Source organism: Mycobacterium sp. MFM001 (genome assembly GCF_003402475.1).
Taxonomy (GTDB): domain Bacteria; phylum Actinomycetota; class Actinomycetes; order Mycobacteriales; family Mycobacteriaceae; genus Mycobacterium.
In genome coordinates this window covers 1-115,343 of the sequence record NZ_BFAB01000007.1, presented here as the reverse complement: position 1 = coordinate 115,343, position 115,343 = coordinate 1, and the positions used below count along the sequence as shown (strand labels likewise).

Below are 115,343 nucleotides of genomic sequence, written 5' to 3'. Positions count from 1 at the left end.
TGGTCCGGGGCCACCATGTCGTCGATCAGGCCCAAAGCCAGCGCCTCTTCGGCGTCGAAGAACCGCCCGCTGTACACCAGTTCCTTGGCCCGGCTGCCGCCGACGGTGCGGGTCAGCCGCGCGAGGCCGTCGCCGTCGGGAATCAGGCCGGCCAGGATCTCCGTCGCGCCCAACCGCACGTTGTCGCCGGCCACGCGCCAATCCGCGGCCAGCGCCAGGGTCAGTCCGGCGCCCAGCGCGTATCCGGTGACGGCGGCGACGGTCGGTTTCGGGATTGCCGCTATGGCGTCCACGGCCTCGCGGCGTACCCGCGCCCAGGTCTCGGCCTCCGCCGTGGTCAGCGCGCGCAGCGCCGGCATGTCGTCGCCGGCCGAGAAGATCTCGTGCCCGCCGAACAAGATCACCGCGGCGACGTCGTCACGGCGGCCCAATTCCGCTGCGGCCCCGGCGATTTCGCGGTAGACCTGGCGGGTCATCGCGTTGGTCGGCGGCCGCGACAGCAACAGGGTCGCGACGCCGGGCCGGTTGGCGTCGGTGTGGACGCTGACGAACTCGGTCACGGCCACCGCCGGCCCCGCGCCTGGTTGTAGCGGTCGGAGTCGAAGAACTCGAACTCCCAGTTGTCGCCCTTGACCGCCAGGTCCGGTTGCACCGCAACGATCTTGCGCTGCACCGCCAGCACGTCGGCGACGGTGTGACCGGCCAGCGAGTCCAGCTGCGTCCAGGTCGGCGGCAGCAGGAAACTGCGACCGGCCGAGAAGTCCTCGATTGCCGCCTCCGGGGTCGTCCAGTCGGCGTGGTCGGATTCGGTGTTCTCGCCGTCGGCGCGCTGCCCCGCCGGTAACGCGCCGACGAAGAAATAGGTGTCATAGCGGCGGGTGCGTTCGGCCTCCGGGGTGACCCAGTTGGCCCACGGCCGCAACAGGTCTGCGCGCAACACCAGGTTCTCGGTGCGCAGGAAATCGGCGAACGACAGTTCACCCGCGGCAAGCGCCAGCCGCGACTCGCGGTAGATCGAGGCGTCGCCGACGATGCCGTGCGGGTCATCGGCCGGCCCGGCGAACAGCACGCCGGACTCCTCGAAGGTTTCCCGGGCGGCCGCGCAGACCAGCGCCTCGGCCAGGTCGGTTTCGATGCCGAACCGCTGGGCCCACCAGGACGGTTCCGGTCCGGCCCAGGCGATCTCGGCGTTGCGGTCGCGGTCGTCGACCCCGCCGCCCGGAAACACCATCACGCCGGCGGCGAAGTGCATTTTCGAGTGCCGCCGCATCAAAAAGACGGCGATGCCGTCGTCGGTGTCGCGGACCAGCATCACCGTCGCCGCCGGCCGTACCGGCAAGGGTGCGCTCATGCCCGCCTCCGGTGCGCCGCGCGGGTGCGGGTGCGACGGGCGAAGTACCGCCCGTCGATGACGTCCACGGCGATCGACTGCCCGAACGCCCGGGACAGGTTCTCGGCGGTCAGCACGTCGGGCAGCAGGCCCGACGCGACGACCTGACCCTCCGACAGCAACATGCAGTGCGAAAAGCCCGGCGGGATCTCCTCGACGTGATGGGTGACCAGCACCAGCGCCGGCGCGTCCGGGTCGGCGGCCAGGTCGGTCAGCCGGGCCACCAGCTCCTCGCGGCCGCCGAGGTCCAGGCCGGCGGCCGGCTCGTCGAGCAGCAGCAGCTCGGGGTCGGTCATCAGCGCGCGGGCGATCAGCACCCGCTTGCGTTCCCCCTCCGAGAGGGTTTCGTAGGTGCGGTCGGCCAGGTGCTCGGCGCCCAGGCTCTCCAGCATGTCGATCGCCCGGTGGTAGTCGACGTCCTCGTAGCGCTCCTTCCACCGGCCCAGCACCGCGTAGCCCGCGGAGACGACGAGGTCGCGTACCGCTTCGTGGCCGGGCACCCGCTGCGCCAGCACCGAGGAGCTCAGGCCCACCCGGGCGCGCAGCTCGGACATGTCGACGCGGCCCAGCCGCTCACCGAGCACATACGCCACCCCCGACGACGGGTGTTCGGCGGCGGCGGCGATGCGCAGCAGCGACGTCTTGCCGGCGCCATTGGGGCCCAGGATCACCCAGCGTTCGTCGAGCTCGACCGACCAGTCGACCGGCCCGACCAACACCCGTCCGTCGCGGCGCAGCGAAATGTCGTGAAAGTCGATCAGCAGGTCGGGGTCGGCTGCCTCACTTGCGGATTCGGCCACCCTGGCACCCTACTCGGGCGGAATCTCGACCCGGCGGCGCACGCCGTCGACCGCGTCGGCGGCCTCGATCTCGCCGCGGGTCACCCCGAGAATGAACAGCACGGTGTCCAGATACGGGTGGCTCAGCGACGCGTCGGCGACCTCGCGCAGCGCCGGTTTGGCGTTGAATGCCACGCCCAACCCCGCCGCGGCCAGCATGTCGATGTCGTTGGCGCCGTCACCGACCGCGACGGTCTGCTCCATCGGCACCCCGGCCTGATGGGCGAAGTCGCGCAGCGCCTTGGCCTTGCCCGCCCGGTCGATGACCTGGCCGACCACCCGGCCGGTGAGCTTGCCGTCGACGATCTCCAACTCGTTGGCGGCGACGAAGTCGAGCATCAGCTCGTGCGCAAGCGGCTCGATCACCTGCCGGAACCCGCCTGAGACCACGCCCACGTGAAAACCCAAGCGCCGCAACGTGCGTAGCGTGGTCCGCGCGCCCGGGGTCAGTTCCAGCTGCGACGCGACCTCCTCGACCACCTCGACGGGCAGCCCTGCCAGGGTGGCCACCCGCTGGTGCAGCGACGCGGCGAAGTCCAGTTCGCCGCGCATGGCGGCGTCGGTGATCGCGGCGACGGCCTCCTGGGCGCCGGCCCGGGCGGCCAGCATCTCGATGACCTCGCCCTGGATCAGCGTCGAGTCGACGTCGAACACGATGAGCCGCTTGGCCCGCCGCGACAGGCTGTAATCCTCGACCGCCACGTCGACGCCGGCGTCGGCGGCCACCCGCGTCATCGCCGCCTGCAGCTGCCCGCCGATGCCTGGCGGCACCGAGACCCGCATCTCCAGCCCGGTGACCGGGTAGTCCGAGATGCCCCGGATGACGTCGATGTTGACGCCGAGCTTGGCCACCTCCTGGGCGACCGCGCCGAACGCCTCCGCGGTGATCGGGCGGCCCAGCACCACGATGGTGTGCGTCGACGGCTCCCGAATGATCGGCAGGTCGTCGCTGCGCTCGATCGTGACGTCCAGGCCCTTGGCGTGGACGGCCGCCGCGACGTCTGCGCGCAGCGCGTCGCCCTCGGCCACCTCCGGCGTGGTGGACACCAGCACGCCCAGCGTCAGCCGGCCCCGGATCACCACCTGTTCGACGTTGAGCAGCTCAACTTTGTGCGACGAGAGCACCTCGAACAGTGCGGACGTCACACCTGGCTGGTCGACACCGGTGACGGTGATCAGCACCGACACCTTCGGCACGGTCACCTCGAGACGACGGTCAGCTGCGGACTTCGACGTCGTCGGCTTCGGTGACGTCGCCGCCGGAGGGATGCGGTCCTCGGCCGATGTGAGCCTCGGCGCGCATCCGTTCCACCATGTGCGGGTAGTGCAATTCGAAAGCCGGCCGCTCCGAACGGATTCGGGGCAGCTCGGTGAAGTTGTGCCGCGGCGGCGGGCAGCTGGTGGCCCACTCCAGCGAGTTGCCGTAGCCCCACGGGTCGTCGACCGTGACGACCTCGCCGTAGCGCCAGCTCTTGAAGACGTTCCAGACGAACGGCAGCATCGACGCCCCAAGGATGAACGCCCCGATCGTGGAGACGATGTTGTACATCTGGAAGCCGTCGGTGGGCAGGTAGTCGGCGTAGCGGCGCGGCATACCGGCGTCACCCAGCCAGTGCTGGATCAAAAACGTGGTGTGAAACCCGATGAACGTCAACCAGAAATGCAGCTTGCCCAGCCGCTCGTCGAGCAGCCGGCCGGTCATCTTCGGGAACCAGAAGTACACCCCGGCGAAGGTCGAGAACACGATGGTGCCGAACAGCACGTAGTGGAAGTGCGCGACCACGAAATAGGTGTCGGTGACGTGGAAGTCCAGCGGCGGGCTGGCCAGCAGCACACCGGTCAGACCGCCGAGCAGGAAGGTCAGCGCAAAACCGATCGAGAACAGCATCGGTGTCTCGAACGTCAACTGGCCCTTCCACATGGTGCCGATCCAGTTGAAGAACTTGATCCCGGTGGGCACCGCGATCAGATACGTCATGAACGAAAAGAACGGCAGCAGAACGGCTCCCGTCGCGAACATGTGGTGCGCCCACACCGCGACGGAGAGCACCGCGATCGACATGGTCGCGTACACCAGCGTGGTGTAGCCGAAGACTGGCTTGCGGGAGAACACCGGGAAGATCTCGGTCACGATGCCGAAGAACGGCAGCGCCACGATGTAGACCTCGGGGTGCCCGAAGAACCAGAACAGGTGCTGCCACAACAGAACTCCGCCGTTGGCCGAGTCGTAGATGTGTGCGCCCAGGTGCCGGTCGGCGGCCAGCCCGAACAGCGCCGCGGTCAGCAGCGGGAAGGCCAGCAGGACGAGGATCGACGTCACCAGGATGTTCCAGGTGAAGATCGGCATCCGGAACATCGTCATACCCGGCGCGCGCATGCAGACCACCGTGGTGATCATGTTGACCGCACCCAGGATGGTGCCCAGACCGGCGACGATCAGGCCCATGATCCACAGGTCCGGCCCGGCCCCGGGCGAGTGGATGGCGTCGGTCAGCGGCGTGTACGCGGTCCAGCCGAAGTCCGCGGCGCCGCCAGGGGTGATGAACCCGGCCATCGCGATCAGCGAGCCGAACAAGAACAGCCAGTAGGAGAACGCGTTCAGCCGCGGGAAGGCCACGTCCGGTGCGCCGATCTGCAGCGGCATCACCAGGTTGGCGAAGCCGAACACGATCGGGGTGGCATAGAACAGCAGCATGATCGTGCCGTGCATGGTGAACAGCTGGTTGAACTGTTCGTTGGACAAGAACTGCAGCCCCGGCGCGGCCAGCTCGGTGCGCATCAGCAACGCCAGCAGGCCGCCGATGAAGAAGAAGACGAAGCAGGTGACGACGTACATGATCCCGATCAGCTTGTGATCGGTGGTGGTCACCAGGCGGTAGATCAGGTTGCCCTTGGGACCCATGCGGGCTGGGAACGGACGACTCGCCTCGAGTTCTCCCAGCGGGGGCGCTTCGGTTGTCAAGAGCTCCTCCAAGACGTGTGGCGGGCAACCGGGAACTTCTGTGAATCCTAACCTTTGAGGGGGGCCGTGCAGGCCCGGGTCCTACAAACCGTCGTAATGAGCTCCGAAGTGCGCGCGGACACGGTGTTACGGTCGGACGCGTGTTGTCGAGCCGTCTGCGACCCGCCATTGCGCTGACGGCGACGGCCATCGCTTTTATGGCCGTGGCCTGCACATCCGGCGCTCCCGGCGGCAAGCCGTCGTGGCCTGCGTCGCGCTCGGTGATCACCAGCACCACCCAGATCGCCGGTGCGGGGGTTTTGGGCAACCAGCGCCGGCCCGACGAGTCGTGCGCGCCGCAACCGGCTGCGCCGGCTCCGGGACCCGCGATGCGCCCGGCCCACAACGCGGCGGGCGTGCAACCCGACGTCGTCGACGTGCACGCCGACCCGCAGCGCATCGTGGCGCTGACCGGCGATGCGCTCGACGCCCTGTGCGCGCTGGGATTGCAGTCCCGGATCGTGGCCGCGGCGCTGCCCGACGGCTCGTCGAGCCAGCCCTCGTATCTGGGCACGCTCGTCAACCGGCTGCCCGGGGTGGGCAGCCGCAGCACCCCGGACGTGGCCGCCGTCGCGGCCGCCAAGCCGGACCTGATCGTGGGCTCGGCGCGGTTGACGCCGCAGTTGTACCCGCGGCTGGCGGAGATCGCCCCGACCGTGTTCACCGGGGCGCCGGGGGCCGCATGGGAGGACAACCTGCGCGGGGTCGCGACGGCCACCGGGCGTGCCGGCGCGGCCGACGCGCTGATCGACGACTTCACCGCCAAGGCCCGCGAAACGGGCGCGGCGCACGACGCCGCCCACTACCAGGCGTCGGTCGTGCAGTTCACCGAGAACACCGTGCGGGTGTGCGGGTCCGACAACTTCCCCGCCACCGTGCTGGCCGCCGTCGGCGTCGACCGCCCGCCGACGCAGCGCTTCACCGACAAGCCCTACATCGAGATCGGCACCAGCGACGCCGACCTGTCCCGCGGCGCCGATCTTTCCGCGGCCGACGCCGACATCGTGTACGTGTCGTTCGCTTCGCCGGCCGCCAAGGATCGCTCGCCCACCGTTTTGGACAGCGACCCCTGGCGCAAGCTGTCGGCCTACCGCGACAACCGGGTGTTCATCGTCAACAATGAGATATGGCAGACCGGGCAGGGCCTGATCGCCGCCCGCGGCATCGTCGACGACCTGCACTGGATCAACGCCCCGATCAACTGAACGCCGGGTTGTGACCTTGCCCTCAACCGATGGAAATACATAGGTTACCTAGGTTATTCTGGCGGCCAACCCCCAAAAATCCGATAACTACAGACACGCGCAGGTACGAGGTTTTCCGAATGAGCACTGTTTCCGCGTATGCCGCCACCTCGGCGACCGCACCACTGACCAAGACCACGATCGAGCGCCGCGATCCCGGCCCCCACGACGTGGCCATCGACATCAAATTCGCCGGCATCTGCCACTCCGACATCCACACCGTCAAGGCCGAATGGGGGCAGCCCAACTACCCGGTGGTTCCCGGCCACGAGATCGCCGGCGTGGTATCGGCGGTGGGCTCCGAAGTGACCAAGTACAAGGTCGGCGACCGCGTCGGGGTCGGCTGTTTCGTCGACTCCTGCCGCGAGTGCAGCAGTTGCCTGGCCGGGCTTCAGCAGTACTGCAAGGGCAGCGGCATGATCACCACCTACAACGGCGTCGGCCGCGACGGTCAGCCCACCCAGGGTGGCTACAGCCAGGCGATCGTCGTCGACGAGAACTACGTGCTGCGCATCCCGGACGCGCTGCCGTTGGACGCCGCCGCCCCGCTGCTGTGCGCGGGCATCACGCTGTATTCGCCGCTGCGGCACTGGAATGCCGGACCCGGCAAGCGGGTCGCGGTGATCGGCCTGGGCGGCCTGGGCCACATGGGCGTCAAGCTGGGCAAGGCGATGGGCGCCGAGATCACCGTGCTATCGCAGTCGTTGAAGAAGATGGAAGACGGCCTGCGGCTGGGCGCCAGCCACTACTACGCGACCAGCGACCCGGACACCTTCAAGAAGCTGCGCAACAGCTTCGACCTGATCCTCAACACCGTGTCGGCGAACCTGGATCTCGGTGAATACCTCAAGCTGCTCGACGTCGACGGCACTCTGGTGGAACTCGGCATTCCCGAGCACCCGATGCCGGTGCCGGCGTTCGCGCTGGCGTTGATGCGGCGCAGCCTGACCGGATCCAACATCGGCGGCATCCCGGAAACCCAGGAGATGCTGAACTTCTGCGCCGAACACGGCGTCACACCCGAGATCGAGGTCATCGAAGCCGACTACGTCAACGAGGCCTACGAGCGGGTGCTGGCCAGCGACGTGCGCTACCGCTTCGTCATCGACGCCTCAACTTTGTGAGGCGTCGGCCTCCTCGACACTGACCCCGGCCAGCGGCCACCCGGCCGCGGCCAGCGTGGCCGCCACCCGGTGAATGTTTTCCGGACCGGCGTCGTAATGCGTCATGTCGGAGATGAACTCGGCGATCTCGTCGTGGTCAATCTCGCCGTCCGCCAACCCATCTGACTTGCTGGCGGTGATGTTGTGCACCACCTCGGCAAGCTGCTCTTCGGTCAGCGGCGTGCTGCGCAGCAGCGCCAGCAGCGGCACCCGGTCGGGTCCGGGAACGCCGTCGGGATAGCCGGCCTGCAGCCAGCGCAGTACCGAATTCAGAAACGAAGGGTTGGCCACGAACTCCAGTGTTGTGCCGGCCGGTCGTCGCCGCCACTCGACGCCGCACAACTCACAGAACTCATAAGCCGCTCACAGGCATACGCTGTAGTACGCCAAGGTGGGAGATGGATCGCGCTCGGGAGGCCGCGATGATGAGGTTCGTCCTGGCCGCCGGCGCCGCGGTCGTTGTTGCGATGGTCGCGACGCCGGGAGTCAGCTCAGCGCAATGCGACCCCAACATGTCGCACATCTTGGCAACCAACGAGTGCAAACCGCCACCGCCGCCGCCATCGTGGTACACGCCCCCGCCGCCGTATGCGCCGATGTATGCCCCGCCGGATGTGCCGCCGCCCCCGCAAACGCCGCCGCCGTCGCCGTGGCCGGTCCACCCGGTATGGGATGGGGGCCGACAGCAGTGGGTCTGGATAGGGATCTGAGCTTTAGAAGTCCCAGTCCTCGTCCTCGGTGACGACGGCCTTGCCGATCACGTACGACGACCCCGACCCCGAGAAGAAGTCGTGGTTCTCGTCGGCGTTGGGGCTCAGTGCCGACAGGATCGCCGGGTTGACGTCGGTCTCGTCACGTGGGAACAGCGCCTCGTAGCCGAGGTTCATCAGCGCCTTGTTGGCGTTGTACCGCAAGAACTTTTTGACATCCTCGGTCAGCCCGACCTCGTCGTAGAGATCCTGGGTGTACTCCACCTCGTTGTCGTAGAGCTCGAAGAGCAACTCGTAGGTGTAGTCCTTCAATTCGGCTTGCTTGGCAGCGTCTTCCAGGGCCAGTCCGCGCTGGAACTTGTAGCCGATGTAGTAGCCGTGCACCGCCTCGTCGCGGATGATCAACCGGATCATGTCTGCGGTGTTGGTCAGCTTGGCCCGGCTCGACCAGTACATCGGCAGATAGAACCCGGAGTAGAACAGGAAGCTCTCCAAAAGAGTGGAGGCCACCTTGCGCTTGAGCGGCTCGTCGCCCCGGTAGTACTGCATCACGATCTCGGCCTTGCGCTGCAGGTTGGGGTTTTCTTCCGACCAGCGGAAGGCGTCGTCGATCTCGGCCGTCGAGCACAGTGTGGAGAAGATGTTGCTGTAGCTGCGTGCGTGCACCGACTCCATGAACGCGATGTTGGTGTAGACGGCTTCCTCGTGCGGCGTAAGCGCGTCGGGAATCAGGCTGACCGCGCCGACCGTGCCCTGGATGGTGTCGAGCAGCGTCAGCCCGGTGAATACCCGCATGGTCAGCTGCTTTTCGTGATCGGTCAGCGTGCCCCAGGACGGGATGTCGTTGGACACCGGCACCTTTTCGGGCAGCCAGAAGTTGCCGGTGAGCCGGTCCCAGACCTCGGCGTCCTTCTCGTCTTGCAGACGGTTCCAGTTGATCGCCGAAACGCGGTCGATCAGCTTGAGTTTTTCGGTCACCAGAACCCCACTTCACCAGGACGAATGGTCGGCTGTGCTCCAGGCCTCAAACACTACCCCTGGGGTCCGACAACGCACCGCAACACAACACCTAGTGTCTGGGCGTGTCTTAGACGGCGCTGCCGATCCCGAAGAACTGGTACTCCGCGGGCCGCAGCGAGCGGGTGCCCATCCAGTACTGCCACGTGTAGCCGCCCCACAGCACCCGGTTGTTGCCGTGCTCGTCGAGGTACCAGCTGCTGCACCCGCCGGAGTTCCACACCGAGCGGCCGAGCTTGCGCTGCAGCTCCTCGTTGAACTGGTCCTGCGCGGCGCGGGTCGGAGCCAGCGCCTGCGCGCCGAGCCGGTCGCACGCCGCGATCGCGTCCGCGACATAGCGGATCTGCGATTCGATCATGAACACCACCGAGTTGTGTCCCAGCCCGGTGTTGGGGCCCAACAGGAAGAACAGGTTGGGCACGTCGGCGACGGTGATTCCGCGGTGTGCGCCAAGGCCTTCGCGGTTCCAGCGGTCGACCAGGTCCTCGCCGTGCATCCCCTTGATCTGGACGTAGGTGTAGGAGTCGGTGACGTGAAAGCCGGTGGCGAACACGATCACGTCGGCGGGCCGTTCTTTGCCGTCCGCGGTGACGATGCCGTCGGGCGTGATCCGGGCGATGTGGTCGGTGACCAGTTCGGTCTTCGGGTCGGCGACGGCGCGATAGTAGTTGGAGGAGTTCAGGATTCGCTTGCAGCCGATCCGGTAGTTCGGGGTCAGCTTGCGGCGCAGCTCGCGGTCCTTCACCGAGCGGCGGATGTTCCACTTGCCCAGCACCTCGCCGACCTTGAGAAGACTGGGCCGCTTGGTCATTCCGTAAGCCACCACCTCGTGCCCCCAATACAGGGCGGTGCGCAGTCCGAGTCGCAAACCGGGGATGTTCGCCAGGGCGCGACGCAGCCCGGCCGGCAGCTCCTCGTTGGTGCGGGGGATCACCCACGGCGGAGTGCGTTGGTAGAGCTGTAATTCGGCGACCTGGTCGACGATCTCGGGCACGATCTGGATGGCGCTGGCGCCCGTGCCAATGATCGCCACCCGCTTGCCGGCCAGGTCGACGTTGTGGTCCCATTCGGCGGAATGGAAAGTGGGGCCGCGGAATTCGTCGCGGCCCTCGAAATCGGGGACCGACGGGATGTGCAGCGCGCCGGCACCGGAAATCAAGAACTGCGCGACGTACTCGCGCCCGTCGGCGGTGAACACATGCCAGCGGTGTTCCTCGTCGTCCCAATGTCCGCGCTCGACAAGCGAATTGAACTCGATGTAGCGGCGCAACCCGTATTTGTCGGTGACGCCTTTCAGGTAGTCCCAAATCTCGGGCTGGTAGGAGAACAAGTGCTTCCAGTCCGGCTTGGGCTCGAAGGAAAACGAGTACAGATGCGACGGGATGTCGCATGCACAGCCGGGGTAGCTGTTGTCGCGCCAGGTGCCGCCGACGTCGTCGGCCTTCTCCAGGATCACGAAGTCCACGCCCTGGCGCTGCAGGGCGATCGCCATGCCCAGACCGGAGAACCCGGTGCCGATGATCACCGCGCGGGTGTGTACCGGCGATTTGTGTGCCGCGTCCTGCGGCGCCGACTCAGTAATGGTCACGCGGCGATCCTACCTGGGAACGCCGGTACCGGGTACTTCAGCGGCCCTCGGTCAGCAACGCGACCGACCGTCGCAGCTCTTGTTCGGGCGGAGGGGCCGGCAGCGGCGCCTCGGGCCGGGCGCCGAACGCGTCGACCATCAGCGCCGCGAACCGCCGCCACGCGTCCGGCGCGGCCGTGCCCGTCGTCTTCAGCACCCCGGCGTTGGCCATCAGCATGACGACGACGTCGCCGGCCACCGCGTCGGGCCGCAGACTTCCTTCGTCCTGCGCCCGCCGGATGAGCTCGCGGAGCTTCTCCAGGGTCTCGTTGGTGCGCTGCTCGACAGCGCTGGTGGCCGGAAAGGCGGTGGTCAACAGGTCACGCAGGCCGGCGTCACCGGCTTGCAGCTCGCCCAGCTCGAACACCAGCGTCCGGAACCCGTCCCAGGCGCTCGGATTGGCCAGCGCGCGATCCACTGCCTCGGTGTAGCGGGAGATGTTGCGCTCGAACGCGGCGGCCGCCAGGTCCGCGCGGGTCGGGAAGCGCCGATACAGCGTCGCCACCCCCACCCCGGCCCGGCCGGCGATCTCCTCCAGTGGCACCGATAGCCCGCGCTCGGCGAACAGCTCGGCGGCGGCGGCCAGGATCCGGTTCCGGTTGAGTTTGGCGTCGGCACGAAGTGGCCTGGCTCCCTTTTCGCGCGGCGCTGCGCCTGAAATCACAGGTCGACCCTACCCGCCGAACTGGAGGAAGGCATCCACTTATGCGTATCTTCGACAAACGTAAGCGGTAACTACCCTCCACATACGAACGGAGCACACACATGGCCGTCACACTGACTGCCCCGGAGCTGACGCACGCCGGCCGGCACCGGGCGCCCAGCCAGGACGGGATGCGGGGCAACCCCTGGTGGACATTGATCGCCGTCTCGATCGGCGTCGTCATGGTCGGCCTCGACGCGTCCGTGGTGGCCATCGCCAACCCGCGCATCGCCACCGACCTGCATGCGTCGCTGTCTGATCTGCAGTGGATCACCGACGCGTACATGCTGGCCCTGGCCTCGCTGCTGATCTTCGGCGGAAAACTCGGCGACCGGTTCGGCCGCCGTCAGATGTTCTTCATCGGCGTGGTCGGTTTTGCCGCGACGTCGGTGGGCATCGGGCTGATCGGCACGGTCGGCGGCGTCATCGCGCTGCGCACGCTGCAGGGGGTGTTCGGCGCGCTGCTGATGCCGAGCACGTTGGCCATCGTCCGGGCCGCGTTCCCGCCGGAGAAGCTCAACACCGCCGTCGGGATCTGGGGCGCCGCATCGGGTGTGTCGATCGCGGCCGGACCGATCGTCGGCGGGTTGCTGGTCGAACACGTCAGCTGGGAGTCGGTCTTCTACATCAATGCGCCGATCGCGGCCGCCGCGCTGTTGATCGGCGCGCGCGCGATCGTCGAGACCCGCAGCGCCGGCGAACACCACCTCGACATCCCGGGCATCGCCACGCTGTCCGGTGGGCTGTTCCTGATCGTGTTCGGGTTGATCAAGGCGCAGAACTGGGGCTGGCTGGCCGGCCGGACGCTCGGCGTGCTGCTGGCGGGCGTGGCGACGCTGGCGGTGTTCGTGCTGATCGAATTGCGCGCGGCCGAGCCGCTGCTGCCGATGCGGCTGTTCGCCAACCGGTCGCTGTCGATCGGCACCGCAGTGGTCGTCATCGACTTCTTCGCGCTGTTCGGCGCGGTGTTCTTCTTGTCGCTGTACCTGCAGAACGTGCAGGGCTACTCCCCCGTCGAGACCGGTGTGCGCACGCTACCGCTGAGCCTGACGCTGATGGTCACCGCGCCGCTCAGTGGCTGGTTGACCGAGAAGTTCGGGCCGCGCCCGGCCATGGTCGTCGGGCTCGCCGCCGTCGCGGGCGGCCTGTTCTCGCTGGCGTTCCTGCGCGCCGACTCGGGGTACGACGCGCTGTGGCCGGCGTTCGTCTTGCTGGGCGCGGGCATCGGCCTGGTGCTGACCGCCAGTTCCGACGCGATCGTCGGAAACGCCAGCGTCGACGACGCCGGACTGGCCGGCGGCCTGCAGAGCACCGCCGTGCAGCTGGGCGGAGTGTTGGGCACCACGATTCTGGGCTCGGTGGTGTCGAGCCGGGTCGGGTCGGTGCTGGTCGATCAGCTCACCGCCGCCGGCACTCCGGCACCAATCGCCGCCAAGTTGACCGCCGCGAAAGAGCTTGTGGCCCAGGGCGTTACGCCGACAGTTCCCGGCATGCCCGCGCCGCTGGCGCATGCGGTGGCGCAGGGCAGCCACGGCGCGTTCATGGTCGGGCTGCATGCCTCGATGGTCGTAGCCGCGGTGGCAGCGGCTGTGGGTGCGGTGCTCGCCCTGTTCGTGCGTCGCGGTTAGCTGGCTTCGCGCGGCGCCGCGCTGTGGATCGGCAAGTCCGGGTCCATCTCGATGCCGAGCAGCTCCGCGGTGCCGCCAATGACGCCCATCATGATGGTCGTCAGGTGCTCGACAAACTTGTCGTGCGGCATCCGCCGGGGGCTGTCGGGTTCAGGCCCGAGCCACCAGTCGGTAGCCGACTGCGCCGAACCGAACGCGGCGAACGCCGCAAGTTCGATCGCGGCACGGTCGAGCTCCATCTCCCGCAGCTCGTTGTTGAACATCTCGGCCATCGCCAGGGTGATCTCGCGGCCTTCGTTGAGGGCCCGCATCGTCGACTCGGAGCGCTCCGGGAAGCGGCCCTGGATGAAGAACCGGAGGACGTTGGGATGTTGCTCGACGAGGTTGACGTACTCCTCGACGCTGCGCCGGATGATGTCGCGAGCCGAATTGGTGGCGAAGTCGACCGACGGGAAGACCGCCGCCCACAACATGTCGCGCAGGCGTTCGCCGATCGCCTGGAACAGATCGGATTTGTCGTGGAAATGCCGGTAGATCTTGGGTTTGGCGGTGCCGGCTTCTTCGGCGATCTCCCGTACGCTCAACTCGGGCCCTAGCCGGTCGATGGCGCGGAAGGCCGCCGCGACGATCTCGCCGCGGACCTTCTTGCGGTGTTCGCGCCAGCGTTCGCTGCGAGCGTCGACCTTGCCCCCGGGCCTGGGGCCCGGGTGGGGTCGAGGGATTCTCACCACGTCAAGCACTTTACCGTCTTGCGGTCGCTGACCTGCGGAGACTGGCCAGTCGGTGCCCTCGAGTGGCCAGTTGTGTCACGCGAAACGCCAAATCGCGTGCCTTAAGTGGCCACTCGGGACGGGAGCTACAGCATGCAGGACACGCAGCCTTCCACCTCGGTGCCTTCCAGCGCCATCTGCCGCAGCCGGATGTAGTAGAGCGTCTTGATTCCCTTGCGCCAGGCGTAGATCTGCGCCTTGTTCACATCGCGGGTGGTCGCGGTGTCCTTGAAGAACAACGTCAGGCTCAGCCCCTGGTCCACGTGCTGGGTGGCTGCGGCGTAGGTGTCGATGATCTTCTCGTAGCCGATCTCGTAGGCGTCCTGGTAGTACTCCAGGTTCTCGTTGGTCATGTAGGGCGCCGGGTAGTAGACCCGCCCGATCTTGCCCTCCTTGCGGATCTCGACCTTCGACACGATCGGGTGGATCGAGCTGGTCGAGTGGTTGATGTAGGAGATCGACCCGGTGGGCGGCACCGCCTGCAGGTTCTGGTTGTAGATGCCGTGCGCCTGCACCGATTCCTTCAGCCGCTTCCAATCGTCTTGCGTCGGGATGCGGATGCCGGCGTCGGCGAAGAGCTGACGCACCTTGGGGGTCTTGGGTTCCCAGACCTGCTCGGTGTACTTGTCGAAGAACTCCCCCGACGCGTACTTGGACCGCTCGAAGCCCTTGAAGTGCGTACCCCGTTCAATCGCAATGCGATTCGATGCCCGCAGCGCGTGGTAGAGCACCGTGTAGAAGTAGATGTTGGTGAAGTCGACGCCCTCTTCGGAGCCGTAGAAGATCCGCTCGCGGGCCAGATAGCCATGCAGATTCATCTGGCCCAGGCCGATCGCATGCGAGTCGTTGTTACCCTGCTCGATCGAGGGCACCGAGTAGATGTGGGTTTGGTCTGAGACCGCGGTCAGCGCCCGGATCGCCACCTCGATGGTCTGCGCGAAGTCCGGCGAGTCCATGGTCTTGGCGATGTTCAACGACCCGAGGTTGCACGAAATGTCTTTGCCCACTTTTGCATACGAGAGATCCTCGTTGAACAACGACGGCGTGGACACCTGCAGGATCTCCGAGCACAGATTCGAATGCGTGATCTTGCCCTCGATGGGGTTGGCCCGGTTCACCGTGTCCTCGAACATGATGTAGGGGTAACCGGACTCGAACTGCAGCTCGGCCAGCGTCTGGAAAAACTCGCGGGCCTTGATCTTCGTCTTGCGGATCCGCGCATCGTCGACCATCTCGTAGTACTTCTCGGTGACGGAGATGTCGGCGAACGGCACGCCGTAGATGCGTTCGACGTCGTACGGCGAGAACAGGTACATGTCCTCGTTCTTCTTGGCCAGCTCGAAGGTGATGTCGGGGATCACCACGCCTAGGCTCAGCGTCTTGATCCGGATCTTCTCGTCGGCGTTCTCCCGCTTGGTGTCCAGGAAGCGATAGATGTCGGGGTGATGCGCATGCAGATACACCGCGCCGGCGCCTTGGCGTGCACCGAGCTGGTTGGCGTAGGAGAACGAGTCCTCGAGCAGCTTCATGATCGGGATGACGCCCGAGCTCTGGTTCTCGATGTTCTTGATCGGCGCGCCGTGTTCACGAATGTTGCTCAGCAGCAACGCAACTCCCCCGCCGCGCTTAGACAGTTGCAGCGCGGAGTTGATGGAGCGCCCGATCGACTCCATGTTGTCCTCGACGCGAAGGAGGAAGCACGAAACCGGCTCTCCCCGTTGCTTTTTGCCCGAGTTGAGGAACGTCGGAGTGGCCGGCTGGAACCGGCCGTCGATGATCTCGTCGACCAGCTTCTCGGCCAACCCGGTGTCCCCGGCCGCCAACGTCAGCGCCACCATCACGACGCGGTCCTCGAAGCGCTCCAGGTAGCGCTTACCGTCGAAGGTCTTCAGCGTGTATGAGGTGTAGTACTTGAATGCGCCGAGGAACGTCGGGAACCGAAACTTCTTGGCATACGCCCGATCCAGCAGGTTCTTGACGAAGTTGCGCGAATACTGGTCGAGAACCTCACGCTCGTAATAGTTCTCACGGATCAGGTAGTCGAGCTTCTCGTCCTGGTTGTGGAAAAAGACCGTGTTCTGGTTGACGTGCTGCAGGAAGTATTCGCGCGCCGCCAGCACGTCCTTGTCGAACTGGATCTTGCCGTCGGCGTCGTACAGATTCAGCATCGCGTTGAGGGCGTGGTAATCCGTCTCGCCCGGCAACGCGTGCCCGGCGGGCGCTACACGCTCTGCAGTTGCGGCGGTTGGTGGCACGTGTCGTCCTTCCAAAAGTCAGCCAGACCCGCGCGGACGGCCTCGACGTCGTCCGGGGTTCCCATCAGTTCGAACCGGTACAGGTACGGAACGCCACACTTGCGGGACACCACATTGCCCGCATAGGCGAATTCGGCACCGAAGTTGTTGTTGCCCGCAGCGATGACCCCGCGGATCAACGAGCGGTTGTGCTCGTTGTTCAAAAAGGCGATCACCTGCTTGGGGACGTAGCCGCCGTCGTTGATGTCCGGGGTGGCCCGGCCACCGCCGTAGGTCGGCAACACCAGGACGTACGGCCTGTCCACCTCGATGCGGCCGTGCAGCGGTATCCGCGTGGCGGGAATGCCCAGCTTCTGCACGAAGCGGTGGGTGTTTTCCGACACGCTGGAGAAATAGACCAAGCTGCACGACGGCACGGCAATCTCCTAGGCGGTCAGCGCAGCACTGGCAAGCGCCTTGATCCGGTCCGGCCGAAAGCCCGACCAGTGCTCGTTGCCGGCCACCACGACGGGAGCCTGCAGATAGCCCAGCGCCATCACGTAGTCGCGTGCCTCGCTGTCAATCGAGATGTCGACCTTCTCGTACGCGATGCCCTCTTTGTCCAGCGCCTTGTAGGTGGCGTTGCACTGCACGCATGCCGGCTTGGTGTACACGGTGATGCTCATCGGCGGTACGGCTCCTCTGCTGGGAAGGTGACACGGGACTGGCAACTACTTGGTACTGCATCTGCGCTCTTGGTTCAGCAGACCGTCACGCCCCGGAATTCCCCTGTTCGCCGACCGCCTAGGCGGGCTGATCAATCCTTGCCCTGGCGGTCCGGCTGACCGGGTGAACCCGGGGCCTGTCGGTGTGCTGAAACACTACACCTAGTGGGTGACAATAAGAAGGGATACAACATCTTCTGAACAACATTCATGAAATTCCCTGGTCGTAAGCCTGCCCGCCACCTCCCCATCGGCGTGTCGTAGATCACAATTCGGCCTCTTCAGCCGTGCCCGGAGCACGCGCACAGATCTACCACCGGCCACCGACAAACGACGCCCGGAAGCTGCCTTCCGGGCGTCGCACAGCAAACGAAAGTTCAGCTCACTTCGGCGGCCAGCTTGCCGACCACGTCGCGCACGCTGGCGGTCAGCTCGGCATGCTCGCTGGGATGCCGGCCGTCCAGCGACGTGAGCGGCACCGAGAGCTTGATCGCCTCGACCACCCGCGGACCGGCGATGCCGAACGACTTGCGGGTCTCGTCGTGCGCCCACACCCCGCCATAGCGGCCCAGCGACCCGCCGATGACCGCCAGCGGCTTGCCCTTCAGCGCGCTGTTGCCAAAGGGCCGCGAGAGCCAGTCGATCGCGTTCTTGATCACCGCGGGAATGGTGCCGTTGTATTCCGGGGTGACCACCAGGGCGGCGTCGGCGTCGGCGGCCGCGGCGCGCAGCGCGGTGACACCCGCCGGCACGTCGGACTCGTTGTCGATGTCCTCGTTGTAGAACGGCAGCTCGCCGAGCCCGTCGAAGACGGTCACCGTCACGCCGTCGGGGGCGAGGTCCACCGCCAACTGTGCGATCTGTCGATTGACCGACGCAGCACGGAGGCTGCCCACCAACGCCATGATCTTGATGTCCGGCACTTCGGGATTCCCTTCGGTTGTTGGTCTACATCCTTGCACGGCCAAACCGGACCGTAGTCCGATTTATTCCGGCCGGGTTACAGTGCAGTGGTGAGCCTCGCCGATCGGTCGGGTGAGCTGCCCGTTTCCGCCCCGCAAGAACGCGGCGACGCGGCACGCAACCGCGAACTGCTGCTCCAGGCGGCCCGGCAGCTGATCGCCGAGCGGGGCGCCGACGCCGTCACGATGGACGACATCGCCGCCGCCGCCGGCGTCGGCAAGGGCACGGTCTTCCGCCGCTTCGGCAGCCGCGCCGGGCTGATGATGGTGCTGCTCGACGAGGACGAGCGGGCCAGCCAGCAGGCGTTCCTGTTCGGCCCGCCGCCGCTGGGCCCGGACGCGCCCCCGCTGGATCGACTGGTGGCGTTCGGCCGGGAGCGCCTCTGCTTCGTGCATGCTCACCACGAATTGCTCTCAGCGGCTAGCCGCGATCCGCAGACCCGCTACAGCGCGCCCGCCGCGGTGCAGCACACGCATGTACGGGTGTTGCTGGAGGCGGCCGGCACCAGCGGGGACCTCGACATTCAGACCGATGCCCTGCTCGCCCTGCTCGACCCCGACTACGTCGAGCATCAACTCATCCACGGGGGCCACACCCTGGACACCTTGGGCGACGCGTGGGAAAGCTTGGCGCGCAAGCTTTGCGGCGTATGACCTGGATCCTGCACGTCGACCTCGACCAGTTCCTGGCGTCGGTCGAACTACGGCGCCACCCCGAATTGGCCGGGCTGCCAGTCATTGTCGGCGGCAGCGGCGACCCGACCGAACCGCGCAAGGTCGTCACCTGCGCCTCGTATGAGGCGCGCCAGTTCGGGGTGCACGCCGGCATGCCGCTGCGCACCGCCGCGCGCCACTGCCCCGACGCCACCTTCCTGCCGTCGGACCCGGCCGCCTACGACACCGCTTCCGAGCAGGTGATGGGGCTGCTGCGCGATCTCGGCCACCCCGTGGAGGTGTGGGGTTGGGACGAGGCGTTCGTCGGCGCCGACGTCAAGGATCCGGTGGCACTTGCCGAACAGATTCGTGCCGTCGTCTCCAGTGAAACCGGACTGTCCTGCTCGGTAGGGATCAGCGACAACAAACAGCGCGCCAAGGTGGCCACCGGATTCGCCAAACCCGCCGGCATCTATCAGCTCACCGACGCCAACTGGATGTCGGTGATGGGTGATCGGCCGGTCGACGCGCTGTGGGGAGTCGGGCCGAAGACCGCGAAAAAGCTTGCCACCCTTGACATCACCACGGTCCGAGAGCTGGCGCAGTCCGATGCCGAGCTGCTCACGTCGGCATTCGGCCCCCGCACCGGGCTGTGGCTGTTGCTGCTGGCCAACGGCGGCGGCGACGACGTGGTCAGTGCCGAGCCGTGGGTGCCGCGCTCGCGCAGCCACGTCGTCACCTTTCCCCGCGACCTGACCGACCGAGACGAAATGGCCGCGGCGGTAACCGAATTGGCGCGACGAACGTTGAGCGAGGTGGTCGCCGAGTCGCGAGTTGTCACCCGGGTCGCCGTCACGGTGCGCACCGCGACGTTCTACACCCGCACCAAGATCCGCAAGCTGGACCAGCCCACGGTCGACGCCGACGCCGTCGTCGCCGCCGCACTGCAGGTCTTGAATCTGTTCGAGCTGGACCGCCCAGTTCGCCTGCTCGGGGTGCGGCTGGAACTGCAGATGCCGCTAGCGTGACAACGCCTTTGGGCGCAGCGCCCTCGTGAACAACACGTTGACCTGACGCATCGCCACGCTGTAGGGCCACCACGCCACCCGCTTGAATGCATACAGCGCACGGATATCCGGCGAGGTGTAGATCAGGTAGCGGTTCTTGGCGACGCCGGCCAGAATCTTCTCGGCCGCCTTCTCCGGCGTGACGGCGTGGCCGCTGAAGCGGTTGATCCAGCGTTGCACGTTGGGGTCCTCGCGGTCGACGCCGGCGATCTCGACGGTATTGACCAACGGGGTGTTCACCGCGCCGGGCACCACTACCGACACCCCGATGCGGTGCCGGGCCAAATCGAAGCGAAGCACCTCCGACACCCCGCGCAGCCCGTATTTGCTTGCGCTGTAGGCGGCATGCCACGGCAGCGCGACCAGACCGGCCGCCGAGGACACGTTGACCAAATGCCCGCCCCGGCCGGCAGCGACCATCGGCGGGATGAACGTCTCGATGACGTGGATCGGGCCCATCAGGTTGATCGCGACCATCTTGCTCCACTGCTCGTGGCTGAGTTGGTTGACGGTTCCCCACGCCGAGACCCCGGCGATGTTCATCACGATGTCCATGCTCGAGTGGCGGGCATGGATGTCGGCGGCGAACGAGGCAACCTGTTCGTAGTCGGCGATGTCCAGCGCCCGGTGCTCGGGGACTTTCGCGCCCAGCGCGAGCGCGTCGGCCACGGTTTCCGCCAGCCCCTCGGCGTTGCGGTCGGTCAGGTACAGCTCGGCGCCCTGGGCGGCCAGCCGCAATGCGGTCGCGCGGCCGATGCCGCTGGCCGCACCGGTGAGAAAACACTTCTTGCCCGCGTAGGTCGTCGCCATGGCGGAGACGATACCGCCGACGGATGCGACTGCCCCGTTCCTCCTCGGGCCGTGCCGGCCCGCATCGTCGCCGGGGCGGCCGCTAGGAGTCCGTCGACCCGCTCCACAACGCACTACGCCACAGTTGCTCGAGCACGCGTATCCCGCGCTGCACGTCACCGTCGGGTCCGAGATAGGCGCTGTCACCGGAGAGCATCTGCGCGGTGGTGACCGACAGTGTGCGCACCAGCGCCGGGATGTCGTCGCTGATCGGATGCGCGGTACCGGCTTTCAGCTCGTCCTCGACGATGCCGATGATCTGCTCGATCACGCCGTCGACCTGCTGATCGAGAATCTCGCGGATCTCGGCGTCGGTGTTGCGGGCGACGTTGCAGGCCGACATCACGGGATCGTTGTGCGCGTAGACGAGGGCGGCGCTGCCGACCATCCGCTTGGCGAACGCGGCCGGCGACTCGTCGGGCCCGCGCGGGGCGAAGTAGTGGGTCAACTCTTCGAGCTCGTGGGTCGCCTCAGCCAGAATTTGGGCCAGCACAGCGTATTTCGAGTCGAAGTAGAAGTAGAAACCCGACCGGGCCACCCCGGCGCGATCGCTGATCGTGCTGACCGACAGCTCGGCGAACGGCTTCTCCTCCAACAGCTCACGCACCGCCTGCACGATCGCCTGGCGCTGCCGGTCCCCACGCCTTGTCGGGGCAGCCGGATCGGTGCTGCGCCGGGAGTCCTGCTGGGTGCTCACCGTTCGACCTTGCACCACACAAGAAGAAAACGAAACTTGACAGCCGTCAAGCCCGTCCTCAGGATGAGTTTTAGTGACGGCGGCCACAATCTCCGAAAGGAGCGTCGATGGCGACCATCAGCACTCCGCACTATCTGCTCGACCAGGCCAAGCGCCGGCTGACGCCGTCCTTCAACAACTTTCCCGGCATGGCCGCCGTCGAGCGCAAGTTGCGCAACACCGAGTTTCCGCCGAAAAAGCTCGCGGATCCGCCGCCGGGCAGCGGGCTCAAGCCCGTGATGGGCGATGCCGGGCTGCCGATCCTGGGCCACATCATCGAGATGCTGCGGGGCGGGCCCGACTATCTGATGTTCCTGTACCACACCAGAGGTCCGCTGATATTCGGCGATTCGCCGGTTCTGCCCGGGGTCGCGGCATTAGGCCCAGATGCGGCTCAGGTCATTTATTCCAACCGCAACAAGGACTACTCCCAACAGGGTTGGGTTCCGGTGATCGGCCCCTTCTTTCACCGCGGTCTGATGCTGCTCGACTTCGAAGAGCACATGTTCCACCGGCGCATCCTGCAGGAAGCCTTCGTCCGAACACGGCTGGTCGGCTACGTCGAGCAGATGGATCAGGTTGTGTCCCAAGTGGTTTCGAACGACTGGGTGGCCAACGACGCGCGCTTTTTGCTCTACCCGGCGATGAAGGAGCTCACTCTCGACATCGCCTCGATGGTGTTCATGGGCCACGAACCGGGCACCGACCACGAGCTGGTCACCAAGGTGAACAAGGCCTTCACGATCACCACCCGTGCCGGCAACGCGATCATCCGCACGAGCGTGCCGCCGTTCACCTGGTGGCGCGGCCTGAAAGCGCGTGAGCTGCTGGAGAACTACTTCGCGGCCCGCGTGAAAGAGCGTCGCGGCAAGGACGGCAACGACCTGTTGACGGTGCTGTGCCAGACCGAGGACGAGGACGGCAACAGCTTTTCCGACGAGGACATCGTCAACCACATGATCTTCTTGATGATGGCCGCTCACGACACGTCGACATCGACCGCGACCACGATGGCCTACCACCTGGCCGCCCACCCCGAGTGGCAGCAGCGCTGCCGCGACGAGTCGGATCGGCTCGGCGACGGCCCGCTCGACATCGAATCGCTGGAGAAGCTGGAGACGCTCGACCTGGTGATGAACGAGTCGATCCGGTTGGTGACGCCGGTGCAGTGGGCCATGCGCCAGACCGTGCGCGACACCGACCTGCTCGGCTACTACCTGCCCAAGGGCACCAACGTCATCGCCTACCCCGGCATGAACCATCGGCTGCCGGAGCTCTGGACGGATCCGTTGAAGTTCGACCCGGAGCGGTTCACCGAGCCGCGCTGTGAGCACAAGCGACACCGCTACGCGTTCACGCCGTTCGGCGGCGGCGCACACAAGTGCATCGGAATGACGTTCGGGCAGTTGGAGATCAAGACGATCCTGCACCGGCTGCTGCGCCGATACCGGCTGGAACTGCCTCATCCCGGATACGAGGCGAAGTGGGACTACGCCGGCATGCCCGTGCCGGTCGACGGCATGCCGATCGTGCTGCGCCCGCTGTGACAAACTTGACAGCTGTCAAGTTTCGTCGTCAGGATGGGGTTCAGTGACGGCTGCCACAACCGGTAAGGAGCCTCGATGGCGACCATCAGCACTTCGCGCTACCTGCTCGACCAGGCCAAGCGCCGGCTGACGCCGACGGTAAACACCATTCCCGGCATGGGGGTGATCGAGAAGCGGCTGCTGGACGTCGACTGGAAGCAACACAAATTGGCCGAGCCGCCGCCCGGCAGTGGACTGAAGCCGGTCATGGGAGATTCCGGGCTCCCAGTCCTGGGCCACATCATCGAGATGTTCCGCGAGGGCCCCGATTTCCCGCTGCACCTCTACCAGACCCGCGGGCCGGTTTTCTTCGCCGACTCGCCGATCCTGCCGTCGATCGTCGCGGTCGGTCCCGACGCCACCCAGGCCATCTTCTCCAACCGCAACAAGGACTTTTCGCAGAAGGGCTGGCATCCGGTCATCGGCCCCTTCTTCAACCGGGGCCTGATGATGCTCGACTTCGAAGAGCACCTCTACCACCGGCGCATCATGCAGGAGGCGTTCACCCGTCCGCGGCTGGCCGGCTACGTCGAGCACATCGACCGGGTCGCGACGGCGGTGGTCGCCGACTGGCCGACCAACGACGCACGCTTCCTGTTCCATCCCGCGATGAAGGAGCTCACCCTCGACATCGCCTCGATGGTGTTCATGGGTCACGAGCCGGGCACCGACCACGAGCTGGTCACCAAGGTCAACAAGGCGTTCACCACCACGACGCGCGCCGGCGGCGCGATCATCCGCACCAGCGTCCCGCCGTTCAAGTGGTGGCAAGGACTTCGGGCCCGCAAAGTCCTCGAGGACTACTTCACCGAGCGGGTCAAGGAGCGCCGCCGCGCCGAGGGCAACGACATGCTCACGGTGCTGTGCCACACCGAGGACGAAGACGGCAACAGCTTCACCGACGAGGACATCGTCAACCACATGATCTTTTTGATGATGGCGGCCCACGACACCTCGACGTCGACGACCACGACGATGGCCTACAACCTGGCCGCCAATCCGGAGTGGCAGGAACGCTGCCGCGACGAGTCGGATCGGCTCGGCGACGGCCCGCTGGACATCGAGGCGCTGGAGAAGCTGGAGACGCTGGACCTGGTGATGGACGAGTCGCTGCGGCTGGTGACGCCGCTGCCGTTCAACATGCGCCAGACCGTGCGCGACACCGACCTGCTGGGGTATTACGTGCCGGCCGGCACCAACGTGGTGACCTGGCCGGGGATGAACCACTGGCTGCCCGAGCTGTGGACCGAACCGCGCAAGTTCGATCCGGAACGGTTCACCGAACCACGCAGCGAGCACAAGAAGCACCGGTATGCGTTCGCGCCGTTCGGCGGCGGGGCGCACAAGTGCATCGGGATGGTGTTCGGCCGGCTGGAGGTCAAGACCGTCGTGCACCGGCTGCTGCGCCGCTATCGGCTGGAGCTGCCGCGTCCCGGCTACCAGCCGCGCTGGGACTACGGCGGGATGCCGATCCCGATGGACGGCATGCCGATCGTGCTGCGACCGCTCTAAGCAGTCAGCAGCCGGTTGGCGCAGGCGATCACCGCGCGCAACGCGGACTGCGTCGCGTCGTCCGACCAGCCCATCGCCCACTCGGCCCGGGCGCCGTCGCTGCCCCGGATGAAGGTGGCGATGTTGTCGTCGGCGCGCAGTTGGTGAAACCGCAACATCTCCACGGCGATGCCCTTTTCGTGGAGCATCTCGGTGAGCGCGGCGACGGGACCCGTCGCGGTGGCGGTGACGGTCTCGATGCGGTCGCCGAACCCGAGGGTGGCGCGAAACGTGCGGGCCTGCGGTCCCAGCCGGGTGGCGGGCCGCTCGGCGTCGGTGCATTCCCACTGGCCCAGCCGCACTGGGCCTGCGGTCGGTGCATAGGTGGCGGTGAAGGTGCTCCACGACATGGTCTCGGCGTCCTCCCGCAGCCCGCCCGGCAACGAAACGGGCGCGCCGTCGATGCGAGTCGTACGTGGTTCGGGGATTGCCATGTGCCGGTCTTCTCTGGTCTAAAGGGAGTGACCGACGGGTAGTAGCGTCCGACCCACAGCGGGGGGTCGGTCTGGATCAGACCCCGCTGCGGGTGCTGGCTACTACGAGAAGATGCTGCACGGTTGTCGAGACTAGCCGCGCCTGCCGGCGGGCTGCAAGTTCATTACGCGGGCTGCTCGGAGACCTCCCGGAGGGCCTCCTGCAGCAACCCGCGCACCGCGTCGGCGATGTCGTCGAGCCCGGACTCCTTGGTCACGTCGACCATCAGCCGCGGGTCCATCGCGTCGACGATGACCGTGTCCGCCGCGTCCGGATCGCGGCGCACCACCACATTGCAGGGCAGCAACACGCCGATCTGCCGGAACACATTGACGGCCTGGTGGGCGAACTGCGGGTTGCATGCGCCCAGGATCAGGTAGTCCTCCATGTCCTCGCCGAGCTTGGCTTTCAGCGTGGCCTTCACGTCGATTTCGGTGAGGACACCAAAACCCTTCTGCGCCAGGGCTTCCCGCGTGCGGGCGACCGCGTCGTCGAAGGAGGTGTGCAGGGTGGTCGATAGTGCGATGCTCATGGTCGACTCCTTTCTTGTCAGCCGAGCCGAAAGTAGGCCTGGATCGTCGTTCCGGTGGCAGTCGCGTGGGTGCGCACCAGATCCGCGACCGTGTTGACCAGAAACAGCCCGCGTCCGGTCAGGGCGTCCGCGGCCGGGGGGCGACGCCCGGCCAGCGGATCCTCGAGCCGGCCGGCATCGCCGGCCTCGCAGACGATGTGTCCGTTGTGCTGCCAGAAGGCCAGCCGGCAGACGCCGCCGGTGTGCTGCAGGCTGTTGGTGGCCAGCTCGGTGGCGATCAGCTGCAGGCTCGCGATGCCCTCCGGCGACAGACCCAGCCACTGCGCATAGCGCGCGGCGAACGACCGCGCCGGACTGAGATCTGCCAGCTCGCGCACCGTGTAAGTGACCGCCATCGTGTCGCTGGGCAGCGGCTGGTTGTACCGGGCCAGAGCCTCGTCGGGCGCATAGTCGGCGTTGGACTCTGTCGTGCCGCCCCGCCATAACAGGGGGTGGGTGCTGCGTGCGTCGGCGAGAGCGTTCTCGCCGAGGCCGCGGGCGTCGTAGGGACACAGCGCGGCCGCCTCACGATCGGCGAACAGCGCATTGCACAATGCCTCGTTCTCCACGCAGCCGGGGTATTCGTCGGCGCTGCGGCCGGGCCAGACCGGTTCGCCGACGATGCGCACCCGCCGATCACGGTTCCGGTCGGCGAAGGTGGCCATTACGCCCATCGCGCGGGCCGGGTTGCGTCCGACGTCGGCCATGTCGGCCATCGTCACGTCCGCGCAGGCATCGCCCAATCCGTCGCGAAGCAAACTCAGGTGGCCGGTGGGGACTGCGACCAATACCGGCTCGCTGCTGCGTAATCCGTCCAGGATGAACGGCACTACCGCGTCGAGGTATTCGCGGTCGCCGCGGTAGAACAGCGCGGAGTGCATGAAGCCCGCCGAGTCGACGTGTGGCTGTTGCACAATTGCCACCTCGATTGCGTTGCCGGCGCCCCCGCCGGGGCTGAGATTACCCGGCTCCCCCGCCGTCATAAACCGCTACAACCACCACGATGCGGCGGCGTCCAGATGACGTCGGGCGCGGTGGCGAGCCAGGCTGTCGTCGCCGTCCGCGATGGCCTCGATGATCCGCCGGTGCGCATGCTGGACGTCGGCGAAATCGCCGTGGCTCGGCGGCTTCTGCTCGGCGGCGGCCCACTGCCGGCGGAACAGCTCGACCAGGATCCGCAGGAACAAGTCGAGCACGGCGTTGCCGGCCAGCTTCGCCATCCCGCTGTGGAACAGGAACTCTTCCATGCCGGCCTTGCGAAGGTCGTCGCCGGTGTCATCGATGACCTGTCGATGGGTGTCGAGAAAGGCCCGCACCTCGGGGGCGTCGTGTCTGCCGACAACCTTTGCGACATTGTCGATTTCGATGACGTCGCGCACCAGGCGCAGGTCGTCGCGGCTGGGTTCACGGTATTGCAGGTAGAGCGCGATGGTGTCAATGCTGGCCTGCGCCTGCGGTTTTCCCACCACCAGGCCGCCGCCGGGCCCTCGGCGCATCCGGGCGACGGCGTGGTATTCCAGCAGCCGGACCGCTTCGCGAAACACCGACCGGCTGACTCGATAGCGTTCCAGCAGTTCAACCTCGCTGCCGAGGATGGACCCGATCTGCCAGCCGCCTGCGGCGATATCGTCGCGGATGGCGCCCGCCAGCACCTCGGCCCGCTTGGCGGGTGCGGCGTCCGGTCTGCGCGGCCGAGTGGACTTGCGGTGTTGCTGCAGCCATGCCGTCACCGATTCGACGTGGCGTTCGCTGAGTGTTTGGGCGCGCGCCGAGTCGCCTGCGGTGACGGCGGCGACGATCTCGGCGTGCTCGTCGCGGGTCCGGTCCAGCGCCCCGGCGTCCGCGCGCGAACCGCGGGCGAACTGTGTTGTCAGCCGCATCAGGATGTCGATAAACAGCTGCAGCACAGGATTTTTGGACTCTGCCGCCAGCGCTGTGTGGAATTCGTGCTGCGACGCCGTCTGTAGCACGTCGCGCAGCCGTTGGATGCCGGTTTCGTCGATGCGCTCGGCGGCGATCACCGCCGCCAGCGGCTCGAGCAGCAGACGCGCGCCCAGTAGATCGTGGACCGTCGTGCCTTGGTACTCCAGGTAGATCACGACGGCGTTGGTCGCCGCGGCGGCGTCGGGTTCGCAGACCAGCAGTCCGCCGCCGGGTCCGCGTCGCATCCGCGCGACCTGGTGGTGCTCGACCAGGCGCACGGCTTCGCGCAGCACCGATCGGCTGACGTGGTAGCGCTGTTGCAGCGCGTGCTCGGATCCCAGCGATTCGCCGACCGGCCAGCCGCGGCGAATGATGTCGGCCTCGATGCGGCGGGCGATCTGCGCAGCCCGTTTGTCCGGTTGTGGTTCGCCGGTCAGCATGTCAGGAGCATGCAGCCGGCGATCGGGCCGCCGCCCGCGGCCACGACCGCGACCTGCGGGCGGCGCGGCACCTGCCGCGCACCCGCCTGGCCGCGCAGCTGCAGGCACGCTTCGTGCAGCACCCAGTAGCCGTGCATGCGTCCGGCCGACAGTTGCCCGCCGTAGGTGTTCAGCGGCAGCACGCCGTCGCGGGCGATCCGCTCGGCGCCGTCGACAAACGGGCCGGCCTCGCCGTCACCGCACAGGCCCAACGCTTCCAGCCACGCCAGCGTGAGAAACGTGAAGCCGTCGTACAACTCGGCGATCTCGATATCCGCCGGCGTGAGGTAGGTCCGTGACCACATCTGCGCCGCCGCGTCGGTAGCCGCCATCTTCGGGTAGTCGGGGCGGTGAAACCAGCCGCCCGCGCCGTCGGATCCGCCGATGGCTTCCACCCCGACCGGTGGCTGCGGGCAGTCGCCGGCGTACTCCGCGGCCGAAACCACCACCGCGATCGACCCGTCGACCGGGACGTCGCAATCCAGCAGCCCGAACGGCGACGAGACCGGCCGCGCGGCCAGGTAGTCGGCCATGGTCAGCGGTTCGCGGTATACCGCCAGCGGATTCAACGCAGCGTTGCGCCGGCTGTTGATCGCCAGCCAGCCCAGCTGCTCCTTGGTGGTTCCGTAAAGGTGCATGTGCCGTCGGCAGTGCATCGCCAGCCAGTTGGCCGCCGAATAAGCATGCGCGGCAAGGAGTTCGGTGATGTCGTCCATTCCGCCGATGCTGGACTGTTCGCCCTGCGCGTTGGCCGGCACTGAGCCACCGATCATTTGGACAGTGCGATAGACCAGCACGTGGCGGGCCTGTTTGTCCGCGACCGCATGACACGCCGCCATCACCGGGGTCAGCAGGCCGGCGGCACCGAACCCGGATTTGTAGTCCACCGCGTCGATGCCCAGTGCGGCGGCGACTTCCGGCACCGGCGTCTCGCCGAGGCTGGCGATGCCGTCGATGTCGGCTGCGGTCAGTCCCGCGTCGGCGATGGCGGCGCGCACCGCCTCGCTGGTGAGCTCCAGCCCGGGAATGCCGGTGCGACGGCCGATGCGCGAGATGCCGATTCCGGACACGATGGCGTTCTTCTCGTAGTGTCGGCTTGGCACCAAAAGAGTGTACTGTATTTCGCGTGACAGATCGGGGGTTACTCGTCGAGCATTGCGACGCATGCGCCCGCTGGGTGCACCCGCCGAGCGGCGCGTGCCCGGATTGCGGCGGCCCGCTGGCTGCCCGCCCGGTATCCGGACGCGGCACGGTGTTCACCTACACGGTCAACTACCACCCGTATAACCCCGATCTGCCGACCCCGTACGTGATCGCGATCGTCGAGCTGGACGAGGGGCTTCGACTGGCCGCCAATATCGTTGACTGCGAACCGGATTCGGTGACGTGCGGGATGCCCGTCGCGGTTCGGCCCGACGAGCAGGCGCTGGTCTTCGCGCCTACTTGATCAGCGGGTCGCGCGGCATGCCGAGAATCCGCTCGGCGATCTGGTTGCGGGTGACCTCCGAGGTGCCCCCGGCGATGGCCATGCCACGCGCGCCCATCAACATCCTGCTGACCAGCCCGGCCGGTCCGTCGGCCAAAGCGATCTCGGGCCCCAGCAGCGCCGCGCCGATCGCGGCGCCCTCGCCCATGTGCTCGGCGAGCGTGAGTTTGGTGATGTTTCCCTCTGGCCCCGGACCGGCGCCCTCGATGCTGCGGGCGGCGCGGCGCAGGTTCAGCAGCCGCAGCGCGTGTTCGCCCGCCAGGAAGGCGCCGACGCGAACGGTGGCGCCCGCCAAGTGATCTGCGCGCTGCTGGGCCAGCTGCACCAGTTGCGCACCGACGCCCTGGTAGTACGACGTGCCGCCGCCGATGCTGACCCGCTCGTTGCCCAGCGTCGCCCGCGCCACCGTCCATCCGGTGTTCGGCTCGCCCACGACGTCCTCATCGGGAACGAACACGTCGTTGAAGAACACCTCGTTGAAGTCGGAGCCGCCGGTGATCTGGCGCAACGGCCGGACCTCGACGCCGGGCGCTTTCATGTCGATGATCGCCGTGGTGATCCCGGCGTGCTTGGGCGCGTCGGCATCGGTGCGCACGGTTGCGAGCCCGCGACGACAGTAGTGGGCGCCGCTGGTCCACACCTTCTGCCCGTTGATCTTCCAGCCGCCGTCGACCCGGGTCGCCTTGGTCTTGATGCCCGCCGCGTCCGATCCGGCGTCGGGCTCGGAGAAGAGCTGGCACCAGATCTCCTCTTGGCGCAGCGCCTTCTCGACGAATCTCTCGATCTGCGAAGGGGTTCCGTGCTGGATGAGCGTCAGGATGACCCATCCGGTGATCTGGTAGTCCGGCCGCTTGACGCCCGCCGCGGTGAACTCCTGCTCGATCACCAGTTGCTCGACGGCATCGGCGGCAAGGCCCCACGGCTTGGGCCAGTGCGGCATCACGTAGCCGGTCGCGATCAGCCGATCCAGCTGCCCCTTCTTGTCCAGTGCGGCGATCTCGGTGGCATCGGCACGCACCCGGCCGCGCAGTTCTTCAGCCTCGGGCGGTAGGTCCAGGCTGTTGGCCCGGGTGACGCCGGCGGCGGTGCGGTCGAAGACGTCCTGGGCGGGCGCGTCGCCACCGAACAGCGCACGCGTGGTCAGTGCGCGACGCAGGTGCAGATGCGCGTCGTGCTCCCAAGTGAATCCGATCCCACCGTGCACCTGGATGTTCAGTTCGGCGTTGCGCGCGTAGGCCGGGAACGCCAGCGTGGCGGCGACGGCAGCGATGAGCCGGAATTGCTCTTCGTCTTCCCCGGCCGCGCGGGATGCGTCCCACACCGCGGCGGTCGCCGACTCGGCGCCCACCAGCATGTTGGCGCAGTGATGTTTCACGGCTTGGAACGTGGCGATCGTGCGGCCGAATTGCTGACGTACTTTGGCGTAGTCGACGGCGGCGTCGACGCAATCTGCCGCTCCACCAACGGCTTCGGCGGCCAGCAGCGCGCGGGCCCGCGCCAGTGCGGATTCCCGGGCGCCCGGCAGGACGTCGTCGACGCGGACGTTGTGCAGGCTGACCCGCCCGGAGCGACGGGTCGGGTCGAGGTTGTCGGGCACGTCGACCGTCACGCCGTCGCGGGCCCGGTCGAGCACCAGCACGTCGTCGCCCGCGGCGATCAGCAACAGCTCGGCGAGCCCGGCGCCCAACACGATTCCGGCGTCGCCGGTGGCCACTCCGCCGTCGACCCTGACGTCACCGCCGAGCCCGACACCGGCGGTGACGGTGCCGTCGATCAGCCCGGGCAGCAGCCGCGCCTTCTGCTCGTCGCTGCCGTCCTTGGCTATTACGGCCGACGCGATCACGGTCGGCACGAACGGTCCCGGCGCCACCGCGCGGCCGAGCTCTTCGATCACCACGACGAGTTCGGGCAGGCCGTATCCCGACCCGCCGTGCTCTTCGTCGATATGCAGGCCGAGCCAGCCGAGCTCGACGAGGTCATGCCAGAACGGCGGGCGGGACTCGTCCGCCGAATCGAGCAGCGAGCGCGCCGCCCAGCGCGCTTTCTGCGAGGTCAGGAATGCGCGGGCCACCTCGGCGAGTTCGCGATGGTCGTCGGTCAATGCGATACCCATCAGGGGGCCTCCTCGTCGATGTGCGCCGACTAAAGAGTGTACTTAATCTAGGTCGGGCCGCGAGACAGACGCCTGGGCTGTGATCCGGCGCGGATCACGGCCCTAGCGTCTGTCTCGCGCCCAATGACCTACTTCGGCGCGAAGCGCTGCCCGGCGTCCAGGCGCAGGCACTGGCCGTTGAGCATCGGGTTGTCCACGATGGCCGCAACCAGCTTGGCGTATTCCTCGGGACGGCCCAGCCGCTTCGGGAACGCCGCGTCCTTGGTCAGCGCGGTGGCGTACTCGTCGGGAATGCCCTGAGTGAGTCCGGTGGCGAACAGGCTGGGCGCAATTGCGAGTACCCGGATGCCCATCGAGCCGAGGTCGCGCGCCATGGTCAGGCACATGCCCGCGATGCCCGCCTTGGCCGCGGTGTAGGCGACCTGCCCGATCTGGCCCTCGAACGCCGCGATCGAGGCGGTGTTGATGATGACGCCGCGCTCCTCGTCCTCGGGCTCGTTCTTGGCCATGTGCGCGGCGGCCAGCCGGCTGATGTTGAAGGTGGCGACGAGGTTGAGATCGATCACCGATTGGAAGGATTCGAGGTCGTGCGGGCCGGACTTGGACAACGTCCGCTTGGCGATGCCGCCGCCGGCCGTCGTCACCACCACGTGCAGCCCGCCGAGCGCGTCGACCGCCGCGGCCAGCGTCTCCTCGGTGCCGGCAAAGTCGGTGACGTCGACCGGGTAGAACGTGCCGCCGCCCTTGAGGCCCGCGGCCACGTCCTTGCCGTCGGAGCCCTCGCGGTCAAGCACTGCAACGCTTGCCCCGCGCTCGGCCAGCAGTTCGGCGCTGGCGCGGCCCATGCCCGACGCGCCGCCGATGACGACGACCTTCTTGCCGTTGATCTCCATTCAAACCTCCTCGTTGAGTTGCGGCGATCGCAAGCGCGCGGTGGCGCTGCGGACGGGTCGCCGCTGAATGACTGCCCATGCACGCTATCGCGAAGCCGCGCACAGTCCTCGGCCAGGCATGCCAAGCTCGGGTCTTACGAGCCAGGTGTCTTTTCGGCCGGCGCTTCCGCTGCGGGCCGGTCGGAAAACACCGGGTGCTCCACCGGTGCCGCGGAATCGTCTCGTGACCGAACAACCGGACGAGTTGCGGTGTGAGAGAACAGGTTCGAGTAATCCACAGGCATTTCCTTCAGGCTCTGGGTCGCCCGACACACGCTGTCGCGGGCCGGCCGAAAGAATCAAAGTCGCGCAGTAATGACAAGCGACCTGCTACCGACCCTACGCCTGCTGCCCGAAACAGCCTGTCGGCGGTGCGTGCAAAGCTGAGCTGTGCTCCTGATCGACGTCGCCACCGCCTCGGCCGAGGTGGGCGGCGCCTCGGCGCGGCGGGCCAAGGTCGGGCGGATCGCCGAGCTGCTGAGCCAGGCCAAGGCGGATCCCGGGCTGGTCGCCATCGTCGTCTCATGGCTTTCCGGTGAGTTGCCGCAACGCCAAATCGGTGTCGGCTGGGCCAGTTTGCGTTCGCTACCCGCTGCCGCCACCCAGCCGAGCCTGACGGTCGCCGACGTCGACGCCACCTTCTCGGCGATACGTGCGATATCAGGACCGGGATCACAGGCCCGCCGCGCCGCCGCCGTCGCGGAACTGTTCGCGGCCGCCACCCAGACCGAGCAGACGTTTCTCCGCGCGTTGCTGACGGGCGAGTTGCGCCAGGGCGCGCTGGCCGGCGTGATGGCCGACGCCGTCGCTCAGGCCGCGCAGCTTCCGGCCGCCGCGGTGCGCCGCGCGGCGATGCTCGGCGGAGCTCTGCCCGCGGTGGCCGCCGCCGCCCTGACCGGCGGCGAAGCGGCGCTGGATGCGTTCACACTGCAAGTAGGCCGACCGGTCGGCCCGATGCTGGCGCAGACCGCGACCAGCGTTGCCGACGCACTCGAAAGACTGGGCGGCACAGCGGTTTTCGAAGCAAAGCTGGACGGCGCGCGGGTACAGATCCACCGGGCCGGCGACCAAGTGACGGTCTACACCCGCAGCCTCGACGACGTCACCGCCCGGTTGCCCGAGGTGGTCGAGGCGACGCTGGCGCTGCCGGTCACCGAGCTGATCGCCGACGCGGAGGCCATCGCGCTGCGGCCCGACAACCGACCGCAGCCCTTTCAGGTGACCGGGTCGCGGTTCGGCCGATCGGTCGACGTCGCGGCGGCTCGCGCGGCGCACGAGCTGTCGGTGTTCTACTTCGACGTTTTGCACCGCGACGGCGTGGACCTGCTCGACGCGCCGACCACTGAGCGCATCGAGGTGCTCGACGACATCGCGCCCGCGCAAAACCGGGTCGACCGGCTGATCACCGACAACCCGGCGGCCGCGGCCGGCTTTTTGGACGCCACGCTGGCCGCCGGGCACGAAGGGGTGATGGCCAAGTCGCCGACGGCGCCGTACGAGGCCGGGCGCCGCGGCGCCGGCTGGCTCAAGGTCAAACCGGTGCACACCCTGGACCTGGTGGTGCTGGCCGTCGAGTGGGGGTCGGGGCGCCGCAGCGGCAAGCTGTCCAACATACACCTGGGCGCCCGCGATCCGGCGACCGGCGGCTTTGTGATGCTGGGCAAAACGTTCAAGGGCATGACCGACGCCATGCTGGACTGGCAGACCGCGCGATTCCGGGAATTGGCCGTCGGCACCACCGACGGCTACGTGGTGCAACTGCGGCCCGAGCAGGTGGTGGAGATCGCGTTCGACGGGCTGCAGCGCTCGTCGCGCTACCCCGGTGGGCTTGCCCTGCGGTTCGCCCGGGTGCTGCGCTACCGCGACGACAAGGGCCCCGCCGAGGCGGACACCATCGACACCGTGCGCGCCCTCTACGACCAAAGCGGCTGACCCGCCCGCGTTTTCACAGCCGGCGCACAGGTCCGGCTCATCGGGTAGAAAGTCTGGACCGGTGTGATCGGAGGCCGGTCGACACCGTGGCCGGTCGAAATGACGGGCTTGGCCGCCGATCCCTAGCACAATGCCCTTATGCAGGACGACCGGACGCAGACACGATTGCCCTGGTTTCCGTAACGGCCCGATCGAAAGGTCCAGGTGTTCACCCGCGAATCGCAGTCGGACGTCGCGCCGTGCGACAGCGCCACCCTGCGCGAGCGGCGGCTGATCCTGGTCCGGCGCGCGGCCATCACGGTGTGGGCCCTTGTCGTGGTGTACCGGACCCTGACGGCCGGCCTCGCCTTCAACCGCGAACTGCTGCTGCTCTACATCGCCACCGGGCTGATCGCGGCAAGCATCGGCCGCCCCCGCCAGGTGCTCGCCGTCGTTCGCGACTGGCTGCCGTTCGCGCTGGTCCTGTTGCTGTACGACCTCAGCCGGGGCGCCGCCGGCCTGGTCGGCGCACCGACGCTGTGGCAGTTCCAGCCCGCCGCGGACCGGTGGCTGTTCTTCGGCATCGAGCCGACGGTGTGGCTGCAGGAACACCTGAAAATGGCGCAACCGCCCTGGTGGGAGGTGGTCATCAGCGGCGTCTACATGTCGTTCTTCGTGCTGCCGTACGTGGTCGCCGGGGTGCTCTGGCTGCGCAACCGTGACGACTGGGCCGCGTTCGTCCGCCGGTTCGTCGTGTTGTCGTTCGCGTCGCTGATCGGCTACGTGCTGATGCCCTCCGCGCCGCCGTGGGCCGCCGCGCGCTGCACCGCCACCGACGTCGCCGGCGGTCCGTCCAACCCGCCGTGCATGTTCCGGAGCCCCGCCGGTGTGCCCGACGGCGGGCTGCTGGGCGCGATGCACACCCACCAGGCCGGTGCCCATCCTTTTGTGGAGCGAATCTCCACCCGCGGGTGGGGCACCCTGCACCTGCAGTCGGCGGGCGCGCTGGTGGACTCCGGGCAGGCCAGCGTGAACCTGGTGGCGGCCATCCCGTCGCTGCACGCCGGGTTGTCGGCGATGGTCGCGGTGTTCCTGTGGCGGCGCGTCAAGGCGCGGTGGCGGCCACTGCTGGCTGCCTACGTGCTGGTGATGGCGTTCACGCTGGTGTACTCGGCTGAGCACTACGTCATCGACATCCTGCTGGGCTGGGCTCTGGCCGCGATCGTGATGCTGGTGGTCGGCCGCCTCGAGTCGCGACGGCGCTCATCCGGCGCTGAGCCAGCGGGCGATCTCGGCGGCGGCCTCGCCGTAGAAGGTGCGGTAGACGCGGTCGGCGACGTAGCCGATGTGCGGGGTGGCGACGACGTTGTCGAGCGACCGCAGCGGGTGCTCGGCCGGCAGCGGCTCGATGTCGAAGACGTCGAGCCCGGCGCCCGCGAGCCGGTGGGAGCGCAGCGCGTCGACCAGGGCCGTCTCGTCGACGATCGGGCCGCGCGAGGTGTTGACTAGCAACGCCGTCCGCTTCATCAGTCCCAACTCGGCAGCGCCGACCAGCCCGCGACTGCGCTCGCTGAGCACCAGGTGGATGGTCAACACGTCGGCGCGGCCGAACAACTCGTCTTTGCTCACGTAGGTGGCACCGGCCTGCGCGGCGGCCTCGGGGGTCAGGTTGGTGCTCCACGCGATGACGTCCATGCCGAAGGCCGCCCCGACCCGCGCCACCCGGCGGCCGATCCGGCCCAGCCCGAGCACACCCAGTACCGTGCCGCCCAGTTGGCGACCGACCGACGTCTGCCAGCCGCCGGCGCGCACCGAGAGCGTTTCGTCGACGATCCGGCGGGCGGCGGTCAGGATCAGCGCCCAGGTCAGCTCGACGGTCGACTCGATGTAGCCGCCTGTCGTGCTGACGTGGATGCCGCGTTCTTTGGCCGCCGCGACGTCGACGGCCGCGTTGAACGGCCCGGTGGATGCGATCATCTTCAGTCGCGGCAGACGCTCGATGATGCTGCGCGGCAAGGGCGTTCGCTCCCGCATCACGCACACCACGTCGAACGGCGCCAACCGTTCGACGACGGCGTCGGGGTCGGCGACGTGATCGGTGAAGACGGTGATCTCCGCACGCGCGGCCACCTGCGACCAGTCGGCCGTGGAGAGCGCGACGTTCTGGTAGTCGTCGAGGATCGCGACTTTCACTGTGCGGTCCAGTGTTCGCCGAAGGCGCTGCCCGCGGCGGGCTCGTTGACGCCAAAGACGAAGGGCGCGAACACAACTTCGCGGTCGTCGGGGTCGCGGTAGATGACCGCTCCGGTCGCCGCCCAGTACGGGTGCGAGTCCACTGGTTGCATCCCTGCCGTCCGCAGCCGGGCCGTCGCCTGGCGTTGCGCGCCGGCGTCGGGAAAGAACAGGCACAGCTGCTCGTGGCTGTCGACTGGGACGTGCTCGGCGGCTTGGACGATTTCGAAGGTGACGGCGGTCCCGGGCATTCCGAATACCGCCCCGGTGCTGCCGTAGCTGTCCTTGAAGGTTGCGCACAGCGGCAGCCCGACGAGGTCGCGGTAGAAGCGGACGGTCTGCTCGAAGTGCGCTGAGCGACGGGCGAAGCGGACGGCGCCGATCGAGGCAAGCTCCTGGGGCCAGGCCGTCGTGGCCGGGGTGAATGTGTTCATGCTGTGCACGCTAGGACCTCAACCGTAGTTCAGATCAAGTGTTTTAAGCAGAAAGTACAAATCGCCCGCGCTGCGTCCGATGCTGAGACACTGGCCGTCGCAACGACACAGACGGGAGACAACGATGCCGGAATACGACTACCAGCAAATGAAGAGGGACGCCGAGCCGCTCATCAAGTTCGAGAAGGACGTCAAGAACCGGATCGCCTACATCACCTTCGCTCGTCCGGAGGCGCAGAACTCCACCACGCTCGGCATGCGGCAGAACTACGCCGACCTGATCCACAAGTGCAACGTCGACGACGACGTCAAGGTGGTCGTGATCCGCGGCGAGGGCGAGGATTTCGGCAGCGGCGGTGATTTGCCCGAGCAGCGGGAAATGCTGGAAAACCCCGGCATGCCGCTGCTGCATGAGCTCGCGATCAACGACGACAACGTCAAATACCCGCCGGGCGGCTCGTATCGTTACCTGTCCACCGTCACCGACTTCTACGCCAAGGCCCCCGCGGGCAACCGGCCCCTGCAGGAGCTGCGCAAGATCAGCATCGTCGAGGCCAAGGGCTACTGCTACGGCTGGCACTTCTACCAGGCCGGCGATGCCGACCTGGTGATCTCCTCCGACGACGCGCTATTCGGCCACCCGGCGTTCCGCTACGTGGGCTGGGGCCCGCGGCTGTGGTGGTGGGCCGAAACGATGGGCCTACGCAAGTTCTCCGAAATGCTGTTCACCGGGCGGCCTTTCAGCGCCAAGGAAATGTACGAGTGCGGTTTTGTCAACAGCGTGGCGCCGCGCGACAAGCTCGAGGAAGAGACGCTCAAGTATGCGATGGCCTGCTCACGCTCCCGGCCCACCGACACCGTCGCCGTGCAGAAGACTTTCCTCGAGCTGTACAAGCAGCACAAGGGCGAGTACTTCGGGAGCTTGCTGACCGGGATGGTCGAAGGCATGCTGCCGTTGATCCAGAACGACCAGGACAACGAGGTCGACCTCACCGAAGGTACCTTCGGCAAGGGCTTGAACAACGTCGTGAAGGACAACGACATGAACTTCCCGCCCGAGTGGCGGCTGAGCCGCTCGGGCCGCAGCAAGCCCTGACGGATCGCGTTGGGCCGCAACGGAATCGGCTCAGCGCAGCTGTTGAACGCGGATCATGTTGCCTGCAGGATCGCGTAGAGCGAAGTCGCGCACCCCGTAGGGCTGCTCGGTGGGCTCCTGCACGATCTCGACGTCGCGGGCTTGGAGTTGTTCGAAGACGCCGTCGAGGTCCTTGGTGGCCAGCAGCAGCATGCCGTAGTTGCCCTTGGCCATCATCTCGGTGATGACCCGGCGTTCCTCGTCGGTGAGGCCCGGGGTGGCGGCCGGCGGGTACAAGACGATGGAGGTGTCTTGACCGGGAGGGCCGAGCGTGATCCAGCGCATCGTGCCGGCGCCGACGTCGAGGCGGACGTCGAAACCGAGGGCGTCGCGGTAGAACGCCAGGGATTGTTCCGGGTCGTCGTGCGGCAGGAAGCTCGAGTGAATGGTGATGTCCATGGCGCTCACGGTATGTGCAGCGCGGGAATTGGTGCTTCTCGATTCCTGATCGGTCTGGTCACCTGTTTCTCGATGCACGACGGCATGCCCTCGGTCACCCCTGCTGTGCGTTGCCGATAAGTGCTGGGCGGCATGCCAACCAGCTCGGTGAAGCGGGTGCTGAACGTGCCCAGCGACGAGCAGCCGACCGCGAAGCACACCTCGGTGACGGACAGATCGCCGCGACGCAGCAACGCCATCGCACGCTCGATGCGACGGGTCATCAAATACGAATACGGCGACTCGCCGTAGGCGAGCTTGAACTGACGGCTGAGGTGACCGGCCGACATGTTCACCCCGCGGGCGAGCGCCTCGACGTCCAGCGGCTGCGCGTATTCGCGGTCGATGCGGTCGCGGACGCGGCGTAACAGCCTGAGGCCGCGCAGACGCTGCGCGTCGTCGGATGTGCGGGCCACACGCGGATGGTACGGCGGCTCGTACGATGCAAGCCACCAGAGGTTAGGGGTCGTGGAGTGGACATCGGTTTTATCGGGTTGGGCAAGATGGGATCTCCGGTGGCGAGCCGCCTCGTGGCCGCGGGCCATCATGTCGTCGTCTTCGACACCCGCAGCGAAGCGGTCGAATCCGTCGTGGCCGAGGGTGCCGAGCGTGCGGCATCCGCACGGGACGTCGCCGATCGCGTCGCCACGGTCATGGCCAGCCTGCCGACGCCGCAGGCGTCGATGGACGTGACTGCGACCGTTGCGAGTGGCAGCCGTATCCAGCGCTTCATCGACCTGTCCACGGTGGGAAGCCAAGCAGCGCAACGTAATCAGGAGCTACTCGCAAAGCAGGGAGTGGCGTTGCTGGACAGCCCGGTCAGCGGCGGCGTGCAGGGCGCTCGAGCGGGGACTCTGGCCGTGATGGTGTCGGGGCCGCGAGCCGAGTTCGACGCCGTCGCACCGGTTTTCGACGCCATCGGCCGAGCCATATTCGTCGGCGAGAAACCGGGCGCAGCACAAACGATGAAGCTGGTCAACAACTTGATGGCCGCCACGTCGTTGGCCGCGACGGCGGAGATCATGGTAATGGGAGTGAAGGCCGGCCTCGACGCCCAGGTCATGATCGACGTGCTCAACGCCGGGTCGGGCGCCACGCATGCGAGTCGGGAAAAGTTTCCGCGGGCGGTGCTTCCGCGCACCTTCGACTACGGGTTCGCGACGGGTCTGATGGTCAAGGACGTGCGGCTGTACCTCGACGAGGCAAAGGCGCTGGGAATCCCCACTCAGTTGGCTGACGCCGTCGCGCAGCTCTGGGAGGCAACCCTGGACGCGGAGGGACCCGAGTCCGACTTCACGTCGATCGTTAAGCCGCTGGAAGCGGCAGCGGGTGTGGTCGTGGGGACCGAGACCCGCTGACTGCCGGTCCCGCAGCGCCACGTCACCGTATTGCCGCGGCGCGTTTTGGGAATACCTTCTTCATGAGTATGGCAAGCCGGCTTGTATCCACTCCCGCGTGGAGAGTCTTCGCGAAGTATTACTACCCGTTCATCACCCGTCACGGCGCTGACGACGTGGCGCTCTTGAATTTGGGCTACGAGGAAGATCCGCCGATGGACGTGCCCTTAGTCGAGTCCGACGAGCCTGACCGGTTCTGCATCCAGCTCTACCACCGCACGGCGGCCCAGACCGACCTCACAGGCAAGAACGTGCTGGAGGTCAGCTGCGGTCATGGCGGCGGAGCGTCGTATCTGATGCGCACCATGGGGCCGGCTTCATACACGGGCCTGGACTTGAACCCGGCCGGAATCGAGGTTTGCCGCAAGACATACGACATGCCGGGCCTCGAGTTCGTCTGCGGCGATGCACAAAACTTGCCTTTCGACGACGGATCCTTCGACGCTGTGGTCAATATCGAGGCGTCGCATTGCTACCCGTCGCTTCCCCATTTCCTCGCCGAGGTGGCGCGAGTGCTGCGCCCGGGGGGTTGCTTCCTGTACGCGGATGTGCGCCGGTATGACCGTTTCTCGGAGTGGGAAACTGCGCTGGCCGACGCGCCGATGCGGATGATCTCCAAAGAGGACATAAGTGAGCAAGTTGTGCGCGGGCTGCAGAAGAGTTTGCCGCGGTCGCAGCAAATGTTCACGCGCCGCACGCCGCGCTTGTTGCGCGGGCCAGTGCGTGCTGCGGTCGCTGCGTCTCAAGCGAAGATCTGGCGCGGGCTGCAAAGTGGGGAGACCTCCTACCGGATGTACTGCTTCGCCACCGCCTGACGTCGGCGTAGGCCGCGGGGAACTTGCGCGGTTTCGTCTGCGGAAGTAACGGGGAGACTCTGTGCGGGGGGTTTGACGCTATTCGCCGCTGAGTACCAGGTGTATTCGATGACCGCGACGCAAGATATTTTCTGGATAACACGAAATCCCATCGGCCGTGCCCGCGACCTGCTGCGATCGCGGCGGCGACTCGACGACGCGCCGCGACCGCCGGGCCCGCGCGGGCGACCGTTCGTCGGCGTGCTTCCAGAGCTCAAGGCCGATCCATTCGGATACCTGCAGCACCTGGGCGCCGTCTACGGAGATGTCTTCCGGCTGCCGTTGCCGTTGTACGACGTGCTGATCGTGAACCATCCCGACCACGTGCGCCATGTCATGGCGCACCGCAACGGCGAGTACAGCATGGTCGGACCTGTCAGCTGGGCCAAAAATGTGCTGGGCACATCGATGCAGTTCCTGGAGGGAACCGAGTTTCGGCAGCGGCGCAAGCTGCTGGCACCGATGATGGGTCGCGGTCAACTCACCAAGGCCGCCGCCGTGATCACCGACGAATTCGCCAAACGCCTGGCGACGTGGGAGCGGTTCGCTGAAACCGGCGAACCGATCGACCTCCAGCACGAGATCAACGGTGTGGTCATCCCGGCGTTCATGCGCGCGATGTTCACCATCGAGCCGGCCGACGACGTGCTCGAAAGACTCGACATCGACATCCGCACTCTGATGGCGAGCGCGTCGTCCCCGCTATTCCTGGGCCCGCCGCCGCGACTCCTCCCGGGAGACGGCAATCCGGTGCAGGCATGGTGGCGGATGCGGCGGTGGGTGACGCAGCAGATCGACGAACGGCTAACTGACGGCACGTCTTACGACGACATGCTGCAGGTGCTTCTCGATGCGCGCTACGACGACGGTGCGCCGATCAGCCGGCGCGACGCCATCACCGAGGCCATCATGCTGATCGGCGGCGGTTACGAAACCGTCGTGGCCGCGTTGGCGTGGACGCTTGCGCTGCTCCCGCAAAATCCTGAAGCACAGCAGCGGCTCTACGACGAGATCGACGCGCTCGGCGGGGCCAGGCCCACCTACGACGACCTGGACCGGCTGGAGTGGACCAAGGCGTGCTTCGACGAGGGCCAGCGACTGCAGGGCCTGCTCTTACAGCCGCGGTTCGCGATGATCGACGACACCATCGGTGGCTACCGCATCCGCCGCGGCAACCTGATCGGCATACCGATCTACAACCTGCAGCGTGATCCGCGGTGGTGGGGACCCGACGCTGAGGCCTATGAACCAATGCGGTTCTATGACAAGGAAATTGCCGGCGCACGGCCCAATCTGGCCTACCTGCCTTTCGGCGCCGGACCACACCGCTGCTTCGGTGCGGCGATGGGCTATTTGGAGGCACAGTTTCTGCTCGCCCAGATTTTTCAGCGTTTCCGGATCCAAAACCCGCCCGGCTGGGCTCCGCGGCATGATCCGGCTGTCGTCTGGCCGGTCAAAGATGGCGTGCCCGCCATCCTCACCAAAGTGCCGGCCCGAGCGAAATAACGGCATGAGCGAACAGCAAGGAACGCGGGGTTTGGGCGGCGCACTGCTGAAAATACTTGGTGCAGACGATTACCGGCTCACCGTGACCGATCGGCGAGAGATCACTCCCCACTATGTGCGGTTGAGCTTCGACGCCGGCGGCATGCTGAGCGCGCACCCGCCGCACCCGACGATGTGGGTCCGGATGTGGTTCGCCGACGGAGATCGGCTGCACCAACGCGGATACACACTCGTCGACCCCGATCCCGAGGCCGACAGCGTGGACATCGAATTCGCGCTGCACGGCGGTCTGGCATCGCAATGGGCGGAGACGGCACAGCCGGGAGACGTCGTCAAAGCCACTGTCCTGGGCAGTAAGTTCACCCTCCCGCAGCCGCCCCCCGCCGGATACATCATCGTCGGCGACAGCGCCTCACTACCGGCGATCAACTCGTTGCTCAACGCCATCGATGATGTACCCGCTCGGGTCTATCTGGAGGCGGGCTACGACGACGACAGAGACCTGCCGGTTGCGCGCGATGCGGCCGTCACCTGGGTCGACCGTGCAGAGGACGGAAAAGCTTTGGTGGCAAAGGTCAAATCGGAGGCGTTCGATGCGCGAGACCACTTCGGGTGGGTGGCCAGCGACAGCCGCACCACGCGGTCGCTGAAAGGAGTTCTGCAGAACGACTTCGGCATCCCCCGCAAATCGATTGCCGCGCGGGCGTATTGGATAGTCGGGCGTTCGATGGAATAACTCGCGGCGATCGCAAGCGCGGCGAAGCCGGGCGCGGCGGGTCGGCGCTAACCCTACAGCGGTCGACGCCTGCGGACCGTGATGCGACCGCCCTTTTTCGGCAGGAAGCCGAGGCCGCCGGCCTGTAACTTCTCTCCCGGCGCCTCGGTGGTCTGAATGGTCATGTTGCGCAGCACTGTCCGCACTACCACGTTCATTTCCATCTTCGCGAACGCGGCTCCGGCGCAGCGTCTCGTTCCTCCGCCGAATGGGATCCACGCGAAAGTGGACGGCTTGCTGTCGATGTAGCGCTGCGGGTCGAATCGATCGGGCTCCGGGAAGGCGTCGGAATTAGCGTGGCATTGCGAAAGGCTGACGATGATCGAGTAATCCCGGGGAAGCACCCACTCACCGAGCTCGAACGCCGGCACCCGCACCCGACGGCCGGAAAAATCGATGACCGACCTTGTGCGCTGCACTTCGTAAATCGCTGCGTGCCGCAGCTCGGTGTCGTCGGTGTCCGCCTCCTCGACCAGCGCGGACAGCACCTCCGGATGCCGGCTCAGCCGTTCGAAGACCCATGCCAACGTTGTGGCGGTGGTTTCGTGTCCGGCAACCAGAAGGGTGAGCAGGTCGTCACGAATGTCCTGTCGCGACATGGGCGAGCCGTCCTCGTACGCACTGCGTAACAGCAACGCAAAGATGTCGGTTCGGTCGCCCAAGTGCGGATCTGCCAGCCCTTTGTCAATCATGCGGTCGATGACGGCGTCGTACTTGCGCCGCCATCCCGCCAGCCGACCCCATGGGGTGTAGCGACCATAGGTCCGGCGCGGCATCGGCAAGACCGACAGCCGCGCACCCAGTCTGGCCCACGGCACGATGATGTCCCGTAGCTCGTCGAATTCGGTACCTTCGGCACCGAAAACCGCTCGCAGGATGACATTCAGCGTGATCTGTTTCATCGGCGGCAGGGTGGCGAACGGAGTGCCCTCGGGCCAATCGGCGATCTCGCGGAGGGTCTCCTCTTCGACGATGCGCTCGTAATTCTTCATATTGCTGGCGTGAAACGGTTGGGCCAGCAGTTTGCGCCGGCGCCGGTGATCGGCACCCTCAAGTCCGAACACCGAACCGGATCCCAACAGCCTGCTCAAGTTCGGCTTTATCACCCCGAGGTCATCTGGTCCGCTCGTGTAGATGTACTTGGCCAACTCGGGGTCGACTACCACTACAAGCCGTCCGAATACCGGCACATCCATCCTGAAGGCAGCCCCGTAGCGACGCGCCAAGCGTTCGGTGACCCACCGCCGCGCGGCAAAGAAAGCGATGCCCTGCGCCACTTTGGGAATCACGCGCGGCACCCCAGGTGGCAGCCTGACCGGCGGCGGCCGCTGTGTTGCCTGGCTTTTCGGGGTTGTCGTGCTACTCATCAGAAATCCTTCGCGAAACCTACGTCCTACGAGATGACGGTTACCCACTAATTCGCAGCCTGCACTACTCGACCACGCCCCCAAGCTGGAACTCGGCCAGAGTGCGGGCGACCAAGTCGCGCAATTCGTACTTCGAATTTTTGGCGCCAGGTCGGTAGGCGGTGACCGTGATACACATCTTGCCGCCGGTCCGCAGCAGGAACAGGGCAAGTTCGCCGTACGCGCGTTCGAGGTCATGTCGCATGACGCGTTGAATCATCCCCCGCCCGAACGCAATTTCGGCCTCGGTGCCATCAGGGCGACCGGCAACTACTGGCATGTCGCCCATGCTGGAGAACGCCACAGGTAGATCGGCATAGCAGAACGCCGCTTCGGTGAGCCGTTTCAGCGCCCGCTTCGGTGCGAATGGCGCCAGCGGCGCCAGCGGAAGCAGGGGCGAAGCCTGTTCCGGGGCTTGCCGCAAAGTCTCGAACGCTTGTCTGATCGCCGCACGGGCATCGGACAAATCGGAAGTCACCCTGGCTGGGTCGATGCCGACATTGACGAACGACAGTGTGTTGGCACGGGAATCGGCCTCGGTACGGTCGCTGAGCGGGATCTGTAAGGTGACGGCGCCGTCGCCAGCACGTCGACGGCCCATGCGCTCCGCGAGTTTGGCGGCGAAACCGGCCGCCAGATGATGGCTCTTGCCGCCGAGAGCCTTCGCGCGCTTGTCCCAATCGTCGAGATCGACGTGAATTGCGACCGCCGGAACCACCACGGGTTCGTCGCGGTCGGTGGTCTGGACGGGGATGAGTTTCGTTGGTGGCGAGGGAGTTTGATCGCGCGGACGCCGACGCGCCATTTTCGCCGCCCCGGCAATCGCTCGCCTGACCTCGGGTATGCCTTGCACGGTTTGGCGGGCGTCTTGCGCCACCGCACGCAGCCTGGTCCGAGAACGCGGCGGTGGATAACCGAAGTCGCGCGTAATGCCGGCGGCCGCATCGGCGACGGCGCCGACAATCCCGAGACCATCGACGAGACCATGCGAAGCCACCAAACTCACCGCAGTCGAGCCGTCCGTCAGCGGAAGAACACCGAGATGCCAGCCGGGACCCCGCTCGGCATCCACGCGGAGTTGTCCACGCTCGTCGAGCCAGTCGCTGAGCTCGGCGCGCGGACGGGCGCGCTCGGCGATATCCATATCGGTCGGCCCCCGATCGCGAACCCAGCGGTGGCGGGCGAACGGCAGAGGCGAGCGTTCGATGCGCCGTCCCAACAAACCATCGCCCAGATGATGGTGGAAACGCCTCAGAGCCTCGAAGTCGACGGGGTGCTCGTAAATCCAGACGCACTGGACGATCGCGTTGCGCCCAGTCGCACGCTGCGTGAGGAACATGGCTTGATCCATGAACGACAGCCGATTGTCCCGCCGGGCTTCGCCGCCGAACGCGGTATCTCGGCGGTGGGCCCCATATGTCTGGACTGGCATTGTTGCGCCTCCGGTCAACTTCGGAGCTCTGTTATGGCGCGCTAACGGAACAGCTACCCGCACACGCCGAACGCAAACCGGTTTGCGTTGGTATTTGCGCGCGCTTCGCCGCACGTCGACGCCTGTCGAATAGCAAACCCACGTCTGGATCTTCGGCGTCACTTGCACATGATCGTGGTGTGTAGCCTGGAGATGTGTCACGCAGCGACCGCGGTTGTCGCGAGTAGACGCCGGTTCACGACCGCGAGTGGCAGGACCCCCGGGGGGGAACACATGAAAATGGACAGAACGAACGCGCCGACGTCCTTCGCGCCGTGGATCAAACACATGCCGGGACCCAACCGAGCGCCCAACAGCGGGGCTATCGTGGTCTTCCCGCACGCCGGAGCAGCGGCCGCCAGCTATCGGCGATTGGCAATGGCCCTGGCCGCGGGAAGTGACACGTTCGTCGTGCAATACCCGGGGCGGGCCGAGCGTCTCAACCACCCGGCGCCCAAAACCATTCATGACCTGGCCGGCGGATTGTTCGAGGCGGGCCCCTGGCACCGGGCCGCGCCACTGCGGTTGTTCGGACACAGCATGGGTGCTGTGGTCGCTTTCGAGTTCGCCCGGATCGTCGAGCAGTGCGGTATTGCGGTGCACAAGCTATGGGTGTCGGCCAGCCCGCCCCCGTCGACGGTTTCCGCTCTGCCCGACCTGCCGACCAGCACCACGGAAGTTCTCGCCGATGTCGCCGAAATGGGTGGGACGGATCCGCGGCTTTTGGCCGACGAGGAGTTCGCCGAGTTGCTCGCCCATGCGACGCGTTGCGACTACCAGGCGCTCAACCGCTACGACTGCAGCGACAGAACCCGGATTCGCGCCGATATCCACGCCATCGGCGGCCGACATGATCGCCGTGTGAACGCCGAGTCACTGCGACGGTGGGCCGATCACACCCGAGGGTCCTTCACGTTGTCGCTGTTCGACGGCGGACACTTCTACCTCGACGAGCACGTCAACACCGTCCCGAGGCGCGTCATCACCGACATTTAACGCCCGTTTGCCAAGGCGTCGCCTCCTGGTTGACGCTAACGAAAATTGTTGCGCGGCGCGCCTTTTAGCGGCCTTACCACCCCCCTCGAATTCCGGGCCAAGCAGGCGCCTTCCCACGGTATTGCACATACGCCAGTTTCAATTTCGGTTGAGGTTGCGCGTCAAGTGTTTGTCGCCAGTCGGCGCGGGTATCCCTACCGCGACGCACACGAACGCCGTGGCTGCGCCTGGGGGGGCGATCGTCGACTCCGCAACTGGACCGGTCGTCGTCTCGCCGGCCGACCAAGAGCCGGTTCCGTACGAACCCGGACCCAGCTTATGGCGGAGGGGAGGGAATCGTGAGCGCATCGAGCGGTTTGGTGGAGGAAGTCGAACCGTTCCCGTGCCACCAAAACTACAAGAACGCCGTCGCCAGCCGAGCCATCGATGTCTAACCAACGGGTGACGGCCGTCTTCGACTACGAACCGGTGGTAGTCGTCGGCATGGCGCTTGAGACGCCCGGCGATATCGACACCGCCGAGGCTTATTGGGAATTGCTGTCAGCGCGGCGAGAAGCGTTGTCGCCCTTCCCGACCAACCGAGACTGGCCGATCCGAGATCTCTTGGCCGGCTCACGCCGCGACGGCTTCAAGCCAATTCACGACTCCGGTGGATTCTTGACCGGGGCAACGACATTCGACCCCGGGTTCTTCGGGATCTCGCCGCGCGAAGCTACCACGATGGACCCGCAGCAACGCGTCGCTTTGCGGGTAGCCTGGCGCGCACTGGAGAACAGCGACATCAACCCGGACGATCTGCAGGGCCATAACGTCGGTTGTTACATCGGAGCATCCATGACCGGCTACGGGCCGGAGATGGCCGAGTTCTCTCGGCACACGGGACATCTGCTCAGCGGAACTGCGCTCGGGGTGGTCTCGGGGCGAATCGCCTACACGCTCGGCTTGGCCGGTCCGGCTCTGACCATCGACGCTTCGTGCACCTCGGCGCTTGCCGCGCTGCATGTCGCGGTACAGGCCGTTCGCGCCGGAGACTGCGACATGGCACTGGCCGGAGGAGTCTGCGTGATGGGCTCACCAGGCTACTTTGTCGAGTTCTCAAAACAACAGGCGCTGTCCGACGACGGGCACTGCCGCCCCTACAGCGCACAGGCCAGCGGCACTGTGTGGGCCGAGGGTGCGGGAATATTTGTGCTGCAACGTAAATCGCACGCGCTGCGCGACGGCCGCCGGATTCTCGCGGAAATCCGTGCCAGCGCGGTCAATCAGGATGGCCGTAGCGCGGGGCTCAGCGCCCCCAGCGGCGACGCGCAGAAGCGCCTCTTCGAACGCGTCATCTGCCAGGCCGGAGTGCGCCCCGAAGACATCACGATGGTCGAAGGACATGGCACCGCCACCCGCCTCGGCGACCGTACCGAGTTGCGATCACTGTCGGAAACATACGGCGCGACCGAACCCGGCCGCGGCGCTTTGCTGGGGTCGGTCAAGTCCAATGTGGGCCACGCGCAGGCCGCCGCGGGCGCATTGGGTCTGGCAAAGCTTCTGGTCTCTGCCGAACACGGCGCGGTGCCGCCCACGCTCCACGCGGCCGAGCCAAGTCACGAGATCGACTGGGACAAGCAAGGTCTGCGGCTCGCCCAAGAGCTGACACCGTGGCCCGCCGTGGACGGACAGCGGCTTGCCGCGGTTTCTGCGTTCGGCGTGAGCGGCACCAACGCGCACGCCATCGTGTCTGTTCCGGAGTCCGTATGATGGCCGCCTCCCGCTTCCCGGACCGCCGTATCCCTGTGCTGCTCAGCGCGCACGCGCAGGACCTGGTCGCCCAGGACGCCGCGGCGATCCTGGAATTCCTGGGCCGCGCGCCGAAAGTGACCTGCGTGCCGGGGGTGGCCTCCACGCTGTTGCGAATGCGAAGACTGCGCCGCCACCGCGCGGTGGTACGGGCCGGCGACGTCGCCGAGCTCGCCACCGCCCTTCGCGCGCTGGCTGACGGCGATGAGCATCCCCTGGTCGCCAGGTCGTCGGGAAACACCTTGGCCCGAACAGCTTTCGTATTTCCCGGCCAGGGCAACCAGTGGCCGTCGATGGGGGCCGACGCCTATCGAGAGCTGCCCATTTATCGGGCCGAGGCGGACCGCTGCGCCGAAGCGTTCGTCACCGCCGGCATGCCGTCTCCGCTGCCCTACCTCGTGAACGGCCCGGCCGAGCAGGGCTGGTCACAGGTCGAGATACAAGGTGCGCAGTTCACTCATTCGGTCGGCTTGGCACAGGTTTGGCGGTCGTGCGGCGTTCTTCCCGATATCACGGTGGGACACAGTCTCGGCGAGGCGGCGGCCGCATATGTCGCCGGAGCCGTAAAGCTGCCAGACGCGGTCGCTGTCGTCGGAGCCAGAGCCGCCGTGGTGGGTAGGCTGCCCGGCCGCTACGGCATGGCGGTGCTGGGCGTCGATGTGGATGAAGCGGAGCGGCTGATAGCCACAACGCCTGGGTGGTTGGAAGTTTCGGCCGTCAATGCTGCGTCTTCGACGGTGCTCTCCGGCGACCGCGACGCGGTCGACGCGGCCGTGCGCCTCGCCGAAGAGCGCGGGATCTTCGCCCGGTCCATTGCCGTCGACTATCCGGGGCACACCAGCGCCCTCGACCCGTTGCGGCCGATATTCGAAGAGCTGCTCCCAGCGGCGGCGTTCAAAGATGCGCCCATAGAGTTCGTCAGTTCTACGCTGGGGGCGGTGGTAGGAGCCGGCACCGATTTCACCGATTACTGGTGCCGAAATCTGCGCAACACGGTCCGGTTCGACCGCGCCGTTGCAGTGGCGATCGAACGAGGCGTCAATGTGTTCGTCGAGCTGTCGGCGCACCCGTCGCTGCTGTCCGCGCTGACCGACCTCGTCGAAGACGAGTCGACGGTGCTCGTCGGATCCGGTACCCGCGGTGAGCCCGTCACCGACCAGTTGTCCGCCAACATTGCCGCCGCCGCGCTGGCTGATCCCCGTTACCGATGGGCCGACGTGGCGGGGGTCGGCGGCCATCCACCGCTGCGCGGCTTTCCCAACGCGCCGATGCATGCGGTGCATTTCTGGGCGAAACGAGAGCCGTTACCGCCGTTGCCCGGTAAGGCCATCGCAGTGGCATACGAGCAGTGGGAGCCGACTGACGAAGCGGGGACCAGGAGGCAGGCAAACCGCCGTATCGCGATTGTGGAACCCGGCGCCGCCGCAGGCTCGTTAGCGCGGCGGCTGACGGATGCCATTGGGTCACACGACGATTGCATGCTGGCTGCCCCCGACGACGCGGACATCGCCGTGATCATCGCCCCCGCGTTCGAGCAGCCCGACGCGGTCGCCGCGAGCGAAGCTTTGATCGACGCGCGCCCACCGGATTACCGTCGGCTTTTGGGTCCGCAGTGCCGCACCGTGTGGCTGGTCACCGCTTGCGGCGAACAGGTGCAGCCCGGTGAACCCGCCGGGCTGCCGGCACAGGCGGCGCTCGCCGCGATGCACCGCAGCATCGGCTTCGAATTCCCCGACAAGACATTCGGCCACCTCGATCTGCCCAGCCGCAACATCGCCGCACAGGAGGGGCTCGCCTGCCTCGACGTGTTCCTTGGCGACGCCGACGAAGTGGCGCTGCGTGAAAGCGGCAACGGGGAGCCGCGACGCTATGTTCGCAGGCTGCGCGAATCTCACGAACCCATGCCGCAGCGCGCATTCGACGCAACCCTGCTGGACAGCGTCGTGATTACCGGCGGCAGTGGAGCCATCGGCCGCGCGTATGCACGCCACTGCGTCGACCACGGCGCCCGCCAGGTGATCCTGTTGAGCCGCAAGGGTGTTGAGCAGGCCGACATAGACCGGCTGCGCGAGGGACACGACGTCGACGTGCGCGCGCCGACGTGCGATATCACCGACACCGATTCGGTGCGGCTCGCCGCGACGGAGCATGCAGGCGACGGCGCGTCACTGCTGATCCACGCCGCCGGAACCGCCACTTTCGGCCCGCACGATCGCCTTACCGGGGCCGACTTCGCAGATATGTTCGGCGCCAAAGTTGCCGGGCTGGCGCGGGTCTCGGAAGCGTGGCCGCTACGGCGGGACGCACGGATCATGGCGTGCTCCTCCGTATCCGGACTATGGGGCGGGTACGGACACGGTGCCTATGCAGCGTCGAACCGGATGCTCGACGTCCTGGCCGCCCAGCTGCGGGCCAAGGGGCTGGACGCCACCTCGATGCGGTGGGGACTGTGGCGGGACACCAAAATCGCCAGTGACGACGAGATCGCCCGCATCGAGCGGTCCGGGCTGGTCCCGATGGATCCTGACGAAGCTGTCGCGGCGAGTCTTTGCCAGCACGACGGCGACCCGGTGATACTCGCCGCCGACTTCGACCGGCTGCGACTCTTCTTCGAAAGCCAGGGATTCCTCACGCCTTTCGCTGCACCCACTGCCGTCCAGGAAGCCGAGCCCGTCGGCGACGACGCCGGGGAGCGACCGATCGACCAGGTCGTGCGCGCCGAGGTGGCCACGTTGCTGGGAGCCGGCGATCCGGCGTCGGTCGACGTGAACGCGCCGCTGGTCGATCTCGGCCTGGACTCTTTACTGGCAGTCGATCTGCGAAAACGGCTGGACCGGGCGATCGGTCACGCGGTTCCGCTGACGCAATTGCTCGGCGGCATCACCAGCGCCCAACTCATCGATGTGCTGCGGTCCGCCCCCTCCGACGACGGCGCAGACCGAACCGGGCCCACCAACGCGGCCGGTGACATCGGGAAGGGCGGGCATGGGAGAAAGGGAGGAGCTCTCACGTGACCGATACCGTTGACGCCCCGCTCAATGAACAGCGCTTGGAGTTGCTGCAGCGCAAACGCATTGGCGGCGCGACGGGCGAATTGTCCGCGGGTCAGCTCCGGATGTGGTTCGTACAATCGATCGACCCGACCAGTGCACTGCTCAACGTCTGCATGTCCTACCGCATCACCGGCGCTGTCGACGTCGCAGGGTTACATCGGGCAGTGGACGCCGTCGCGTCCCGCCATCCGGTGCTGCGCACCACGTATCACACCGATGACAACGGCGACCCGTATCCAGTTGTGCACGACGACTTGCGGCCCGGCTGGACCGAACACGACCTGTCCGGGCTGGCCGAGCAGGCCCGGCAGCTGCGACTGGAAGTGCTGGCGCAGCGGGAGTTCCGCCGGCCCTTCGACTTGGCCGCGGATTCGCCGCTGCGCATCACGGTCGTGTGCCTGACCCCCGACGAAGTGATGCTGCTGGTCACTGCACACCACATCGCCTGGGACGACGGGTCATGGGCGCCGTTCTTCACCGACCTGGTCCGCGCGTATGCCGACCCGGATCGTTTCGATGCTGCCCCGATGGAACCAGCGTCTCCGCCTGCCGGCGGCGACCTCGAGGAGGATCTGGCGTACTGGCGGCCGCGGATGACGGACTTGCCTGAGCCGCTGGAACTTCCGGGCCCCAACGGTTCGGTGGTGCCGAGCACCTGGCGGTCACGGGGCGAGTCGCTGCGGTTGCCCGCGGCCACCGTCGAGCGGGTGGCAGCCCTGGCCCGCGAGAGCGGTGCCACCCCGTACATGGTGCTGCTGGCCGCGTTCTCTGCGTTGATTCACCGGTACACCCACGCCACCGACTTCCTGATCGCCGCGCCGGTGAACAATCGCGGTGACGGCACCGAAAACGCGATCGGCTACTACGGAAACACCGTCGTGATGCGCACGCGGCCGCGCCCGCGGCAGACCTTCCGCGACCTGTTGGCGCAGACCCGCGAGACCACAGCCGGGGCCTTCTCCCATCAGCGTGTCAACTTCGACTGGCTGGTGCGGGAATTGAATCCCGACCGTCGCCACGGCGCGGAGCGTCTGACCCGAGTCGGCTTCGGGTTTCGTGAACCCGACGGCGGCGGATTCTGCCCGCCGGGGGTGCAATGCCGGCGCGGCGAGTTGCGCGGCCAATTCACCCAGCTACCACTGAATTTCATGGTGGAATTCGCAGCCGACGGTGCTCTGGTCGACGCCGAGTACCTGGTGGAAGTGCTGGACGCGCCGCTGGCCCGGCAGCTGCTCGAGCATTACGCCATCCTGTTGGACAGCGCGCTGGCGGACCCTGACGCCGACGTCTCGGCGTTGTCCCTGTTGAGTGACGCCGATAGGGACTGGCTGCGCCGAGCCGCTACCGGCGAGGAATTCTCCACGCCGCCCACCACTCTGACCGCGCTGATGACCGAGCGGGTCGCGCAGGCTCCCGACGCCGTCGCGGTGGTCTACGAGGGCCGACAATACAGCTATCGCGAGATCAATGAGGAAGCAAACCGGCTGGCGCACTGGCTGATCGAGCAGGGTGTCGGCACCGAGGACCGTGTCGCCGTGGTGCTCGACAAGTCGCCCGAACTGGTCATCACCGGACTGGGCGTGCTCAAAGCCGGTGCGATCTACCTGCCGGTCGACCCGACCTATCCGGAGGATCGCCTGTCGTTCATCCTGGACGACGCGGAAGCCAAAATTATTCTGCGAGAGCCGGTCACGGAGTTGTCGGAGTACGCTCCGACCGACCCGACCCCCGAGGAGCTGGTCCGGCCGCTGCGGCCGAACAACACCGCCTACCTGATCTACACCTCCGGTTCGACGGGCCTGCCCAAAGGTGTGCCGGTGCCGCACGCGCCGATCGCCGAGTACTTCGTCTGGTTCGGCGACGCATACCAGGTCGACGAGACCGACCGGCTGCTGCAGGTGGCCTCCCCCGGCTTCGACGTGTCCATCGCCGAGATCTTCGGCACACTGATTTGCGGCGCGCGACTGGTGATCCCGCGACCAGACGGCCTGCGCGACATCGGGTATCTGACCGACCTGTTGTATCGCGAAGGCATCACCTCGATGCATTTCGTGCCGTCGCTGCTCGGGCTGTTTCTGTCCTTGCCGGGTGTCAACCAGTGGCGCACGCTGCGCCGGGTCCCGGTCGGTGGCGAGGCGCTGCCCGGTGAAATCGCAGACAAGTTCCACGCCACCTTCGACGCGTCGCTGTACAACTTCTACGGGCCGACCGAGACTGTCGTCAACGCCACGAGCTACCCGGTCGAGGGCACCCAGGGCACCCGCATCGTGCCGATCGGCAAACCCAAAATCAACACGCAGGTGCATCTGCTCGACAATGCCCTGCGGCCGGTCCCGGTCGGGGTGATCGGCGAAATCTACCTCGGCGGAACACACATGGCGCACGGTTACCACAATCGGCCGTCGCTGACTGCCGAGCGTTTCGTCGCCGATCCGTTCAGGCCCGGCGGCCGGTTGTACCGCTCAGGAGATCTGGCCCGGCGTAACGCCGACGGCGACATCGAATTCGTCGGCCGCGCCGACGAGCAGGTGAAGATTCGTGGCTTCCGGATCGAGTTGGGCGAGGTCGCGTCGGCGATCTCGGTCGATCCCAGCGTCGGGCAGACCGTGGTGATCGCTGCCGACCTGCCGGGATTGGGTAAGAGCCTGGTCGGCTATGTCACCCCGGTCGACGGTGACGCCGAAACCGTTGACGTGGAACGCATCCGGGCGCGGGTGGCCGCCGCGCTGCCGGACTACATGACGCCGGCCGCCTATGTCGTGCTCGACGAAATCCCGATCACCACGCACGGCAAGATCGACCGTGACGCGTTGCCGCAGCCGGAGATCGCCGCGGCCGCCGAATACCGTGAGCCGACAACGGACAGCGAGCGGCGCATCGCCGAGTTGTTCGCCCAATTGCTCGGCCACGAGCGGGTGGGCGCCGACGACTCGTTCTTCGACCTCGGCGGCCATTCCCTGGTGGCCACCAAGCTGGTCGCCGCGATCCGGTCTGAGTGCGGCGTCGAACTCGGTATCCGCGACGTGTTCGAGCTGACCACGGTCGCACGTGTTGCCGAACGGATCGACCAGCTGAAGTCGGGCGCGGTTAGGATCAAGCGGCCCACACTGGTCAAGACGTCGCACGACGGCCCGTTGCCGCTGTCGGCATCACAGCTGCGGACCTGGTTCGCCTACCAGATCGAGGGGCCCAGCGACGCCAACAACATCCCCTTTGCCGCCAAGTTGAGCGGGCCATGCGACATCGACGCTCTCGTCGCCGCGGTCAGCGACGTCGTGGCGCGTCACGAGATCCTGCGTACCAACTACACCGAAATCGACGGTGTGCCATACCAGGTGGTCCACCCTGCGGCCGAAGTGCCGGTGCGACAGGCGACCGGCGACGGGGAGGAGTGGGTGCGGACGCAGCTGGACGCCGAGCGCCGATACTGCTTTGCACTGGACCACGAATGGCCGATCCGGGCAGCGGTGCTGCACACCGGCGACGAGCACGTGGTCTCGTTGGTGGTGCACCACATCGCCATCGACCACTGGTCGGGCGGGGTGCTGTTCGCCGACCTGCTGACCGCGTATCGGGCGCGGCACGGCGGGCAGCAGCCGTCCTGGGCGCCGCTGCCGCTGCAGTACGGCGACTACGCCGCCTGGCAGGGCGCACTGCTGGCCGAGCCCGCCGGCGGGGAGCCCAGCATCGCAGCGATGCAGCGCGAATACTGGACGCGACAGTTGGCGGGGATACCGGAAGACACCGGGCTGCGGCCGGACCTTCCGCGCCCGCCGGTGCCCAGCGGTGCCGGTGACTCCGTCGAATTCAGCATCGACCCGCAGACCCGCGGCAAGCTCGCCGAGCTGAGCCGCGAGTTGGGCATCACCGAATTCATGCTGTTGCAGTCGGCGGTCGCGGTCGTGTTGCACAAAGCCGGTGGCGGCGTGGACATTCCGTTGGGCACCCCGATCGCGGCGCGCACCGAGCCCGAACTCGACCAACTGATCGGCTTTTTCATCAACATCCTGGTGCTCCGCAACGACCTGGACGGCAACCCGACGCTGCGGGAGGTTTTGGGGCGGGCCCGGGAAACGGCGCTGGGCGCCTATGCTCACCAGGATCTGCCGTTCGAGCGGGTGGTCGATGCGGTCAACCCGGTGCGGTCGCTGTCGCGCAACCCGCTGTTCCAGGTGGTCGTCCACGTCCGCGATCACCTGCCGGCCGAGCGGGTGATCGACACCGGTCCGGACGGTGACACCGTATTCACCGCGCTGGAGCCGGCATTCGACATGGCGCATGCCGATTTGAGCTTCAGCTTCTTCGCCACCGACACCGGGTACCACGGCAACATCCTCTACCGCACCGAGCTGTACCGCCGCAGCACCATCGAGCGACTGGTCGGCTGGCTAGCACAGGTCGTCGACGCCTTCGCGACTGACGTCGAGGTGACGTTGCGCGACGTGCAGTTGCTCGACGCCGCGGAGCGGCAACGCATCCTGACCGACTGGAGCCGCGGCGCCGAGCCGCCCGCCGACCGTCCACTCACCATCGCCGAACTACTCGAACCGAGCCGGAAGTGTGGCTCCGATCGCATCGCCCTTCGCTGTGGTCGCGAACAGATCGATTATCCTGCGCTGCACCGCCGTTCGGACAACTTTGCGCAGCTGCTCGCCGGTCGCGGCATCGGGCCGGGATCATTGGTCGGCTTGTCGACGCGGCGCAGCATCGACATGGTGGTCGCACTGGTCGGCATCATGAAGGCCGGAGCCGGCTTCTTCCCGCTGGACCCTGGCTATCCACCTGCACGCAAGCAGTTCATGCTCGACGACGTCGCGCCACAGGTTGTCGTCGTGACAACCGAAGCTCTCGACACCATGCCCGAATCCCCTGGGGTCACCTTTATTTCGCTCGACGATCCTGCGGTGCAGGAGGCCATGGAGGCCGCTGGGACGCCTTTACAGCCGTTGCGGCCGGCGCATCCAGACGACCCGATGTATTTGGTCTTCACCTCCGGATCGACCGGAAAACCGAAGGGCGTGTTGGGCACCCATCGGGCGATGACCACCCGGCTGAACTGGCAGGTATGGAATTACCCGGTGCCCGGCAACGACGTTCGGTTGGCGCAGGCCTCCTGGACATTCCTCGAGGGCTGCATGGAAACGCTGGGCGGACTGGCGGCGGGGGCCACCACGATCCTGGCCGACGACGCCGAGCACCGCGACCCCGAAGCACTCGCGTCGCTGATCCGGCGTCACTCGATAGCTCAAGTGACGGCGGTGCCCAGCCTGGTCTCGACGGTCGTCGACTCGTGGCCCGACGCGCTGCGATCGCTGACCCGGCTGGTGTGCGGCGCCGAGCCGCTGACGACCTCGCTGCAGGAGCGGTTGTTGGCGATGCGCGGCGACGCCGCAACACCGGAGTTGCTGAACAACTTCGGCGCCACCGAGACATCCGGTGCACTGGTCCGCGGACCGCTGACTCCGCCGGTCCCGATCCTGGGCACCCCGATGCCCGATGCGCAGGTGTATCTGCTCGACGACGCCCTGGCGCCGGTGCCGGTCGGCGTGGTCGGTGAATTGTATTATGCCGGTGGGCAACTGGTTCGAGGTTATTGGAAACGGCCCGGACTGACCGCGGTGCGGTTCGTGGCCAATCCGTATGCCGACCAACCCGGAGTGCGGTTCTACCGCAGCGGCGACCGAGCTCGCTGGACCGAAGAGGGCCGACTGGAGTTCGTCGGGCGGACCGATCACCAGGTGAAGGTACGCGGTTTCCGCGTCGAACTCGGCGAAGTGGATGCCGCCCTGCAGGCGGCCGACGGGGTGGCGGTTGCGGCCTCGCGCACCTGGGAGCTGCAGGGCAGCACCACGTTGGCCGGCTATGTGGTGCCCGAAGAGCCGATCACCGACGACGCGGCCAAGGCGGCGTTCGCGTCGGCGGTCCGCGCCAAAGCCGCTTCGGTGCTACCGGGATACATGGTGCCGTCGTCGATCACGGTGCTCGACGAGATGCCCAAGACCGAGTCGGGCAAACTGAATCGGCCCGGGCTGCCGCAGCCGGCGGTGAGCACGACGGGCGAAGCCGAGCCGCCGCAAACCGGCACCGAACGCGCGCTGGCCGCGGTGTTCGCCGAGCTGCTGTCCACCCCGGGGGTGGGGCGCTTCGACGACTTCTTCGCGCTCGGCGGTGACAGCATTCTGTCAGTGCAGCTGGCCGCCCGGGCGAAAGACGCCGGCATGCACGTAACGCCGCGGATGGTGTTCGAGAACCCGACCGTGCAGCTGCTGGCCGCCGCCGTCGACCACGCAAGCGCGACGGGGGCCGACGGCGCGGAGATCGATACCCGGCACGCGCCGATGAGCACCTCGGGACTGTCGGCCGAGGATCTGGCTGCAGTGACCCAATCGTGGACGTCGTCTCAGGGTGAGAAGCCATGACCGCCACCGAAGCTGGTGCACCGCCGGGCATCGAGGATGTCATGGCGCTCAGCCCCTTACAGGAGGGGCTGTACTCGCTGACCACACTGGGCGAATTCAGCGAAGACGACCCTTACCTGATCGGGATGACCGCCGACATCTCCGGTCCGCTCGACGTCGAGCTGCTCAAGCATTGTGCGGCAAAGATGTTGGAGCGGCACCCGAATCTGCGGGCCAGCTTCGTCAGCCGCGACATCCCGCGTCCGGTGCAGATCGTTCCGGCTCGAGTCGAGCTGCCCTGGCGACACGTCAGCGCCGCGCCCGAAGATATCGAACAACTGGAGACCGAGGAGCGACGTCGGCCGTTCGACTTCGAGCGCACGCCGTCGATGCGTTTCCTGCTCATCGAATTACCAGATGCCCGCTGGCGTTTGGTGATCACCGCGCATCACATCGTGATCGACGGCTGGTCGCTGCCGGTGTTCGCAGCGGAGATGATTGCCCTGTACGGGGCCGGCGGTGACGTGCACGCGCTGCCGGCCGAGCCGCGGCCATACCGCGACTACATCGGCTGGCTTGCCGGCCGCGATCATTCGGACAGCGAGCAGGTGTGGCGTGAACACCTGGCCGGCCTGTCCGGCCCGACGCTGCTCACGGCGGCGATGGGCACCGAAGCGCCGGGCAGGGGGCTGCCCCGGCGTACCGAGCTGCGCACCGACCGCGACACCACCGCGCGGCTTTCCGAGGGAGCTCGAGACCGCGGCATCACCGTCAACACACTGATGCAGATGGCCTGGGCGCTGGTGCTCTCGCGGCTCACCGACCGCGACGACGTGGTGTTCGGGGTCACGGTGTCCGGCCGTCCGCCCGAATTGTCCGGTGTCGAAAGCATGATCGGCCTGTTCATCAACACCGTCCCGTTACGGGTGCGGCTCGACCCGGATGGCGACGTCGGTAGGCAATGCCATGGGGTGCAACGAGATGCGGCGATGTTGCGGGATCACAGCTACCTGAGCCACGCCCAGCTGCGAGCGCTGGGCGGCCTCGGCGAAATGTTCGACACCCTGCTTGTCTACGAAAACTTTCCCACCGCAGGTCTTGTCGAAGGTGGCGACTTGTCCGCTGGCGGTGTGACATTCCAGCCAGCAGGGCTGGAGAGCGTGACCCATTTTCCGGTCGCGGTCGCCGCGCACATGGCCGACGGGGAACTGGTCACGCTGGTGGAAGTGCTCGACGGTGCGCTCGGCGCGACGACCGGCGCCATGCTGGGCCGCCGCGTGCTCGCCACCGCCGAGCGGCTGCTGTCGATGTGGGATCGCCCGCTGCGCGAGGTGAGCGTGCTGTTCGACGACGAGGCGCAGCCGGTGCGGGCAGCAGCGACGCCGCCGGCCCGCGCAGCCACCGGTTTCCACACCCGCTTCGCCGCGATCGCCGCCGCTAAACCTGATGCCGTCGCACTCAGCTGGCCGCTTGGCACAATGAGCTACGCCGCTCTGGACGCCGCCGCCAACCGCCTGGCTGCACTACTCCACAGCCGCGGCGCCGGGCCGGAAACGCCAGTGGCAATCCGCCTTTCGCGGGGCCCGGAGTTCGTCATCGCGATGCTCGCGACACTGAAGGCCGGCGCCATGTGTGTGCCGCTCGAACCTGGCATGCCTTCCGAGCGGGTGGAGTCAATCCTGCGACAGACGGGTGCGAGCATCGTCGCCGACGAGGATCTGCTGTCTACCGCCGACGATCAGTCCGCCGATTTCCGTCCCGTCGAGGTGGAACCCGACCAAGCCGCCTATGTGATCTTCACCTCGGGGACAACCGGAGAACCCAAGGGAGTCATCGGAACTCACGCCGCGTTGAGCGCCTACGCCGACGACCACATCCAGGCCGTGCTGCGGCCCGCCGCCGCCCGGCTGGGCCGCCCGCTGCGGATCGCGCATGCCTGGTCGTTCGCGTTCGACGCCGCCTGGCAGCCACTGGTCGCGCTGCTCGACGGGCACGCCGTGCATGTCGTCGACCAGCAGACGCAGCCCGACGCGGAGGCGCTGGTTCGCACGATCATCAACCACCGCATCGACATGATCGACACCACGCCCTCGATGTTCGCGCAACTGCGGGCATTCGGCTTGCTGGACGCCGCGCATCTGACCGTGCTGGCGTTGGGCGGCGAAGCCATCGGCGCGCCGACGTGGAACGCGATCCGAAACGCGTGCGCCCGCAGCGCTATGGCGGCCTACAACTGCTACGGCCCCACCGAAACCACGGTCGAGGCGGTGGTTGCGAGTATCGCCGAATACGACGAGCCGTCAATCGGGCGTCCCACCCAACAGACTCGCTGCTACGTACTGGACTCCGGTCTGCGCCCGGTGGTCTACGGCGCACCCGGCGAGTTGTACTTGGCCGGCGCGCAACTGGCCCGCGGCTACCTCGGCCGAGCCGGCGAGACGTCGATGCGATTCGTCGCTGATCCTTTTGCGCCCGGCGAGCGGATGTACCGCACCGGCGATCTGGTGCGCCGCCAGCCCGACGGTTCGGTGCGGTACCTGGGCCGCGCCGACACGCAGGTGAAGATCCGGGGCTACCGCGTCGAACCAAGCGAGATCGCCGCCGCGCTGGAAACGCATCCCGCGGTACGGCATGCGCATGTGCTGGTGCGTGAGCAGCAGGACGGTGCACGACTAACCGCCTATGCGGCCGCCGCCGACGGCGCGAAACCCACCGCCGGAGAACTCCGCGGCATGCTTGGCGAACGGTTGCCGCGCTACATGGTCCCGCAGCGCATCGTCGTCGTCGACGACATTCCGCTGACTCCCAACGGCAAGCTGGACGAGACCGCGCTGGCCGACGTCGATTCCGCCGCCACGGTGGCGTGCACACCAGAAACACCAACGGAAGCCGCACTGGCCGAACTGCTTACCGAGATGCTGCAGCTTCCGCGGGTCGACGTGATGACCGACTTCCTGCAGCTGGGGCTGGACAGCATCCTGGCGCTCTCGGTGGTGCAGGCGGCCCGCCGCCGCGGCATCCCGCTGCGTGCCCGGCTGATCCTGGAGTGCAGCACGGTTCGCGAGCTTGCCGCCGCAATCGACTCCGAATCCGTTGGCGCCACCCGCGAGGTCGACGACAGTGACACACCAATTCCGTTGCTGCCCAATGCCCATTGGCTCTATGAGTACGGCGAGCCGCGACGGATGGCACAGACTGAGGCCATCCGGCTACCCGAGGGCATCACCGCCGACCAGGTGCGGACCGCGCTAACCACCATCGTCGACGGCCATCAGGTGCTGCGCACCCGACTGGACCGCACCACGATGACACTGTTGCCGGCACCGGCCGACGACATCCTCACCGAGAGAGCGGTATCGGACGATCTCCCCACAACGGTCACCGACCATGCTCAACGCGCGCTGGACAGCCTCGACCCCGAACAGGGTGCGATGTTGGCGGCGGTGCTGCTGCGGCCGCCGAGCGGAGGACCAGTGTTGCTGTTGGCCGCCCATGTACTGGCCATGGACCCGGCGTCGTGGCGGGTGGTGCTCGGCGAACTCGACGCCGCTCTGCACGCGCTGCGTGACGGGCACACGCCGGCGCCGATCCGCGAACACACCAGCTACCGCCAGTGGGCCCAAGCACTCATTCAGCGCGCTGAAACGCTTGACACCGAGCAGTTTTGGATCACACAGCTCGAAGGCGACGATCCCGGCTTAGGGGCTCGACCGGTACAACCCGAGCGCGACCGGGCTCGAGATCTGGTGGTCCGATCCGCCGCGAGCGACGCCCAACTCACCCGTCGACTCCTTGAGTCGGATGTGCCGATATTCGAGCTGCTGGTCGGCGCGGCGGCGCGAACAGTGACTCGGTGGCGGCAGAACCGCCGCCAGCCGACTCCCCCGCCGCTGCTGGCGCTGGAAACACACGGCCGTGCCGACGCCGTGGTTCACGACACGGAGTTCGGCGAGATCGACACCACCGACACGGTTGGCCTGCTGAGTGCAATCTATCCGCTGCGGGTGCAGTCCACAGACCCACTCTGGATCAAGGAACAGTTGGCCGCGATCCCCGGCGCCGGAGTCGATTACGGGTTGCTGCGCTATATGCGCGCCTGCACCGCACCGGAACTCGACAAGTACGCAGGGCCGCACCTGCTGCTGAACTATCTGGGCCGCACCGACGTCGGCGATGCCGGCAGCGGCTTGCGACTCGACCGGGGGCTGCTCGCCGGTCTGCCGGAGCTGCCGGCACCCGACGCCGCGGTGCGTTACGAGCTGGTCATTTTGGCCACCCTGCTTGGTGCGGGAGACCAGCAGATCTTGCTGACGCAGTGGCGTGCACTGCCCGACATCCTCTGCGACGCGGACATCTCTGCACTGCAAGCACTCTGGGAAGAGTCGCTACAGGAGACGGTGCCGTGACCACACTGGCGGTGCTCGGCGCGGGAGCCAAGGCGGTGGCTCTCGCGGCCAAGGCGTCGGTGCTTCGTGAGATGGGCGTCGACACACCCGACGTCATTGCCGTCGAACGTACCGGGGTGGCCGCCAATTGGCAGGCCAGCGGCGGCTGGACCAACGGAGCCCAAAGCCTGGGCACCAGCCCGGAGAAGGACATCGGCTTTCCCTATCGCTCGTCGCTGGTGCCGCGCCGCAACGCCGAACTCGACGAGCGGATGACGCGCTACAGCTGGCAGGAGTATCTGATTGCCAGCGGTCAGTTCGCCGACTGGATCGACCGCTGTCGCCCGGCGCCCACCCATCGCCAGTGGGGCCAGTACCTGCGTTGGGTCGCCGAGCGAATCGGGATGGCCGTGGTGTACGGCGAGGTCGAACGGATCGCCGTCGCCGGCCAGCGCTGGGCGCTGCACACGCCGGACAGCGTCATTGACGCGGATGCGCTGATGATCACCGGGCCGGGCCAAGCGGAACGGACCCTGCTGCCAGGAAATCCGCGGGTGTTGTCGATCGCGCAGTTCTGGCACCGCGCGGCAGAACACGACCGAATCACCGCCGAACGAGTCGCCATGATCGGTGGCGGGGAGACCGCCGCAGCCATGCTCAACGAGCTTCGCGGACATCCGGTTTCGACGATTACCGTGATCTCGCCACAGGTCACCCTGTTCACCCGCGGGGAAAGCTTCTTCGAGAATTCCCTGTTTTCTGATCCAACACACTGGACCACGCTGACCTTGCACGAACGTCGGGACGCGATCGCACGCACCGACCGCGGAGTGTTCTCGTCGAGCGTGCAGGAGCTGCTGATGGCCGATGATCGGATCCGGCACCTGCGCGGTCGGGTCGCTCATGCGGTCGCTCGCGACGGGCAGATCCGGCTCACGTTGAGCACAGACCGGGGTAGCGAAAACTTCGAAACCGTGCACGGGTTCGACCTTGTCATCGACGGGTCAGGTGTCGACGCGATGTGGTTCAGCACGCTGTTCAGCCAGGATGCACTCGATCTGCTTGAACTCGGGCTGGGCGGACCACTGAGCGGCGAACGCTTGCAAGAAGCGATCGGCTACGACCTCGCCGTAGAAGGAGTTGCCCCAAAGCTGTTTCTGCCCAACCTCGCTGGACTGAACCAGGGGCCGGGCTTCCCTAATTTGAGTTGCCTGGGACTGCTTTCCGATCGGGTGCTGGGCACCGAGATACCGACCACCGACCCTGCTAGGAGAGATGATGAGCACCAATCCATTCGATGACGAGACCGGCACCTTCGTCGTCGTGGTGAACGATGAAGAGCAGCACAGCCTGTGGCCAACCTTCGCCGACATTCCGGCCGGCTGGCGCCAGGTATACGGCGAAGCCAGCCGCTCGGACTGTCAGCAGTACGTTGAGGAGCACTGGACGGACATCCGGCCGAAGAGTCTTCGCGAGGCGATAAAGCGATGACGTCCCGATCCGATACGGCAGCGAAACCTGAATCCAACGAGCAGGACGTGATCCTGCCGCGGGAACTGACCGATCTGTCCGACGAGATCCGCAATATCCCGTCGCCGCCTTGCAAGGCAGAGGTGCCCGCACCGTACTCGTTTCGGTTGGCCGATCCCGACGCCGACGCGGAGATGTTGGCCGAATGGATGAGCCGCCCGCACTTGGCCGAAGCGTGGGAGTACGTCTGGCCGCCGTCGCGGTGGCGTCGTTACCTATGCGCCCAGCTCGACGGGAGCTATTCGCGGCCGTTCATCGCCAGCATGGAGGGCCAAGACCACGCTTACGTCGAGTTATACCGCGCTGCAAAGGATTCCATCGCCACCCGCTACGATTGCGATCCCTACGATCTGGGCATACACGCCGGGATCGCGGATTTGGGAATCATGAACAAGGGAATCGCCAAATTCGTCCTGCCCTACTTTGTGGCCAGCGTGCTCAATGCCGAGCCGCTGTGTCGACGGATCATGTTCGACCCGGACCACCGAAACACAATGGCGCGCCGGTTCTGCGAGAGCAGCGGCTGTGTTTTCCTCGGAGAACACGACATGGCGAATCGTCGTATGGCTCTTTATGCGTTGCCACGTGCGCCCGGCGATGTCCCCCGGCTCCGCAAGACGTGAATGACGACGCTTTAGTCGACCACTGTCAGGGAGTCATCATCAAGGAATGCAAGGCTTCCGTCGTCGAGCCCGACGGCCCAGCGGCGCGCCTGAACGGTCCGGTCAGGGTCGATGGTCACTTGCTCACCGGCCAGATCGCCGAAGTCCTCGACGACTACCCCCGTCTTCGAGTTGCTTGTTCGAACGCGAGAACCGACGGCAATCTTGGTGGAACCCGCCTTGCGTCTGGGACTCATAATCGGATTTAACCGGCTTGAGCAGGATGCGTGGGCGGAATTGTGCCGAACGTCTTTGGAAGTTTGCAGCTATCCGTGACTAGCGCTGACCGGCTTGTCTCGGGCGTGTCTGAGGAACGTTCGGGCATGCTCGATCCAGGCTGCCCGATAGCGTTCCTGGTCGATGTTGCCGGGCGTATGGCCGATCAACAGCCGGACCATCGGGTAATAGGCCAACGATGCCACTAGCACCGCGGCCGCTGCGTCGGGGTCGGGGATCCGCATCGTCCCAGCGTGGGCGGCGGCACGCAGCCCAGCGGCGAAGCGCTGATAGGCATTTGCGGTGATCGCCGACCACAGCTGATCGGCAAGTTCTGGGAACATGGGCTCCCGGAAAATGATCCGCAGCAAGCGCGCGTTGTCGTCGATGCCGTCCCATATCAGCGTCGCAGCGCGTTGAAGCGCTTGCTCGGCGTTGCTTGACGGCTCGCTGTCGAGGCGCTTTCCGTCGTTAGCAAGGCGGTCCACAAAGCGGCCGGTCGCCGCTTCGAGGAGCTCCCGCTTCGAAGAGAAGTGTTTATAAAGCGCGCCCGAGCCTGCCGCCAGTCCGCATTCCTGCTGGATCTGTGCGATCGAGGTTTGGGCATAGCCTTGCCTGGCAAACAGGGTGATCGCTGCGTCCAACAGCCGCTCACGCGTGTTGGGCTGGCTTACCAAAGCCACGGCCACAGGTTACAGCGTCAACTACTTACCTGCCGTCATCGTAATGAGTGACTTCTGCCCGGGGCGCTTGTCGACTGGTTGGTAAGTGATTAGTCTCTCACCTACGGCCCGTTTGCTGCTGGGAGCGAGTTCTGGAGGCAGCGAGTCGCAGGTTAACTGGACCACCGTCAAATGCGGCGTGCCGATGCTATAGGCCTATCGGCGGCCGACCCAGCCAGGTCAATGCGGACCCGGTCCCTGACGTAAGTATCGACCGGCTGAGGGGTGCTCAAGTGTTGCAAACGAATGGCGCTGGACACCGGACGCGCCCGCCGACGAGCCAACTGCCCGCACCAACCTCCGCGGACGGCCATCGGTCATTGCAGGGTAGCGACGTCGTCCGTGCCGTCGAGGGATGGGTGCGCGGGGAATTGCGCGAGTACGCGGTCACGCTACGGAAACTGGCCTATAGCCTGCCGAATGGCGCCGGCGAGGGTGCCCTGCTGCAGTTGTCCGAGCGGATGAATACGGCAGCCCACCAAGGTATTTGCGAGATGCTGACCTCTGGTGGACTGAGGGAGACGCTAGCGCCACAAACAAGCAGTGGGCCAGAACGCCGCACCATCGAGGAGATTCGCGCTGTCATCCCGGAATGGCCCGATACCAACGGGACACCTTGGCGGATGTGTGCGACCTGCTATGCGATCTACGATCCGACCACTTCCCACGTACACGATCAGAGCCGCCCGTGCGAGCAGCAGCGGGACGCGAGGATGTCGGTGGATGTCATCGGGCAGGCGCAGGACACGCTGACGGACCGGTTCGGTGTAGATGCGGATGCGGCGTCGGCACTGTTGCGAAGGTTGTCGATCGAGGCGCACGTCACGGTCGAACAGATCGCCTACTGCATAGTTGATTCAGGCCAGCCACAATCCCCACCGTCGGCAGGCGGAACGGCCACCGCCCGTCGTTTGCAAGCGAAAACCGTTTGATACGAACCGTTCACATCGCCCTCGAGGCCGTGGACTTCATCTAGCGGCAGAGTGACGCTTGAGCCGGATCTTCCACCACACGAAGCCGGCGTAGAGCGCTGCCAGCACCGCGAGCATGCCGATGTCGAGTAGCCATGCACCCGTCGTGTGGTTCCAGTGGCTGTCCTTCGGGCTGAACGGACCGGGCTCCACGGTGTTCAAGTCGATCGTCGACGCCGATGCCGCGAAGCCCCAACGGGCCGGTGTCAGCCAGGACAGCTGGTCAAGCACCGCCCGGTCGGTCACCGGGATCATTCCGCTGGAGAACACCAACTGGGCCATGATCGCCACCACCAGCAACGGCAGGATCTGGTCGCTGGACCGCGCGAGCGCCGACAGGACCAGTCCGATAATCGCCGACACGACACACGTCGACGCAACGGCCACGAACAACTCCAAGCTGCCATTTCCAAGGAGCACAGCTCCATGGGTCGGGGCGCCTTTGCCGAGCACGGCGATGAGCGTCGCGATCGCCGACTGGATGATCGCGAACCCGGTGAACACTGCGATCTTGGCCATCAGATAAGCCGGTGTCGACAGGCCAAACGCCTGTTCCCGGTGAAAGATCGGACGCTCCCCGACCAGATCGCGGATCGTCAGCGCCGTTCCCATGAAGACAGCACCCACGTCGAGCAAGACCAGGATCTGCGCGGGTTCTGCGGGTGTTTTACCGTGCGGGTCAGCCAGGCCGAATCCGGTCTTCCCGGGAACAGTCAGCGCGAGCAGCCCCAAAATGAACGGCAACACCGCCAGGAACACCGTGTACCAACGGTCGGAGATGACCAGCCGAACCTGGCGGCGCGCGATCGTGGAAAACTGGCGCAGCACGTCGATGCGCACAGGTTCCCCGAGATCCGCGGGCGTCGTTTCCTTCGGAACCTGCGGCTGCGGCCGCCGTTGAGCTAAGAAGCGCCGATTGGCTTCGTCGGGATCGGCCCCCACCGTGAGGAAGATCTGGGCCCAGTTGGTGGTGCCCATGACTGGGCCGATCTCGTCGGGCGGCCCGACGAACGCCGTCTTTCCGCCGGGCGCCAGCAGCAGCAACTGGTCGCACAGGTCGAGGTAGGACACCGAGTGTGTCACCACAAGCACCGTGCGACCAGCGTCAGCCAACTGCCGCAGCATCATCATGACTTGCGAATCCAGTGCGGGGTCCAAACCAGTGGTCGGCTCGTCGAGGATCAGCAGCGATGGCCCGGTGAGCAACTCCAGTGCGACGGAAGCGCGTTTTTGTTGCCCACCGGACAACTTCTCGACCCGGGTATCGGCCTGCTCGGTCAAGTCGAGTTCGTCGAGCACCTTCGCGACTACCTCGGCGCGGTCCGCTTTGCTGGTGTCGGGCGGCAGCCGCAGTTCGGCCGCGTAGCCCAGCTCCTGGTTCACGGTCAGCTGGCGGTGCACGATGTTCTCCTGCGGGACGGTCCCGATCCTGGTGCGGAGCGAGGCGTACTCGCGGTGGATGTCGTGTCCCTCGAAGGTGACCGAGCCGGAGCTGGGGCAAGTGTGCCCGGCGATCAGCCGTGACAGGGTGGTCTTGCCCGCCCCGGACCCACCGATGATGGCGGTCAGGGTGCCTGGCCGAGCAGTCAGCGAGATGTTGTCGAGTAGCTCCTTCCCATCAATCGCGAAGTGCACCCCGTCGACCTCCAGACCACCGGTGCGCGTGCCGGCCTCGGTGTGATGAGTCAACACGCCGCCACTGAAGACCAAGTCGACGTTGCCGGTAGTCACCACATCGCCTTCGCTCAACACGGCGGACCCGACCCGCACTCCGTTCACGAATGTCCCGTTGACGCTGTGCGCGTCCCGGATCTCGATGCCGTTCGGTGTCTCCACCAGGAACGCGTGATGGCGTGACGCCAACACGTCGGAAACCACGACGTCGTTGTCAGTGGCGCGACCAATCGTCGTGCAACCGGCCGGTTTTTGGGACGCCTCGCTCCCGGGCCGCAAAGCCCGGAGCACCCTCGTTGTCAGATTCGACAGGTCCGGTGCTGGCCGAGTCGCGCGCGCCGGCGGGCGCTGACTCCTGCTGCTTGGATACGTCGGCTGTCGTCGTGGTGGCGGTGACTGGATGGCCCTGAACCCGCCTCGGGGATGGGCGCTCATCTGGGCCCGCGACGTCCCCGATGGTTGAACGGCGCGCGCGGGCACTGTTTGCGGTGAGCTACCCGCCATCTGCCCGTCCGGTTGAACCTCGAACGTCAGGCATGGCCCGTCGGGATTGCCGATGTTGATCTGCTGTCCGTTGTGGATGTCAATCACCCGTACCCGGCGATTCTGAACAAACGTGCCGTTCATTGAGCCGTTGTCGATCGCCAGCCAGCGGCCGTGATCGAAGCGCAGCAGCAGATGCGCACGTGAAATCAGCGGATGCATAATGCGCAGGTCTGCACGGAGGTCACGACCGATGACCACATCGTGACCCGCTGAGAAGCTACGTTTAGAGCCGCCCCCCCGGACAGTGAGCACAGGCGGCAGCGCTGTGTCCACGTAATAGGGATAGCCAGTCGCGATGGCTTCAAAACGGGGCTGGAAGTCGCCAGGCCTGATTTCACGGCAGGTATTGGTTTAGGTTCGCAAGCCGGCGCTGTTCAAGCGGCGCTGATCGATGTTCGAATCGGCACGTCTGGACGACAACCGCACGCTGGAGGGATTCAACTGCGGCAAGGAGCCGCTGAACACCTGGCTGGTCAACCATGCCCGTCGCGCGGATAGCAGCGGAGTCGCGCACGTATACGTGTGGACCCTGCCCGGGGAAACGAAGGTTTGCGCTTATTTCGCCATCTGCCCACCGAGGTCGTGCGCAAAGATGACGGCGTCACGGCGTCGACGGCCGGAGGCTATTCGCGTATTCCCGGCTACTTGATCGCCCGTCTCGCAATCGGTGCAACACTGCGCGGACACGGGTACGGCGAGCAGCTACTCCTAGATGCACTAGGCAAGGCCGTCGCCGCATCCGAGATCGGCGGAGGACGACTTATCGTCGTTGATGCGAAAGACGATGAGGCACAGGCGTTCTACTACAAGCACTATCACTTTGTCCCGGTCAGGAATCGCGAGCGCCGACTTGTGATGAAAGTGTCGACAGCGACAAGGGCGCTCGGGGAGCGTTGGCGCGACTGATGGCTCAGTCTACGGGCGGCTTACCGACGACCGCCTGACCGCCGCGCCACCGGTGTTTTCGTCGACCGCGGTAGGTCGATGACTACGGGCTGAGCCGCCACGGTCGGCGGCTCGGCCCCGTGGAAAATGCCAACGCGATCAGGAAGTGAGTGACACCTTGGCGCCACCCGAGAACACCGAGTCATGTAACTCAATCGTCGTCGGAACTGCACTCTGCGGCATGTCGTAAACGACCTTGACGTCGACCGCATTGCCTGGGTTGACGTTGTCGTACAGGGGAACGTCGGAGTCGCCAAGCGCGATCTGAGCCGTCGTGTCCGGCTCAAAACTGCGTCCGTCAGCATCGAATAGCTTCTGCGAAGAGGGAGCGAACGACTGCGGCTTGTCGCCGATGTTCTTCACACTCATCGAAACGATGACGAACTGTCCCTGTGCCTTTCGGGCCAAATAGGGGTTGTCACCGACCTCGGCCAGCCCAGGCTCAACCTTGGTGACCACAAACTCAAATTTCCCGTCGCGCACGGGCACGTTCATTCCCGCGGGGGCGCCATTACCTGGCTTGGCTGCGGCGGAAGTCCCGCCGCTGCCGGCGCTACTCGCCTCACTCTTCTCTGCGTCGTGGCCACCTGAAAACGCGGCGATGACGATTAATAGGCCGACGATCCCACCGACAATCCACGGCCACTTACGGCGCTTCTTCGGTGGTGTGCCCGCCGGCGGCTGCTGGCCAACGTGCGCTGCGTCGCCTGACTGCGGCGCATGGGGAACCGACATCGAGACTCCTTTGGTAGCCGTGCGGTGTGGGCCTTTTACCTGGCACCGCCCTGACGCGAACGAGTACAGCTCACGTATCGGACGAAAGTACACCATCGCAGACTTCTGTCCTCCCATAGCCACCCATGGCACGCAGCAACGTAGAACCGCGGGCCCAGGAGGAACATTCGACAAGCGGCGCGATAGGCCTCGCCTAGCAACGAAGTCCAGGGCATCTGAGGTCAGTTTTCGGTGGAGCTAAGGCGGGAGCCAAAGGGACTCGAACCCCTGACCCCCCACAACCATGCCGAATGGTGGCCCGTGTTGCATGCAACAGGCGTTTCATGCAACAGTGGAAAGCATGAGCACGTCGACGCGCAGAGCCCGCGAGTACCGGGATCGCATGCGCCAGCGGGGATACCGCCCCGTCCAGATCTGGGTACCGGATGTCCGCTCACCAGCGTTCGCCGCTGAAGCACACCGTGAGGCGCTGGCGCTCGCGGAGGCCGACCGACACAGCAACGACATGGAGTTCGTCGAGGAGATCTCCGCGCTCGCTTCGCTGGATGACGACGCGTGAACCGTGGCGAGCTGTGGACCGTCTCCGGCGGTGTCTACGCGGCCAAGCCCCGTCCAGCGATTATCGTCCAAGACGACTTGTTCGCGGAGACAGATTCGGTTGTCGTCATCCCACTGACCACGACGGTCACCGACACGCCGATATCCAGGGTCGCCCTGCCGAATGACGAGACGACGAAGATCACTGCGCCCAGCTTCGCGATGATCGACAAGATCACTACAGTGCGACGAGCGAACCTTGGCTCGCGTATCGGCCGTGTGCCGTCCGCACGCATGGCGGACATCGAACGCTCTTTGATCGTCTTCCTCGGACTGGCCCGCTAAAAGTTCCCGCGGATTGTCGACACCGCATTTATCCGGTGGAGCTAAGGGGACTCGAACCCCTGACCCCCACACTGCCAGTGTGGTGCGCTACCAGCTGCGCCATAGCCCCGAGTCGTGCCCATCGAAGCTACACCACCAGCAACTTGCGTTCAAAGTCGCTGATCAGCACCCATGCGATTTGGGCGCGCTTTCTTACGCTGAGCGAGATTACGCTGAGCGAGAATTATCGCGCCGAAATCGCAGCGCGCTAGCGCGTCGGGTCGAATTCACGCAGCGCGGCGGGCTGCTTACCGGTGGTGATCTGCTCGGCCAACAATCGACCGGTCGCCGGGCCGTGTGTCATCCCCCACATGCCGTGCCCGCCGGCGACGAAGATGCCCCGCGCCGCCTGCCCCACCAGCGGACGGCCGTCGGGGGTCAGCGGGCGCGGGCCGACCCATTCCTCGCTGCGTTCCTCCCAGCGGACGCCGTCGAAGTACGGGCGCGCGGACTCGGCGATGGCGTCGACCCGTGCGGCAGATACCGGCGCGTCTAGATCCCGCAACTCCATCGTCCCGGTGACCCGCAGCTTGCCGTTGAGCGGCGTGCAGGCCACCCGCGCTTCGGGGAGGTGAACCGGGCAGAGAGCCGGGCGCTCCACCGGCACCGTGAACGAGTAGCCGCGTCCGGCCTGCACCGGCACCTGAACCCAGCGACCCACCAGCCGCGACAACCAGGCCCCGGTCGCAATCACCGCCACGTCTGCCGTCAACCCCGAGCCGCTACGGGTCGGCAGAGTGACGCCGTTGCCGTCGCCCACCACGTCGACGACTTCCTCGGGGAGCAGCGTCGCGCCGCGTTCGACGACCGAGCGGCCCAGCGCCTGCACGAAACGGCCCGGGTCCACGAATCGCTGCCCGTCGACGCGGATGCCGACGGCGGCCGCATCCGATGCCAACGGAACCTGTTCGCGCAGTGCCGCACCGGTCAATTCGGTAGTAGAGGCGTGCTGCCCGCCAGCATCCCGAAAGCGCTGCAACTCCTCCAGTAGCTCTGCGGCGTCACCAGACTTCCGGAACAGCGCCATGACCGGTGCATCGTTGAGCGGTGCGTCGACGCCGTTGGACACCAGCACGTCGTAGGCGTCGAGGCATTCTTCGCTCAACGCCAGGTTGGCCCGCACCGCGCGAGTCCACGCCGCGCCGCGGGAGTTCGCCGCGAACCGCGCCAGAAAACGCCAGAGTGAAGGGTCGGCGCTCAATGAAATACGCAGTGGCGCATCAGATTTGAGCAGCGAGCGCAGGCCGTAGCGCAGAATGCGCGGCTCGTTGAGCGGCATCGTCAGCCCCGGCGCGATATAGCCGGCGTTCCCCCACGAGGCGCCCGCGGCCACGCCGACGCGGTCGACCACCGTGACCTCGACGCCGCGCTCCTGCAGAAACCACGCCGTCGACAACCCCACGATGCCGGCGCCCACCACGATCGCCGAGCGCGGCCGTCCGTCCGTCATCACAAACTCCATGGTGCCGCAACGGGGTTTTCAGGCGAGGTCCTCCGTGGTCCCCACTTCCCATTCGTCGGGCACCGTCAGTTGGTCCATCGCCCGGGTTTCCGGCGCAAACATCCAGGCCACCGCCGCGGCCAGCAGGATGATGCCACTGATCGCGAAACCCCATCCGAACGTGAAGTGTTCAGCGATCTGGCCGACCGCCATCGACCCGACGATGGCGCCGAAGTCGGCCATCATCTGAAACGTCGCCACCGCGGTGCCCGCGCGCGCCGTGCTGCCCAGAATGTCGGCGATCGCGGCCTGCTGCGGTGAGGCGAAGATGCCCGACGCCGCGCCCGCCAGTCCTGCCACCACCATGAAGACCGGCACCGACGTCGTCGTACCCAGCCACACGGTCGTTGCACCGCAAGCGATGAGTCCGCCGATCAACAAGTGGCGCCGGCCGATCCGGTCGGACAGATGGCCACTGGGCAGCACGACGACCAGGTTGCCGAGCGCGAAGACCGCGAGCGCCAAACCCGCCATCCGCGGGCCGCGGCCCAACACATCCGAGACGAACAGCGGCACCAGCGCGATCCGCAACCCGAACACCGACCAGCCGGTCGCGAAGTTGGACAGCAATGCCGAGCGATACGCGCGGTGCCGAAGCGCGGTGCGCACCGTCACCGTCGAGTGGGTCTGCTCCACGGGCGCGGCCAGCGTCGAGCGCCGCAAGCTGTAGGCCACCGCGATCGCGGTGACCAGCACTGCCCCTCCGTAGATGAGGAACGGCGCGGACAGCCCAAGACCCGCGGTGAGACTGCCCACCACGGGTCCGCCGACCGAGCCGATCAGAAACGAGGTGGCGAACAGGCCGGCGACCCGGCCACGCGCATCCTCCGGACTGATCCGGATCATCAGGCCGAGGGCGCAAATGAAGAACATCGTCGACCCGATGCCCCCGATCGCGCGCAATAGCAGCAGCTGCCAATAGCTTTGGGCGAACGCACACATGCCGGTGGCCACCGAGACAATCAGGAGGCCGGCGACGTACACCCGATGCTCACCCAGCTTTTGCACCAGCAGCCCGCTGGGCGGCGCGAAGCACAGCCTCGTCAGCGAAAACACGGTGACCGCAAACGTCACCGCGCCGATGCTGACCCCGAAGGTGCGGGCGTAGGCGGGCAGCACCGGGGACACCACCCCGTAGCCAAGTGCGGCCACCGCGTTCGCCGCGATCAGCGCCCAGGCCGCGCGCGGTAACTGTGCCCGCCGGCGCTGAGCGACAAAGATCACCCGATGACTTTATCTACGACCTCTTGGGCAGCTCGCTGGACTTCGGCCAAATGCTTTGGCCCGCGGAACGACTCGGCGTAGATCTTGTAGACGTCCTCCGTGCCCGACGGCCGTGCAGCAAACCACGCGTTCTCGGTGGTCACCTTCAAGCCGCCCAGCGGTGCGCCGTTGCCAGGGGCCGTCGTCAGCTTTGCCGTGATCTCTTCTCCGGCCAGCTCGGTGGCGGTCACCTGGTCTGCGGTTAGCTTGGCTAACCGGGCCTTCTGGTCACGGTCGGCGGGCGCGTCGACACGCGCATACGTCGGCTCCCCGTATTTGCCGGCCAACTGCCGGTAGCGCTGCGACGGCGCTGCCCCCGTGACCGCCAGGATTTCGGCGGCCAGCAACGCGAGGATGATGCCGTCCTTGTCGGTGGTCCACACCGAGCCGTCGCGGCGCAGAAACGACGCGCCGGCCGACTCTTCGCCGCCGAAACCGATGCTGCCGCCGAGCAGCCCCTCGACGAACCACTTGAAGCCGACCGGCACCTCGACCAGTTCGCGGCCGATGCCGTCGACCACCCGGTCGATGATCGACGAGCTGACCACGGTCTTGCCGACGGCGATGCTGTCCGGCCAGGACGGCCGATGCGTGTAGAGGTAGTCGATGGCCACCGCGAGGTAGTGGTTGGGATTCAGCAGGCCCTCGTCGGGGGTGACGATGCCGTGCCGGTCGGCGTCGGCGTCGTTGCCGGTGGCGACGTCGTAGCGGTCGCGGTGGGCGATCAGCGACGCCATCGCGTCCGGTGAGCTGCAGTCCATCCGGATCTTGCCGTCGGTGTCGAGCGTCATGAACCGCCACGTCGCGTCGACCAGCGGGTTGACCACGGTCAGATCCAGGCTGTGCCGCTCGGCGATCACACCCCAGTAGTCGACGCTGGCGCCGCCGAGCGGATCAGCCCCGATTCGTATCCCGGCTTCGCGAATTGCGTTGATATCGACCACGTTTCGCAGATCATCGACGTACGCGTCGAGGTAGTCGTGGCGAAACGTGGTCTGCAGCGCCCGCTGTAGAGGAATCCGCTTCACCGCAGAGCACCCGTCGCGCAGAATCTCGTTGGCGCGGTTGGCAATTGCGGTGGTGACGTCGGTGTCGGCGGGCCCGCCGTGCGGCGGATTGTACTTGAAGCCGCCGTCGCGGGGCGGATTGTGCGACGGGGTGACGACGATGCCGTCGGCCAGTCCGTCGGCGCGACCGCGGTTGTAGTTGAGGATGGCGTGGCTGATCGCGGGTGTCGGCGTGTACCGGTCGGCGGCGTCGACCATGGCCACCACGTCGTTGGCGGCCAGCACCTCCACCGCCGACACCCACGCCGGCTCGGAAAGCGCATGCGTGTCGCGGCCGATGAACAGCGGCCCGGTGGTTCCCGCCGCGGCGCGATACTCGACGATGGCCTGGGTGATTGCCAGGATGTGCGGCTCGTTGAACGCCCCGTCCAGCGCGGAGCCACGGTGGCCGGACGTGCCGAATGCCACCTGCTGCGCGACGTCCTCGGGGTCGGGTTTCGTCGTGTAGTACGCAGTCACCAGGTGTGGCAGGTCGACGAGGTCCTCGGGCTGGGCCGGCTGTCCGGCACGCGGGTTGGCCACCATGTCACCAATTCTGCCGATGCCACGCATACGCTGCTTGGATGCCTGGTCGCGACTACCGCGAGTTGGCCGCTGTCTTCGTCGGCGGCGCGCTGGGTGCCGCTGCCCGCGCAGGGTTGAACAGCCTGGCCGAGCCGGATCCCACGCGCTGGCCGTGGCCGACGTTCACCGCCAACATCGTCGGCGCGTTCTTGGTGGGTTACTTCACCACCAGGCTGCTGGAACGGCTGCCGCTGTCGAGCTATCGCCGACCGCTGCTCGGCACCGGGCTGTGCGGCGGGCTGACCACGTTTTCCACCATGCAGGTCGAAACGTTGGAGATGATCGAGCACCAGCGATACGGCCTGGCACTCGGCTACATCGCTGCCAGCATCGCGGCGGGCTTGCTCGCGGTGTACCTGGCCACCGCCGCGGTGCGACGGGTGCGAGTGCGCTGATGGTCTGGCTCGGCGTGCTGATTGCCGGCGGTATCGGCGCTGTGCTGCGTTTTATGGTCGACGGCACAGTGGGCCGCCGGGTGGCGCGATCGTTTCCGTTCGGGACGCTGACGGTGAACATCAGCGGCGCAGCGGTGCTGGGTCTGGTTGGCGGTCTAGCGCTGAGCCGGCACGTCGCGCTGCTGGTCGACACCGCGTTCATCGGCTCGTACACCACGTTTTCCACCTGGATGCTGGAAACCCAGCGGCTTGGTGAGGAACGTCAGATTTGGTTCGCCGTCGCGAATATCGTCGTGAGCATGGTGCTCGGCATGGCGGCGGCGCTGCTCGGTCAGTGGATCGCGAGTCTCTTATGAGCCAGCCGTGCCTGAAGCTGACCACCTACTTCGGTGAGCGCCAACGCGCGGTGAATGGCGCTGCGGGCCAAGGGTTTCTGGCCGACGCGATGCTGGACCTGTACGGCAGCCAGGAAGTTGCGACCAGCGTGATGCTGCGCGGCATCGCCAGTTTCGGCATGCGCCATGTGCTGCGCACCGACGAATCGCTGAGCCTGTCCGAGGATCCGCCAGTGGCAATCGCGGCCGTCGACGTCGAATCGAAGATCAGCAGCCTGGTCGACGACGTGGTGGCGATGACCGGCCGCGGTCTGGTGACGCTGGAACGTGCCCGACTGGTCGGCGGCGAGTTCACCAGCGACGCGCGCGACGCCCTCAAGCTCACCGTGTATGTCGGCCGGCAGGAGCGTATCGGCGGGGTGCCGGCCTTCCGGGCGGTGTGCGATCTGCTGCATCGGCAGGGATTTGCCGGTGCCGGAGTGTTTCTCGGTGTCGACGGCACCGCGCACGGGCAGCGTTACCGGGCCCGGTTCTTCAGCCGCAATGTCAACGTTCCGCTGATGATCATCTCGATCGGGAGTGCGGCGCAGGTGTCGGCGGCGGTGGCCGAGCTCAGCGCCGCGATGCCCAACCCCTTGCTGACGGTCGAGCGGGTGCGACTGTGCAAACGCGACGGAGAGCTGGTGGCCCGGCCGCACCGGCTGCCCGCGACCGACAAGCAGGGGCGGCCGCTGTGGCAGAAGATCATGGTGCACACCAGCGAAGCCACCGGCCACGGCGGTGTGCCGATTCACCGCGCGCTCGTGCGCCAGTTACTCGAGTCGGGGATGGCGCGCGGCGCCACCGTGCTGCGCGGCATCTGGGGATTCCATGGTGACCATAAACCTCACGGCGACAAGCTGTTTCAGTTGGTGCGGCAAGTGCCTGTCGTCACGATCATCATCGACACGCCCGAGTGGATCGTGCGCAGTTTCGACATTGTCGACGAGCTGACCGCCGAGCACGGGATGGTCACCAGCGAGATGGTGCCGGCGGTGTTGTCGATCGACGGGTCGGGCCGCGACGGCGACGCCGATTTAGCGCAGTACGAGTACTGACGTCAGCGGCGTTTGAGCAGCTTCGCCAGCACCGCGGCTTGGCTGCCCTCGACGTCGCGGGTCGCGGTCACCAGCGTCACGGGCCCGCTTTTCGTGAGCTTCCGAAGGTCCGCCAGCGCGTCGTTGCCCTGCAGTTCCTTCTCGTACCGCTTGGCGAACTCGTCGAAGCGCTCGGGCTTGTGGCCATACCACTCGCGCAGTTCTTTCGACGGCGCAACGTCCTTGCACCAGGTGCCCACCCGCGGATCGTTCTTGCGGAATCCGCGGGGCCATACCCGGTCCACCAGGATGCGCTGACCCTCGTCCGGCCCCGGGTCGTCGTAGACCCGGGCGATCTGGATACGGCTTTTGGCCATACGGCCAGGGTAAGCGTTTACGAGGCCAAGTGCAGTCGCTCGCTGCGGCGGCGGGGTTTCGGCGCTGCCGCCAACCCGTTCGATTTACGAATTCCCTTGTCCAGCACGGCGGCTGGAGCTAACCGCTTCAACAACGCCAGCCGACGTGCTAGAGGTCCCGCCGGGTACCGCCGCTTCGGCACACTGCTGGTCGCCGCCTTGAGGACCGCCTGCGCGACCACTACGGGGTCATCGCCGTGCTGTATCGCCGCGCTAAGAACCTCCCGGAGGTGCTCACGAGCGTTCGAGTAGCTGTCTATCGGTGAATCGGCTTCGACGGCGTTGGCTTCGAAGGAGGTGTTCGTGTAGGCGGGTTCGACGAGCGAGACCCGCACACCGAATTCGCGGGTTTCATGGTCGAGGGATTCCGAGTATCCCTCGACCGCGTGCTTAGAGGCTGCATACAAGGCCGCGTACGGCGCCGGCAGGAGCCCCAGCACCGAGCTGATATTGATGATGCGCCCGCTGCCCTGCGCACGCAGAAAAGGCAGCACCTCACGGGTCACCCGGACTAGCCCGAAGAAATTTGTGTCGAAGAGCTGCTGCGCCTGGGTGATTGAGCTCTCCTCCGCGGCGCCGACGATGCCGGCACCGGCATTGTTGACCAAGACGTCGATGCGACCGGCACGCTGGATGACAGTTGAGACGGCCGCGGAGACCGACGAAGCGTCGGTGACGTCCAGCCGGACCAATTCCACACCCGCGATGGGCTTGGTGCGTTCCGGGCTGCGGCTTGTGCCGAAGACCTCGAAACCCTGCGCGGCCAAGGCGCTCGCCGCTGCCCGGCCGATTCCCGAGGAGACGCCGGTAACCAGCGCCACAGACCTTCGTTGTTTCATACCTGCTCCTAGTAAACCGAATGGTGTACTTCCGTCGCCGTAACCGTACACGCCCCTGACGTCGTTGTAAACCGATCGGTATACTCGCAGCATGGACAAGCAGCGTGCGACAAGCAGGGGTGGCCGTGGTGCACGCCAGCGCATTCTGGACACTGCTGCAGAGCTGTTTTATCGGGAGGGCATCAACGCCACCGGCGTCGAGCGACTCGCGGCTGAATCGTCCGTCTCCAAACGTACTCTTTACCAACACTTTCCGAGCAAGACGGCAGTGGTGGAGGAGTACCTGCACAGCATCAAGGAACGTGTCGCCAACCCCGTTGGGCATGCAGTCGGCCTGAGACCGCGCGAAAGGCTACTGGCCGTGTTCGACAGGCCCACCGCCACTGGAGCACCCCTGCGGGGCTGCCCGCTCCACAACGCGGCCGTCGAGGCAGCAGGAGCAATGCCGGGAGTTCAACAAATCGTCCGGGCAACCAAGCACAATTTCATCGACTGTCTCACCGAGTTGGCTCGGCAGGCAGGCGCCGCCGACCCCGGCCTACTGGGCAGCCAGCTGGCTGTGCTCTACGAGGGTGCAGCCGCACTCACCACGTCACTCGAGGACCCGTCACCGTGGGCGCAGGCTCGCGCGGCTGCCGAGACATTGGTCGACCAAGCACTCACACGGTGATGCTCAGCGCACCCCGCGTTTACCCCAGTTTGACGAACTCGGTCTGTAACTCGTCCAGACGTCGCAGCGTCTGATCGCGAGGCTCGGTCGGCAGTTCCAGCAAGACGTGCTCCACCCCGAGGTCACGGTAGCCTTCAACGTCCTTGGCCTTCGGTTCTTCTCCCATGTGGATGTTGATCACCGGCACGTCGTTGCCTGCAACCGCGCGTAGCTCTTCGAGCTCACCCGACAGAGCTTTCGCCGATGGGCTCAAGGAGATCCAGCCGGCCTTCAGCCGGGCAATGCGCTTAAAACTTGCGGCACCGCCACCCAGATACAGCGGCGGATACGGCTTGGTCGCCGGCTTCGGCCAACTGTAGATTGCATCGAAGTCCACGAATTCCCCATGGAATTCGGCCTTGTCCTGCGTCCAGATCTCGATCATCGCGCGCAGCCGCTCTTCCGAGAGGCGCCCTCGAACGGCGGGGTCGACGCCGTGGTTGGCGATTTCTTCACGCAGCCAACCCACACCCACGCCGAAGCGAAATCGCCCCTGCGACACCAGATCCAGGGACGCCACCTCTTTGGCCGTCAGGATCGGATCGCGCTGCGGCAGCAATGCGATGCCGGTGCCAACCACCAGTTTCTCGGTGGCGACCGCCGCCGCCGTCAGCGCCACAAACGGGTCTAGCGTGCGGTAGTACTTCGGCGGAATCGGGCCTCCGCCCGGATACGGGGTTTGCGCGTCGACCGGGATGTGCGTGTGTTCGGCGAGGAACAGCGACTCAAACCCGCGCTGCTCGAGCGCCGTACCCAACTCGACTGGACTGATGCCCTCGTCCGTAACGAAGGTGAGGACGCCGATGCCCATGCTTGCTCCCGTCGTCGAAATGTGACGATCACACCGAACACCGGGTCGTAGCGAACTTATTCCGACGCCTGGCCGGCCGCCTTCGCCCGCCGCGTCGCCCCCACAGCCCGACGGCAATGCCTATGACCGCGCCGCCCAGGCCGACAACCTAACGCGCTCCGCGCACCAACCGGCCGGGCCGCGCGCCGGTGTCGACCCCGTCGCGGCGTGTTACGACCCCGTTGACGATCGTGGCGCTGTAGCCCGACGCACCCTGCATGAGCCGGTGACCGCCGGCCGGCAGGTCGTAGGCCATCCGCGGCGCATGCAGCGTCAGCGCATCCATGTCGATCACGTTGACATCGGCCTTCTTCCCGATATCGATCACGCCGCGGTCGGAGAGCCCAAACAGCTGCGCGGTGTCGTGGGACTGCTTACGGATGACGTATTCCAGCGGCAGCTTCTCACCGCGCCGGCGATCGCGCGCCCAGTGCGTCAGCAGGAACGTGGGATACGACGCGTCACAAATCATGCTGCAGTGCGCGCCGCCGTCGGACAGCCCCAAAACGCCGGCGGGATGGGTCAGCATCTCGCGGATCGCGTCGTGGTTGCCGTCGGCGTAGTTGAACAGCGGCAGCATCAGCATCGCGCCGGCGTCGGCTTCCAGCATCAGGTCGTACATCGTGGCGAGCGGATCCTCGCCACGGTCCCGGGCGATGGCGGCGACGGTGCGATCGGGTGTGGGCTCGTAGTCGGGCGGCTCGCCGAGCGGGTAGAGCCGGTCGACCGAGTGCTGCGCGAACGCAAACATGGCGTCGAACAACACATTTGGGTCGGGCGGGATGTCGTCCTCACTCAAGATGGCTGCCCGTACCGCGGGGCCAGCCAGCCGCGCGGCGAGCTCTTCGCGACTGCACTCGGCTTTCAGCCGCTGATATGTCGGGCGGTGGCTGAAGGCGTGGTGGCCGGGAAAACCGAGCAGCATCCCGAACGGTCGCGCCGCGATCTGTGGATGCAGGCGACTGCCCTCTTCGTGCGCGGCCGCCGAGATGTCGAGCTGCTCACGCCAGAGCCCCGGATCGGCGTCGACCTGGATCAGCGCGAAGCTCAACGCCACGTCGATCTCCGCGCCCAGCCGCTGCATCCATTCCATTTCCTTCTTCGGCGCCACGATGTCCTCCCCCGCCGCGCCTTGCGGTGCAAGCTCGAACACCGCCCCGCCGCCGGCCGCCATCGCACGTCCCAGCGCAAACAGCTCGTCTTCGGCGGCAAACGTTCCGGGGACGGGTTCGCCGTCCATCGCGCGATGGGCAAGCGTGCGCGACGACGAGAACCCCAGCGCGCCGGCCTCAACCGCTTCCTGCACCAGCCGGCTCATCGCCGCGATGTCGTCCGGCGTGGCGGGTTCGTTGCGGGCGCCGCGCTCCCCCATCACGTATGCGCGGACGGTGCCGTGCGCGATCTGGCTTCCGACGTCGACGGCAAGCTCGCGTTTGCTGATCACGTCGAGATATTCGGCGTAGCTCTCCCAGCCCCACGTAATCCCTTCGGACAGCGCAGTTCCCGGAATGTCTTCGACGCCCTCCATCAGTTCGACGAGCCATTGCTCACGCCCGGGCTGCACCGGCGCGAACCCGACACCGCAGTTGCCCATCACGACAGTGGTCACGCCGTGAGTGCTCGACGGCTCGAGAAGGTCGTCCCAGCTGACTTGCCCGTCGTAGTGGGTGTGGATGTCCACGAAGCCCGGCGCGACGATCTTGCCGGTGGCGTCGAGTGTCTCCGCGGCCTCGCCCTGCAGCGGCGGGTCGCCCGGTCCGCGGCGGCGAACTTCGATGATCTTGCCGTCCTTGACGGCCACGTCGGCGTCGAACCGCTCTGCGCCGGTGCCGTCCACGACCGTCCCGCCAGTGATCTTGAGGTCGAACACGATTACTCCCTTGTCTGCCCCCGCCAGCCGCTACAGTGAGCAATGTAACACCGTTACAGACGCCGCGGGAGAGCTTCGATGACGACACAAGAAACCCGTGCCCGGCGGGAGGACGCGATCGGCCCGCCGCCGCGACGCCCCACTCGGGTGCCGGCTGAGCGGTACTACTCGCCGGCCTTCGCGGCGCTCGAGGCCGAGCGGATGTGGCCGAAGGTGTGGCAGGTCGCCTGCACAGTCGATCACGTCGCCGAACCCGGCGACTATTTCGAATACCGTTGCGGCCCTTACTCGGTGCTCATCGTCCGAGACGACGACGGCGAGCTGCGCGCGTTCCAGAACGTGTGCCGACACCGCGGCAACTCGCTGTGCGCCGGGTCGGGCTCGGGTTTGCGGGAGCTGCGCTGCGGCTATCACGGCTGGACATGGGACTTGTGCGGTGCGCTCAAGCGGGTTCCGAATCGCAAGGGATTCGGCGCGCTGCAAATGTCGGAGTTTCCCCTGATTGCGGCGCACGTCGACACGTGGGAGCGGCTGGTGTTCGTCAACCTCGACGCCGACGCGATGCCGTTGATCGACTACCTGGAGGCGGTGCCGGACGACATTGCGTGGTGCGGGCTGGGCGACTTCCGGTGCTACGCGACCATGACCGTCGAGGTCGATGCGAATTGGAAGACGATCGCCGACGGGTTCAGCGAGACCTACCACATCCAGACCTTGCACCCGGAATTACACCGGTGCGTCGACGACGTCCATGCGCCACAGGCGATCTGGGGGCATACCGGCAAGTCCGACCAGCTCTACGGTGTACCGAGCCCTCACCTCAAACACACCCTCAGCGACGAGGAGGTGTGGGACGCGTATGTCACCACCCAGGGGGCATTGATGGGTGTTGCGGAGGGCACCCCGTTCCCGCACGAAGAGCGTCAGCCCGGCCAGTCGGTCGCCGATGTGATCGCGCAGCACACAAGGACTTTCGCGGCTGGACGCGGGGTCGACCTGAGTTGGGCCACCACCGATCAGGTGATGCGGCTGCACCAATACAACGTCTTTCCGAACATGACGCTGCTGACCAACGCCGATCATCTGACGGTGATGACGGCACTGCCGGGACCAGATCCCGACCACGGCGAAATGGTGATGATGCTGTGGACGCGGATGCCGCCCGGTGCGCCACGAAGCAAGCCCGTCGACGTTCGGTTGACGGCGGGCGAGGCCGAGCCGGGTCTGGTGATGACCCAGGACATCAAGGTACTAGCCGGAATTCAGCGCGGTTTGCGCCAGCCGGGATTCACGCACGTGGTGCTGTCCAACGAGGAACGACGGGTAATCAATGTGCATCGCAACCTCGAACGCTACCTCGGCCTGCCGGAATCGGAGCGCATGACCGGAGGTGAGCCGGCTTGACTGCCATCAGCGCCGAGCTGATCCTTGATACCGCGGCCCGGCTGATCGAACAGGACGGCGTGGAGGCATTCAGCATGCGCGGCCTCGCCCAAGAACTGGGGGTTGCGGTCACCTCGATCTACTGGCATGTCGGAGGCCGCGACAAACTCTTCGACATGCTGGTCGACCGCTTGCTGAGTCAGATGGCGAACCTGCCCATCGAGGGTGACACTCCCGTCGATCGCATTGCGTCGCTTGCCCGCTCGCAGCGCACAGTGTTGATCGAGCGACAGCATCTTCTGCGCATTGCGCATGAACGAGACCGGACACCGCAGCTGTTCCTGCCCATTCAGCAGACGCTGGCCGCGCTGCTGGCCGATCTGGGTGTGACCGGTACCGACGCGGCGCTCGTCCTGCGGGCGGTGCAGGTCCACGTCATTTCCTCTGCGGTGATGCAGTTCTCGGCCGTACGTGGCGCCAAACACGAAGAGGAGGACCCGTCGCTGTGGGCCGACGACTGGCCCGACCAGGAGCTCGTCAAGGCCCTGCAATCCCCCACCGACTACGACGCCGTCTTCGAATACGGTCTCAATGCATTACTGAGGCCATTGCGGACCTGATTTTGTTACCATCGCGCCGTGTCTGTTTCGAGGCGCGACGTGCTCAAATGCGCTTGCGCCGCACCGGTTCTATTGAGCCTGCCGGCCAATGCGCCGAAGGCGTCGGCCGCCACCATGCGGCTGATCGATTTCTCGGAGCACATCGTCGCGCCGGATCAGATCAAAGCGGCGGGTTTTGACGGAGCGTTGGTCTATGTGGCCGAATCGCGGCCGGGCGCAGACTTCGATTTTAAGCCCGTCACCCGTGAGTACGCGGATGGGCTCCGCGCGGCGGGTCTGCACATCGTCAGCTGCTATCAGTACGGCAAGCCGGGCTGGCCTACCCCGTCGGATTACACCCGCGGGTACGACGGCGGTGTGGCCGACGCTCAGACAGCAATGCGACTGCATGGCGCGGCCGGGGGTCCGAATTCGGCGCCGATCTTCTTCAGTGTCGACGAGGATATCGATCTCGACACCTGGAATAGCACTGCCTCCCAATGGTTTCGGGGAATCAACTCGGTACTGGGAGTGGAGCGCACCGGCATCTACGGGCATTCACGGGCCTGCGGATGGGCGATCAAAGACAACGTCATAGGTCACTCGACGACAGCGGGCCACCGGTGGGCGTGGCAGACCATCGGGTGGTCTGCCGGTCAGCGCGAGCCTGCCGCGGTGCTGTATCAGGTTGTGGTCAATACCCCGTCGAATCCGGGGGTGCTCGTGGGCGGTACGCACGTGGACGTCGACGAGGTCCTCGCGGCCGATTTCGGGCAGTGGGATTTGCATCGTTAGTCGTATGCTCGCGTGCATGAGCAGGCTCACGACGCCCGTTCTGGTCCGCGTGGACGGCCCGGTGGCGCGTCTGACCCTCAACCGGCCGGAGAAACGCAACTCGCTGAGCCTCGAGTTGATGGAAGAGCTGATCGCCACCCTGCAGCGGCTCGGTGCGGATCCCGAGGTGCGGGTGATCATCGTCGACGCGGTCGGACCGGCATTCTCCGCGGGCCATGACTTGGCGGAGATGGTCGGCCGCGACGTCCCGTTTTACCAACGGCTGTTTGACGTGTGCACCGAACTCATGGAAACCATCCACCGCCTCCCCCAACCGGTGATCGCCAAGGTGGAAGGAATGGCGACCGCGGCGGGATGTCAGCTCGTCGCGGCGTGCGACCTCGCCGTGGCCGCGGACGGCGCTCGCTTCGCCACCCCGGGAGTCAAGATCGGCCTCTTCTGCTCGACGCCGATGGTGCCGTTGTCGCGTGCAATCGGCCGCAAGCGCGCACTGGAGATGTTGCTTACCGGCCAGCCGATTACCGCTGCGACGGCGCTCGATTGGGGCCTGGTGAACCGCGTCGTCGCGGCCGAGGCCCTCGAACACGAACTCGGCACCATCGTCGACGCCATCGTGGCGTCCAGCCCACTGACCGTGGGGCTCGGCAAGGAAACGTTCTATACGCAAATCGAGCTCGACGAACACCGGGCATACGACCTGACCAAGGCCGTCATGGCGATGAACGCCCGCGCCGACGACGCCCAAGAGGGCATGTGCGCGTTCCTCGAAAAGCGGCCGGCGACCTGGCGCCGGCGCTAGGCGCCTTTACTGGTTCTTGACCGGGTGTTGAATCGCCTCACTCAAGATCGCGATGTGAGTACGCTTCATGCGGTGGAGCTGGGGGTTTTGGGGCCTCTCCAGGTCCGGCGAGACGGCACCCCGGTCACTATCCCGGGCGCCAAGCCGCGCGCCATCCTCACGATGCTCGGGCTGCACGGCGGGTCGGTGGTGTCGACCGAAACCCTGATCGAACTGCTATGGGGCGACGACCCGCCGCGCACCGCCGCCAAGGCCCTCCAGACGCACATCTCTGCGCTGCGTCGCACGCTGGGCGACGGCTTCGTTTTGACGCAGGGAATGGGCTGGATCCTGAATGTGGCCGAGACCGATGCCTCGCGCTACAAACGGGTCACCAAGATGGCCCGAGATGCCGCAGCCGCGGGCGACATCACCCAGGCGGCGGTCGCCTTCGAGGAGGCGCTGGCCCTCTGGCGCGGAACTCCCGAACTGCCCGATACCCGCCGCGGAATATCGGAGAAGACGCGCTGGATCGAGGGCCATGCCGCGCTGGACGAGGATCGCGCCGATGCGCTGCTGGCGACGGGCCGGGCGGCGGAGATCGTCGGCGAGCTCGAGGCCGCGGTCGCCGATGCACCGTTGCGCGAAAGGCGATGGGGCCAACTGATGCTCGCGCTTTATCGCGCCGGCCGACAGGGTGAGGCCCTGGGCGCGTATCAGCGGGCGCGGTCGCTTCTGGCCGACGAACTGGGCGTCGATCCCGGGCCGGAACTTCGCCGGCTCGAGGCCGCGATCGTTGCCCAGGATGCTGCGCTGGATATGCCTGTGGCACAGAATATTTCGTCGGTCACACGTGCCGTGACGTTTCTGCTCACCGACATCGAGGGCTCAACCGCTGCTTGGGAAGCCGACGCCGATGCGATGGCGGTGGCGCTTGCCCGCCACGACGAGCTCGTCGAACAGGTCGTCACGTCGCGCGGCGGCCGGCTGATCAAGACGCGCGGCGAGGGCGATGCGACGTTCTCGGTGTTCGAGCGACCGTCGGCGGCGGCGGCGGCCGCCATCGAACTGCAAGACGCCATCTCCCACGAGCCGTGGGAGCTGTTGGAACCCATGCGAATTCGGGTGGCATTGCACACCGGCGAGGCCGAGCTTCGCGACGGGGATTACTTCGGCCGAGCGGTCAACCGTGCCGCGCGCCTGCGGTCGCTTGCCGCGGGTGGCCAGATCTTATGCTCCGGAGCGACCGCCGAGCTCGTCGTCGACTCTCTGCCCGACGACGTTGTGCTCGCCGATCTCGGGATGCGTCAGCTCAAAAACCTGGCACGCCCGGAGCACGTTTTCGAGCTGCGGCTGGAAACCGCCGAGCGGCCGGAGGAGACCAGCGAAGCGCCGATCGAGCGGCCCGGCCTGCCCGCGATATTGACCGGCCCCGGGCCGTTCGTGGGTCGCGGCAGTGAGCTCGAACGATTGCTGTCCACGTGGCAGGCAGCGCTCGCGGGTGGCATGCAGGCCGTGCTGATCGCCGGCGAGCCAGGTGTGGGCAAGACACGTTTGGCCGGCGAATGGTCGCGCCTCGCTTACGAGCAGGGCGCGGTCGTGTTGTACGGACGCTGTGACGAGGACCTCGGTGCGCCGTATCAGCCGTTCGCGGAAGCTCTGCGGTCGCTGATGCCATGCTTGGGCGCTTCTCGGCTGCGCGGGATGCGCGGGGTCGAAGCGCTGCTTCCACTGATTCCCGCGATGGCCGATGTCCTGCCCGACGTGGCGGCGCCGGCGCGCGCAGATCCGGACACCGAACGCTACGCACTCTTCGACGCCGTCGTCGGTCTGTTGGAACTCGCTTCCGCGAATGCGCCCCTCGTCATGGTTCTCGACGACCTGCACTGGGCCGCCAAACCGACGCTGCTCTTGCTACGACACCTGCTGCGCTTCGGTGAAAAGGCTCGGGTGCATGTCGTCGGCACCTACCGCAGCACGGACCTCGACCGCTCCCATCCTTTGGCGGCGATGCTCGCCGACCTTCACCGTGACGGCACCGCCAACCGCATTCAGTTGAGCGGCCTGGACGAGGAGGAGGTGACGGCGTATGTCGCAGAGGCCGGTTACGACGACGAGGAGCTGGCGCGAGCGTTGGCGTCCGTGACGGGTGGCAATCCGTTCTTCCTCATCGAGGCCCTGCGCCATGTCGATGAAAGCGGCGGCCGTTGGGATCCGAGCACCCTGCCGCAGGGCGTGCGAGAAGCTGTGAGCCGTCGGCTTTCTCGGCTTCCGGCGGAGACGAACAAGGCCCTTGCGGCGGCCGCGGTCGTCGGGAGTCGCTTCGCCGTCGACCTCGTCGAGCGGGTTGTCGACCAGGACCTCGTCGACGCATTCGACGAGGCGTGCAAGGCCGGGATCGTCATCGAAGAAGCGGGCGGTCGTTACCGGTTCAACCACGCGATCGTCCGGCAGTCGCTGCTTGCCGAACTCCCGTCGGTGCGGCGAATGCGGCTGCACCAGCGCATCGCCGCCACATTGGAGAGCGAGTCCGACGCCGACGACGAGTTGCTGGCCGAATTGGCGCACCACTACTTCGAATGCGCGTGGGCGGGTAACGCGGCCAAGGCGGTCGAGTACTGCCGGCGTGCCGCAGATCAGGCGATGGCACGACTCGCCTATGAAGGGGCGGCCGACCTCTACGACCGTGCCTTGCACGCGCTGGAGGAACTTGACGACGAGCTGCCCGACCGTGACGATCAGGCCGCCGAACTGCTCATCGCGCGGTGCGAGGCTCTGCTGGCCGCGGGTGACGTGGCTTCGGCGGCGGGCGCGGTCTCGCAATTGCAAGGTACGACGGCCGATTCAGCGCGGCTGGCAGCATGGGCGACGTGCTTCGACGGTCAGCTCTCGATGCTGACCCACCCCGAGCGGCTGGACGAGGTGGAAGCCGCGTTGGGCGCGGCCGCCGACAAACTGGCCGGATTGGACGACGCCGCCGGCGAAGCCAAGGCGCATACCGTGCGCGCGGGTTGCCTTGCGCGGCTGGGACGAATCGGCGACTGCGAAATCGCGCTGGACAATGCGCTGACGGCTGCGCGCCGCGCGGGCGAACACCGCCGAGTGAACGCAGTATTGGCAGGTGCGCCACTCGCGGCGCTGTGGGGCCCCAATCCTGTTCCACGGGCTGGCGGTCGGTGCCTGGACGTGGTGCGGCTGCTTCGGATTACGACGGACTCGCCTGCGGTAGAGGCGACGTCGACGCGCTGTCAGGCGGTGTTGGAGGCGTTCCGGGGGCGCGCGGCCGCGGCGCGACGGATGATCGATTCGGCGCGGCGTACGGTCACCGAGCTGGGTCTGCGTCATGCGCTGCTGGAGGTTGAGCAGTTTGCCGGGATCGTCGAGCTGGTCGGCGACGATCCTGCGGCGGCCGAACCGCGTCTACGCAAGGCGTACAACGGTTTTCGGCGGATGGGGCTGGACGCGGATACCGCGGAGACGGCGGCGCTGCTGGGCCGCGCTTGTCTTGCGCTAGACCGCGAGGACGAGGCTGACGAATTATGTTCGGAGAGTGAGCGTCTTGCCGGGCACGCGCTAAAGGCGTCGATCGCGTGGCGAACGCTTCGGGCTTTGTTGCTGTCACGCCAGGGTGAGCATGGCGAGGCTCGGCGGGTTGCGGAAGCTGCTGTCGGCCTGGCCGAGCGTACGGACGCGTTGGTCGATCATGGCGACGCATGTTCAACGCTGGCAACGGTTCTTGGAGCCGCTGGAGACACCGCTGCGGCACGCACTGCTGCCGAGCGGGCGGCGGAGCTTTACGAGCGGAAAGGCGCTGCGGCACTTGCAGATAAGGCACGCCTCGTTCTCGGTGCGGAGCTGCCGCTCGCTCAGGCTCCACCCGAAGCGCCGAGCATCGAGTTAGACACCGCGGCCGCGCGAACGAGCGAACGCGCGATGGCCGCAATTAACCGCGGAGACTGGGACGAGTTCGAGCGGCTGTTTGCACCCCAAGGCTCCGTCGAGAGTCGCCGGAAGGTCGTCGGCTTTAAGCAGACGGAGTTCTCGGCAGTCGACGTGATGCATCAGACGAGGCGCGATCTCGAGACGGGGGTTATGCGGGCCAGCCATGTCGTCGTCGCGGTGCGGGGCGAGCGCCTGGCTCTCGCCCGCTTGGTGCTAAGCACCGCCGACGTGAGCCCTGGGGCGCCGCAGGACGAATTCCTCCAGGTGTATGCCGTCGACGAGGAGGGACGAATAGCGCTGCAGGTGTGGTTCGACCTCGAAGACATGGATGCCGCAATTGCCGAACTAGACGCCCTACGTGCGCGATTCGAGGAACTGCACCCAGAATCGCCGCCACAGGCCAAGCTCGACAACGCGTGCGCGCGAGCAGGTGAACGGGTGATCGCTGCCATTGATCGCCAAGCCTGGGACGAAATCGGGCAGTTGTACTCACCCAATGCACTCATGGAGAGTCGTCGGAAAATAGTCGGATTCAGGCAGATTGACTTGTCGTCGGACGACTGGGGACAAGCGAATAGGCCGATTCTGGAGAAGGGCGACTTGCGGCTCAGCCACGTGGTTGTCGCCGTGCGAGGTGAGCGCCTGGCTCTCTCTCGGGTAAGGGCGGACAGCGCCGACGTGAGCCCTGGAGCGCCGCAGGACGAATTCCTGAGTCTCTACGGCATCGACGAAGAGGGTCGAATCGCGCTGCAGGTGTGGTTCGACCTCGAAGACATGGACGCTGCGATAGCTGAACTCGACGCCGCCCACGCCCGGTTGGAGGGAGAGCATCCGCGCGTGCAGCACCTTGAGAACGCGGCAAGCCGACTCTACGAGCGATTCAAGGTGTGCTATGCGGCCCGCGACTGGCGTGCGATAGCCGAGATGGTAGCCGACGATTTTCGGAGCGATGACCGTCGCCGGGTAGTCAACTCCGGCCTCCGAGAGGGCCGAGATGCGATGATCGCCGAACTCTCGGGCATGGCCCAGGTCGGTATCGAGCTGACGTCAGACGTCATTGCGATCCGCGGCGAGCGCCTCGTGCTCAGCCGTATCAGAGCCTCGCATGATGCGTTCGACACCCTCCTACTGACCGTCTTCGAGCTCGACGCCGACGGAAGATGCCTGGCACGCATCGTGTTCGACCTCGACGACTTCGAGGCCGCTGTGGCCGAACTCGACGCGCGATACCTCGCCGGCGAAGCGGCCAGCCATGCACACACGTGGTCGGTAATCACGGATGCTTACGCTGCGCTCAATCGACGTGAGATCGCTGCAACGACACCGGACTTTGTGAGCATCAACCACCGCCGAGGGACAAAGTTCGCGCCCGGTGACCTGATCGCATATATCCATGCCACATGGGATCTCGCACAAGAGGGCACTACCTACATCGAGGCTGTGCATCGGCTGAATGATATCGGAGCGGTCGTCACCCATGTGACGCGCGGAAGCTCGCAGGAGGGCTTCGACGCAGAGTGGCGAGAAGTCTTCCTTATCACGGTCGAAGGCGACCTGCTCAGCCGCGGCGAGCTATTCGACGATACAGACCTGGACGCTGCGCTCGCGCGCTTTGAGCAGCTTTGTCGGTCGACGCCGCGACTGGAAAACGCGGCAAGCCGAACCTACAAGCGCTTCCAACGGTACTTCACGGTAGGCAACTGGGACGCCGTGACGGAGATGCTGGCCGACAACTTTTATCAAGACGATCGTCGTCAGGTGGTAGGCGCCGGAATCCGACACGGTCGAGATGCGCAGCTCATGGACATGCGGGCCTTCGCCGACATTGGGGCCACGAGGAGTACGGCGACGGTCATCGCGACCCGAGGCGAACGCCTTGTCCTCTGCCGGAGCTGTATCTCCGCCGAAGACCAGCAGCCCAACGCATTTCATATCGAGTTTCTCAGCGTCATAGAGATTAGCGCCGACGAGCGGATTGCAGCCCGCAGCGCGTTCGACCCCGAGGACTTCGAAGCCGCCATGGCTGAACTCGACGCGCGATACTTCACCGGCGAAGCGGCACCCTATGCGCGCGCGTGGTCGGTGATCACGGCGGCATACGCTGCGGTTAACCAACGCGAAGTTCCCACCACAACACCGGATTTTGTGAGCATCGACCACCGTTGTGGAGCAGCGATACCCCCCGGCGACATCATCGCCTACCTCCGAGCCGCATGGGACGACTCGCCTAACAGCAAGAGCGAGGTCTACATCGAGGCAGTGCATCGGCTGAATAACATCGGCGCGATTACTACCCATGTGGCGCATGGGATTTCACAAGAAGGTTTCGTTGCTGAGTGGCGGATGATCTGCGTCTTCGCCGTTGAGGGCGACTCACTCAGCCGCTGTGAGCTCTTCGACGAGGCAGACCTGGACGCCGCTCTCGCGAGGTTCGAAGAACTCAGCCGGCCAGCACCACGGCTGGAAAACACAGCAAGCCGAATGGTGGAGGAATTCCTGGCGCATTTTGCGGCGCGCGACTGGGATGCCATGGCAGCGCTACTGGCCGACAACATTTCAACCGAGGACCGTCGCCGGGTGGTGAATGCCGGCGTCCGGCAGGACCGCGATGCTGAGCTCAAAGATTTCCGGTCGGCGGCCGACCTCGGGGTCACCGATGCGACGTCCGACGTCGTTGCGACCCGTGGGGAGCGCCTCGTCCTCATTCGTTCGCGATTATCGCGGAGCGATGAGGAAGCCGGAGCATTCCACGTCGATCTGCTATGGCTGCTCGAGATCGACGCCGACCATCGGATCGGGGCCTGGGCCACATTCGACCTTGACGACATCGACGCCGCCATCGCGGAACTCGACGCGCGCTACCTCGCCGACGAGGCGGCTGCCCACGCCAACACGTGGTCGGTCATCGCGGAAGGCTACGCGGCGTTCAATCGACATGAGCCGCCTGCGACCACGCCCGATTGCGTAAATATCGACCACCGGCGCGGAACTGCCTTCGCACCCGGTGAGTTGTTCAGCTACATGCGTGCGGCATGGGACGACACGCCCGACATCACGAGCTACATCGACGCCGTGCATCGGCTGAGCGACTTCGGAGCGGTCGTCACACACGTCGCGCGTGGGACCTCACCAGAGGGCTTTGATGCAGAGTGGCGGTATACCCATCTGCTGATGGTCGATAGCGAAAGAATTAGCCGCAGCGAGCTTTTCGACGAAACAGACCTTGACGCCGCGCTTGCGCGATTCGATCAGCTAAGCGAGCCGGCTCCGCGATTGGAAAATACGGCCAGTCGAGTGCTCGAGCGGTACTTTGCACGCTTTGCGGCCCGCGACTGGGAGGTCATGGCCGAGACGCTATCCGACGACTTCTTGACCGACGATCGCCGACGGGTGGTGAACGCGGGGGTCCGGCGCGGCCGGGATGCCGAAATCGCGAACATGCAGTCCTTCGCCGAGATTGGGATGCTAAACATCGCGGTGAGCGGCGTCGCGACCCGTGGGGAGCGGCTCGTCCTCGGGCGCTACCACCTTTCTTTCCGCGACTGGGCCGAGCCTTCCAGCGGCGTGATCGGCGTCGTCGAGATCAACACCGACAACCAGATCTCGGCCCACGTCATGTTCGATGCCGGCGACTTCAACGCCGCTCTCGCCGAACTCGACGCCCGCTACGTTGCGGGCGAAGCAGCCGCCCACGCGCAAACGTGGTCGGCCGTCGAGCGCGGCTTCGCCGCGATCAACAGACATGAACTACCCGAGCGGACCCCGGATTGGGTCAACATCGACCATCGGCGCGGAGCAACGTTCGCGACCGGCGACATGACCGCCTACATCCGCGACTTGTTCGACAACGAGCCGGATTTAACCGCCTACGTCGGGGCTGTGCATGGCATGAGCGACCTCGGAGCCGTCGTCACGCAGGTGGCATCGGGCACGTCGCAAAAGGGCTTCCGGGCCGAATGGCGCGAGATCGGCATGCTCACGTTCGACGGCGGTCTGCTGAGTCGTTGCGAGCTGTTCGACGAGGCCGACCTCGATGCTGCGCTCGCACGCTTTGAGGAATTGCGCCGGCAGGTGCGGAGATTGGACAACGCGGCAAGCCAGGTGGGCCAACGCTTCTGGACCTACTTCGCTGCCCGCGACTGGGATGCCATGGCGACGTTGCTTGCCGACGACGTCTCCACTGACGACCGTCGCCGGGTCGTGAACGCCGGCGTCCTACACGGTCGAGACGTCCACATCGCAAGCATGCAAGCCTTCGCTGCGCTCGAAGCGAACATGACGTCGGCAGTCATCGCGACTCGCGGGGAGCGCCTCGCCCTTACCCACGTGAATCGCGACCTGCGGCCGGGAGAATTCGGCACCGAGTTGCTCTACGTCATCGAGATCGACGCTGACAACAGGCTCGCGGCGGGCGTCTTCTTCGAACTTGACGAAATAGACGCTGCCTTCGAGGAACTCGACACCCGATATGCCGCCGGAGAAGCGGCACCCTATGCACACACGTGGTCAGTCATCGCGCAGTCTTATTCAGCGTGCAACCGGCATGAACTTCCCGGCATGACAACGGATTCGGTTTTCGTCGATCATCGGTCGACCGTAACGACCGAGACGGAAGATCTGACCGCCTATCTTCCTGCCATGTGGGACCTCACGCCGGACATCAGCGCCCATATCGAAGCGGTACATCGGCTGAGCGAACTCGGAGGCGTAATCACCCATGCTGCCCGTGGAACCTCGCAGCAGGGGTTTGATGCCGAGTGGCGGGCGATCAACATTTGCACGGTCGAAGGTGGCCTGATAAAGCGAATGGAAGTCTACGACGAGGCAGACCTCGACGCCGCCCTCGCCCGCTTTGAGCAACTATCTTTGTGAGGCGAAAATTTCAATACAAAAATGTGTAGACCGAGTCAACAGGTCGACGCAGTCTGTAGGTCGAGCCCGAAGACTTCCACCGGACCTGACTTTCCCTTCAGGCTATGCAATCCCCGGTCGATCAGCCCGCGTGGTCGAACAACGAGGACGTCAACGGTGTGGTGGGTCAAAAGGATCGCGTCGCCCGTCGTCTTGGTGAGCTGCTCGACGCGGGCTGCCACATTGACGGTGTCGCCAATGAGCGTGAACTCCAGCTTGCCTCCGGCACCAATGGTGCCGGCGATCACAAGCCCGGTATTGATCCCGATGCCGATCCGAAGCGCGCCGGCGAATCGTTCGGCGACTAAGCGGTGAATCAACGCCGCGGCGTTCACGGCGGCGTCGGCATGAGCCGCGAGGTCGTTCGGTGCGCCAAAGACAGCCAGCGCACCATCGCCGAGGAACTTGTTGACGTGTCCACCGGCGTCGACGACAGCAGGCACGACGATCTCGAACAAGGCGTTGAGCCGGGCGACGGTGTCCTCGGCGGTATTCGCCTCGGCGAATGGGGTGAAGTCGCGGATGTCGACGAACATCACCGTCACCTCGCGGCGCTCACCGGTAAACACGTCATCCCCCTGCTCGAGCAGCCGCGCCGCCAGGGCCGGGTCAACGTAAGTCCCGAACGCACTCTGAAGCCGTTGTCGCTCAGCCAAACCCGCCTGCATGCGATTAAACGACGCGGCTAATGCCCCGAGGTCGTCATCCTGGACGACCGGCAGGCGCTGGCTATAGTCCCCCGCCGCGACGCGTTCGGCGCCGCTGGCGAGGTCGCGAATTGGTTGCAGAGAGGGCGAGAAGCCGAGTCCGACGGAGATCGGCACCGCGAAGGCAAGAGCCAACGCCCCACCGATCAGGACGCAAAGGATCGGGGCGTCATCGACCCGTTTGAACACGGCCGCAAATACCGCGCCACCAACACCGTACACGAACGCGACAGCAACCATGGACACGTTCGAGCGTGTGGCGAAGGTCGGCCGAGGGCGCGGCAGTGAATCACCAATTCCCGTATCACTGGTGAGCTCGATTCGAACTGGACGCCATATTGACTCGACGATGCTGTGATAAGCGACCAGCTGAATCGCTGTTACGAGGACGGCGCCCAGGACCGCGTATTGCGCCAGCCGTGACCACGTCGCTCCGGCGAGCGCACCGACGGTGACCGCTAACACGGCGCCCCATGCGCCAGCGCCCCAGACCGTTCGGACAACTGCCTTCCGAGCCTGGATGTAGGTGGCCTCCAGGGCTGCCAATCGATCGACGTTTCGGCCTGCTGCCCACTGCTCGACGAGTCGAATCAATCGGTGACCGGGAACGACCATGATGCATTCCAGCAACGGCACGGCCACGACGGTGACGAGTGCCGCCTCGACGAAGCGGCCGGAGTTCTCGAAGGCCACGATCGGAAACGATAAGACGGTGAGGTAGATCGGCAGCGAAACGAAAAAGGCGATCACGCACAGGACCCACGTATAGCGCGTGCCGCACCGATTCCATGCCCACTGCCAGATGCGATCCATGCCAGAAGATTAAATGTGCACCGCCTGTGATCCGGCGGAAAAGCCGCATCTTCTGCGTTCCGCGTTGGTCAACCCGCCAGTAATCGAGAGCAGGTCAAAGGCAACTTGGATCCGGCACTGCAAGTCCTCGTCATAACGACACAGTCACGTCATGGTCTCGGACTGTGAAATTTGTTGCATCGCAACCGCCCGAGAGTCGGATACTTTACTTCTGCCACAGGAGTCTACTTCTGCCACATGGGTGATCGCCCCACGATCGGCCAAACCGACTAACGGAACCGAAGTAATTAGCGGAAAGGAGATCTGCCATCGACCGACTGACCGCCAGCACGGATCCACACGTCCATTGCTGACAACGCAATTCCGCTCTGCTGCTGCAGTGCTGTTTTCGACGACCCTTCTGTACATCGGATCGGCGCCAGCCTGGGCCGACGAGTCGATCGTCATAGACTTCGTGCGACACGCGCAGTCGGTCGACAATGCAGCAGGCGTGATCGACACGGCGGTGCCCGGAACTGCACTCAGTCAGCTTGGCCAGCAGCAGGCGCAGGCCGTCGCGAGAGTCCTTGCGCCACAGGGCCCTTTCGGCGGGCTCTTCGCATCGCAGTTGACCAGGACGCAGCAGACCGCTGCGCCGTTGGCCGCACTGCTCGGGATGAACGTGCAAGTCTTGCCTGGCCTCAACGAGATCAATGCCGGCTCTTACGATGGCTTACCGGAATTCAGCTTCCAGGGGCTCCTGTATCTACTAGGCCCACTCGCGTGGGCGCTTGGGCTACGCAGCGCTCCGATGCTGACCCCGGGCTCCACTGACCCTAACGGGCTGGTGTTCGACAAGCGCTTTCGCGATGCGCTTCAAACGATTTACGGCAATGCCATGACCAACCCGGTCCGGGCCGCCGACGGCAATATCACCGAAGTCGCGTTTTCAAGCGAATTCGTCATCGAGGTCGGGACCCTGATGAACGTCAAAAACCCCGATCCGCTGCTCATGGTTTTCGATCCGCTACCCAACACCGGCATTGTCGTGATCCAGGGCAGTCCTCAGGACGGCTGGAAGCTGATCAGCTGGAACGGCAAACCTGTCTCGCCGCTTCGAAAGGACACCACGATGAGTCCTGAGGCGATGGGCCTGTGCATGCTGCTGAAGGTGCCGCCCAGGAACGGGCAATGCGAGACCAACCCTCCTTTGGAGGCAAGCGCTTCGCACACCGAGACGGCGACGGAAAACCTTATCGACCAGCTTCCCGTGGCATCGTACGAATAAACCCGTTCGTCGGCGCAGAGAATGTGGTTAGCCTGCCAAGCATGGCCGCATCGCCTGCTGCGCTCACCGCGTCGGAGCTGCAATTGCGGGAGCAGGTTCGCGCTTTCCTGGCCGAGACGCTGCCCTGGGGCACTTTCGAGCCCGGCCTCGGGATGGGCGCTGAGGTTAGTCGAGACTTCTCCGCCGCGCTGGCGGAGCGTGGCTGGATCGGCATGGCGGTCCCAGCTCGCTACGGCGGTCGCGACGCCACCGCCGTCGACCGCTTTGTCGTCGTCGAAGAGTTGCTGCGGTGGGGCGCCCCGGTGGGGCATCACTGGGTCGCCGACCGGCAGATCGCCCCGGTGCTATTGCGTTACGGCACAGAGGAACAGAAACGGTGGCTGTTACCCCGAATCTGCCGCGGCGAGTTGTGTTTTTGCATCGGCATGAGCGAGCCCGACGCCGGAAGCGACCTCGCGTCGGTGCGGACGCGCGGTGTGCGCGACACGGACGGCTGGCGAGTATCGGGCACCAAGGTGTGGACCAGCAACGCCATGTACGCCGACTACATGATCGCCCTGTGCCGAACCGGTGAGGGCGAACGCCATGCCGGACTGAGTAGATTTCTGATCGATATGCACGGCCCCGGCGTGACGGTCAGGCCAATCCCCTTCCTGAATGGCAGCACCGACCACTTCGCCGAGGTGATCCTTGACGACGTGGCGGTCTCGGACGAGATGGTGATCGGCGAAATCGGGCAGGGCTGGGCGCAGAACGCCAGCGAGCTGGCCTTTGAGCGCAGCGGCCCGGACCGGTGGATCTCGACATTCCTACTCGTTCAGGAGTTCATCCGCGAATGCCCAGACCTCGCCGCCAGTCCCGCCGGGAGCCGGCTGATCGGTGAGCTCGCGGCCCAATACTGGGTGCTGCGACGGCTATCGCTGGCCGTAGCCAGGGCGATCGACGCCGGCGGCACGCCCGCGGCCGAGGCCGCGCTCATCAAGGAGATGGGCACCCGGTTCGAACAGGATGTGGTGGGCTCATTGCGGGAGTTGTTGGACCACGAGCTCGTGTGCGGCCCAGAACCGTCGTTGTTCGAAGGCCTGTTACGTCGCGCCGTTCTGGAATCGCCGTCGTACACCATCCGGGGTGGCACCAACGAGATCCTGCGATCTGTCGCGGCCAAGGGTTTGTCATGAGCGACAACGAACTGTACGACGCCGCGGCCGAACTCTTTGGTGCCCACAGCCATGACGATCAGAAACTATGGAATGCCTTGCAGCACGCTGGGTTCAGCGACGTCCCTGTTCCCGAGGCGTTGGGCGGAGCCGGCGGCAGCGTCGCTGACGCGGTCCAGTTGCTCCGTGCCGCCGGAGCTCACGCGGCGCCTGTCCCCCTCGCCGAGGCCGGCCTCGTCGGCGGGTGGCTACTGGCGTCTGCCGGTCTCGCCCTGCCGCAGGGTGTTCGCACGGTACTGCCACCTGATGCGCCGCTCCGTCTCGACGACGACCGGCTCTTCGGTACGGCGCCTGCCGTGGCGTGGGGTCACCGCGCCGAACACGTTATCGGCCTGATCAACGGCGTCGTGGTGCTCGCACCCGGACCGGCTGCGGTGGGCGGCCCGGCGGCCAGTCGCGGAGTCAACCTCGCCGATGAGCCCCGGGACACACTGGTTTTCGACGGTGTGCCGGTAACCGCACGCGCAGACGCACCGGACGAAATCACCGAACAAACGCTCTGGGAGCGAACCGTACTGGGGCGTGCCGCGCTGATGGCAGGCGCTGTAAGTGCTGTCGCGGCTATGACATTGCGCTACAGCCGCGAACGTGAGCAGTTCGGGCGCCCCATCGGTCGTTTCCAGGCCGTGCAAGCCCATTTGGTCACCCTCCACCAACAGGCCGCCGTGGTGGCGTCGGCTGTTGACGGCGCGGTCGAAGCGGTCGAACTCGGCCGAGGCGGATTCGAAATCGCTTGCGCAAAAATGCTTGCCGACCGAGCCGCACAGCTCGTGACGGCCGCCGCCCATCAGACGCATGGCGCTATCGGCATGACGAAGGAGTACCCCTTGCATTATTTGACCCGTCGACTCTGGGCCTGGCGAGACGAAGCCGGAGGGCACAATCGCTGGGCGGACCGGCTCGGCGCGGCCCTGGTCGACCGCGGCCCCGACGCCCTGTACCCCGCCATTCAATCCGGATCGGAGATCGTGCAGTGGACCGACTGAAGCGCCCAGACGGGGTCACGCTGGCTTTCAAGGTGCATAACCCGCAGGGTGCGGACGTGCCCATTTTGCTGACGCACGGTTTCGGCGCGACCGCCGGCATGTGGGACCCCAATGTCACTGCGTTGAGTGTCGACCGGCCGGTGATCGCGTGGGATCTGCGTGGCCACGGCGCCAGCGATGCACCCCAGGACATGGATCGCTACAGCGAGCAGATCAGCGTCGCCGACATGGCGGCCATCCTCGACGCTGCGGGCGCTGATCGGGCCGTGCTCGGCGGAATGTCGTTGGGCGGCTACTTATCCCTGGCTTTCCACCTCGTCCATCCCCAACGCGTGGCCGCACTGGTGTTGGTCGACACCGGACCGGGCTACCGCAACGACGAAGCCCGCGACAAGTGGAACGCCTGGGTAGAACGACGCGCCCAGCAACTCGAGCGAGGGGAAACACCGGCCGACCTGTCGGCGGAACTCAAGCAGGCGGTGCACGAGCATCCCGAGGGGCTACCTCGCGCCGCCCGCGGTGTGATGGCTCAAAAGGACGCTCGGGTCATAACCTCGCTTGACACCATCACGGTGCCAACGTTGGTGGTCGTCGGCGCCGACGACACCAACTTCCTGGCCAGCGCCGACTACATGCACCGCCGCATTCCCAATTCCCGCAAGGTCGTCATCGACGACGCGGGGCATGCGGCGAACATGGACCAGCCCGACGCGTTCAATGCCGCCGTGCGCGAACTACTGGACGAGCTATGACGCCAACGGATGTCACCGTCGAACGCTCCGGCCACGTGGCCGTGGTGGAGATACATCGGCCGCCGAACAACTACTTTGACACCACATTGATCAAGGGCATCGCCGACGCGTACGAGCAGCTCGACGACGACGTCGAATGCCGGGCAATTGTGTTGTGCGCGGAGGGAAAACACTTCTGCGCCGGCGCAGACTTCTCGCGGCCCGCCGAGGATCGCTTGTCACCGGGCGAGCTTTACGCTCAGGCCATCCGGTTGTTCCGTACCGCGAAACCCGTTGTCGCAGCGGTACACGGCGCCGCAATCGGCGGCGGACTCGGGCTTGCGCTCAGCGCAGACTTCCGGGTGGCTGCGCCCTCCTCGAAATTCGCGGCTAACTTCAGCCGGCTCGGGTTTCATCCCGGCTTTGGGATTACCGCCACGTTGCCACGTGTCGTCGGTCAGCAACGGGCACTTGAGTGGATGCTCACCGGTGAGCGTTTCGGCGGCGAAATCGCCTGCGGAGCACGGCTGGTCGATGAATTGGCCGCCGACGGTGATGTGCGTCCAGCGGCGATTCGGTTCGCCGAGCGCATCGCCGCGTCGGCTCCGCTGGCATTGGTGAGTATCCGTGCCACCATGCGCGCCGGACTCGCCGAGGCGGTTGCGGAGGCAACCGCACATGAGCTTGAAGAGCAAACCCGACTGCAGGCGACCGCCGACTTCCGCGAGGGTGTGGCGGCAGCAGCCGAGCGTCGATCTCCGATGTTCACCGGTCGCTGAAGGGATTTGAGGCATGGATGCGCCCGTCAACCGCCGCCGGTTGCTCCAGCTGGCAACCAGTGTCGGTTTGGCGTCGATGGTCAGCGCCTGCTCGAGTGAAGCCCGAGCTGCCACTTCGGCGCCCCTGCTGTGCCGGGACGCATGGGGCGCGCGACCTGCCCGACCCGGAGGCAAGCGTCACACCATCACCCGAATGACCCTCCACCACGAGGCCGTCGTCCTCGGCGACAACCGCAATGCCCCTGGCCGCCTCCGCCAGGACCAGCGATATCACCAAGACCAGCTGGGCTGGATCGATATCGCGTATCACGTCGGCGTCGACCGCAATGGCAACATCTATGAACTGCGAAGCACCGAGATCGCGGGCGACACTGCGACGGACTACGACACAACGGGCCACTTCCTGGTGCTCTGCCTTGGGGACTTCGATCGCGAGGTTGTGTCGGAGGCCCAACTTCACGGAGCCGCGTTGGCATTTGCGTGGGCCGCGCAGACCTTCGGCGTCGCGACCAACACGTTGGCCGGCCATCGTGACTTTGCCAAAACTTCTTGCCCTGGCGCGAATCTCTATACCCATCTCTCCTCCGGAGACCTCAAACGCCGCATCGACGATCTGCTTGCGGTCGGAAGAGTGGATCTCCAACGCTTTTGCGGGCCCGACGCTTCCGCGAGAGTCGCGGCTATCGAGGCGGGCAATTGACAAGGCGATGAGTTTCGCCACGGTTGCGAGTCTGTATCCCTGAAACGTCATCGACCGCACACAGGAGAGCAGCATGACCGCTACCTACACCTTCGACGTCTTTTCCAGCCTCGACGGCTTCGGCGGCGTCAGCGGCGGCAACTGGGGCGGCTACTGGGGCAAGCAAGGCCCCGAACTGCTCGACCGCCGCCTCAACCTATACGACGAGGCGCAGCGAATGGTCTTCGGCGCCAATACCTATCGCCTATTCGCGCAAATGCTGGCCGAGAGCAACGAGGAGTCCGAGGTGCGCGACCCGTGGGTCACGCGGATGAGGCACCTGCCGGCGACGGTCGTGTCGACCACCTTGGATGGACCTCTCGACTGGCCTGAGGCGACCGTCGTCAGCGGCGACGCCGTCGACGTCGTCGCCCGGCTGAAGGAGGAGTCGGAGGTGCCGTTGCGCTCGCATGGCAGCCTGTCGATGAACCGAGCGCTGATGGCCGCCGGCCTGGTCGAACGCGTCCAGGTGACGCTCTTTCCCGTGATCACCGGTCAGACCGGCGATGACCCGATCTTTCAGGGTGCGGCCGACTTCGATCTCGAGCTGATCGAGAGCCGAACACTCGACGGCAATATCCAGGAGCTCATCTACCGGCCCACCCTGCATACCTGATTCCACGCAGGAGGCCAAGCGGCTCAACGAATCTCGGCCCCCAGATACTGACCGCGTCGACGGCCACGCGACGGGCCAGGAAGCGCTGCCGGATGCGCCGTGTAGCCATTAGCACGAGCAGGTTAATTGTGAGCCTGCCCAGCGCTGCCCGACTCGTTCGCTTCTTCCAGCTTGGAGGCTTCGAGCCGGCGCGCCGGCCAACGTAGTAGCCGATGCACAGTGCGGATACAAGCGCGGAGATCGCCACAAGCGCTGTCATGAAGACGAGCGTCCTTCATTGTGGTCGCGGGAAAGTCACATGCGAGATACAGCTTGGCACGACGGGGGTGGACAGGGTGCCGCGAAGGAGGCTAGAACGCAACGCTCCCCGATGGCTTGAGCACAAACCCATGCTGTCCGCTGGTGGTGTCCAAGCAAGCGACAAGCCTGTCGGGTCCGACTGCACACGTAACGTTCTGATAGGACAATTTTTGTCCGACACCAAGCGGCTTACCGCCGTACGGCAGCGTCGGAGGATTGCCGTCGCACCCGGCGTAGGCGCTGCGATGAAATTGGTAGGCCGCTCCCGCAGCCTGCACTTCGCCGAGCACGCAGTCGCCGGGACGAGCGGGTACTCCGCCCGGCCACGGATAGCTGTCCATTCCCGGAAAGTCGCCATTGCAGTCGATGCCCTGGGACGGTGCAGTCACCGGCTGCTCCCCCCCATAGAAATTGCACACGATGTCGTAGGGCGTGGAGAAGTTCACCAGACGGGAAGTTCCCTCTCGTAGCTGCATGAAATAGCCGTCGTCCACCACAACAGGCGTGAAGCTGTTCAGGTCGGGGAACCCAGGTGGCAAAGCCGCGGCGTGCTGGGGGGAGCTCGCGCAGGACATGACCAGTGCCGCGGACACAACGGCAACGATCCGGGCAACCAGTCGAGCAGCAGCGGTCATCGGGTCCTCCTGGGTCAGGGCGTCACGGTGAACGTGGTGTCGTAAGTCTCTGGGTTGTACGGAAGCGGCTTGGGGTTAGTGAACGTGCTAACTCGCATGTCCACCACTACATGTCCGTGGCTATCGGTACTGAAGCCTGTGATCGTCGGGCCATAGGGAACCCCAATTTTGCCGGAGCTGTCAGGTATGGGCCCGAGAAGCTCCTTCGGCACAGCAGTGAGCAAACCTTCAGGAGTGCTGGCCACCGCGCCCTCGATAGGTCTGCCATCGGCGGCTCCGACCAGCATGTACCCGCCGTTGTTGGGCAGCGCAACGATCTGGCTCTCTCGGTTCCCGTTCATGGCACCGGAGAACGTCCCCTGCTGCTGCAAGGTGTTGCCCCACGCAGAGTTCTGATTGACCGGCGCGGACTCCCACATCGTTCGCGGTCCGCCGACGCCCTGGTTTCCAACAATGACCATGCGCCCGCTGTTCGGGTCGAACACGCCACTTGCCTGGGAGACACCGTGCAATGTGTAAAGAACCTGATTGGGATGGTCGAGGTCCACCACAACGGTGTCGTTGGTCGAGTATGACCCATTGGGTGTGCCATCCGGGTTGTTGTAGGGCACGATGCTGTAGAACCCGTAGCGCTTACCATCCGGACCTACCGCTGTGCCTGTCGGCAGGGGACGTTCAAGCGGATTTCCGTTCGCGTCGCGACGCACCGGCAACGGATTGGGTCCATCGAACTCGGGGATTCCATCATGCGCCGGCACGTGAATGCGGGGATAGTTGGAGCCGGGTTTCCCTGGCTCACTTACGCCGTCCCCGCCGAGCCGGATGCCGGTGCCCGGAATCGTCGCCCCCAGGTCGTCGTGTGTTTGTTCGGCGGGTCCGTTGACCCTGGCCTTGCCGTCGATGCTAGGTCCGTCTTTGCCGTCGCCGCCTTGTTTCCAGTCTTTGACAAGCTGGGCGCCGGGATCGCCGACCGACGCCGCGGTGCCCATCGCCTTGGCCAGTTCTGCATCCACCGTCTCGCCCTCGGCGAGCACGGCCGCGACCTTCGCCTCCACGTCGGCGGCCTTCGCTTCCACTTGCGCCGCCGCCTCGTCGGTCAGATAGCCCGTATTGGGGGGGGATTACCTCGTTGGTCGAGGGGTCGACCTTCACCGCGGGCGGCTGGTCGGCGTAATTCAGAACGGCTTTGACTTGATCGGACACCGCTTCGGCTTCTTCCTCGGCGCCCTTCATGCCGACGGCGGCTTGGGTTAGTGTCGCCGCCACATCCTCGTAGCGGACGGCGTTTGTCATTGCCGACGCCCGGGCCGCGTCGCCAGCTTGACCCGCCCAGTCCAAGTCAAAAGCGTGCTGCCGGTAGAACTCGGCAGACTTGGTGTAGTTCTGCGCGAGGCTGGTGGTCGACTTCGCCAGATCGCCGATCTCCGGTGCCCATTCCAGCAGCTCCTTCAGGGCCAGCGACACGGCTCACCACTTCAGAGTCCGGCGCCTGCGTCGTCGATGTGCCCCGCCGCGCCATCGTCGGTCGTTGTGTAGGCGCTCGCCGCCTGGCGGTGCTCATCGGCGAAGGCCGCGTGTTGCGCGGCGAACCGCGCGCCCGCGCTACGCCATGCCTCCACCATCCCCGCAAGAGCTGCGCCCGCAGCGCCTGAGCCCAGCTTTGCGCCCTCGGCTAACGACTCAGCCTCCTCGTGGCCGCTTCTGAACGCCCGGGCGTGGCCATCAATCCGGGAAGCCACCCGGTTCAGTTGGGTCGGATCGACCCGCAACGGCTCAGGCAACGGCACCTCCAAATAGCACACCGCTATGGAGGAATTCTAGGTCGAGAGTTAGGGGGTCCCGAACGCTAATTGAGGTGGTTGAGCTGCCGGGAATCGAAAGACGTATATAACGCGTCTGACCTGCGCATATCGAATATGGGTCAGCACAGCGTGACATGGCGAACATGAGTCAACAGGCGTTTTGTACTGGCCGCCGTCAGTACGCGTGTCCAACCATGCCGATTGCTCACCTGCTTATCGCCTCTACTCGCTACGATCCCCTTGTCCTTTGGTCGGCTGGAAGAAGTCGATATGAAGCGCGTGGTCATTGTCGGCAGCGGGCTGGCGGGTTTGAGCGCCGGCTACCGGTTACATGAGCAGGGCTGTCACGTCACGGTGTTTGAATCCTTGGGCCGTGTCGGCGGGCGGGTGCTGTCTGAGTCCGAAAACGGCTTCCTGTTCGATGTCGGTCCGACGATCGTTACCGACAACTACACCGAATATATGAAGCTCGTTCGCGACCTGGGCTTGTCGGACAAGTTGGTTGACTGCGCACCCGAGGTGGCTGTGGTGAAAGGCAGTGAGCTTCATATCCTCAATACGCGTAAGCCTCTTCGGTCATTTCTGACCACCAAGCTCTTGCCGCCTCTAGCGAAGCTGCAATTAATTGCGCGTGGGGTGCGGCTGATCAAACCACTCTATGGCATGAATCCTTACGACCTGACCAATCATGTTCAGTACGACACCGAGTCCATCGAGGCTTACATAGACCGAGTGTTTGGGCGCGAGCTCAACGATTTGATACTCGACGGCGTGACGCGCTCAATGGTGACCAGTTCTCCGGACGAGGCATCGGTGGTCGGATTTCTTGCCGGCGCGGTCACTGCGTCGGGGAAGATGCAGACCCTCAAGGGCGGGTTGCAGCTCGTCCCGACGAAGTTGGCTGAGAAGCTCGATATGCGTCTCAGCTCCCCGGTCACCAAAGTCCGGAATACCGATAGCGGAGTGGAAATTCATTACCAAAGCAACTCCGGTGGACCGGGGTGTGAACGTGCGGACGCATGCGTGATCGCCACGCCGCTCCGAGCCGCTGTCGAGATGTATAAGCCGTTGAAAGAGATTGGGGCTGATTTACTTTCAAGTTCGAAGGACTCTGGTTGCTGCTCGTTGCAGCTCATGTATTCCAGGCGCACCGAGAAAGAACCGTTCCTAGTGATGGTGCCCAAAGCCGCTTCTCTCGAGATCAGCACCTTATTTCTCGAACACATCAAAGCCCCCGACCGCGCCCCGGCGGGTACTAGCCTCATCACCGCCTTCTTTACCAATCAGCGGGATATTGACTTCACGACCTGGAGTGATGACCGTCTGACGGGCATCGCTCGGGAGCTGATCGAGCGGCTTTTCCCCGAGCTTCACGACCACTATTTGGGTACGCACCTCACGCGCTGGTCGTATGCGGCTAGCCAGGCCGATGTCGGTTATTACAAGGCTCTGCAAAGATTCCTCGACGATTATCCGGCCAATGCGCCAGTGCAGATGGCGGGTGACTATATGGCCTTACCGTCGCAGGAATCAGCGATTGCCGCCGGCAGCCGGGCCGCTACACGAATCCTCGCCGCCTAACCAAGCCTTTGTTTGTGCTGTTCAAGTGGTGGAGCTGCCGGGAATCGAACCCGGGTCCTACGGCATTCCCTCAAGGCTTCTCCGTGCGCAGTTCGCTGTGCCCTTACTCGGATCTCCCGGTCTCGCGAACTAGCCGGGACGGCGATCCCAGTCGCTGTTTGGTGTCCCGCTAGGCCCCGCGACCGAACCTAACGGTTGATCCCTCTAGCTGACGCCAGGATCCGGGTCGAGGGAGTTCCCGGTCTGACGGACTAGCTGTCGCTTAGGCAGCGAGAGCGTAGTCGCGCTGATGTGAATCGGCGCTTAATTGGTTGCAACGACGCTTACGGTGGTCTCTTGCCTGCACCGGCACGCTTCCCTTGATTCGATGCGCGAAGTCGAAACCGTTCAGCCCCATGTCTTCGAGCATCCCCGCCGACTTTCGGCAGGACAATCAATGGTACGCGATCTGCAACAACAGGCCACTCGATATTCATCCGCGCGCCCGTTGTGCGATTTCATACGAGACACGCCGAGGCAGGCGTATGAATCCGCACAGTCGCCGAGACAGCGGCTCAGATCACGTAGTTCAAGTGCTCGACGATCCGGGCACCGACCTCACGGTCACCCTCGAGCTCGACGGGAGCACCGGCCACCCGCCCGCCGGCCAGCCGGGTGAACGCCAACGCTTCGAGCCGAAGAGTCGCCGTCGGCTCCATCCCGCCGAAGTCGTCCACCACCCGTCCGCGCCCGTCGACCACAACGCGGATAACCCGCGCCAGCGGACCCGTCAGCTCGATCGCGACCCGCGAGCCGTCGGGCGCCCCGCCCAGCTTGCCGACGACGTAGCCCATGCTCGCCGCCATCTCGTCGAGCGCCAGCCGCGCCGCCGGCGACACCAGCTCCGCTTCGGACGCCGGCAGGCCCAACCCGTCGCGGATGTCGTGCTCGTGCATCCAGCAGTCGAAAACCCGCACCCGCATGAACCGCCCGTAGCTGTCGGCGCCCGCCGGCGTCGGCGTCACCGCCAGCCAGTCCTCCTCGGACATGTCGGTCAAATACTTGCGCCGATCCCCGGTCACTGCCAGGAATCGCTGATGCAGCTCGGCACCGGGCTCGCCGCTCAAAAAGCGCACCCAGCACTCGTTCGTCGCACCAAAGTCGTTGCGAATGTGCGCAAGCCCCGACACGTCGGCCTCCGGGGTGGGCGCCCCCGACAGCGCCGACTCGGTGCCGACAATGTGCGCAACGACGGCGTGCACATCCCAGCCCGGTAAGGGCGTCGGCGTCCGCCACTGTTCCTCCGACAGCCCGGCCAGCAGTCGGTCCAGCGCGTCCCACGAAGCGAACAGACCCGCCAGCACGTCGGACTTATCCAGTTGGGTGACCATGGCGCGCGATGTTAGACACCCGTCAAGCGGCGGTGATCATCGCGACCGCGACCATCGCCAGCACCATCCCGAGCCCCTGCCAGCGGGTCACCCGTTCTCGCAGCACCACCATCGCCAGCACGACGGTCGCGGCGGGATACAGCGAGATCAGCATGCTGGCCAGCGACAGCAGCCACGCATGCAGCGCCATCAGCATCGCGATGTTGGCGAACGTATCCAGCAGCGCCGCGGTCAGCGCCAGCCGAAGCGGCGTCTTGGTCGGCATCTGGAAATTCCCGGTCGCCGCCGCCACCGCGAACACCAGCACCGTCGCTGACGCGCGGGCGAAAAACAGCGGCCACAGCCGGCACTCCACCGGCGCCTGATGCAGCAGCACGAAGTCCAGCCCGAACGCCACCCCCGCGCCGACCGTCAACCACGCCACCCGGCGGGTGAACCGGTGGGTGCGGACGTCCTCGTCGTCGGGCGACTCCCGGCCGACCAAAAACACCGCGATCATCGCCAGCACGACACCGACCGACGCCGTCTCGCCCGGTCGTTCCCCGATCGCGACGCCGACCGCAATCGGCACGGCGGCGTTGAGCACCGCAGCCAGCGGTGAGACCACCGAGATGGGTCCGGAGCTCATCGCCGCGTAGAACCACCACACGCCGATCGCCTGGCTGATCCCGTACAGCGAACCCCACAGGATGGCGCCGGGGTGAATCGGACCGCCGGCATGAACCGCCAGCAGGCCAAGCATTACCGCGGCGACCGGGTACGACACCAGCATGACGCGCAGCGCAGCCACGCGCCGCGCGGCCACACCCCCAACGAAGTCGCTGACGCCGTAGCTGACCGCGGACAGCTGGGCGTACGCCGCGCCGATCAGTTCATCCCCCTGGCGCGCCGTCCCAGTGCACGCATCACCTCACGTTGCGCGTCACGCCGGGCCAAATCCTGACGTTTGTCGTGCGCCCTCTTCCCACGTGCCAAAGCGAGTTCTACCTTCACTTTTCCCTCGGAGAAATACAGCGACAACGGCACCAGCGCGAGGTTACCATCACGTATCTTGCCAATCAGACCATCGATTTGGCGCCTGTGGAGCAGCAGTTTGCGGGTACGACGCGGTTCATGGTTTGTCCAGGTCCCGTGGTGATATTCCGGAATATGCAGGTTGCGGAGCCAGACTTCGCCGTCGTCGACGGTGGCGTACGCGTCGACCAGCGACGCTTTTCCCTCCCGCAGGCTTTTTACCTCAGTACCGAGCAAAACCACCCCGGCCTCGAACACTTCCAGGATCGAATAATTGTGCCGCGCCTTGCGGTTGGTCGCGACGACATGCCTGGCTGGCTTAGCGGGCCCCCCTGGCTTCTTGGCCACCGTTACCGCCGCACGTACACGCGCAAGGTTGCATAGGCCGTCAGCCCCGCCATCGCCACGCCCACCAAGAACAGCCACGGCGAGATGTAGAGGATGTCGGCGTAGTCGATCCGGGCGATCAAATTCGCTTGGTAGAACTGGTTGAGCGCGTTCTCTAAGAACATCGCCCGCACCACGATCAGGCCGACGACGGCGATGATGACGCCGACCGTTGCCGCCACCATCGCCTCGACCAGGAACGGCAGCTGGGTGTACCAGCGGGTGGCGCCGACCAGTCGCATGATGCCGATCTCGGTGCGCCGGGTATAGGCCGCCACTTGAACCATGTTGGCGATCAACAGGATCGCCCCGATCGCCTGCACCAGCGCGACAGCAAACGCAGCGTTGGACAGACCGTCCAACACGGCGAACAGCCGGTCGATCAGATCCTTCTGGTTGAGCACGTTGAGCACCCCGGGCTGACCCTGCATGGCAGCGTCGAAATCCTTGTGCTGCTCCGGGTTTTCCAATTTGACGATGAACGACGCCGGAAACGAATCCTTGCCTGCCACGTCTTTGTATTGCGGAAACTTGCGGATCGCGTCGTTGTAGGCGTCCTCGCGGTTGAGGAATCGCACCGATTTGACGTCGTTGCGCGCCTCGATCTTTTCGCGCAGTGCCTTACACGGGGCGCTGTCGCACGTCGGGTCGTTGGCCGAGATGTCGTCGGTCAGAAAGACCTGCGTCTCCACCCGGTCGAGGTAGATGCTGCGGGAATTGTCGGCCAGCCGCACCACCAGCAGACCGCCGCCGAACAGACCGATCGAGATGGCGGTGGTCAGGATCATCGCGACGGTCATGGTGACGTTGCGACGAAGACCGGTCAGGACCTCGTTGAGCAGGAATGAGAAGCGCACTCAGCGGTCCATCCCGTAGACGCCGCGCTGCTCGTCGCGCACCAGCCGGCCCAGAGACAGCTCCACCACGCGCTGGCGCATCGAGTCGACGATGTGATGGTCGTGGGTGGCCATCAGCACGGTGGTTCCCGTGCGGTTGATCCGTTCCAGCAGGTCCATGATGTCCTGACTCGTGTCGGGGTCGAGGTTTCCGGTCGGCTCGTCGGCCAGCAGCACCAGCGGCCGGTTGACGAAGGCGCGCGCGATCGCCACCCGCTGCTGCTCGCCGCCGGACAGCTCCGCCGGCAGCCGATTGGCCTTACCGGACAAACCGACCATCTCCAGCACGTCGGGCACCACCCGGTTGATCGTCTCGGGCTTTTTGCCGATGACTTCCAAAGCGAAGGCGACGTTTTCGAACACCGTCTTCTGCTGCAGCAGCCGGAAATCCTGGAAGACGCAGCCGATCACCTGGCGCAGCTTCGGGATGTGGCGGCCGGGCAGCGTGTTGACGTGGAACTTGGACACTCGCACGTCACCGGTCGTGGGATTCTCGGCGCCCAGCAGCAGCCGCATGAACGTGGACTTGCCAGAGCCGGACGGTCCGATGAGGAAGACGAACTCACCCTTGTCGATCTTGACGTTGATGTTGTCGAGCGCTGGTCGCGCCGACGACTTGTACTGCTTGCTGACATGGTCGAGGGTGATCATCACGGCACGCCAGTGTAACCGTGAGTTTCGCTGAGGCCGACCACGCTACGGAATGGGCGGCGGCGCCGGAGCCGGCTCGGGGCCCGGCGGAGGCGGCGTCGACGACGACGTCGTCGTTCCCGGACCGAACGGCGGCGGCAGCACGGGCAGTTGGAACGGCGGCGGCGGTGTCGTGGTGGTCGTCGTGGTGGTCGGTGGCGTGGTGGTCGTTGTGGTCGTGGTGGTGGTCGGAGTCCACGTCCGGGTGGTCGGCGGCTGCTGCAGCCGGCTGCGCGGCACCCACGTGTAGTTCGGGTCGGGCACGTAGCCGGGCGGCACCACCTGGGTCGCGGGCACCTGGGTCGGGGTCGACGACTGAGTGTGCTTGTTGGAGTCGTAGACCCACCACACCGCCACGAATGCGATCACCAACACCACCGTGGACGTGCGCACATGGCCGCCCAACAAGTAGCCCGGCCAGCCGCGCTCGGCGTCCTGGCCGATCTTTTTCAACCGGTCGAGGGAAAAGAATTTCACTTGGTCGGTTCCTGGGTTTCTTGTTCGGCGCTGCTGGCGATCGCGCCGACGGTCGCCCGCGTCTCGGCGGCGGTGACGATGCCGGCGCGAGCCAGTGCCCGCACCACCAGCACGCGCAGCTCGCGACCCGCCTGGAACTGCTTGCCGGGCAGCGTGCGGGCCACCAACCGCAGCGTGACCGTGTCGACCTCGATGCTTTCCACGCCCATCACCGTGGGGGCGTCGAGCAGCAACTCGCCCAGCACCTCGTCGGCGCGGGCATGCTCACACTCTTGGCGCAGGACGTCGTTGACCAGGTTCAGGTCGGCGGTGGTGGACACCGGGATGTCGACGACGGCGCGCGCCCAGTCCTTGGACAGGTTCACCGACTTGACGATCTGGCCGTTGGGCACGGTGAACACTTCGCCGTCCGGCGAGCGCAACTTGGTCACCCGAAGCGTGACGTTTTCGACGGTGCCGGCGGCGTCCGTCGGCGATCCCAGAATGGTGAGCTCCACCAGATCGCCGAACCCGTACTGCTTTTCGGCGATGATGAAGAATCCGGACAGCAGGTCTTTGACCAACTGCTGGGCGCCGAAACCCAGCGCGGCCCCCACCACCGTCGCCGGCGCCACCAGACCCTTCACCGAAATGTTCAGGATGTCGGCCAGTTGAACGACCACCGCGATCGCGATCAGCACGACCGACACCCACGAGATCACCGACGCCACCGCCTGCCGGTGCTTGGTGGCCTCCGAACGCACCAGCGCGTCGCTCTCGGCGAAGCCCATGTCGAGGCGCTCGGTCACCTTTCGCGCCAGCCAATTGACGAACCGCGCCGCCAGCACCGCCCCGATCAGCAGCAAAACGATGCGCAGGCCGCTGGTGAGAATCCATTGGCGAATGTCGCCGCGCCAGATGTCATGCCACGGCTGGGCCGCCACTGTCGCGAAAAGCCTTGAATCAGTCGTCATCTCGCCTATTGCGCCACCGGATCCCCGCCTCCAGGAATCCGTCGATGTCCCCGTCCAGCACGGCCGTCGGATTACCCACCTCGTATTCGGTGCGCAGATCCTTGACCATCTGGTACGGGTGCAGTACGTAGGACCGCATCTGGTTACCCCAGGAGCTGCCGCCTTCACCCTTCAAGGCGTCGAGCTCAGCGCGTTCTTCTAAGCGCTTGCGCTCCAACAACTTTGCCTGAAGAACCCGCATCGCCGCCACCTTGTTCTGCAGCTGCGACTTTTCGTTCTGACAGGTGACCACGATGCCGGTCGGAATGTGGGTCAGCCGCACCGCCGAGTCGGTGGTGTTCACCGACTGCCCGCCGGGACCGCTGGAGCGGTACACGTCCACCCGCACGTCGCCTTCGGGAATGTCGATGTGGTCGGTGGTCTCCACCACCGGAAGCACCTCGACCTCGGCGAACGACGTCTGGCGTCGGCTCTGGTTGTCGAACGGGCTGATCCGCACCAGCCGGTGGGTGCCCTGTTCGACCGACAGCGTGCCGTAGGCGAACGGCGCATGCACCGCGAACGTCGCGCTTTTGATCCCGGCTTCCTCGGCGTAGGAGGTGTCGAACACTTCGACGGGATAGTTGTGCTGCTCGGCCCAGCGGATGTACATCCGCATCAGCATCTCGGCCCAGTCGGCGGCGTCCACCCCGCCGGCGCCGGAGCGGATGGTGACCAGCGCCTCGCGCTCGTCGTACTCACCCGACAGCAGGGTGCGGACCTCCATGGCCTCGATGTCGGCCCGCAGCGCCTTGAGCTCGGCGTCGGCCTCGGCCAGCTCTTCGGCACTGCCCTCCTCGGCGGCCAGCTCGTAGTGCACCGGCAGGTCGTCGAGGCGACGGCGCAGCTCCTCGACCCGCCGCAGCTCGCCCTGGGTATGGGACAGCTCGCTAGTCACCTTTTGCGCGCGGGACTGGTCGTCCCACAGGTGCGGGTCAGAGGCCTCGTGTTCGAGCTTCTCGATGCGACTGCGCAGACCCTCGACATCGAGCACCCGCTCCACGGTGGTCAGCGTGGAGTCAAGGGCGGCGATATCAGCCTGACGGTCGGGTTCCACAGCTGCTCACGTTACCGGCCTGGCGACCTTGGCAACCTACGCGGTAGTAGCCGTTTAGCATCGGGGTGTATGCGCCCTTACCACGTCGCGATCGTCGGCTCTGGCCCCTCCGGCTTCTTCGCCGCGGCCTCACTGTTGAAGGCCGCCGACTCGTCGGACCAGCTCGACGTCGCGGTGGACATGCTGGAGATGCTGCCCACGCCGTGGGGGCTGGTGCGCTCCGGCGTCGCGCCTGACCATCCGAAGATCAAGTCGATCAGCAAGCAGTTCGAGAAGACCGCCGACGACCCCCGCTTCCGGTTCTTCGGCAATGTGGTGGTGGGCGAGCACATCGAAGCCACCGAGCTCGCCGAGCAGTACGACGCGGTGATCTACGCCGTCGGCGCGCAGTCGGACCGGTCGCTGAACATTCCCGGCGAGGACCTGCCCGGCAGCATCGCCGCGGTCGACTTCGTGGGCTGGTACAACGCCCACCCGCACTTCGAGCAGATGACCCCCGACCTGTCCGGTGCGCGGGCCGTGGTCATCGGTAACGGCAACGTGGCCCTCGACGTCGCCCGCATTCTGGTGAGCGACCCCGACGAGCTGGCCCAGACCGATATCGCCGATCACGCGCTGGACTCGTTGCGCCCGTGTGGTGTCCAGGAAGTGGTGATCATCGGCCGGCGCGGTCCGCTGCAGACTGCGTTCACGACGCTGGAGTTGCGTGAGCTGGGCACTCTCGCGGCCCTCCAGGGAGTCGACGTGGTGGTCGATCCCGCGGATTTGGAAGGCATCAGCGACGACGACGCGGCCGCGGTCGGCAAGACGTGTAAGCAGAACATCGCGGTGCTGCGGGAGTATGCGAGCCGGGAGCCCCGCCCGGGTCACCGCCGACTCGTGTTCCGGTTTTTTACCTCTCCCATCGAGATCAAGGGCGAGGGCCGAGTCGAGCAGATCGTGCTGGGCCGCAACGAGCTTGTCAGCGACGACAGCGGACGGGTGGTGGCCAAGGACACCGGCGCGCGCGAGGAGCTGCCCGTGCAGCTGGTGGTGCGCTCGGTGGGCTACCGCGGTGTGCCGACACCGGGTCTGCCGTTCGACGAGCGCAGCGGAACGATTCCCAACACCGGCGGCCGGGTCGACGGCAGCCGCAACGAGTACGTCGTCGGCTGGATCAAGCGCGGCCCGACCGGGGTGATCGGCACCAACAAGAAGGACTCCCAGGACACCGTCGACACCCTGCTCGACGACCTGTCGCGGGCCAGCCTCGCCGATTTCGGGGCCGACCACGCCGACAAGCTCGCCGAGTGGCTGGCCTCCCGGCAGCCGAAACTCGTCACCGATGCGCACTGGAAGCTGATCGACGAGTACGAGCGCTCGGCCGGCGAGCCGCACGGCCGGCCGCGGGTCAAGCTGCCCAGCCTCTCGGAGCTGTTGCGTATCAGCCACGGCTGAGTTGCGCGAGCAGCTACCAGGG

97 protein-coding genes, 1 tRNA gene, 1 other RNA gene and 1 pseudogene (1 of these 100 running past the window's edge) are annotated in these 115,343 nt (G+C 66.0%); 46 read left to right on the top strand and 54 right to left on the bottom strand.

Translation table 11 applies throughout. From position 1 onward, the window contains the following. The 5 genes in view from MFM001_RS13975 to ctaD are tightly spaced (at most 19 nt apart) and all read right to left on the bottom strand, a layout consistent with a single transcriptional unit that may run on beyond the window. Window positions 1-560 carry the 5' portion of an enoyl-CoA hydratase gene (locus MFM001_RS13975; protein ID WP_371685539.1) on the bottom strand. The gene continues 190 nt to the left of window position 1, outside the view, so 560 of the gene's 750 nt are visible here — the first part of the coding sequence; its start codon is at window positions 558-560; the stop codon falls past the left edge of the window. Further along, window positions 557-1,351 carry an NUDIX domain-containing protein gene (locus tag MFM001_RS13970; protein WP_116375875.1) on the bottom strand — a complete coding sequence of 265 codons (795 nt, stop codon included), beginning with the start codon at window positions 1,349-1,351 and terminating at the stop codon, window positions 557-559. Before MFM001_RS13970 ends, MFM001_RS13975 begins: the two co-directional genes overlap by 4 nt. Next, window positions 1,348-2,190 carry an ABC transporter ATP-binding protein gene (locus tag MFM001_RS13965; protein WP_116375874.1) on the bottom strand — a complete coding sequence of 281 codons (843 nt, stop codon included), beginning with the start codon at window positions 2,188-2,190 and terminating at the stop codon, window positions 1,348-1,350. The genes MFM001_RS13970 and MFM001_RS13965 overlap by 4 nt, the downstream gene beginning before the upstream one ends. A 9-nt stretch (window positions 2,191-2,199) precedes the next feature. Beyond that, complete coding sequence (gene serB, locus MFM001_RS13960; RefSeq protein WP_192886952.1) at window positions 2,200-3,426, bottom strand: phosphoserine phosphatase SerB; 1,227 nt, start codon at window positions 3,424-3,426, stop codon at window positions 2,200-2,202. A gap of 19 nt (window positions 3,427-3,445) precedes the next feature. Beyond that, window positions 3,446-5,191, bottom strand: coding sequence for a cytochrome c oxidase subunit I (gene ctaD / locus MFM001_RS13955; protein WP_116376088.1), 1,746 nt, complete (start codon window positions 5,189-5,191; stop codon window positions 3,446-3,448). Window positions 5,192-5,388: 197 nt separating this feature from the next. On the opposite strand from ctaD, the gene MFM001_RS13950 reads away from it, so the two are divergent. Continuing rightward, on the top strand, window positions 5,389-6,435 hold the full coding sequence (locus MFM001_RS13950; protein WP_116375872.1) for an iron-siderophore ABC transporter substrate-binding protein: 1,047 nt from the start codon (window positions 5,389-5,391) through the stop codon (window positions 6,433-6,435). Between the two features lie 119 nt (window positions 6,436-6,554). Beyond that, window positions 6,555-7,598: an NAD(P)-dependent alcohol dehydrogenase gene (locus MFM001_RS13945; RefSeq protein ID WP_116375871.1), complete on the top strand. Its 1,044-nt coding sequence runs from the start codon at window positions 6,555-6,557 to the stop codon at window positions 7,596-7,598. Here the strand turns inward: MFM001_RS13945 and MFM001_RS13940 are convergent. Then, a complete protein-coding gene (locus MFM001_RS13940; RefSeq protein ID WP_116376087.1) occupies window positions 7,587-7,928 on the bottom strand; it encodes a DUF3349 domain-containing protein in 342 nt (113 codons plus the stop codon). The genes MFM001_RS13945 and MFM001_RS13940 overlap by 12 nt on opposite strands. Before the next feature lie 107 nt (window positions 7,929-8,035). Between MFM001_RS13940 and MFM001_RS13935 the strand changes: the two genes are divergently transcribed. Next, window positions 8,036-8,347 (top strand): hypothetical protein, encoded by a 312-nt coding sequence (locus MFM001_RS13935; RefSeq protein ID WP_238159171.1) that lies wholly within the window; start codon window positions 8,036-8,038, stop codon window positions 8,345-8,347. Window positions 8,348-8,350: 3 nt separating this feature from the next. Here MFM001_RS13935 and nrdF read toward each other — a convergent pair whose 3' ends face one another. The 3 genes from nrdF to MFM001_RS13920 form a co-directional block, all read right to left on the bottom strand. Beyond that, entirely contained in the window at window positions 8,351-9,325 is a 975-nt protein-coding gene (gene nrdF / locus MFM001_RS13930; RefSeq protein WP_099539517.1) for a class 1b ribonucleoside-diphosphate reductase subunit beta, read from the bottom strand. Window positions 9,326-9,434: 109 nt separating this feature from the next. Continuing rightward, entirely contained in the window at window positions 9,435-10,952 is a 1,518-nt protein-coding gene (locus MFM001_RS13925) for an NAD(P)/FAD-dependent oxidoreductase (protein ID WP_116375870.1), read from the bottom strand. 37 nt (window positions 10,953-10,989) lie between these two features. Next, window positions 10,990-11,655 carry a TetR/AcrR family transcriptional regulator gene (locus MFM001_RS13920; protein ID WP_238159170.1) on the bottom strand — a complete coding sequence of 222 codons (666 nt, stop codon included), beginning with the start codon at window positions 11,653-11,655 and terminating at the stop codon, window positions 10,990-10,992. 101 nt (window positions 11,656-11,756) lie between these two features. Here MFM001_RS13920 and MFM001_RS13915 point away from each other — a divergent pair, with 101 nt between their 5' ends. Then, on the top strand, window positions 11,757-13,322 hold the full coding sequence (locus tag MFM001_RS13915; RefSeq protein WP_116375869.1) for an MFS transporter: 1,566 nt from the start codon (window positions 11,757-11,759) through the stop codon (window positions 13,320-13,322). On the opposite strand, the gene MFM001_RS13910 is transcribed toward MFM001_RS13915, so the two are convergent. The 5 genes from MFM001_RS13910 to MFM001_RS13890 all read right to left on the bottom strand — a co-directional run bounded on the left by MFM001_RS13910 (window position 13,319) and on the right by MFM001_RS13890 (window position 17,956). Further along, window positions 13,319-14,053: a TetR/AcrR family transcriptional regulator gene (locus tag MFM001_RS13910; protein WP_116375868.1), complete on the bottom strand. Its 735-nt coding sequence runs from the start codon at window positions 14,051-14,053 to the stop codon at window positions 13,319-13,321. The two genes, MFM001_RS13915 and MFM001_RS13910, sit on opposite strands and share 4 nt — an antisense overlap. Before the next feature lie 125 nt (window positions 14,054-14,178). Beyond that, window positions 14,179-16,347: a class 1b ribonucleoside-diphosphate reductase subunit alpha gene (gene nrdE / locus MFM001_RS13905; protein WP_371685538.1), complete on the bottom strand. Its 2,169-nt coding sequence runs from the start codon at window positions 16,345-16,347 to the stop codon at window positions 14,179-14,181. Continuing rightward, complete coding sequence (gene nrdI, locus MFM001_RS13900; RefSeq protein WP_116375866.1) at window positions 16,314-16,763, bottom strand: class Ib ribonucleoside-diphosphate reductase assembly flavoprotein NrdI; 450 nt, start codon at window positions 16,761-16,763, stop codon at window positions 16,314-16,316. The genes nrdE and nrdI overlap by 34 nt, the downstream gene beginning before the upstream one ends. 9 nt (window positions 16,764-16,772) lie before the next feature. After that, window positions 16,773-17,012, bottom strand: a complete 240-nt coding sequence (locus MFM001_RS13895; protein WP_116375865.1) for a redoxin NrdH — start codon at window positions 17,010-17,012, stop codon at window positions 16,773-16,775. Window positions 17,013-17,428: 416 nt separating this feature from the next. After that, a complete protein-coding gene (locus tag MFM001_RS13890) occupies window positions 17,429-17,956 on the bottom strand; it encodes an NAD(P)H-dependent oxidoreductase (protein WP_116376083.1) in 528 nt (175 codons plus the stop codon). Window positions 17,957-18,064: 108 nt separating this feature from the next. On the opposite strand from MFM001_RS13890, the gene MFM001_RS13885 reads away from it, so the two are divergent. Together MFM001_RS13885 and MFM001_RS13880 are read left to right on the top strand one after the other, a co-directional pair. After that, window positions 18,065-18,667, top strand: coding sequence for a TetR/AcrR family transcriptional regulator (locus tag MFM001_RS13885; protein ID WP_116376084.1), 603 nt, complete (start codon window positions 18,065-18,067; stop codon window positions 18,665-18,667). Then, the gene (locus tag MFM001_RS13880; RefSeq protein ID WP_116375864.1) at window positions 18,664-19,695 is read left to right on the top strand and encodes a DNA polymerase IV; all 1,032 of its coding nucleotides are present in this window, start codon (window positions 18,664-18,666) and stop codon (window positions 19,693-19,695) included. Before MFM001_RS13885 ends, MFM001_RS13880 begins: the two co-directional genes overlap by 4 nt. On the opposite strand, the gene MFM001_RS13875 is transcribed toward MFM001_RS13880, so the two are convergent. Both MFM001_RS13875 and MFM001_RS13870 read right to left on the bottom strand, forming a co-directional pair. After that, window positions 19,687-20,544 (bottom strand): SDR family oxidoreductase, encoded by an 858-nt coding sequence (locus MFM001_RS13875; RefSeq protein WP_116375863.1) that lies wholly within the window; start codon window positions 20,542-20,544, stop codon window positions 19,687-19,689. The two genes, MFM001_RS13880 and MFM001_RS13875, sit on opposite strands and share 9 nt — an antisense overlap. 82 nt (window positions 20,545-20,626) lie before the next feature. Continuing rightward, window positions 20,627-21,280 carry a TetR/AcrR family transcriptional regulator gene (locus MFM001_RS13870; protein ID WP_116375862.1) on the bottom strand — a complete coding sequence of 218 codons (654 nt, stop codon included), beginning with the start codon at window positions 21,278-21,280 and terminating at the stop codon, window positions 20,627-20,629. A 107-nt stretch (window positions 21,281-21,387) separates the two neighbouring features. On the opposite strand from MFM001_RS13870, the gene MFM001_RS13865 reads away from it, so the two are divergent. Both MFM001_RS13865 and MFM001_RS13860 read left to right on the top strand, forming a co-directional pair. Next, the gene (locus MFM001_RS13865) at window positions 21,388-22,866 is read left to right on the top strand and encodes a cytochrome P450 (protein WP_116375861.1); all 1,479 of its coding nucleotides are present in this window, start codon (window positions 21,388-21,390) and stop codon (window positions 22,864-22,866) included. Window positions 22,867-22,941: 75 nt separating this feature from the next. Next, on the top strand, window positions 22,942-24,417 hold the full coding sequence (locus tag MFM001_RS13860; RefSeq protein ID WP_116375860.1) for a cytochrome P450: 1,476 nt from the start codon (window positions 22,942-22,944) through the stop codon (window positions 24,415-24,417). On the opposite strand, the gene MFM001_RS13855 is transcribed toward MFM001_RS13860, so the two are convergent. The 5 genes from MFM001_RS13855 to MFM001_RS13835 form a co-directional block, all read right to left on the bottom strand. Beyond that, on the bottom strand, window positions 24,414-24,890 hold the full coding sequence (locus MFM001_RS13855; protein WP_116375859.1) for a homocitrate synthase: 477 nt from the start codon (window positions 24,888-24,890) through the stop codon (window positions 24,414-24,416). The two genes, MFM001_RS13860 and MFM001_RS13855, sit on opposite strands and share 4 nt — an antisense overlap. Window positions 24,891-25,054: 164 nt before the next feature. Continuing rightward, on the bottom strand, window positions 25,055-25,462 hold the full coding sequence (locus tag MFM001_RS13850; RefSeq protein ID WP_116375858.1) for a DUF302 domain-containing protein: 408 nt from the start codon (window positions 25,460-25,462) through the stop codon (window positions 25,055-25,057). 17 nt (window positions 25,463-25,479) lie between these two features. Next, window positions 25,480-26,382, bottom strand: a complete 903-nt coding sequence (locus MFM001_RS13845) for an anti-sigma factor RsbA family regulatory protein (RefSeq protein ID WP_238159197.1) — start codon at window positions 26,380-26,382, stop codon at window positions 25,480-25,482. 108 nt (window positions 26,383-26,490) lie between these two features. Next, a complete protein-coding gene (locus MFM001_RS13840; RefSeq protein WP_371685545.1) occupies window positions 26,491-27,861 on the bottom strand; it encodes a FadR/GntR family transcriptional regulator in 1,371 nt (456 codons plus the stop codon). Then, the gene (locus tag MFM001_RS13835; protein ID WP_116376082.1) at window positions 27,858-29,006 is read right to left on the bottom strand and encodes a thiolase family protein; all 1,149 of its coding nucleotides are present in this window, start codon (window positions 29,004-29,006) and stop codon (window positions 27,858-27,860) included. Before MFM001_RS13835 ends, MFM001_RS13840 begins: the two co-directional genes overlap by 4 nt. A gap of 23 nt (window positions 29,007-29,029) precedes the next feature. On the opposite strand from MFM001_RS13835, the gene MFM001_RS13830 reads away from it, so the two are divergent. After that, window positions 29,030-29,350, top strand: coding sequence for a Zn-ribbon domain-containing OB-fold protein (locus MFM001_RS13830; protein ID WP_116375855.1), 321 nt, complete (start codon window positions 29,030-29,032; stop codon window positions 29,348-29,350). On the opposite strand, the gene MFM001_RS13825 is transcribed toward MFM001_RS13830, so the two are convergent. Beyond that, window positions 29,343-31,502 (bottom strand): acyl-CoA dehydrogenase, encoded by a 2,160-nt coding sequence (locus MFM001_RS13825; RefSeq protein WP_116375854.1) that lies wholly within the window; start codon window positions 31,500-31,502, stop codon window positions 29,343-29,345. The two genes, MFM001_RS13830 and MFM001_RS13825, sit on opposite strands and share 8 nt — an antisense overlap. Before the next feature lie 128 nt (window positions 31,503-31,630). Further along, window positions 31,631-32,395: an SDR family NAD(P)-dependent oxidoreductase gene (locus MFM001_RS13820; protein WP_116375853.1), complete on the bottom strand. Its 765-nt coding sequence runs from the start codon at window positions 32,393-32,395 to the stop codon at window positions 31,631-31,633. A 429-nt stretch (window positions 32,396-32,824) separates the two neighbouring features. On the opposite strand from MFM001_RS13820, the gene MFM001_RS13815 reads away from it, so the two are divergent. Together MFM001_RS13815 and MFM001_RS13810 are read left to right on the top strand one after the other, a co-directional pair. Then, complete coding sequence (locus MFM001_RS13815; RefSeq protein ID WP_116375852.1) at window positions 32,825-34,366, top strand: ATP-dependent DNA ligase; 1,542 nt, start codon at window positions 32,825-32,827, stop codon at window positions 34,364-34,366. A gap of 204 nt (window positions 34,367-34,570) precedes the next feature. Continuing rightward, a pseudogene (locus MFM001_RS13810) lies at window positions 34,571-35,719 on the top strand (phosphatase PAP2 family protein); the annotation flags it as partial. Here MFM001_RS13810 and MFM001_RS24855 read toward each other — a convergent pair. Together MFM001_RS24855 and MFM001_RS13800 are read right to left on the bottom strand one after the other, a co-directional pair. After that, complete coding sequence (locus MFM001_RS24855; protein WP_160118014.1) at window positions 35,609-36,538, bottom strand: D-2-hydroxyacid dehydrogenase family protein; 930 nt, start codon at window positions 36,536-36,538, stop codon at window positions 35,609-35,611. The pseudogene MFM001_RS13810 and the gene MFM001_RS24855 sit on opposite strands and share 111 nt — an antisense overlap. Beyond that, the gene (locus MFM001_RS13800; RefSeq protein ID WP_116375849.1) at window positions 36,535-37,011 is read right to left on the bottom strand and encodes a VOC family protein; all 477 of its coding nucleotides are present in this window, start codon (window positions 37,009-37,011) and stop codon (window positions 36,535-36,537) included. The genes MFM001_RS24855 and MFM001_RS13800 overlap by 4 nt, the downstream gene beginning before the upstream one ends. A 124-nt stretch (window positions 37,012-37,135) precedes the next feature. On the opposite strand from MFM001_RS13800, the gene MFM001_RS13795 reads away from it, so the two are divergent. Further along, window positions 37,136-38,107 (top strand): enoyl-CoA hydratase/isomerase family protein, encoded by a 972-nt coding sequence (locus MFM001_RS13795; protein ID WP_116375848.1) that lies wholly within the window; start codon window positions 37,136-37,138, stop codon window positions 38,105-38,107. Window positions 38,108-38,137: 30 nt separating this feature from the next. On the opposite strand, the gene MFM001_RS13790 is transcribed toward MFM001_RS13795, so the two are convergent. After that, a complete protein-coding gene (locus tag MFM001_RS13790; RefSeq protein ID WP_116375847.1) occupies window positions 38,138-38,545 on the bottom strand; it encodes a VOC family protein in 408 nt (135 codons plus the stop codon). Window positions 38,546-38,550: 5 nt separating this feature from the next. Next, window positions 38,551-39,000, bottom strand: a complete 450-nt coding sequence (locus MFM001_RS13785) for a helix-turn-helix transcriptional regulator (protein ID WP_116375846.1) — start codon at window positions 38,998-39,000, stop codon at window positions 38,551-38,553. Window positions 39,001-39,057: 57 nt separating this feature from the next. Here MFM001_RS13785 and MFM001_RS13780 point away from each other — a divergent pair, with 57 nt between their 5' ends. The 4 genes from MFM001_RS13780 to MFM001_RS13765 all read left to right on the top strand — a co-directional run bounded on the left by MFM001_RS13780 (window position 39,058) and on the right by MFM001_RS13765 (window position 43,077). Then, a complete protein-coding gene (locus tag MFM001_RS13780; RefSeq protein ID WP_116375845.1) occupies window positions 39,058-39,942 on the top strand; it encodes an NAD(P)-dependent oxidoreductase in 885 nt (294 codons plus the stop codon). A gap of 62 nt (window positions 39,943-40,004) precedes the next feature. Beyond that, window positions 40,005-40,796, top strand: a complete 792-nt coding sequence (locus tag MFM001_RS13775) for a phthiotriol/phenolphthiotriol dimycocerosates methyltransferase (RefSeq protein ID WP_116375844.1) — start codon at window positions 40,005-40,007, stop codon at window positions 40,794-40,796. 108 nt (window positions 40,797-40,904) lie between these two features. After that, window positions 40,905-42,341, top strand: coding sequence for a cytochrome P450 (locus MFM001_RS13770; protein ID WP_142760697.1), 1,437 nt, complete (start codon window positions 40,905-40,907; stop codon window positions 42,339-42,341). Window positions 42,342-42,345: 4 nt separating this feature from the next. Further along, a complete protein-coding gene (locus MFM001_RS13765; RefSeq protein WP_116375842.1) occupies window positions 42,346-43,077 on the top strand; it encodes a siderophore-interacting protein in 732 nt (243 codons plus the stop codon). 53 nt (window positions 43,078-43,130) lie between these two features. Here MFM001_RS13765 and MFM001_RS13760 read toward each other — a convergent pair whose 3' ends face one another. After that, entirely contained in the window at window positions 43,131-44,483 is a 1,353-nt protein-coding gene (locus MFM001_RS13760) for a cytochrome P450 (RefSeq protein WP_116375841.1), read from the bottom strand. A 64-nt stretch (window positions 44,484-44,547) separates the two neighbouring features. Continuing rightward, entirely contained in the window at window positions 44,548-45,954 is a 1,407-nt protein-coding gene (locus MFM001_RS13755) for a hypothetical protein (RefSeq protein WP_371685537.1), read from the bottom strand. A 273-nt stretch (window positions 45,955-46,227) separates the two neighbouring features. On the opposite strand from MFM001_RS13755, the gene MFM001_RS13750 reads away from it, so the two are divergent. From MFM001_RS13750 to MFM001_RS13715, 8 genes are all read left to right on the top strand, one after another. Continuing rightward, the gene (locus MFM001_RS13750) at window positions 46,228-46,989 is read left to right on the top strand and encodes an alpha/beta fold hydrolase (RefSeq protein WP_116375840.1); all 762 of its coding nucleotides are present in this window, start codon (window positions 46,228-46,230) and stop codon (window positions 46,987-46,989) included. A gap of 426 nt (window positions 46,990-47,415) precedes the next feature. Beyond that, complete coding sequence (locus tag MFM001_RS13745; RefSeq protein ID WP_116375839.1) at window positions 47,416-48,738, top strand: polyketide synthase; 1,323 nt, start codon at window positions 47,416-47,418, stop codon at window positions 48,736-48,738. Next, the gene (gene mbtD / locus MFM001_RS13740; RefSeq protein ID WP_116376080.1) at window positions 48,738-51,791 is read left to right on the top strand and encodes a mycobactin polyketide synthase MbtD; all 3,054 of its coding nucleotides are present in this window, start codon (window positions 48,738-48,740) and stop codon (window positions 51,789-51,791) included. The genes MFM001_RS13745 and mbtD overlap by 1 nt, the downstream gene beginning before the upstream one ends. Next, window positions 51,788-58,249 (top strand): non-ribosomal peptide synthetase, encoded by a 6,462-nt coding sequence (locus MFM001_RS13735; RefSeq protein WP_116375838.1) that lies wholly within the window; start codon window positions 51,788-51,790, stop codon window positions 58,247-58,249. Before mbtD ends, MFM001_RS13735 begins: the two co-directional genes overlap by 4 nt. After that, window positions 58,246-62,634 carry a non-ribosomal peptide synthetase gene (locus tag MFM001_RS13730; protein WP_116375837.1) on the top strand — a complete coding sequence of 1,463 codons (4,389 nt, stop codon included), beginning with the start codon at window positions 58,246-58,248 and terminating at the stop codon, window positions 62,632-62,634. Before MFM001_RS13735 ends, MFM001_RS13730 begins: the two co-directional genes overlap by 4 nt. After that, a complete protein-coding gene (gene mbtG / locus MFM001_RS13725) occupies window positions 62,631-63,914 on the top strand; it encodes an NADPH-dependent L-lysine N(6)-monooxygenase MbtG (RefSeq protein ID WP_116375836.1) in 1,284 nt (427 codons plus the stop codon). The genes MFM001_RS13730 and mbtG overlap by 4 nt, the downstream gene beginning before the upstream one ends. Further along, window positions 63,892-64,104, top strand: a complete 213-nt coding sequence (locus tag MFM001_RS13720; protein ID WP_116375835.1) for an MbtH family protein — start codon at window positions 63,892-63,894, stop codon at window positions 64,102-64,104. Before mbtG ends, MFM001_RS13720 begins: the two co-directional genes overlap by 23 nt. Then, complete coding sequence (locus MFM001_RS13715) at window positions 64,101-64,766, top strand: GNAT family N-acetyltransferase (RefSeq protein WP_116375834.1); 666 nt, start codon at window positions 64,101-64,103, stop codon at window positions 64,764-64,766. Before MFM001_RS13720 ends, MFM001_RS13715 begins: the two co-directional genes overlap by 4 nt. Before the next feature lie 11 nt (window positions 64,767-64,777). On the opposite strand, the gene MFM001_RS13710 is transcribed toward MFM001_RS13715, so the two are convergent. Both MFM001_RS13710 and MFM001_RS13705 read right to left on the bottom strand, forming a co-directional pair. Then, entirely contained in the window at window positions 64,778-65,002 is a 225-nt protein-coding gene (locus tag MFM001_RS13710; protein WP_192886941.1) for a hypothetical protein, read from the bottom strand. A 69-nt stretch (window positions 65,003-65,071) separates the two neighbouring features. After that, window positions 65,072-65,704: a TetR/AcrR family transcriptional regulator gene (locus tag MFM001_RS13705; RefSeq protein ID WP_160118013.1), complete on the bottom strand. Its 633-nt coding sequence runs from the start codon at window positions 65,702-65,704 to the stop codon at window positions 65,072-65,074. A 359-nt stretch (window positions 65,705-66,063) separates the two neighbouring features. Here MFM001_RS13705 and MFM001_RS13700 point away from each other — a divergent pair, with 359 nt between their 5' ends. After that, window positions 66,064-66,675, top strand: a complete 612-nt coding sequence (locus MFM001_RS13700) for an ANTAR domain-containing protein (protein ID WP_116375832.1) — start codon at window positions 66,064-66,066, stop codon at window positions 66,673-66,675. A gap of 36 nt (window positions 66,676-66,711) precedes the next feature. On the opposite strand, the gene MFM001_RS13695 is transcribed toward MFM001_RS13700, so the two are convergent. Further along, window positions 66,712-69,207: an ATP-binding cassette domain-containing protein gene (locus MFM001_RS13695; RefSeq protein ID WP_192886940.1), complete on the bottom strand. Its 2,496-nt coding sequence runs from the start codon at window positions 69,205-69,207 to the stop codon at window positions 66,712-66,714. 249 nt (window positions 69,208-69,456) lie between these two features. Between MFM001_RS13695 and MFM001_RS13690 the strand changes: the two genes are divergently transcribed. Further along, window positions 69,457-69,840 (top strand): GNAT family N-acetyltransferase, encoded by a 384-nt coding sequence (locus MFM001_RS13690; RefSeq protein WP_238159168.1) that lies wholly within the window; start codon window positions 69,457-69,459, stop codon window positions 69,838-69,840. 138 nt (window positions 69,841-69,978) lie between these two features. Here MFM001_RS13690 and MFM001_RS13685 read toward each other — a convergent pair whose 3' ends face one another. Next, window positions 69,979-70,614, bottom strand: a complete 636-nt coding sequence (locus MFM001_RS13685) for a DUF4352 domain-containing protein (RefSeq protein ID WP_238159167.1) — start codon at window positions 70,612-70,614, stop codon at window positions 69,979-69,981. 340 nt (window positions 70,615-70,954) lie between these two features. Here MFM001_RS13685 and MFM001_RS13680 point away from each other — a divergent pair, with 340 nt between their 5' ends. Then, window positions 70,955-71,173, top strand: coding sequence for an antitoxin MazE family protein (locus tag MFM001_RS13680; protein WP_116376076.1), 219 nt, complete (start codon window positions 70,955-70,957; stop codon window positions 71,171-71,173). Then, window positions 71,170-71,496 carry a type II toxin-antitoxin system PemK/MazF family toxin gene (locus MFM001_RS13675; protein ID WP_116375831.1) on the top strand — a complete coding sequence of 109 codons (327 nt, stop codon included), beginning with the start codon at window positions 71,170-71,172 and terminating at the stop codon, window positions 71,494-71,496. The genes MFM001_RS13680 and MFM001_RS13675 overlap by 4 nt, the downstream gene beginning before the upstream one ends. A gap of 36 nt (window positions 71,497-71,532) precedes the next feature. Here MFM001_RS13675 and MFM001_RS13670 read toward each other — a convergent pair. The 4 genes from MFM001_RS13670 to pgm all read right to left on the bottom strand — a co-directional run bounded on the left by MFM001_RS13670 (window position 71,533) and on the right by pgm (window position 75,891). Next, window positions 71,533-71,605, bottom strand: a tRNA-Ala gene (locus MFM001_RS13670). Window positions 71,606-71,743: 138 nt separating this feature from the next. Next, a complete protein-coding gene (locus tag MFM001_RS13665) occupies window positions 71,744-72,985 on the bottom strand; it encodes an FAD-binding oxidoreductase (protein WP_116376075.1) in 1,242 nt (413 codons plus the stop codon). A gap of 30 nt (window positions 72,986-73,015) precedes the next feature. After that, window positions 73,016-74,260: an MFS transporter gene (locus tag MFM001_RS13660; protein ID WP_238159165.1), complete on the bottom strand. Its 1,245-nt coding sequence runs from the start codon at window positions 74,258-74,260 to the stop codon at window positions 73,016-73,018. After that, window positions 74,257-75,891 carry a phosphoglucomutase (alpha-D-glucose-1,6-bisphosphate-dependent) gene (gene pgm, locus MFM001_RS13655; RefSeq protein WP_116375830.1) on the bottom strand — a complete coding sequence of 545 codons (1,635 nt, stop codon included), beginning with the start codon at window positions 75,889-75,891 and terminating at the stop codon, window positions 74,257-74,259. The genes MFM001_RS13660 and pgm overlap by 4 nt, the downstream gene beginning before the upstream one ends. 38 nt (window positions 75,892-75,929) lie before the next feature. Here pgm and crcB (MFM001_RS13650) point away from each other — a divergent pair, with 38 nt between their 5' ends. The 3 genes from crcB (MFM001_RS13650) to MFM001_RS13640 are packed head-to-tail and all read left to right on the top strand — an operon-like array spanning window position 75,930 to window position 77,757. Then, the gene (crcB, locus tag MFM001_RS13650) at window positions 75,930-76,325 is read left to right on the top strand and encodes a fluoride efflux transporter CrcB (protein WP_116375829.1); all 396 of its coding nucleotides are present in this window, start codon (window positions 75,930-75,932) and stop codon (window positions 76,323-76,325) included. Next, entirely contained in the window at window positions 76,325-76,681 is a 357-nt protein-coding gene (gene crcB, locus MFM001_RS13645) for a fluoride efflux transporter CrcB (protein ID WP_116375828.1), read from the top strand. Before crcB (MFM001_RS13650) ends, crcB (MFM001_RS13645) begins: the two co-directional genes overlap by 1 nt. Next, window positions 76,678-77,757: a DUF190 domain-containing protein gene (locus MFM001_RS13640; protein WP_116375827.1), complete on the top strand. Its 1,080-nt coding sequence runs from the start codon at window positions 76,678-76,680 to the stop codon at window positions 77,755-77,757. Before crcB (MFM001_RS13645) ends, MFM001_RS13640 begins: the two co-directional genes overlap by 4 nt. 2 nt (window positions 77,758-77,759) lie before the next feature. On the opposite strand, the gene MFM001_RS13635 is transcribed toward MFM001_RS13640, so the two are convergent. Together MFM001_RS13635 and MFM001_RS13630 are read right to left on the bottom strand one after the other, a co-directional pair. Beyond that, the gene (locus MFM001_RS13635; protein ID WP_116375826.1) at window positions 77,760-78,113 is read right to left on the bottom strand and encodes a DUF488 domain-containing protein; all 354 of its coding nucleotides are present in this window, start codon (window positions 78,111-78,113) and stop codon (window positions 77,760-77,762) included. 17 nt (window positions 78,114-78,130) lie between these two features. Then, window positions 78,131-78,991, bottom strand: a complete 861-nt coding sequence (locus MFM001_RS13630; RefSeq protein ID WP_116375825.1) for an oxidoreductase — start codon at window positions 78,989-78,991, stop codon at window positions 78,131-78,133. A gap of 91 nt (window positions 78,992-79,082) precedes the next feature. Here MFM001_RS13630 and MFM001_RS13625 point away from each other — a divergent pair, with 91 nt between their 5' ends. Further along, window positions 79,083-79,661 (top strand): TetR/AcrR family transcriptional regulator, encoded by a 579-nt coding sequence (locus tag MFM001_RS13625; protein ID WP_116375824.1) that lies wholly within the window; start codon window positions 79,083-79,085, stop codon window positions 79,659-79,661. A gap of 19 nt (window positions 79,662-79,680) precedes the next feature. Here the strand turns inward: MFM001_RS13625 and MFM001_RS13620 are convergent, their stop codons facing one another. Both MFM001_RS13620 and MFM001_RS13615 read right to left on the bottom strand, forming a co-directional pair. Further along, on the bottom strand, window positions 79,681-80,511 hold the full coding sequence (locus MFM001_RS13620) for an LLM class F420-dependent oxidoreductase (RefSeq protein WP_116375823.1): 831 nt from the start codon (window positions 80,509-80,511) through the stop codon (window positions 79,681-79,683). Between the two features lie 148 nt (window positions 80,512-80,659). Next, complete coding sequence (locus MFM001_RS13615) at window positions 80,660-82,420, bottom strand: amidohydrolase family protein (RefSeq protein ID WP_116375822.1); 1,761 nt, start codon at window positions 82,418-82,420, stop codon at window positions 80,660-80,662. A 78-nt stretch (window positions 82,421-82,498) separates the two neighbouring features. Between MFM001_RS13615 and MFM001_RS13610 the strand changes: the two genes are divergently transcribed. The 5 genes from MFM001_RS13610 to MFM001_RS13590 all read left to right on the top strand — a co-directional run bounded on the left by MFM001_RS13610 (window position 82,499) and on the right by MFM001_RS13590 (window position 94,789). Continuing rightward, complete coding sequence (locus tag MFM001_RS13610; RefSeq protein ID WP_116375821.1) at window positions 82,499-83,824, top strand: SRPBCC family protein; 1,326 nt, start codon at window positions 82,499-82,501, stop codon at window positions 83,822-83,824. After that, on the top strand, window positions 83,821-84,423 hold the full coding sequence (locus MFM001_RS13605) for a TetR/AcrR family transcriptional regulator (protein ID WP_238159164.1): 603 nt from the start codon (window positions 83,821-83,823) through the stop codon (window positions 84,421-84,423). Before MFM001_RS13610 ends, MFM001_RS13605 begins: the two co-directional genes overlap by 4 nt. Before the next feature lie 114 nt (window positions 84,424-84,537). Next, window positions 84,538-85,197: a DUF1906 domain-containing protein gene (locus MFM001_RS13600; protein WP_238159194.1), complete on the top strand. Its 660-nt coding sequence runs from the start codon at window positions 84,538-84,540 to the stop codon at window positions 85,195-85,197. 16 nt (window positions 85,198-85,213) lie between these two features. Further along, window positions 85,214-85,996, top strand: a complete 783-nt coding sequence (locus MFM001_RS13595; RefSeq protein WP_116375819.1) for an enoyl-CoA hydratase — start codon at window positions 85,214-85,216, stop codon at window positions 85,994-85,996. Between the two features lie 72 nt (window positions 85,997-86,068). Beyond that, window positions 86,069-94,789, top strand: coding sequence for a BTAD domain-containing putative transcriptional regulator (locus tag MFM001_RS13590; RefSeq protein WP_116376073.1), 8,721 nt, complete (start codon window positions 86,069-86,071; stop codon window positions 94,787-94,789). Window positions 94,790-94,824: 35 nt separating this feature from the next. Here the strand turns inward: MFM001_RS13590 and MFM001_RS13585 are convergent, their stop codons facing one another. After that, window positions 94,825-96,348: an adenylate/guanylate cyclase domain-containing protein gene (locus MFM001_RS13585; RefSeq protein WP_116375818.1), complete on the bottom strand. Its 1,524-nt coding sequence runs from the start codon at window positions 96,346-96,348 to the stop codon at window positions 94,825-94,827. Window positions 96,349-96,694: 346 nt separating this feature from the next. Between MFM001_RS13585 and MFM001_RS13580 the strand changes: the two genes are divergently transcribed. From MFM001_RS13580 to MFM001_RS13550, 7 genes are all read left to right on the top strand, one after another. Then, window positions 96,695-97,615 carry a histidine phosphatase family protein gene (locus MFM001_RS13580; RefSeq protein WP_371685536.1) on the top strand — a complete coding sequence of 307 codons (921 nt, stop codon included), beginning with the start codon at window positions 96,695-96,697 and terminating at the stop codon, window positions 97,613-97,615. Between the two features lie 41 nt (window positions 97,616-97,656). Next, window positions 97,657-98,793, top strand: coding sequence for an acyl-CoA dehydrogenase family protein (locus MFM001_RS13575; RefSeq protein WP_116375816.1), 1,137 nt, complete (start codon window positions 97,657-97,659; stop codon window positions 98,791-98,793). Next, window positions 98,790-99,818 carry an acyl-CoA dehydrogenase family protein gene (locus MFM001_RS13570; protein ID WP_116375815.1) on the top strand — a complete coding sequence of 343 codons (1,029 nt, stop codon included), beginning with the start codon at window positions 98,790-98,792 and terminating at the stop codon, window positions 99,816-99,818. The genes MFM001_RS13575 and MFM001_RS13570 overlap by 4 nt, the downstream gene beginning before the upstream one ends. Window positions 99,819-99,874: 56 nt before the next feature. Beyond that, complete coding sequence (locus tag MFM001_RS13565) at window positions 99,875-100,570, top strand: alpha/beta fold hydrolase (RefSeq protein ID WP_202864142.1); 696 nt, start codon at window positions 99,875-99,877, stop codon at window positions 100,568-100,570. Then, window positions 100,567-101,328 (top strand): enoyl-CoA hydratase/isomerase family protein, encoded by a 762-nt coding sequence (locus MFM001_RS13560; protein ID WP_116375813.1) that lies wholly within the window; start codon window positions 100,567-100,569, stop codon window positions 101,326-101,328. The genes MFM001_RS13565 and MFM001_RS13560 overlap by 4 nt, the downstream gene beginning before the upstream one ends. A 76-nt stretch (window positions 101,329-101,404) precedes the next feature. Beyond that, a complete protein-coding gene (locus tag MFM001_RS13555; RefSeq protein WP_116376072.1) occupies window positions 101,405-102,028 on the top strand; it encodes an N-acetylmuramoyl-L-alanine amidase in 624 nt (207 codons plus the stop codon). A gap of 73 nt (window positions 102,029-102,101) precedes the next feature. Then, on the top strand, window positions 102,102-102,683 hold the full coding sequence (locus tag MFM001_RS13550; protein ID WP_116375812.1) for a dihydrofolate reductase family protein: 582 nt from the start codon (window positions 102,102-102,104) through the stop codon (window positions 102,681-102,683). A 350-nt stretch (window positions 102,684-103,033) separates the two neighbouring features. Here MFM001_RS13550 and MFM001_RS13540 read toward each other — a convergent pair whose 3' ends face one another. From MFM001_RS13540 to MFM001_RS13530, 3 genes are all read right to left on the bottom strand, one after another. Further along, the gene (locus MFM001_RS13540; RefSeq protein ID WP_116375810.1) at window positions 103,034-103,618 is read right to left on the bottom strand and encodes a hypothetical protein; all 585 of its coding nucleotides are present in this window, start codon (window positions 103,616-103,618) and stop codon (window positions 103,034-103,036) included. Between the two features lie 14 nt (window positions 103,619-103,632). Beyond that, complete coding sequence (locus tag MFM001_RS13535) at window positions 103,633-104,694, bottom strand: hypothetical protein (RefSeq protein WP_116375809.1); 1,062 nt, start codon at window positions 104,692-104,694, stop codon at window positions 103,633-103,635. A 399-nt stretch (window positions 104,695-105,093) separates the two neighbouring features. Next, entirely contained in the window at window positions 105,094-105,399 is a 306-nt protein-coding gene (locus tag MFM001_RS13530) for a type VII secretion target (protein ID WP_160118012.1), read from the bottom strand. Between the two features lie 291 nt (window positions 105,400-105,690). Between MFM001_RS13530 and MFM001_RS13525 the strand changes: the two genes are divergently transcribed. Further along, window positions 105,691-107,001, top strand: coding sequence for an NAD(P)/FAD-dependent oxidoreductase (locus MFM001_RS13525; protein WP_116375807.1), 1,311 nt, complete (start codon window positions 105,691-105,693; stop codon window positions 106,999-107,001). A gap of 26 nt (window positions 107,002-107,027) precedes the next feature. Here MFM001_RS13525 and ssrA read toward each other — a convergent pair. The 9 genes from ssrA to prfB all read right to left on the bottom strand — a co-directional run bounded on the left by ssrA (window position 107,028) and on the right by prfB (window position 113,884). Further along, window positions 107,028-107,396, bottom strand: a transfer-messenger RNA (tmRNA) gene (ssrA, locus tag MFM001_RS13520). Window positions 107,397-107,555: 159 nt separating this feature from the next. Next, window positions 107,556-108,371: a maleylpyruvate isomerase family mycothiol-dependent enzyme gene (locus tag MFM001_RS13515; RefSeq protein WP_116375806.1), complete on the bottom strand. Its 816-nt coding sequence runs from the start codon at window positions 108,369-108,371 to the stop codon at window positions 107,556-107,558. A 22-nt stretch (window positions 108,372-108,393) separates the two neighbouring features. Continuing rightward, window positions 108,394-109,242, bottom strand: a complete 849-nt coding sequence (locus MFM001_RS13510) for a DMT family transporter (RefSeq protein WP_116375805.1) — start codon at window positions 109,240-109,242, stop codon at window positions 108,394-108,396. Continuing rightward, a complete protein-coding gene (smpB, locus tag MFM001_RS13505; RefSeq protein WP_116375804.1) occupies window positions 109,239-109,733 on the bottom strand; it encodes an SsrA-binding protein SmpB in 495 nt (164 codons plus the stop codon). Before smpB ends, MFM001_RS13510 begins: the two co-directional genes overlap by 4 nt. 2 nt (window positions 109,734-109,735) lie before the next feature. Further along, window positions 109,736-110,629 carry a permease-like cell division protein FtsX gene (ftsX, locus tag MFM001_RS13500; RefSeq protein ID WP_116375803.1) on the bottom strand — a complete coding sequence of 298 codons (894 nt, stop codon included), beginning with the start codon at window positions 110,627-110,629 and terminating at the stop codon, window positions 109,736-109,738. Then, window positions 110,630-111,319: a cell division ATP-binding protein FtsE gene (ftsE, locus tag MFM001_RS13495; protein ID WP_062539500.1), complete on the bottom strand. Its 690-nt coding sequence runs from the start codon at window positions 111,317-111,319 to the stop codon at window positions 110,630-110,632. Between the two features lie 45 nt (window positions 111,320-111,364). Continuing rightward, complete coding sequence (locus MFM001_RS13490) at window positions 111,365-111,835, bottom strand: hypothetical protein (RefSeq protein WP_116375802.1); 471 nt, start codon at window positions 111,833-111,835, stop codon at window positions 111,365-111,367. Beyond that, window positions 111,832-112,788: a mechanosensitive ion channel family protein gene (locus tag MFM001_RS13485; protein WP_116375801.1), complete on the bottom strand. Its 957-nt coding sequence runs from the start codon at window positions 112,786-112,788 to the stop codon at window positions 111,832-111,834. The genes MFM001_RS13490 and MFM001_RS13485 overlap by 4 nt, the downstream gene beginning before the upstream one ends. Then, on the bottom strand, window positions 112,778-113,884 hold the full coding sequence (prfB, locus tag MFM001_RS13480; protein WP_116375800.1) for a peptide chain release factor 2: 1,107 nt from the start codon (window positions 113,882-113,884) through the stop codon (window positions 112,778-112,780). Before prfB ends, MFM001_RS13485 begins: the two co-directional genes overlap by 11 nt. Window positions 113,885-113,953: 69 nt before the next feature. Here prfB and MFM001_RS13475 point away from each other — a divergent pair, with 69 nt between their 5' ends. Next, window positions 113,954-115,321 (top strand): FAD-dependent oxidoreductase, encoded by a 1,368-nt coding sequence (locus tag MFM001_RS13475; protein WP_116375799.1) that lies wholly within the window; start codon window positions 113,954-113,956, stop codon window positions 115,319-115,321. The last annotated feature ends 22 nt before the right edge of the window (window positions 115,322-115,343 follow it).

What these genes read in the sequence shown, in the direction of transcription:
- MFM001_RS13475 (WP_116375799.1), top strand. Translation starts at nt 113,954, where the DNA reads ATGCGCCCTTACCACGTCGCGATCGTCGGCTCTGGCCCCTCCGGCTTC.
- MFM001_RS13945 (WP_116375871.1), top strand. Translation starts at nt 6,555, where the DNA reads ATGAGCACTGTTTCCGCGTATGCCGCCACCTCGGCGACCGCACCACTG.
- MFM001_RS13935 (WP_238159171.1), top strand. Translation starts at nt 8,036, where the DNA reads ATGGATCGCGCTCGGGAGGCCGCGATGATGAGGTTCGTCCTGGCCGCC.
- MFM001_RS13890 (WP_116376083.1), bottom strand. Translation starts at nt 17,956, where the DNA reads ATGGCGTTGGTGGGCAGCCTCCGTGCTGCGTCGGTCAATCGACAGATC.
- MFM001_RS13915 (WP_116375869.1), top strand. Translation starts at nt 11,757, where the DNA reads ATGGCCGTCACACTGACTGCCCCGGAGCTGACGCACGCCGGCCGGCAC.
- MFM001_RS13760 (WP_116375841.1), bottom strand. Translation starts at nt 44,483, where the DNA reads ATGAGTAGCACGACAACCCCGAAAAGCCAGGCAACACAGCGGCCGCCG.
- MFM001_RS13710 (WP_192886941.1), bottom strand. Translation starts at nt 65,002, where the DNA reads ATGAGTCCCAGACGCAAGGCGGGTTCCACCAAGATTGCCGTCGGTTCT.
- MFM001_RS13595 (WP_116375819.1), top strand. Translation starts at nt 85,214, where the DNA reads ATGAGCAGGCTCACGACGCCCGTTCTGGTCCGCGTGGACGGCCCGGTG.
- mbtD (WP_116376080.1), top strand. Translation starts at nt 48,738, where the DNA reads ATGGCCGCCTCCCGCTTCCCGGACCGCCGTATCCCTGTGCTGCTCAGC.
- MFM001_RS13575 (WP_116375816.1), top strand. Translation starts at nt 97,657, where the DNA reads ATGGCCGCATCGCCTGCTGCGCTCACCGCGTCGGAGCTGCAATTGCGG.
- MFM001_RS13795 (WP_116375848.1), top strand. Translation starts at nt 37,136, where the DNA reads ATGCCGGAATACGACTACCAGCAAATGAAGAGGGACGCCGAGCCGCTC.
- MFM001_RS13820 (WP_116375853.1), bottom strand. Translation starts at nt 32,395, where the DNA reads ATGGAGATCAACGGCAAGAAGGTCGTCGTCATCGGCGGCGCGTCGGGC.
- MFM001_RS13950 (WP_116375872.1), top strand. Translation starts at nt 5,389, where the DNA reads ATGGCCGTGGCCTGCACATCCGGCGCTCCCGGCGGCAAGCCGTCGTGG.
- MFM001_RS13525 (WP_116375807.1), top strand. Translation starts at nt 105,691, where the DNA reads ATGAAGCGCGTGGTCATTGTCGGCAGCGGGCTGGCGGGTTTGAGCGCC.
- MFM001_RS13730 (WP_116375837.1), top strand. Translation starts at nt 58,246, where the DNA reads ATGACCGCCACCGAAGCTGGTGCACCGCCGGGCATCGAGGATGTCATG.
- MFM001_RS13560 (WP_116375813.1), top strand. Translation starts at nt 100,567, where the DNA reads ATGACGCCAACGGATGTCACCGTCGAACGCTCCGGCCACGTGGCCGTG.
- MFM001_RS13515 (WP_116375806.1), bottom strand. Translation starts at nt 108,371, where the DNA reads ATGGTCACCCAACTGGATAAGTCCGACGTGCTGGCGGGTCTGTTCGCT.
- MFM001_RS13540 (WP_116375810.1), bottom strand. Translation starts at nt 103,618, where the DNA reads ATGACCGCTGCTGCTCGACTGGTTGCCCGGATCGTTGCCGTTGTGTCC.
- MFM001_RS13680 (WP_116376076.1), top strand. Translation starts at nt 70,955, where the DNA reads ATGAGCACGTCGACGCGCAGAGCCCGCGAGTACCGGGATCGCATGCGC.
- MFM001_RS13875 (WP_116375863.1), bottom strand. Translation starts at nt 20,544, where the DNA reads ATGGCGACGACCTACGCGGGCAAGAAGTGTTTTCTCACCGGTGCGGCC.
- MFM001_RS13715 (WP_116375834.1), top strand. Translation starts at nt 64,101, where the DNA reads ATGACGTCCCGATCCGATACGGCAGCGAAACCTGAATCCAACGAGCAG.
- MFM001_RS13620 (WP_116375823.1), bottom strand. Translation starts at nt 80,511, where the DNA reads ATGGGCATCGGCGTCCTCACCTTCGTTACGGACGAGGGCATCAGTCCA.
- MFM001_RS13880 (WP_116375864.1), top strand. Translation starts at nt 18,664, where the DNA reads ATGACCTGGATCCTGCACGTCGACCTCGACCAGTTCCTGGCGTCGGTC.
- ftsE (WP_062539500.1), bottom strand. Translation starts at nt 111,319, where the DNA reads ATGATCACCCTCGACCATGTCAGCAAGCAGTACAAGTCGTCGGCGCGA.
- MFM001_RS13850 (WP_116375858.1), bottom strand. Translation starts at nt 25,462, where the DNA reads ATGAGCATCGCACTATCGACCACCCTGCACACCTCCTTCGACGACGCG.
- MFM001_RS13570 (WP_116375815.1), top strand. Translation starts at nt 98,790, where the DNA reads ATGAGCGACAACGAACTGTACGACGCCGCGGCCGAACTCTTTGGTGCC.
- MFM001_RS13825 (WP_116375854.1), bottom strand. Translation starts at nt 31,502, where the DNA reads ATGGGTATCGCATTGACCGACGACCATCGCGAACTCGCCGAGGTGGCC.
- MFM001_RS13635 (WP_116375826.1), bottom strand. Translation starts at nt 78,113, where the DNA reads ATGGCCAAAAGCCGTATCCAGATCGCCCGGGTCTACGACGACCCGGGG.
- MFM001_RS13600 (WP_238159194.1), top strand. Translation starts at nt 84,538, where the DNA reads ATGCGGCTGATCGATTTCTCGGAGCACATCGTCGCGCCGGATCAGATC.
- pgm (WP_116375830.1), bottom strand. Translation starts at nt 75,891, where the DNA reads ATGGTGGCCAACCCGCGTGCCGGACAGCCGGCCCAGCCCGAGGACCTC.
- MFM001_RS13640 (WP_116375827.1), top strand. Translation starts at nt 76,678, where the DNA reads ATGAGCCAGCCGTGCCTGAAGCTGACCACCTACTTCGGTGAGCGCCAA.
- MFM001_RS13685 (WP_238159167.1), bottom strand. Translation starts at nt 70,614, where the DNA reads ATGTCGGTTCCCCATGCGCCGCAGTCAGGCGACGCAGCGCACGTTGGC.
- MFM001_RS13765 (WP_116375842.1), top strand. Translation starts at nt 42,346, where the DNA reads ATGAGCGAACAGCAAGGAACGCGGGGTTTGGGCGGCGCACTGCTGAAA.
- MFM001_RS13630 (WP_116375825.1), bottom strand. Translation starts at nt 78,991, where the DNA reads ATGAAACAACGAAGGTCTGTGGCGCTGGTTACCGGCGTCTCCTCGGGA.
- MFM001_RS13770 (WP_142760697.1), top strand. Translation starts at nt 40,905, where the DNA reads ATGACCGCGACGCAAGATATTTTCTGGATAACACGAAATCCCATCGGC.
- MFM001_RS13485 (WP_116375801.1), bottom strand. Translation starts at nt 112,788, where the DNA reads ATGACGACTGATTCAAGGCTTTTCGCGACAGTGGCGGCCCAGCCGTGG.
- MFM001_RS13625 (WP_116375824.1), top strand. Translation starts at nt 79,083, where the DNA reads ATGGACAAGCAGCGTGCGACAAGCAGGGGTGGCCGTGGTGCACGCCAG.
- MFM001_RS13755 (WP_371685537.1), bottom strand. Translation starts at nt 45,954, where the DNA reads ATGCCAGTCCAGACATATGGGGCCCACCGCCGAGATACCGCGTTCGGC.
- MFM001_RS13855 (WP_116375859.1), bottom strand. Translation starts at nt 24,890, where the DNA reads ATGGCAATCCCCGAACCACGTACGACTCGCATCGACGGCGCGCCCGTT.
- MFM001_RS13865 (WP_116375861.1), top strand. Translation starts at nt 21,388, where the DNA reads ATGGCGACCATCAGCACTCCGCACTATCTGCTCGACCAGGCCAAGCGC.
- MFM001_RS13665 (WP_116376075.1), bottom strand. Translation starts at nt 72,985, where the DNA reads ATGACGGACGGACGGCCGCGCTCGGCGATCGTGGTGGGCGCCGGCATC.
- MFM001_RS13775 (WP_116375844.1), top strand. Translation starts at nt 40,005, where the DNA reads ATGAGTATGGCAAGCCGGCTTGTATCCACTCCCGCGTGGAGAGTCTTC.
- crcB (WP_116375829.1), top strand. Translation starts at nt 75,930, where the DNA reads ATGCCTGGTCGCGACTACCGCGAGTTGGCCGCTGTCTTCGTCGGCGGC.
- MFM001_RS13555 (WP_116376072.1), top strand. Translation starts at nt 101,405, where the DNA reads ATGGTCAGCGCCTGCTCGAGTGAAGCCCGAGCTGCCACTTCGGCGCCC.
- MFM001_RS13550 (WP_116375812.1), top strand. Translation starts at nt 102,102, where the DNA reads ATGACCGCTACCTACACCTTCGACGTCTTTTCCAGCCTCGACGGCTTC.
- MFM001_RS13845 (WP_238159197.1), bottom strand. Translation starts at nt 26,382, where the DNA reads ATGCACTCCGCGCTGTTCTACCGCGGCGACCGCGAATACCTCGACGCG.
- MFM001_RS13750 (WP_116375840.1), top strand. Translation starts at nt 46,228, where the DNA reads ATGAAAATGGACAGAACGAACGCGCCGACGTCCTTCGCGCCGTGGATC.
- MFM001_RS13895 (WP_116375865.1), bottom strand. Translation starts at nt 17,012, where the DNA reads ATGAGCATCACCGTGTACACCAAGCCGGCATGCGTGCAGTGCAACGCC.
- MFM001_RS13800 (WP_116375849.1), bottom strand. Translation starts at nt 37,011, where the DNA reads ATGAACACATTCACCCCGGCCACGACGGCCTGGCCCCAGGAGCTTGCC.
- MFM001_RS13970 (WP_116375875.1), bottom strand. Translation starts at nt 1,351, where the DNA reads ATGAGCGCACCCTTGCCGGTACGGCCGGCGGCGACGGTGATGCTGGTC.
- MFM001_RS13790 (WP_116375847.1), bottom strand. Translation starts at nt 38,545, where the DNA reads ATGGACATCACCATTCACTCGAGCTTCCTGCCGCACGACGACCCGGAA.
- MFM001_RS13720 (WP_116375835.1), top strand. Translation starts at nt 63,892, where the DNA reads ATGAGCACCAATCCATTCGATGACGAGACCGGCACCTTCGTCGTCGTG.
- MFM001_RS13745 (WP_116375839.1), top strand. Translation starts at nt 47,416, where the DNA reads ATGTCTAACCAACGGGTGACGGCCGTCTTCGACTACGAACCGGTGGTA.
- MFM001_RS13860 (WP_116375860.1), top strand. Translation starts at nt 22,942, where the DNA reads ATGGCGACCATCAGCACTTCGCGCTACCTGCTCGACCAGGCCAAGCGC.
- MFM001_RS13610 (WP_116375821.1), top strand. Translation starts at nt 82,499, where the DNA reads ATGACGACACAAGAAACCCGTGCCCGGCGGGAGGACGCGATCGGCCCG.
- MFM001_RS13585 (WP_116375818.1), bottom strand. Translation starts at nt 96,348, where the DNA reads ATGGATCGCATCTGGCAGTGGGCATGGAATCGGTGCGGCACGCGCTAT.
- crcB (WP_116375828.1), top strand. Translation starts at nt 76,325, where the DNA reads ATGGTCTGGCTCGGCGTGCTGATTGCCGGCGGTATCGGCGCTGTGCTG.